We start from the raw sequence: 113257 nt of genomic DNA, 5'->3' as shown, positions 1-113257 counted from the left end.
CCGGATGCGGATATCGAAAGGGTCTTTCGGCCATTCACGCGCGTGGAAGCGTCGCGCAACCGCCAGACCGGCGGCTTCGGCCTGGGCCTGACCATTGCGCGCAACACCGCGCGCAGCTTCGGCGGCGACGTCACTCTCCGCAACCGGCCGGGCGGCGGTTTGCGCTCGGTGCTGGTCTTGCCGCGCGTCAGGGAACCAAGGCCGAAGGCAACCGCATGAGGTGGCCGTCGCCAGCTCAAGTCGCGGCTGTCAGTGCGGCTTGCGGCGCTGGCTGCGTGCCCGCAGCCAGAAAACGATGAAGAACCCCGCCACGAACAACACCGCGACGGCCCCGGCCGCGAGAGGCGAAACGCCGCCGACCGCCAGCATGATGTTGGGCAGGAAATAGGCGAGCAGGCCGAACACCAGCATGATCGCCGCCGCGGCGATCGCCGATTTGCGGTTGCCTGAATCCATCGTCATTTCCATTCTGTCAGTTTGCGCCGCCGCCCAGGATCAGGCGGCCAGCGTGGAGCGAAAATCTTCCAGCCGCTGCTTCTGCCGACCCTCGGCATCGAAATTAGCCGGATCGAGCCAGTTCTCATAGGCGCGTTTCAGCGCAGGCCATTCGCCGTCAATGACAGAATACCACGCCGTGTCGCGGTTCTTACCCTTCACGACCAGGTGCTGGCGGAAGATGCCCTCGAACTTGAAGCCGAAGCGCTCGGCCGCCCGCTTTGACGGCAGGTTGGCATTGTTGCACTTCCACTCGTAGCGGCGATAGCCGAGCGTATCGAAAGCATATTGCATGAACAGGAATTGCGCCTCGGTTGCCGCCGGCTTGCGCGAGATCAGCGGGCCCCAATAGATGTTGCCGATCTCGATGACACCATTGGCCGGATCGATGCGCATGAGCGTCTGGCGGCCGGCAATCTGGCCGCTCGCCTTGTCGATGACGGTGAAATAGAGCGGGTCCTCGCTTGCGGTCGCCTTGTCCAGCCAGGGCTGGAAGCCTTCGCGGGTCTCCGGCGGATATTCCGGCAGCCAGCGGAAACGATCGCCCGCATCCGGCACCGACGACGCCACAAACAGCCCATCGCCGTGCCGGACCGCATCGAGCGGCTCCAGCCGCACATAACGCCCCTCCAAAACCTCGCGCTGCGGGCGCGGCCGCGGCTGCCAGTTTGCCAGGTCCGTCGTCATCCTATCGTCCCCATGTGATTGCTTTTCTCAGCCGAAAGCCTCACAAAAACGCATTCAGTTCAAAAGAACCAGACGGGCCGCGAAACATGCTCCAAACGATTGCCGCCTTCGACCGCCTCGGCGAGGAAAACGCTTTTGCCGTTCTGGCCCGCGCCACCCAGCTTGCTCATGAAGGACGCGACATCGTCAATCTCGGCATCGGCCAGCCGGATTTCCGCACGCCGGACCACATCGTGGAGGCGGCGATCAAGGCACTGCGCGATGGCCATCACGGCTATACGCCGGCAAACGGCCTGCTTGCCACCCGCGAGGCGGTGGTGCGGCGCACGCTCGCAACTACCGGCGTCGAGGTTTCGCCCGAGAGCGTGATGATAATGCCCGGCGGCAAGCCGACCATGTTTGCGGCTATCATGATGTTCGGCGAGCCGGGCACCGAAATCCTCTACCCCGATCCGGGCTTTCCGATTTACCGCTCGATGATCGAGTTTACCGGTGCCACTCCGGTGCCGGTGCCTATGCGCGAGGTCAACGGCTTTGCGTTCTCGGCGGAGGAAACGCTGTCGCTGATCACGCCGAAGACGCGGCTGTTGATTCTCAACTCGCCGGCCAATCCTACCGGCGGCGTCACCCCGCGCGCCGAGATCGAGAAGCTGGTGAAGGGGCTGGAGGCGCATCCGCATGTCGCGATCCTCTCCGACGAGATCTACGACGTCATGACCTATGACGGCGAGACGCACTGCTCGCTGCTGAAGTTTCCCGAAATCCGCGACCGGCTGATCGTGCTGAACGGCTGGTCCAAGACCTGGGCAATGACCGGCTGGCGCATGGGCTGGTCGATCTGGCCGAACGGTGAGAAAGGCGCGCATCTCTACGACAAGGTGCGCAAGCTGGCGGTCAACTGCTGGTCCTGCGTCAACGCGCCGAGCCAGTTTTCGGGCATCGCGGCCGTCGATGGTCCGCAGGACGACGTGGAAAAGATGATGCGCGCCTTCGACAAGCGCCGCAAGGTTGTGGTCGAGGGGCTGAATGCGCTGCCCGGCATTTCCTGCATCACGCCCAAGGGTGCCTTCTATGCCTTCCCCAACATTGCCGGCACAGGCTGGAAATCCAAGAAACTGGCGAGCGCGCTGCTGGAAGAAGCCGGCGTGGCGCTGATCGGCGGTCCGGATTTCGGCGTGCTCGGCGAAGGCTATATCCGCCTTTCCTACGCCAATTCGGAAGAAAACATCCTGCGCGCGCTGGAAAGGATCGGCGACTTCCTCTCACGCGACAGCGTCAGCGCCGCGCGGGGCTGACCGCCGTTTTCATGGAAGAAGCGGCGCAGTACTATTGGCTGGGGAACGCAGCGGCGAAAGCCGGCAGGGCTTCTGCTCTGGAAGAGATTTCCGCCAGTTTCGGCGTCTTGGAGAGGTCCACACCCCAGCGCCGCGCATTGTAGACCTGCGGCACGAGGCAGATATCCGCCATCGTCACGCTGTCGCCATGGCAGAACGCGCCGGTCTCCGGCGCCTCAAGCATTCTCTCCAGCGCCATGAAGCCCTTGCCGATGAAGTGCTGCGACCAGCTTTCCGTCGTGATCGCGCCATTCGACTGTTCGGAAGCATATTTGCCGACGGAAAGGTTGCAGACCGGGTGGATCTCCATCGCAACCGCATACGAGAGCGCGCGCACTCTTGCACGACCGATCGGATCCTTCGGCAGAAACCCGGCGTTTCGCGTCTCATCGAGATATTCGAGAATCGCCAGCGACTGGGTGAAGGAATGGCCGTCGATCTCCAGCGTCGGCACAAGGCCCTGCGGATTGCGGGCCAGATTCGCGGCGCCGCGATGTTCCCCCTCAAGCAGGTTGACCGTCACTTTCTCATAAGGCTCGCCAAGGAGCCCGAGAGCGATGCGCAGCCTGTAGGAAGCAGACGAGCGCCAATAGTCGTAAAGCGTGGTCATTTCGAATCATCCATCATCCGGGAGAGTGCGGCCCTGAAGGCCGCCGCATCGCCGCCAAGCTGCTCCAGCAATTTCTGCTGGAACTGGTTGGCCAGCGGAATCAGTTTCATCATCAACGCCCGGCCCGCAGGCGTCAGGCTCAATTCAACCAGGCGCCGGTCACGCGGGTTCACCTTCTTGACCAGCAGGCCCTCGGCCTCGAGCCGATCGGAAGCACGGCTGACCTTTGGCTTGTCCAGGTCGGTGCGCAGGTGGATTTCGCGTACACTGACGGCCTCGGCCTTCAGGAGATGCGCCATGATGCGCCACTCGGGGACCGTAAGTCCCGCTTCAGCAGAATAGATTTCCGAAAATGCCTTGCTCGCCCGGCCAGCAACGACGGCGAGCTGGTAAGGCAGGAAATTGTCCAGATCAAAATTGCTATCGGTCTGCATTTGCATTCAACCCTCGAAAAATAGTCGCGCCAATTGCTGTAAAAATCACTTCGAATTTCCCCAAGGAAATCAGACATCTCGGCGCGAGACAATTCCATTTCAGCGGGCCACTTGACATCGTTGTAAACGCAACGATATCTCTGATCAAGCGAATTGCACGCTCGACGGCTCGAAAACGACCGTTTCCGGCAACTCATATTGGAAGGCGTTGAAGATGACAGTTCCCCTACCGGCAGGCATGATCCAAAGCGGCCTCACCACCGGCACCGTTCCCGGCTACATGCCCGGCTTCGGCAATGATTTTGAAACGGAGGCACTGCCGGGCGCGCTGCCGCAAGGGCAGAACAGCCCGCAAAAATGCTCTTACGGCCTTTATGCCGAGCAGCTTTCAGGCACCGCATTCACGGCGCCCCGCGGCCAGAACGAGCGCACCTGGTGCTATCGCATTCGTCCGTCGGTGAAGCATGTGACGCGCTTCTCCAAGATCGACGTGCCGTTCTGGAAATCCGCGCCCTGCGTGCTTCCCGATGTGATCAGCCTCGGCCAATACCGCTGGGACCCGGTTCCGCACACGGAAGAATCGCTGACGTGGATTACCGGCATGCGCACGATGACCACCGCTGGCGACGTCAACACGCAGGTGGGCATGGCAAGCCATGTCTACCTTGTGAACACCTCGATGCAGGACGAGTATTTCTACTCGGCCGACAGCGAACTGCTCGTCGTGCCGCAGGAAGGCCGCCTGCGCTTCCTGACCGAACTGGGCGTGATCGATCTTGAGCCGAAGGAGATAGCGATCCTGCCGCGCGGTCTCGTCTACCGCGTCGAAGTGCTGGAAGGACCGGCCCGCGGCTTCGTCTGCGAAAACTACGGTCAGAAATTCGATCTTCCGAGCCGTGGCCCCATCGGCGCCAACTGCATGGCAAACCCGCGCGATTTCAAAACGCCGGTCGCGGCCTTCGAGGATCGCGAGGTCCGCTCACGCGTGGTCATCAAGTGGTGCGGTCAGTTTCACGAGACCTTCATCAACCATTCGCCGCTGGATGTGGTGGCGTGGCACGGCAACTATGCGCCGGTCAAATATGACCTTCGCACCTACTCGCCGGTCGGCGCGATCCTGTTCGACCATCCCGATCCGTCCATCTTCACCGTGCTGACCGCACCTTCGGGCGTGGAAGGCACCGCCAACATCGACTTTGTCCTGTTCCGCGAGCGCTGGATGGTGGCCGAGCATTCCTTCCGCCCGCCGTGGTACCACAAGAACATCATGTCGGAGATAATGGGCAACATCTATGGCATTTACGACGCCAAGCCCCAGGGCTTCGTGCCGGGCGGCATGAGCCTTCACAACATGATGCTGCCCCACGGACCGGACCGCGATGCCTTCGAAGGAGCCTCGAATGGCGAGCTCAAGCCGGAGAAGCTGGACGAGACCATGTCGTTCATGTTCGAGACCCGCTTCCCGCAGCATCTGACCGAGTTTGCGGCCACGCAGGCGCCGCTGCAGGACGACTACGTCGATTGCTGGAGCAGCCTTGAAAAGAAGTTCGACGGTACGCCGTCGGTGAAGTGACCGCGCGAAGCGAATTTTTGGAGAAAGGGTTGGGAGCGAGGCTCTCGGCCCTTTTTCCGCTAATTGAACAGGAAGGACAACATGACAAGCCTATTGAGGAGCTGGGTGGAAAGCGCGAACTCCGCGACAACCGAGTTTCCACTTAACAACCTGCCCTATGGCGTCTTCGCTCTTGGCGACGACGATCCGCGTTGCGGCGTCGCCATTGGCGACCAGATCGTCGATATCCGCGCCCTTGAGGAGATCGGGCTTATCGATCTTTCCGACGAGCCGGTTTTCGACGTGCCGTTCTGGAACGTGCTGATGGAGATGGGTCCGGAGGCATGGGACGCGTTTCGTGATCGCCTGACGGAATTGTTGGTCGAAGGGTCTTCCGAGCGCGAGGAAGTCGAGCCTCATCTCTATCCGGCATCGGACGCGGAATTGTTCATGCCGTTTCTCGTCTCCGGCTATACGGATTTCTACGCCAGCAGGCACCACGCGACGAATGTGGGCACGATGTTCCGCGGGGCGGAAAACGCGCTGCCGCCGAACTGGCTGCACATTCCCATCGGCTACAATGGCCGCGCGTCCTCGGTCGTGGTTTCCGGCACCGAGGTGCGCCGTCCCAACGGCCAGTTGAAGGGCCCGAACGACGCAGCACCGCGCTTTGCGCCCTGCGAACGTTTCGATTTCGAGCTGGAAATGGGCGCGATCGTCGGAATGGCCTCCGAAGGCATGGTCTCGGTCGCGGAAGCCGACGAAATGATTTTCGGCTATGTGCTGCTCAACGATTGGTCAGCCCGCGACGTCCAGGCTTGGGAATACCAGCCGCTCGGACCGTTCCAGGCAAAGGCGACGGCCACGACGATCAGCCCGTGGATCGTGAGCCGCGCCGCGCTCGAACCGTTCCGCACCTCCACGCCCGCCCGCGAGAAGGAACTGCTGCCCTACCTGGCCGAGCCGGGCCCGATGCTCTACGACATCAAGCTCGAGGTCGAAATCGCCCCCGAGGGCAAGCCCGGCACGGTTGTGGCGCGGACGAACTATGCCGAAATGTACTACTCGGCACCGCAGCAGCTTTGCCACCACACCACTTCCGGCTGCCCGATGGATGTTGGCGACCTGCTCGGCTCGGGCACCATTTCGGGCCCGACGAAGGATTCGCGCGGCTCCATGCTGGAAATCAGCTGGGGCGGCAAGGAGCCGGTGACGCTGGAAAGCGGCGAGACGCGCAGCTTCCTTCACGACGGCGATACCGTGAAGTTCACGGGCTATGCCGAAGGCCAGGGCTACCGCATCGGCTTTGGCCCCTGCGAAGGCAAGATCTTGCCGGCGATACCCTACAAGGCTTGATGCGCTGAACGAAAAAAGGCCCCTGGAAACAGGGGCCTTTCTTTTATTTGCTGAACCAGGCTCAGCCCTTCGGGAAGGTTTTTTCCATCGAAGGGCGCTTGGACACTTCGGCGAACCAGGCAGCCAGCTTCGGATGCGCCGTGCGCCAGTCCTTGTCGGCGAAACGGAAATCAAGATAGCCGAGCGTACAGGCAACCGCGATGGAGCCGGCGTGGAAATCGGCCGAGATCCCGTCGATCCAACGGTTCTCGAGATCATCAAGACCGGAATCGATCTTTTCCATCTGCCCGTTGTACCAGTCGTCCCACTGCAGTTCCTGGGGCCGCATCACCCGCTCATAGCGGCAGAGCAGGCAGGCATCGAGAATGGAATCCGCCAGCGCCTCCAGCATCAGAACCGTGAAGCGGCGCTCATCCGTCGGGTAGACCGACGTGCCTTCGGCGATGCTGTCGACGTAAGCGCAGATGACGCGGCTGTCGAAAAGCGGCTGGTCGTTGTCCAGGATCGCGCTCGGAACCTTGCCCGACGGGTTGTGGCGGACGATGTTCTGGTCGCGCTTCACGGGACCGGCGGCCGAAGCCAGGATTTCGATCTGGTCCTCAACCCCACGTTCGATCGCAGTCACCATGACCTTGCGGACATAGGGTGAGGCGCCTGAATGAAAAAGCCTGATTGTCACGACTGTACTTTCCTTCGAGTTTTGTCCCGGCGCTTGGGTTCAGGCGCGTTGCTGGAAGGCACGCGCATGAAGTCCTGGGGACGTTGCTTAAGATGGTTGGTCAGGTGGTCGGCGGCGTAGGCGATATGCTCGTACATGATGCCCGCGGCGCGCATTCCATCGCGCTCGGCCAAGACCGTCGCGATTCGGCGATGGTCATCATGGGATCTCATGATGACATCGTAATCCTGCCACATGATCACCCGGTCGGATGCAAGCGGCACGTTATGAAGCTGCTCGATGAAGATCTGGATCCATTCATTGCCCGAGGCCTTCAGGATCGTGGTGTGGAAGTCGACGTTCATCTGGCGGTATTGCGGCAGCGCCTCCGCTCGCAACACGCCACCGGCGATCAGCGAATCCCCAAGCGCGACCAGTTCCTTCAGGAACTCCAGATCGGCTTGCGATATCCGCGGCGCAGCCAGCTTGCAGGCCAGTGCCTCCAGCTCGGCGCGCACGCGGAATGCCGCAAGCATTTCGTCGAAGGAAAACTCCCGAACCCGATAACCGCGGTTGGCCTCATAGATGACGAGACCGGACTGGGTCAGGGCCGTCAATGCCGTGCGCAAGGGCGTTCGGGAGACGCCAAGCGTCTCGGCCAAACGGTCCTGATGGAGTTTTTCCCCAGGAAGTAATTCGCCGCGAAGAATCACCTCACGAAGACGAACGAGAACCTGTTCGGAGCTTGTGTGGGCGTTGTTTTCTTCAATCATGAGCGGTCGCAGGTTCCCGTCCGGTTGTCGCAGCGGCATGCACTCGGCTCCAAACTGAATACAAAATTTATCCAATCCTGGCTAGATTTAAAAAATTCGCCACAATCGGCATTTACGAACCGGCGATAATGTGTTCATTGTCTCTGCAATGAATTGAGGAGTTCACACCATGCAGGGTGTTTGTCTTGTCACCGGCGCAGCCGGCGGCATTGGGCGTGCTATTGTCCAGCGCCTGGCTGAAGACGGCTATCGCGTCCTGGCAGCCGACCTGAAGCTCGAAGCAGCCGAGTCGGCGCTGGTGGATATCAAGGGCGAAGGCCATCGCGCGATCGCGCTCGATGTGGCCGACGAAGCCGCGGTTGCTGCGGCGTTTGCGGAAGCAGAAGCAATGGGGGCTCCGATCGATGCCGTTGTCGCCGCCGCAGGCATCCTGCTGTTTGCCCCGAACGGCGACCGCCCGGCCCTTACCGACATCACGCTCAAGGACTGGGACCTGACCCAGCGCGTGAACAGCACGGGAACCTTCCTTCTGCTGCGCGAATATCTGCGTGGAGCCAACAAGCGGCAGATCGCCGACGGCCGGTTCGTCGGTTTTGCGTCGGTTGCAGCGCAGCTCGGCGGTTATCGCTCCAGCTCCGCCTACATCGCATCCAAAAGCGCGGTGCTTGGCCTGATCAAGGCCGGCGCGCGGGAATCCGCCCATCTCGGCGTCACTGTAAACGCCGTGGCCCCGGGCCTCATTGATGCCCCGATGCTGCACCAATCGCTGGATCCCAAGAACTATTCCACCGTGACCGGCAACATTCCGCTGCAACGCATCGGTACACCGGACGATGTCGCGGGTGCGGTCGCCTTCCTGATGGGCAAGGACGCCAGCTACATCACCGGCGCCGTCATCGACGTCAACGGCGGCTACCGGATGCAGTAGCGCCCGAGTGTCGGCCGGGCCGACACTGTCAGGAGGGCTGGGGAGGCCTTATGATAAAAACGCTGAAGTTTCTCACAAACGCACTCGCCGTGCTGGCCGCGATTGCGGTCGCCCTGATGATGTTCCACGTAGTGGCGGACGTGTTTTGCAAATACGCCTTCCACTATCCGGTTCCCAGCACTGCAGAGGTCGTGGCGAACTACTACATGATCGCCTGCGTGTTCCTGATCCTGGCCTATGTCGAGGCCAAGGGTTCGGCGATCTCGGTGGACCTCATCTATGACAATGTGGGCCCCGCCGCGCAGCGCGTGATGCGCAAGATCGGCCAGGTCGGCACCTTGATCTTCTACGTGGGCCTTGGCTGGTTCTCGTGGGACGTGGCGATGCGCGCGTACAGGATCAACGAAAGCGTTGACGGCCTGTGGCGGGTAACGGTCTGGCCGGCGAAGTACATGCTGCCGCTTGGCCTTGCGATTGCCTGCCTCGTGCTCCTCATCAAGATTTTCGCGGGCGACCGTGTTCGCCTTGTCGAACACACGTCACACAATCCCAGTCACTGAGGCCAGCGATGGAACGCATTGAATTAGGGTTTATGGGTATCGCGCTGGTTCTGATGCTGATCGGCGTGCGCGTGCCTATCGGGGCTGCAATGGGCGGCACCGCCTTCGTGGGCATCTGGGCGATGATGGGCTGGAAGCCCGCCGTTGGCATTGCCAAGGCCGTCCCCTTCCACCTGATCGGCGACTGGAATCTGTCGGCTATCCCGATGTTCCTTCTGATGGGCTTCATCGCCGTGGAAGCGGGTCTGACCCGCGGCCTGTTTGGTGCTGCCCGCATCCTTCTGGCCTGGCTGCCGGGTGGCCTTGCCTCGTCGACGGTTGCAGCAAGCGCGCTTTTTGCGTCCGCCTCGGGTTCCTCGGTGGCAACGGCTGCGGCCTTCTCGCGCATCGCCGTTCCGGAGATGCTGGATTCCAATTACAACAAGGGCCTGGCGACTGGTTCGGTTGCAGCGGCCGGTACCCTCGGTGCCTTGATCCCGCCCAGCGTTCTGATGATCGTCTTCGGAATGCTGCTCGACACCTCGATCTCGACGCTGTTCATTGCAGGCATCATCCCGGGCATTCTGACCGCGATCATGTTTCTGGGCCTGATTACTGTGCGCTGCATGCTCAACCCCTCGCTTGCGCCAAAAGTGCATGTGAAGGTCACGCCGGAAGAAAAACGGGCGCTGATTTCGGACGCATGGCCGTTGCCGGTGCTGATATTGGGCGTGCTGGGCGGTATATTCACCGGCCTGTTCACCGCCACCGAAGCCGGTGCAGTGGGCGCCTTCCTCGCCTTGGTCCTGGCCCTAGTGCGCGGCCGCCTGAACCTTGGGATCATGAAGCGTGCGCTGGTCGACACTGCCAGCGGCACCTCGGAAGTTTTCGTGGTGATGCTGGGTGCGGCGCTGTTTGCACGCTTCGTGGCGCTTTCGACTCTGCCCGATTTCATCGTCGGCTATTTTGACGGCTATTCCACCTTCGCCGTGTTGATGCTGATCTGCCTTCTGTTCCTGGTCCTTGGCGCCTTCCTTGAATCGATCTCGATCATGCTGCTGTGCCTGCCGGTGCTTGCGCCGCTTCTGGTCGCCCACGAGGTGAACCTGATCTGGTTCGGCGTGCTGACGATCAAGCTGCTGGAGATCGGCCTTGTGACGCCGCCGATGGGAATGAATGTGTTCGTCATCAAATCCGCGATGGGCAACCGCGTGACGTTGGGCGAGATCTTCAAGGGCGTAGGCTGGTTCATCGCCATCGACATGGTGACGCTGGCGCTGCTGATCGCCTTCCCCGCGCTCAGCCTGTGGCTGCCGGAATTCATGGCCAACTAGCCCAATCACAAAGAAACAACCGGGTGCGGAAGGTGCGCGCCCGGCCGCAATCAAACTTTTCTGAGGAGTGAGACTATGAAAAAACTTCTGACCACGACTGTTGCCTCGCTGGCGATGATGTCGGGCCTGGCCTATGCCGAAAACTATCAGGCGACCAACTGGATGGCCCCCACCCACATCCTGAACGAAGTGGCCTTCGTGCCGTTCGTCGCCGATGTCAAAGCCGCCACCAACGGCGAAATCGACTTCGAGGTCTATTCCTCCGGGTCGCTGGTTCCTGCCCCGACCACCTTGGGCGCAATCGGTGACGGCGTCGCCCAGATGGGCATCGTTGCCGCTTCCTACACGCCTTCGGACCTGCCGCTGTCGGGCCTGATCAACGATCTCGCCTTCGTCGCCAAGGACGATTATGCCACCGCCTTCGCACTGACCGAAATCGGCCTGACCAATCCGAAAATGGTGAAGGAATACGCAAACCACGGGACCGTATTCCTCGGCGGCTATTCGACGCCTGCCTATGTGTTCCTGTGCATGAAGCCGCTGGGCGACCTGAACTCCATCAAGGGCCTGAAGGTACGCACCGCGGGCACGGCACAGAATGAATGGGCCGCCTCGCTCGGCGCCGTTCCGGTCGCTGTACCCATGACCGACGTCTACTCGGGTCTCGAGCGCGGATCGCTCGACTGCACGCTCTCCGACCCGACCAACCTCGACAAGGGCTACAAGTTCTGGGAAGTCGTGAAGTCGATCACCACGCTTGAGCAGGGCACCTCGCTTGGCGCCACCTACGTGTACAACAAGGATTTCTGGAACGAGATCGGTCCGGACAACCGCCGCAAGATCCTTGACGCCACCGCCCTCGGCCTTGCCCGCTCGCAGGTGGCCTACGCCCAGGGCGTGGCTGCAGCCCTGAACGGTTCGGCCGAGCGCAAGATCACGATCGACGAACCCCACCCGGAACTGGTGGAGGCCCTGGCCAAGTTCAGGAGCAATCTGGTCGAGAACGCTCCCGCCCGCACCATGAAGGAGCGCGGTGTGGAGGACCCGACCGATATCGTTACCGAGTTCCTCGCTCTGCAGGCAAAGTGGACCCAGCTTCTCGAAGGTGTAGACCGCAACGACGCGGCCGCCGTCGCCAAGATCGTTCACGAAAACATCTTCGCCAAGCTGGACGAGAACACCTACGGCCTGAACTGATCCCTCTGACCGGCGCAGGTTTCCCTGCGCCGGTCATTCGAGGCGCACCGGACCGCAGAGCGCGGAAAGTCCGCGCCTGCCCCACCCCCCTTCCAAGTTTCTCTCTGCCTGGCCATCCAGGATGGCCTCTCGAAGGTTACGCTCATGCCGCTGCAAAAAACGAAAACCGCAATCGTCACCGGTGCCGGTTCCGGGATCGGCCGTGCCATCGCCCACCGCCTGGCCGCGGACGGCTTTGCCATCGTGGTGGCTGATCGCGCGCAGGCGCCTGCAGAGGAGACCGTCCGTCAGCTTCAAGAAAAGGGCTACGAGGCCCGCGCGGCCGTGCTCGACATCACCGATCCGGTGGCGACACAGGCCCTGATCGACAGCGTCGAAACGTTGCAGGTCCTGGTCAACAATGCCGGCATCTTCACCGTCATCGAATTCGACAAGCTGACGGCAGACGATTTTCGCAAGATGTACGAGATCAATCTCGTCGCAATGTTCACCCTCTCCCAGCAGGCATCGCGCAAGATGCCCGAAGGCGGACGGATCGTGAACCTGTGCTCGCGCGCGGCCTTCGGCGCACGTCACTACGCCCACTACGTCGCCTCGAAAGCCGCAGTCGCGGGCTTCACCAAGGCGCTGGCGCTGGAACTGGGCATGAAGCAGATCACCGTGAACGCGGTCGCCCCCGGCATCATCCAGACCGACATGCTGCTCGAGCGCAAGGACGGCCTCGATGAAATGCGCGCCGCACAGCCCACGGGCAAGCTCGGCATCCCCGAAGACATCGCCCATGCCATTTCGTTCTTCGCCGACGAGCGTGCGAGCTTTGTCACCGGTCAGGTCTTGATCGTCGACGGCGGCCGTTCGGTCGGCGGCACGGCAGCGTTCTGAGGAGGAGGAGATGGATCTTCCTATCGCAAGCCTTCAGGGCAAGGCCGCCGTCATCACCGGCGCCGGACAGGGTATTGGCGAGACGATAGCCTATGCCTTCCTGTCCGCGGGTGCCACCGTCGTGGCCGTCGATCGCGAAGCGGCCGGCATCGAAGCTCTTGCCGCGAAAGCGGACCGCGTCATCCCTGTTCAGGGTGATGTCACCGATGCGGGCCTGCCGGATCTGTTGGGCGCCGCCCTCGAAGGGGCTGGGCTTTCGCTCGACATCCTGATCAACAACGCCGGCGTTGCGCGCGGCGCCCATGCCATCGGCACCTCCGACGAAGATCTGCAGCGCTATTTCGACATCAACATCCTGGGTGTCTTCCGCCTGTCGCGCTGGGGCGTGGCGCGCATGATCAAGTCGGGCGGCGGCGCCATCGTGAACACGGCCTCGGTCTTTGGCATGATCGGCGCCTTCAACAGCGCAGGCTATTCGATGTCGAAGGCGGCCGTCATCGGCATGACACGCCAGATGGCCACCGATTTCGGCCCCTCAGGCATCCGCGTCAACGCCGTGGCGCCCGGCCTGATCGAAACGCCGCTCACCGCCGAGCGCATCAAGACGGAAACCTGGCGCCGCCAGATCATGATCGAGCAGTGCCCGCTGCCGCGCGTCGGCAAGCCGGAAGACGTGGCACGCGCGGTGCGCTTCCTCGCCTCCGACGAATCCTCCTTCATCACGGGCCAGGTCCTGGCCGTCGACGGCGGCTGGACGATTGGCCGCTTCCCCAGACCGGAGCCGCTACATGTCGACTGATGCGCTTCCCGCAAGCTGCGACCTGCTGGTCGTTGGCTCTGGAGCGGCGGGCCTCGCGGCTGCGATCAGCGCGGCCCACGCCGGTCTGAGACCGGTCGTCATCGAGAAGGCCGAATATTTTGGCGGCTCGACCGCGGTGTCGGGCGGCGCGATCTGGGTACCGGACAACCCGATCATGCGCGCGGCCGGCATGGAAGACGATCCCAAGGCCGCCCGCCGCTATATCGAACTCGAAACCGGCAACCGCTTCAACGCCGAACTGGTTGACGCCTTTCTTGAGAACGGTCCCAAGGCCATCGGCTTTTTCAACGAGAAGACCGCGTTGAAGATGACCCATCGCCCCTACGCGCCTGATTACCATCCTGACGAGGAAGGCGCCGCGCTCGGGGGGCGTGTGTTGGATGCGCTGGAATATGACGGCAAGGCGCTGGGGAAGGACCTCACCCGCTTGCGCCCGCCGATAAGGGAATTCACTATTCTCGGCGGCATGCAACTGGGCCGGATGGACCTTTATCATTTTGTGCGAATGACGCGGCAGTGGCCCTCGTTCGTGCATGCTACCAAGCAGGTTCTGCGCTACTTCAAGGATAAGGTCATGGTCGGCCGCAATACGCGGCTAAGCCTCGGCGCGGCCGTCGCCGCCCGTCTGGCCGAGACGGTGTTCGCGTTGAAGATCCCGCTTCTGACCGAACACGAGCTCATCTCGCTGGAGCGGGACGCATCAGGTCGTGTGACGGCCGCTGTCGTGGGCACGAAGCAGGGTGAGAGGACGGTCACGGTCACCAACGGGGTGGTTCTCGCCGGTGGTGGCTTTCCGCATGACACCAAGCGCCGGGCCGAAACGTTCGATCATGTCCGCCGTGGTCTTCCCCACTACAGCATGTCGCCCTCAGCAAGCACTGGTGGCGCGATATCCGCGGCCGAGGCGATCGGGGCTGCTTTCGTGGACACCAACTCGGACGCCGCCTCCTGGGCGCCGATCTCATTGATCCCGCAGCCCGATGGTTCTCACAGGCCCTTCCCGCACCTGTTCATGGATCGGGCAAAGCCAGGCATCATCGCGGTTGGCCACGATGGCCGTCGCTTCACCAACGAGGCCGCAAGCTATCACGACTTCGTGCAGGGCCTTATCGCGAAGCTGCTGGACGAGGGCCGGAAATCGGCATTCCTGATCTGCGATCACTCGGCCTTGCGCCGTTACGGGCTGGGGGCCGTCCCGTGCTTCCCGGGGCGGATCGGTCCGTATCTGAAATCGGGCTATCTCAAGCGCGGCTCGAGCGCGGCGGATCTGGGCGCAATCTGCGGAATCGACGTGGGAACGCTGGCGGCGACGATCAATCGCTTCAACCAGTTCGCGGCACAAGGCACCGACCCGGACTTTGGCAAGGGCTCGACTGCCTATCAGACGGCGCTGGGCGACCCGGACCACAAGCCGAACCAGTGCCTGAAGCCGCTCGAGGGTACGCTCTACGCCATCGAGATCTACCCCGGCGACATCGGCACCACGATGGGGCTCTCGGTGACCGGATCGGGTCAGGTCCGTCATCGCGACGGAAACGTGATCGATGGGCTCTTTGCCTGCGGCAACGACATGAACTCGATCATGGCGGGCGCATATCCTGGCGCCGGCATCACGCTCGGGCCTGCGCTGACGTTCGGCTATGTCGTGGGCAAGACCGCGGCCGCGAAGGCCGCTGCCGCCTGACCACCGCCCGCCAGCCCGCACCTTCAGTTTTCGCGTCCATCAATCCCAGACGTTCCATCCCGCGAACAACGGGATGGGGCGGCTCTAAAGGAGATATCGTTTGAACAAGGTATTCAATTCCGCCGCCGAAGCGCTGGACGGCGTGTTGTTTGACGGAATGTCGCTGGCCGTCGGCGGCTTCGGCCTCTGCGGCATTCCGGAACTGCTGATCGAGCAACTCAAGCAGTCCGGCACCAGGAACCTCACCATCGCCTCGAACAATTGCGGCGTGGACGACTTTGGCCTTGGCATCCTCCTGCACACACGCCAGATCAGGAAGATGATTTCTTCCTATGTCGGCGAGAATGCGGAATTCATGCGCCAGTATCTGTCAGGCGAGCTGGAACTGGAGTTCAACCCGCAGGGCACCCTGGCTGAGCGGATGCGGGCCGGCGGCGCGGGCATCCCCGGCTTCTACACCAAGACGGGTGTCGGCACGATGATCGCCGAAGGAAAGGAGCACAAGGACTTCAACGGCGAAACCTACATCCTCGAGACCGGCCTGGTCATGGACCTGGCGATCGTGAAGGCGTGGAAAGCCGATACGTCCGGCAATCTCGTTTTCCGCAAGACCGCCCGCAACTTCAACGTTCCGGCGGCCACCTGCGGCAAGATCTGTGTCGCCGAAGTGGAGGAAATCGTTCCCGTGGGATCGATCGACCCGGACCACATCCACCTGCCCGGCATCTATGTGCACCGCCTGATCACCGGCGAGCACGAAAAACGCATCGAACAACGCACCACTCGCGCAGCCTAAGAGGTAAGACCATGGCATGGGACCGTAATCAGCTGGCGGCACGCGCTGCGAAGGAGCTCGAGGATGGAATGTATGTCAATCTTGGCATCGGCATCCCTACCCTCGTCGCCAACTACATTCCCGAAGGGATGACCGTCACGCTGCAATCCGAAAACGGGATGCTTGGCATCGGCCCCTTCCCTACCGAAGACAATGTCGACCCGGATCTCATCAACGCCGGAAAGCAGACGGTGACCGAGCTGCCGCATTCCGCCTATTTCGACAGCGCGCAGTCATTCGCCATGATCCGGGGCGGAAAGATCGCCATGGCGATCCTTGGCGCCATGGAGGTTTCCGAAAAGGGAGACCTGGCCAACTGGATGATCCCTGGAAAGCTCGTCAAGGGCATGGGCGGCGCGATGGATCTCGTTGCCGGGGTGAAGCGGGTTGTCGTGGTGATGGAGCACACCAACAAGGCCGGCGAATCCAAGGTCCTGAAGGAATGCACCCTGCCGTTGACAGGCAAGGGAGTGGTGAGCCGGATCATCACCAATCTCGGCGTCCTCGATGTCGTCGAGGGCGGCTTGAAGATCGTCGAGCTTGCGGATGGAGTTTCCGAACAGGAACTGAGAGCCGCTACCGCGGCCACCATCTGCAACTGAAGGCGGCAACTGCGCCAAGGCGCGGTGGACTTCGATCCGCCGCGCCGGTTTCACCTCGGCTACACGGCCTGATTGCGCGCAACGGCGCCTACTCCATCACCGTTGCAATGTAGGCGATGATGGAATCGATCTGATCCTGCGTCGCCTTGAAGACGGGCATGCCCGGATGCCCCGTGTCGATGGTGCCGATAAACGTCTCTTCCAAAGCATCAATCGGGAACCGCTGTGACAGCGTGCGAAACGGGGGCGCCTTGGGATGCGGGCTGTCGCCGGTGAGTTCCACCGCATGGCACCCCGAGCAATATTTGAGAACCAGCGCCTTTCCTCTGGCGACGGTGTCGGAACTGCCGTTCTGGGCCTGAACGGCACCGGAACACGCCATGGCGCCAATCAAGGCTCCGGAAAAAAGAAGAGCACGCATTTCATCCCCTCTGATCGATCTGGCTCGATTGCATTGCCCGCCAAAGACATCGAGTCAATGCCGCAGGGCAAGGCTCGGCGCTCCCGGCCTCAACTCGGCAACGAGATCGTGGCACGGCCGCTGGTCAGATCGGCGATCATCCGCATGATGGCGGAAACGTCGGCTTCCGGCAGTGCCAGGTCGAGCTCCGCACCGGTTGCGGTGAACCTCTCTGCGTTGGTTCGAACACCCGGCAGCGAGGAAAGTTTTGCCTGAACTATCGCGAGGTCGGCAAAGCCGCAGATGACCGTTGCCTCGATCGTGGCCACGATAGGCATTTTCTCGGCGGACCGGAGGCACGAGGAAGCCGTGCCGCCATAGGCCCGGACAAGACCGCCGGTGCCCAGCAAGACGCCTCCAAACCAGCGCGTGACCACTACGGCGACATGGTCGAGCGATTGGCCGTCCAGCGCCTGCAGGATCGGCTTGCCCGCCGTTCCGCTCGGCTCGCCGTCATCACTGAAACGATAGTTTTGCCCGATGCGCCAAGCCCAGCAATTGTGGTTCGCATTCGCCTCCGAGTGCGAGGCGATGAATTCCTTCGCCGCGGCCTCGCTTGATACAGGTCCCGCGACCGCCAGGAACCGGCTCTTCTTGATCTCCTGGCTGAATGTGTGGACATCCGCGAGAGTGAACATTTGCCGGGGTCTCCGGAGGTTAGGCCCCCAGCGGACATGCGCTTGTTGTCGGGCTCAGCTTCACGAAGCACTCCTTAACGGCTGCTGCCTTGCGGCGAAAGGGGCGCCAATCAACCTATGTCGCTTCGTATTCCAGCAGCATGTCCATATTCAACCAAGTGGTTGACTTTCGAAGGCGCACTTTTATATTCAATCACATGGTTGAATTACGCGCACCTCAGCTGGATTCCGTCTTTCACGCCCTTGGCGACGCCACGCGCCGGCGGATGCTTCGCGATCTCGCTGGTGGCGAGAGAACGGTGACCCAGCTTGCGGCACCCTTCGAAATCTCGCTTGCCGCCGCCTCGAAGCACATCAAGGTCCTGGAAAACGCAGGCCTGATCCGCCGCGAGATCCGCGGCCGTACCCATCTGTGCCGGCTCGACCCCGGACCTCTCGCCAGCGCCCATCAATGGTTGGGCGTTTACGAGCGCTTCTGGACAGAACGTCTGGATGTGCTGGAACAGCTCCTCCGCAAGGAGGCCCCACCCGTATCCACCGCCCCTGACAAAGGAGACGATCAATGACGGAACTTGCATCCCTGGACGCCTACGGCGTGCTGACCGAGCCTGCCACGTTGAAGATCCAGCGGCTTCTGCCTGGGCCCATCGAGCGCGTCTGGGCATTTCTGACCGACAGCGACCTGCGCCGCCAGTGGCTGGCGGCCGGGCAGATGGAGATGAAAGTCGGCGCGCCCTTTGAACTCGTCTGGCGAAATGACGAGCTGACCGACCCGCCCGGCCATCGGCCGGCCGGCTTCGCACAAGAGCAGCGGATGCAGAGCCGGATCACCGAGCTCGACCCGCCCCGCAAGCTCGCCTTCGCCTGGGAAGGCAGTGGCGACGTTTCCTTCGAGCTGACTCCGGAGGGCAATGAAGTCCTGCTTACGGTCATCCATCGCCGCCTGCCGGACCGTACAACGACGCTGATGGTCGGCGCCGGCTGGCACATGCACCTCGACATTCTGGCCGCCCGCGCGGCAGGCAAGAAACCGGAACCGTTCTGGGACGGCTGGAGCCGTCTCAAGAAGGAGTACGACCGGCGCATACCGGCCTGACAAGCGCTTAGACATTGGCCGCCCACTCTGGTGGGCGGGCGGCCCAAAACCTCAATTCCGAAGCCACGCGCGATCGAACGTCTCCACCAGACGCTGAAAATCGTCCTTGGGGATCTTGTCCGTGCCGCCTGCGGTCGGACTGAGGAAGGCGCTCAGGTAAGCGTTCGACGCGTCCGGGTCGTCGAGGTTCACACGGAAGTTCCTGAGGTCCTCGGTGACGGTCGCTGCCGGCTCCAAATAGGCGCCTTCGATGCTCGACTGGTTCTCAGGCTCCTTGATGCGCACCAACACCATGCGAGTGACCGCCGGCTGCGATTCCGGCCCGAAAATCGGGGTTCCCGTCATGTAGCCGCCCAGCACACTTCCTGGCGGCGAGAATGGAAACAGACAGAAAAAGAAATGAGCATCGTCGGCTGCGCCGCCGACATGGATGAACACGCTTCGCCTGGTGACGATGACCTGTCCTTTCAGCTGCAGCAGAACAGTGGGTAGATGTTCGGTATATGTCGCCGTCAGCCGCGGAGGTCCGCTTTCCTGCTCGATCAGCAGGGTGCTGCGCATCATCCGCCCCGAGGTGTAGGGCGACCAGCTGTGCGAGTAGCAGACATACAGGCCGGCAATCGTTGCGCCCTTGTCGTCCTGCCCGATCAGCGGCGCCTTGCCGAATGCCGCGGCGCGGCGCTCCAGTAGCGCGCGGTCCCGACCGTGGCGGATACAGATTTGCTCGATGAAATCCTCGAGATCGCAGTCGGCGATCCAATCCGACGGCTGCTCCAGCTCGAGCAGTTTCATCCAATCATCGTATACGCTGAACTGGCGCGGCTTTGCGCGCCCCTGCAGCCACTTGTCGGCCCGATCGACATCGAAGGCGGAGGCTGGATTGATCCGGCGAAAGGCGGCAGCCAGATCCTTTCGCGTTACCGCGCCGAGCAAGGCGGCGGTGAGACGCAGCTTTTGGCTTATGTTGTTGGCCACCCGACCTCCATGAAAATAGCGCTGGGGAAGTCTCTTGCGTCGACCGCTCCAGCATACAAAACGGCTATCTGCAGAACTTCCTGGATGTTCCAGACATTTCCACCCCCTTCCGTCTCAAACTGTTCTTAAAACGCTCCAGTTCACTGACCTGTCTTGGACTGCGGCTGAAGACAGCGGCCATCATCCGGGTAGGTCAACAAAGAGGCACACCAGGTACTGAGCAGCTACGAAAGACGACACGCATCGTCTCCCGCCGGCCCAGAACTGAATTAATCGGCAAAGAACAAGGGGAAGAGTACATGCAACGTGTAGCGAAGCAAGCGCGAACATTCGGGGCTGTCGAAGGCGGAGACACCACTTCAGCAGCGCACTCCTACCTGCACAAGGTGTTCTCCAAGACAACGTCGTTGTTTATGGCAGCAAGGATCAGGCAAGCTGACATCGAAGCGGACGGGCTGGAAGCCTTGGACATGCTTGGCGGCTGGCAAGGTTCACGCGGGCGGCGCCGGAACAAATAGGCGAACTGTCGACCACAGACGTAATCCCGATCACGAACGGCCCGTGCCGCGGGCGCAATACGCACCGGCGGCCAGCGGAACGCGACTTAGAGAACGGAGACGAAAAACGCCGCGGCAGCCACACCTACGTGGAAGCCCATATGGGCGCCGATCGCACTTTCCAGGTTCCGGCTTGCAAACAGTAACGCAAAGACAAGCCCGACGCCGGCATTGAGCCCCAGGATCCTGAGAACGAGAGGCAGGGTCAGGTCGCCGGATAGCGCGGCTGCCGGCAAATGGCCGGCGGCAAACAGAACGGCGGAGGCAATGGCGCCAATGACCAGAGCCCAACGCGGCGGGAGCGGGCTCGTGCGGGCTGCCAGACGCCAAATCGCCCACACGGCCAGGCTCATGACGCCCCATCGCATCATGATTTCCTCCACGACGCCCCCGTAAAGCACACCGCTGATCAGTGCAGCCGGCGACCAGGCCGACCCCAGAGCCGGGATATTCGACGAGCCCTGCCAAAGCGGCGCCGTCATCTGGTCCAGCAATGTGCCGAACACGCCCAGCACCCCACCGATGGCGAGCGTTGCGAGCAGGTCGCGACCGGAGGCCCTGCCGCCGACGCCCGCCAATCGATCCGCCACCAGGGAGCGCAAGCCGCAACGTGGCGCAGCCCAGCTGCCGATGAATGCCATTGCAACCAGAAGAATCGCGGGATTGATCAGCAAGGCCCAGCGGGGAACGCCAGCCATTTCCGGTAGCGCCAGCAGCAGGGACAAGACGCCCGGCACCCCCAATCCGATCAGGACGCAGCTTGTCCTTACGATCGGATAGCGCAAAGGTCTCGTGCCAAGATCGTCTTGCGGGGTCATCCGGCTCGCTCAATCATTCCCAGGTCCAAACCGCCTACCAAAGCTCGCCGAATTCCGCAATTTCCGCGTCGCTTGCGGACATGGTGTGCCGTTGATAGGCCAACGGCCATGAATAACGCTGCCCATCGCATAGTCGACCTTTATCGGCGTCACGCCAAAGTGTGGGCCGCCGCGCGCGGTGCGAGGCTGGGCAGTGAGCGCGCATGGATCGAGCGATTCGCGAACCTGCTGCGGCCGGGCCCGACGGTGCTCGACATTGGCTGCGGATCGGGCCAGCCCATAGCCCGCTATCTCGTCGACAGAGGGTATCGGATCAATGGCGTGGACAGCTCGCCGGAAATGATTGCCTTGTTCCGGAACAATCTGCCCGACGAGACGGCGGAAGTGGCGGATATGCGCTCGCTGAAGCCAGACTGCGAATTCGGCGGTCTGATTGCCTGGGACAGCTTCTTTCACCTCCCGCCCCGGCATCAGCGAACGATGTTTCCAATCTTCCGTGACCATGCCGAGCGAGGTGCCTTACTGTTGTTCACCAGTGGCCCCGCCTTCGGAGAGGCAATCGGCGCGTTCGAAGGGGAGCCGCTTTATCACGCAAGCCTCGATCCCGACGAGTATCGCCTCCTACTCGACCGCAATGGTTTCGATGTCGTGGCCTACATCCCGGAAGATCCGGATTGCGGCGGACATACGGTCTGGCTTGCACGTCAACGGTAGGCCGGCCCTCCACCCGTTGCGGAGCCTGGCGATCGTGACCATTGCCGCACTTCGGAGGCCGGCGGATCTCCATTTCCCCGTTGATGCCAGCGGAAGCATCGGCTATGAAGCGCGGGATCGGTCGGCCAGCGACTGATTTTCGTCGAGGCGATTCTTTGCTTCGGCCAGGCACCCGTAGCTCAGCTGGATAGAGCGCTGCCCTCCGAAGGCAGAGGTCACAGGTTCGAATCCTGTCGGGTGCGCCAACAAAATCAACGATGTACCGCCTTGTTGACGCCCCCGGTTGTCGTCCACCCACGCCTAGATGATCTGCAGGCAAGCGCAGGATCTCGATTTTCTCCTGGCTCGGGTCGGTCGGGTGATGTCGGAGCTGCGTTCCAGCTTGGCGACTACGGTGCCGTCACGGTGATGCGGCCTTTCATGTTGGGGTGAAAGCGGCAGTAATAGTCAACCGACTTCGCCGCCTCCACGACCAGGCTTGCCGACTTCTTGGGCGGGATCATCACGTCCCAGCCGCCGTCCACCGTGGCGGTGTGGGCCAGTATGTCCTTGTTGACCCATTCGATCGTGTCGCCGACCTTCGCATCGATCTGCGCCGGCGAAAACTCCAGGTTCTCGATCGTGACCTGGAAGGTTTCCGCCCGGAGCGGAGCGGCGCCGAGGCCCAGCGCCATGGCGGCGCTGGCAGCCCAGACAAGCTGATTGCGCAACATGGCCTGCCTCACTTGAGCTCGGCGGCAACGTGCTCGGCGTGCTGCTCGTGGCCCTGGAATATCTTCAGCCCGGTCTCGAGCAGGCTCTTCAGCTGGGCGTTGCTCGCCGAAGGAATGAGCACCGTTTTGAGCGCGCCATTCACCTGCTTGTGGAAAGCCACCTCGTTTTGCACATAGGCCTTGTCGAAGGCTGCTCCGTCGAGCTTGGCGAGCTTGTCGCGTTCGGCGGCGGCGGCCTTGCTCAGCGCCTCGCTGGTGGCATTGTCTTGCGGCGTGACGTTGAGCTTCTTGAGCAGGTCGAGCGCCTGCGTGTTCACGGCTTCATGGTCGCGCACCATGTCCTGTGCAAAAGCCAGCACTTCCTTGTTCTTGGATTTGGCCAGCGCCTGCTTGGCCGCGTCGATGTCTATCACCCCGGCCGTGTAGGCGATGTGGGCGATCTGGGGGTCGCTGGGTTTGTCGGCAGCCAGGGCCAGGGGTGCTGCCCCGAGCAGGCAGAGCGTGGTCAATATCGCGATCGGACGAATATGCATGAAAACCTCCTTCACCCGGCACGATGGCGCCGGCGTTGTCTCGAAGTGACGATGCTTGGATGCGGCGTAGCGCAAAAGGTTCCCGGAAATTCAACCCTCGAAACCGAGCCGCTTCATCACCGCCGTGGCCAGGCGTTCGCAGCGCCGGCCGGCAAAGGGAAAGGCGTCCAGCAGCACGGGGCCGATCTGCGCATCCAGTTCCTTGCGCACCAGCGCGCGGGCGCGATGCAGCCGCGTCTTGACGGTTTCGGGACGTATGTTCAGCAAATCCGCCGTCTCATCGACGCTCAGGCCCTCGATCACCCTGGCCATGAAGACGGCCCGGTAGAGGTCAGGGAGGTTGTCGGTAGCACGTTCGACAAGCTGCAGGATCTGCCGTTGCGCCATCGTCCGCTCCGGATCAACGAGGCCTCCGCCAAGAGGGAACTGAATGATTTCGGCTTCGGCCGCGCGATCGCCGGAGCCAGGGACTTCCGCGGCGCGCTGTTTCTTGCGAAGGCGTCCGAGCGCCTCGTTGATGACGATGCGGGAAAGCCAGGTCGCCAGCGTGGACTCGCCGCGAAAGCTCCCCAGGTTGGCAAAGGCGCGGACATAGGCTTCCTGAACGATATCCTCGGCTTCGCTATTGTTGGGAAACACGCCTCGGGCGATGCGATAGAGCCGCTGGTTGTATTTCCGCATGATGGTGCGGAATGCGTGCCCGTCGCGGGCAAGCGCCCGGCGCGTCAAATCCAAATCATCGGCGGCCACGATCCTGACCGCGTCTCCAGGAACCTGCGGCATGAGCTTTCTCCTGACCCGTCAATAGATGCCGGCCGGCCAAAAAGGTTCCCGGAACTCGGACCCGGGAACGTCAGCGAGCTAAAAAGCTGAGCGGGGTTTACCCAGGCCACGGCGGAAGCGGTTGCGTCGGCGTCCCCCCGCGTTTTCGCGGGCGAAATCCGCTGTGACACAATTTTGCAACAGTTCGAGCAAGAATCTGCCTCATTGCAGTCGGTCAGTAGCGGCATCCGAAAATAAGGTATAGATTCGCCGTGTACTTGGCAGAGGCATCGTCATGCCCCTAGAATCTGCCAGGTCGACATGCGGTATTTATGTGTAAGCGCATATCGCCTTTCTTGGCTACATAGAAGTAACAGCGTTTCTCAGTGCATCTAGATCCGGGCGTGGCTCCGATATTCGTGAGCGGGCGGGATCCATAGAATTTCTGAACTTAACGCGGGTGGCCGACCGCACCCGATACTATGTTCGCAGAGGGGAAGAACAAATGCAAACAAGGCTGTTGGCACGCGTCGCGATCGCAACTCTTGCCGTCTGCGGGACAAGCGACGCCGTCCTCGCCGCATCGGTGACCCAACCGGGTGAAACCGTCGGCATCGCAGCGGGCGCACCGCTTCCGGAAGGGTTTTACTTCGTAGACACGGCCGATTGGGGGCAAAGAAATACATCGCCCGAGGACACAAGCTTGGGCGTCAACATCCCCGTGCTTGCCTGGTCCACGCCCTGGATGTTCCTCGGCGGCAGGCTGCAGTTCCTGGCAGCCGCCCCCCAAGTCGCAGAGGGAATTGAGCACACGGATTTTGTCTCCGGCATGTACAACCCATACTTCGCCGGGCAACTGGCATGGGATCTCGGCAACAATTTCGGGTTCAGCTACGCGCTTGGCGCCTATATCCGCGTCCACAACGATGTCGCCTTCGACTCGACTTCGCTCAACCAGCGATTTGCTCTCAGCTATACGGGTAACGACTGGAACCTGACCGCCAATGCGATCTGGGGCATTCAGCAACACAAGCTCACCGACACGGAAAATCCTAATTTTCTCAACATAGACCTGACCGCCACCAAGAAATTCGACAAATGGGAGATTGGGGCCGTCGGCTTCTATTCGACCGACCTCAACCATCCGGTTCCCGATTACCAAAAGCAGAGCCAGTTCGCCCTCGGCGGACTCGTCGGGTATAATTTTGGACCGGTCACTCTGCAGGCTTATGTGACCACCGATGTGTGGGAGAAGAATTACGGCGGACGCGATACGCGCGGCTGGGTCCGCGTTATCATACCGCTGGGGAACCCGTTCGCGGCTCCAGCACCGGAAATGGTCAGCAAGTAACGCTAGGCTCGACCGAGATCGGCCGAAACGGCTGTTTCTTGATCGCGCCAGTTTGACGAATGCTGGTCGGGAGGCATCTCGCCTCCCGACCAGGCTCTGTCCGCGGCCCAACTCGGGCTATTTCAGCGGGTAAACTTGGCCGGCGAGGAAGAGCCACCGCGCTGAGCGGCTATTACAGTGGCGAAGCTGGTGCCGACATCAGGCATGATCGCCTTCCCAAGAACTTATCCATGCGCCGTCGATAACAGCCCCTCGGCGGTTCGGCTCAACCCAATCCATCAAATCCCAAGCATGAACACGGAACGGACCGCGTAGGCTCCGCCAATGAGATGATGGGTACCAAGTTGCCTGCAGACGATTGCGGTGTGACTGAGGGCGATCACGACGACTGCTCTCCTGAAGAACACCGCACATCCATGACTCTGCGATTGCAATCAACTGCACCCACTCAGAACAGTGACAGGCTACACGGCAGGCGACACCCCCATAAACACTGTCCACCAGTCATCGTCCCGATCAGCCAAGTTCCTGCATAGTGATCCAACTGAAAGTGTATCATGGCCTACAACGTCTTCGCCGATGATCGACGTCAACTCACCGCATCATAGTTACGTTGCTGAACTAGACACAGCTTCTCGACAGTATAAAATGGCCGCAATGTTCGGTCTTTAGAGGGCTCGCACATGAACGACCTGTCACGACGTGGCGTGATGTTGGGCGGCTTGGCATTCCTGGCTGCGGGCTGCACGCCATTGGTAACGCAGCCGTCCGTAATGGCGTCCAATACGCAGTTCGTCGTGGATCCGCGCTACAAGCGAACGCGCGTGAAGTACGACGGCAATGAGCCTGTCGGAACCATCGTGGTCAATACATCCGAACGTTTTTTGTATGCCATCGAAGATGGCGGGTGGGCGATGCGCTACGGCGTCGGTATCGGCGAAGAGGGGCGCACGGTCAAAGGCAAGGCGATCATCGGCCGAAAGGCGAACTGGCCGGCGTGGACACCCACCGTAAGCATGATGCAACGAAAGCCGCGCCTCCTCAAATATGCAGGTGGAGTACCCGGCGGACCCAATAATCCACTCGGCGCACGCGCCCTTTATCTGTACCGTGACGGAAAAGATACTATGCTTCGCCTGCATGGTACAAATGAGCCATGGACTATCGGCACTGCGGTTTCGAGTGGATGCATCCGACTAACCAATGAAGATATCATTGACCTGTACGAACGTACGAATGTTGGAACAGAGGTCCTGGTGCTTTGATGATGACGCACTGGAATACTCCGATAACACCGCGTAAACTGCTTTACAAAATGTGTCATTGCTGCACTATGCCTTGGCGTATTTGACAGTTATGTTGTAATTGCCCACACTTGTTGTGGGGGCTGCATGGAAATAATTCCACCATAAGCGGGAAGGATAGCTTATGAGCAGATTTCTGATCGCATTAGTCGCAGTACTCGCCGTCGCCAGCCTGAGCGGCTGCACCACCATCGGCAAAGGCAAGGGCAAAGCCCCGCCGCCCGCGCCCGTGGTCGAACCAGAACCCGTCTACAAGTAACAGAAATTGGTGGGAGGGCCGTAGTCGTCCCTCCCACCATAGTCCGCAGTACCGACTGCGGCAGGCTTTCGACCCGGCAGGCCAAAGTCGTCGGAACGAACTGGGCCGATATCGTTCAAACTCAGGAGTGGAGCCACGGGAATGACGCTTCTATCAGGCGTCCGCGTATCTGTTGTGGCTTTTTTGGCGCTTGCGACAGCAGCATGCCAGGACACCAGTCCCGCACCGAGATTCGTCTCGAGTGCCAATGGCACGAAGCCGGTTGTGGCGGCGCCCACGGCCGCACGCGAACTCAAGGAAGATACGTCCAAAACCAAGACATACGGATATTTCATCGAGTTCCGATCGCGCTACGCGCTCAGCTATGGCCACACCTATGTCGTATTTGGCCGTTCCACTAAAAACGGGGAAATGATCAATCCGGAGGTTGCGGGCCTGCATCCGCGCTCCGAAAGCGCGGTTCCCTATGTTCTGGGCCATTTCCTCCCCGTGGAAGCGGAGACCGGATGGAGCGACGGAGACCTGGAAGAACAATACAGGTCCGCGAGTTGGCGCGTGATGCTGACGGAAGCCGAGTACAATAAGGTTGTCGCCAATATTCGCAAGCTGCAGGCCAGTTCACCTGTCTGGCATGCGGCATTGTATAATTGTAACGCGTTTGTTGCGGACATTGCCCGCTCGATGGGTTACAAGACGCCAAGCATCCAGCTTCGGCCGCAGCAATTCGTCACCAAGCTTCGGGAGCTGAATGCGAGACAATCGTAAGCTTCCATCGCCGAGGCCGGGCGCGAAAACTGCGCATTGATGGGGTCGCTTACGAGCCGTTCAGTGGCGCGGGGAGCGTAAATTGACGATATCGATAGCTTCGATCGGCCAGATTGCTTGGGTGCTTGGCATCATTGCCTGGTATGTCATCCGCTATCCTTTCGAACGCCGCGCCAAGCGCGTTCGGGTGGTGAGCGATCGCCGTTCCCCCGCCGACATCTTTGGGCTTGCCTGTGCCTTGCTCGGTCTTGCTATCGTGCCCGCTATCTATGTCGCCACCGGCATCCCCGCAGGGGCCGACTACCCGGCGCAGGCGTGGGCCGTCGTCGTTGGAGCGGCCATCTTTTGCCAGGCGCTGTGGGTTTTTCGCAGGTCCCACAAGGAACTGGGCCGCAACTGGTCGATCACCCTGGAGATTCGCCAGCAACACGAGTTGGTAAGCGGTGGGCCGTACGCCTTCATCCGCCACCCCATGTATACCTCCTTTTTGCTGATGGGAGTGGGGCAGGCCTTCCTGCTGTCGAACTGGTTCGCAGGGGCGGCAGGATTGGTCGGGTTTGCGGTTCTTTTCTTTCTTCGGGTCGACAAGGAAGAGCGCATGATGCTCGAAATATTCGGTCCGCGATATAAAGCCTATATGGAAAGGACAAAACGGCTTATTCCTTATTTCTATTGATAGTTATCAAAGCGGAGCTGCATGATGCGAGGCCGAGCCCTCAAGCTTTCGGAACCGCGACGCCTCGTCGGAGACCTGATGAGGTTTTCGATGGGGGTGCCACGGGTCACCGTGCAGCGCCAGATGCGCCTTGAGGCGCTCCAGAAAGCCAGGACCTCGCAAAAGCACAGATCGTCTTGGACTGTGCTTTTCCTGAAGGGATATGCCCTTCTGGCGCGCGAAATTCCGGAGCTGCGGCGTGCTTACGTCAAATTGCCCCGGCCGCATCTTTACGAATTCCCGATGAGCGTAGCCTCGGTGGCGCATGAGCGCGAGCTTGACGGCGAACGTGTTGTCCTGCTGAGCACCATCAAGGGCCCCGAGCGCAGCTCCATCGCCCAGCTCGAAGCGCTGGTCCAGGCAGCGCGATCGCGTCCGGTCTCGGAGATCAAGGAATTTCGGCGCGCCCTCAAGATGGCCCGCGCGCCGGCGCCCGTCCGATGGCTTCTCATGTGGCTGGGGCTGAATATTGGTCGACAGCGGGCACGCTATTTCGGCACTTTCCAGCTTTCGGTCTATTCCGGCCTTGGGGCGGAATCCCTCAACCCTCTTACGCCTATATCCACCCTGGTCAACTATGGCCCCATCGGCGAAGACGGCTCGGTAAATGTCCGCATCCACTATGACCACAGGGTCATGGACGGGGCGAATGTCGCGCGTGCGCTGGTGAGATTCGAAGAAATCCTGAACAGCATCGTGGCTGGCGAAGTGGAAGACCTGGCCAAAGCACAGTCCTTGCCGGTTCGGCAACTTTCAGAGACAGATGCATGAGCATGAGCAAAGAGCCTCGCCCGGCGGTGGTCGTCGTCGGCGCCTCCCGCGGGATCGGCAGAGCCATCGCCAGGGTCGTGGCCCGCGAGCGGGGCGTGGTCGTGCTCGTTGCGCGCTCGGCTGAAGAATTGGCGGCCGCCGCGGCCGAGGTGCGAGAAGCCGGCGGGGAGCCGTTCACTCTTGCACTGGATCTTGTGGCGCATGATGCGGCGGCGCGCCTGGAGGCCTTCCTCACCGCGCAAGGTCTGACCTGCGATGTCCTGGTCAACAGCGCGGCCTACGGCCTGCGCGGCGCGGCAACGGCACTGCCCGCCGATGACCAGCTCGGCATCATAGACCTCAACATTCGCGCCCTTTGCGACCTCACGCTGCGCTTCTTGCCGGGAATGGTGACGCGGCGGCGCGGCGGGATACTCAATATCGGTTCGGTCGCTGCCTTCACTCCAGGCCCATACATGGCCTTCTACTATTCAAGCAAAGCCTTCGTGCGCAGCTTTTCGGAAGCGCTGCATCAGGAAACGCGCCGAAGTGGCGTAACGGTAACCTGTGTAGCGCCCGGGCCCGTGGACACGGCGTTCCTCCAGAGTTCAGGTGCCGATCTGACCGTGCTGTTCAAGGTCTTGCCAAGGCTGACTTCGGATGAGGTAGCCAAACGCGCCTGGCAAGGCTTCAAGTCGCGCCGTCGGCTGGTCATACCAGGCACTTCGGCCAAGCTTGCCGCTCTTTTCGCAGCATTGGTGCCCTCGGCTTTGCTGTCGCCCCTGATCGGCAAGCTGCAACGCAACGGCAACGACCCCTGCCCGTGTGGCTCGGGCAAGAAGTACAAGAAATGCTGCAGCAGCCGCGCGCACCAGCGCCGCCGCGACGAGTCACGCCTGGTCACCTGACGATTTCGGCCACGCCAATCAACGTGTAGAGCCGTGCCGGCATCCTCCCGCGCGACCAAGGTGCTGACCCGAAGCATCGACCATCGAGGGCCCGCAGGGCGGGGTGGCAACTGTCGAAGCATCGAACATTTCCGCGCGAACAACTCACGTCGCTGCTAAAGCGATGCGGGATGATTGCGGCAGGAGCCCAACACCACAAGCCTAGATGTCGTAGTACAGCACGAACTCGTAGGGGTGCGGTCTTGTGCGTATCTCTTCGATCTCGTGTGTGCGCTTGTAGCTCAGGTAGGTCTCGATGACGTCGGCGGTGAAGACATCCTGTGCCAGCAGGAACTTGCCGTCGGCCTGAAGCGCGTCAAGCGCCTCGTCGAGCGAGCCCGGTGTCGACGGGATTTGGGCGCGTTCGACCGGCGGCAGGTCGTAGAGATTCTTGTCGATCGGTTCACCCGGGTCCAGGCGGCTGCGAATGCCGTCGAGCCCGGCCATCAGCATGGCCGCAAAGGCCAGATACGGGTTGCAGGAGGGGTCCGGGCAGCGGAACTCCACGCGTCTCGCCTTGGGGTCAGGCGAATACATCGGGATCCGGCACGCTGCCGAGCGGTTGCGGCGCGAATAGCCCAGATTGACCGGCGCCTCGAAGCCCGGAACCAGCCGCCGGTAGGAGTTGACGGTCGGTGCGCAGATGCCGAGCAGCGCCGGCGCGTGCTTGAGAAGCCCGCCTATATAATAGCGCATCACCTCGCTGGAGCCGGCATAGCCGTCGCCGGCAAAGATCGGGCGATCCTTCTGCCAGATGCTCTGGTGAACATGCATGCCCGAGCCGTTGTCGCCGAACAGCGGCTTTGGCATGAAGGTGGCGGTCAGGCCTCGCCGGCGGGCAACGTTCTTCACCACGTATTTATAGATCATCACGTTGTCGGCCATGCGCGTCAGCGATGCGAAACGCATGTCGATCTCGCCCTGGCCGCCAGTTGCAACTTCGTGGTGATGCGCCTCAACCGGAATGCCGATCTCTTCCAGCAGCCTCACCATTTCGGTGCGGGCGTCCTGAAGCGTGTCCGCCGGCGGAACCGGGAAATAGCCTTCCTTGGGGCGCAGCTTGTGCCCAAGCCCCAGGCCGGCTCGCCCGGTCCAGTTCGCCTCGACCGCGTCGATGTCGTAGTAGCCGTAATTGGTGCCCTGATCGTAATGGACCTCGTTGAACACGAAGAATTCGAGTTCGGGCCCGAAATAGGCGACGTCACCGATACCGGTGGCCTTGAGGTGCGTCTCGGCCTTCTGGGCGATAAAGCGGGCATCGCGGCTGTAAGGCAGGGTGTTGGTCGGGTCCATGATATTGCAGATCAGGACCAGCGTCGGCACCTCCGTGAACGGGTCCAGGAATGCCGTGGTCGGATCAGGCACGACGAGCATGTCGCTTTCCTGGATTTCCTGGAAGCCGCGGATGGAGGAACCGTCGAAGCCGACGCCGTCGGTGAAGCTGTCCGGCCCGATGGTCTTCGGCGGCACGGAGAAGTGCTGCCACAAACCGGGAAGGTCCACCAAACGCAGATCGACCATCTCGATGTTTTCATCCTTGATGACCCGGAGAACGTCGTCCGGACTGGCGCAGTTGCAAGGCATTGGCGTTTCCTTTCCCTGTCTAGATCGCCCGGTCCCAGGCCGAGTGCCGCTGGCAATGCGCGCGTCTGCGCGCCTTCTGTCGCCGCTCCGTCCGATCCTTCGGCACGTCTGTTCAGCCGTTCGCCGGCAATGAACCTCCATGGCCGGCGCTGAACCGCCCGTGGCGCACCTTCCCGGTCAGCCGCGCGAACTGGGCCTGCCTCATGTGGACGAGCGTGGCGTGGTCGCCCCCCTCGAAATACACTTCCGGCTGCTGAAGAACCTTGTCCTCGATGATGACGTCGAGCCCGTAGCATTCGCCGACCGCAGGAACGGCGCCGCGCGTGCAATCCGTGATCAATTGGTCCAGCTCAAGCTCGGTGGCGAGGGTGAGCCCCTCTCCGAACAGCGCCTTGAGGCCATCGAACTGGAGGCGCCTGGAGGCCGGCAGGATCGCGAGAAAGTAGCCGTCGCGACCGCGCAGCACGACGGCTTTGGCCAGGGCACCGGCCGGAATGCGGCAAGCCCGCGCAGTCGAGATCGAAGAGCTGGTCGGCCTATGCTCGACCAGATCGTACTCGATGCATTTGCGCTCGAGAAATGCCTGGAGCGTCAAGGCAAGGGTCATTCTCCCACCCTCCAGGTGAGCAGACCGAACCTTAAAAACCTACGCCATGATACATCCTGGACGCCGTCCTTGCCAGTTCGATGCCGAGCACCGGATCGCGCCTCAGGAGCTCCCTGATCATCCACGCCGATAGCCGCTTGCGCCGCTTTCTTGCCGCCTCACGGCGACACATAGGGATGGTTTGCGGCTGCAAAGCAAAATTTAACCATATTTGTTCATCTTTGCTCGATCACTGGTTCAAGATGGGGACAGTCCGGAAGTCTCGCAATTGAGGTCGTTGGTCGGCCTCGAGCCCTTTGCGGGGTTGCCGGTAGAGTACGCGTTGGTGAGTAAGATCGTTCGTGCACAGCCTTTGCGCCGCCTGGTGCGCCCGCTGCTAATCACTTGCTTTGGGACCGCTTTTGCCGGTGCTGCCGCCTGGTCGGTGGCCGGGATGATCGCGATGGGCAGCACCTTTGCCCTGAGCAGCGGCCAATACATGCCGAAGCCCCAGATCTACCCGGCCAAGAGGCTGCAGGCGCGGCTCTCGGGCGGGCAAGCCTTGCCGGTCAAGTCGCCAAGGCTGGCTGCCGCATCAGTGCAGTCCTTTGTGACCGGAAGCATCGCCGCCACCCGTGACAAAGCCGCCGACCACAACGATGTTGCGAAAGCCGCTGACGCGAGCAGCAATGCCGCGCGCTTCGAAGACGTCGTGAAGAAGGCCGGGTTGACGCCCGAGAAACTCGCCAGCCTGTTCGCCACCGGCTCCGCCAAGCCGACACGCACGGCAAAGATTGCTGCGCCCGCGCCGCAGCATGCGACGCCGCAGCCCGTCGCGCCGGCCGGCCCGTCCCAGACCGTGCTGGCCTATGCCGATCCTTCACCAGGTGGCGCAGCCGGGGCCGCCTTGTCCGCCTTGCTGGCAGCACCTTCGGAGGAGGACCTCGCCGCGCAGGATCTGGACCTGGACGAAGCAACCGCCATGCTGCCGGGCTTTGAAGACACGCCGCTCGACAGTCCCCTGCCGCAGCCTCGTCCGCTTGGCAACCAGGCCCGCGAGGCTGCCTCGGACACGCAGCAGCCAGGGGAATCGAAGGCGGACGAACCGAAGAAGGCTGATGGCAGCGAAGCGCAGAAGCCGCAGCAACTCGCCTATGCGCGGCCGGACGACCCGTCCGAGAAGCGAGGCAGCGGTCTGGGCCAGACGCTGCGCAACCTGTTCGGCGGCCGCCCCAAGACCGGGGGCGTGGCGGTGTACGACATCAGCGCCGCGAAGGTCTACATGCCCGACGGCAGCGTGCTCGAGGCCCATTCAGGCATCGGCAAGATGGCGGACGATCCTCGCTACGTGCACGTGAAGATGAACGGGCCGACGCCGCCGCACACCTACAACCTCAAGATGCGCGAATCCCGCTTCCATGGCGTCGAGGCGATCCGCATGTTGCCGATCGACGGCAAGAACAAGCATGGCCGTGACGGCTTTCTCACCCACAGTTACCTGCTGCGAGGCAAGCAGGCGCAATCGCATGGCTGCGTAGCGTTCAAGGACTATGATCGGTTCCTCACCGCCTTCAAGCAGGGCAAGGTCAAGCAGATGATCGTGGTGCCGAGCGGCGGGCAGGAAACGATGCGCATCGCCTCCAACGGCAACAGGGTCTGAGAAGAGGGCGGCGACGCCCCTTCCATCGTCGCAAGTGCTAACGCGGCAAGCTCTCCGCCACCGATCGCCAGAACTCGTCGACGATCGGGCGCGTCGCGGTCGCATGGCGATAGATGCGTATCTCGACCTCGATGTCCCAGGACGGATCGTCGGTCGCCCGCACCAGCGTGCCCTCGTCCAGTTCCTGCCTGATCAGGCCTTCGGGCAGCCAGGCGACGCCCCAGCCAGCGAGCGCCATGGTCTTGAGGCCGATCGATATCGTGTTCTCGTGCACGACACGGCGCTGGAAGCGTGGCTTGCTGGCGAAGAGCTTCGACAGTGAGACACCGAAGAACGAGAAGTCGCCATAGCTGAGATAGGGCAGTGGAACTCCACTGCCGATCGCGTGGTCCAGTTGGGCGCCTACGGCTGCCGGGCTGCTGACCGGCAGCAGGCGTTCGGTTCCGAGAACCAGATGTGGGAAGCGCGAGCTGTCCATAAGGAACGGCACCGAGGCATGCGCATAGGTCAGAAAAAAATCTGCCTCGCCCTCGACAAGCGTGCCGATGTTCTCCTCGATCCCGCCCTTGTCCGGGCTCATGCGCGTTCGCAGCTCGCCGAACTTCACCCGCATCTGCTGCAGCCATTGCGGAAAGAACACCACGGTTAGCGTGTTGAGGCCAGAAAAGATGAGCGTCTGGTCGCTCTGCGCCCTTGGCGGCTGCAGGGCATCGCGGGTCGCGTAAAAATTCCTGATGGCTTCCTGCGCCACCGGCAGGAATGCCTTGCCTTCCTTCGTCAGCTCGGCAGGAAAGGTCACCCGGCTGACGAGGGTCACGCCAAGCCAGGCTTCGAGCTGCTTGATGCGGCGGCTGAAGGCCGACTGCGTGATGCGCCTTTCCTCTGCCGCGCGGGAAAAGCTCAGCGTATTGGCCAGGCACGCGAAATCCTCGAGCCATTTCAGTTCCATAAAATCCTCCGCTGCCGCCGCTTGGCCAGATGCCGTTTACACCGCCGGCGGGTGTTATGCAAAAATTGCATAAGGATGGGAAAACAATGCATTGGACGTAGCAAAATGGATTCCCTAGCGTCCGGCGTCTTGAGTTTTCGGGGTCCGAATTGAACAGAACCATTTATCTCAACGGAGACTTTGTCGCCGAAAACGAAGCGAAAATTTCGATTTTCGACCGCGGTTTCCTGTTTGGCGATGGCATCTACGAAGTAACCGCCGTGATCGACGGTAAGCTGGTCGACAATGATCTTCATCTCAGCCGGCTAGAACGCTCGCTGAAGGAAATTTCAATTCCGCTTCCGCTTTCAACGGAAGAAATCGTGGACGTGCAGCGCGAACTGATCGCGCGCAATTCCCTGAATGAAGGCGTCGTTTATCTTCAGGTCACCCGCGGCGCCGCAGACCGCGACTTCGGCTTTGCCGACGACATGAAGCCTTCCTTCGTCGCCTTCACCCAGGCAAAGAATCTGGTTAACGCCAATTCGGTCAGGAACGGCGTAGCCGTCGATATTGCGCCCGACACGCGCTGGGCGCGGCGCGACATCAAGACGGTGATGCTTCTGGCGCAAGTTCTGGCCAAGAAGGCCGCCAAGGCAAAAGGCTTCCACGAAACCTGGCTGGTTGAAGACGGCTTCGTCACCGAGGGCGCCTCGTCCACCGCTTTCATCCTGACCAAGGACGACGTGATCGTCACCCGCCCGAACTCGCATTCGGTGCTGCCGGGCTGCACCAGGCGCGCGGTCATGAAGATTGCCGAGGAGCAGAAGCTCCGCATCGAGGAGCGGCTGTTCACGGTCGAGGAAGCGCAGCAGGCCAAGGAGGCCTTCCTCACCAGCGCATCGAGCCTCATCACGCCCGTCGTCCGGATCGGCGACCACGTCGTCGGCGACGGCACGCCCGGGCCGATCACCAGGCGCCTTCAAACCATCTATCTGGAGTTGGCCCGCAACTAAGCCTGCTTCGGTGGAAAACAGAAGCCACCCAACATTTTTGAGGAGGGGAAACTATGACTATCTTCAACACCACGGCAAAGCTCGCGCGGCGTGCTTTGCTCGCAACGGCTCTGACCTTCGTTGCCGGAGGAGCAGCGATGGCAACGGAAGGCTATGGCGACTGCCCGCTGACCGGCGAGAAGGGCTCGGCCTCGATCACCCCGGCCGTTCCGGGCCAGTTCACCGTCATCATCAACCTGCCGGCGGTCGGCCAGTTCAATGGCGACACGCCCGAGACGATCAAGGACGGCTATGAATTCTGCATGGCAGTCAACATTGCCCACCGCCTTGGCCTCGACAAGGTCAAACTGGTCAACGCCTCCTTCGATTCCATCGTCGCCGGCCAGAACAAGGACTTCGACATCGCGCTGGCGCTGATCTCGGTCACCGAGCCGCGCAAGAAGGTCGTCGACTTCTCGGCCCCGTACCTTGCCTCCGCCCACGGCGTTGCCGCCAAGGCCGGCTCGACCCTGAACGAAGAGACGATCAAGCAGGCCCACGTCGGCACCCAGGCCGGCACGACGCTGGTTCCCTTCGTGCAGGACACGCTGGGCGTTTCCCAGCTGGACGTGTTCGATGACACCGCCTCCATGTTCACGGCCGCTGTAGCCGGCAAGGTCGACGCGGTGATGACCGACCTGGGCATCGTGCTCGGCCAGGTCGCCAATTCCGGCGGCAAGCTCCAGGCCATCGGCAAGTACGCCAGCGACGAACTGACCGCCGGCATCTACCAGAAGGGCTCGCCCAACGCCGAGACGATCGACAAGATCATCGAGGACCTGAAGGCCGACGGCACGCTCAAGAAGCTCGAGGCGGCATATCTGCTCGAGTCCTTCGGCGGCGTTTCGCCCGACGACGTCCCGACCTGGAAGCCCTGAGCCAAGGCTAGAGAAACCACATGTCCACATCGGCTCTCGAAGCCAAGGACGAGCGCGCCAGGAGATGGCGCGCTCGCAACCAGGTCCGAACCTACGGCAAGCGCTCCTTCGGCGTTCTGCTCTTTGCGCTCGCTACCCTCGCGGCGCTGGCCTATACGGCGCAATACATCCGTTCTTTCGTGATCAACGAAGGCTGGACGGCAACGCCGGTGACGGTAGTCGCGGCTCTCGCGTGCCTGCTGCCGCTGTTCGTCGTGGCGCTTGCAGGGCGCGCCCTGTCGTGGTCGTCGCAGGCCGCCAAATCTGCAGACATCTATCTGGGGCGTGAGCTGGGTGCGAAGGCATCCGATGCGTCGTGGAAGGCGCTCGCCTATTCGGCGGCCCTGCTCATCCTCTGCTCGCTGTCGTGGTTCCTCGTCGTCAACGACGCGGCCGTCAGCCGGACCTTCTTCGACCTCGCGCTGATCGTGAAGTCCGCCGGCGCCGTGCTCAAGGCCTTCGGCACCAACATCTTCATCTTCACCGTTTCCGCCGTGCTGATCCTCATCTGGGCGCTTGTGGTCGCGGTGGCGCGCACGCTGCCCGGCGAAGCCGGCAAGCCGATCCGCGCACTGGCCATCATCTATAGCGACCTGTTCCGCGGCCTTCCGGCGATCATCACCATCTACCTGATCGGCTTCGGCCTGCCGCTGACCGGGCTGCCGATCCTGAAGGATCTTTCCTCCAACGCCTACGCCATCATCGCGCTGACGCTGACCTACGGCGCCTATACCTCCGAGGTCTACCGCGCCGGTATCGAAAGCGTGCATCCGAGCCAGATCGCGGCGGCGCGCTCGCTCGGCCTCTCCTATTTCAAGACCATGCGCTACGTGGTCATTCCGCAGGCCGTGCGCGGCATCGTTCCGCCGCTGATGAACAACTGCATCAGCCTGCAGAAGGACACGGCACTCGTCGCGATCATCGGCACGATCGACGCCTTCAACCAGTCGAAGATCATCGCCAGCAACAATTTCAACCTCTCCGCCGTCACCACCGTCGCCATCCTCTTCATCGTGCTCACGATCCCGCAGGCGCGTTTCGTCGACAAGCTGATCGAACGCGACCGCAAGAAGATGCGCTCCTGACCCTCGAACGGATGGACTGAAAAGATGGCACTGGTCGAAATCGACAAGGCATACAAGCGCTACGGCGCGGTCGAGGTTCTTTCCGGCATCTCGCTCGACATCGAGGAGCATCAGGTGGTGTGCCTGATCGGCCCGTCGGGCTGCGGAAAGTCGACGCTGCTGCGCTGCATCAACCGGCTGGAAACGATCAACGAAGGCGAAATCCGCCTGCATGGCGACCGGGTCACTGGCCCCGGCGTGGACCTCGACGCCCTGCGCCGTGAGATCGGCATCGTCTTCCAGGGCTACAACCTGTTCCCGCATATGAGCGTGATCGAGAACGTCACGCTGGCGCCCACCAAGGTGCTGAACATGTCCAAGGCGGAGGCCGTGGAAAAGGGCAAGGCGCTGCTTGCCCGCATCGGGCTGCAGCACAAGGCGGATGAATACCCGGACCGCCTGTCGGGCGGCCAGCAGCAACGCGTGGCAATCGTGCGCGCGCTGATGATGGACCCGACTCTGCTGCTCCTCGACGAGATCACCTCGGCGCTCGACCCGGAACTGGTTTCGGAAGTTCTGGACATCGTACGCGATCTGGCCAAGAACGGCATGACGATGGTGCTCGCAACGCACGAAATGGGCTTTGCCCGCGAAGTCGCGGACAAGGTCTGCTTCCTGCAGGCTGGCAAGGTCTATGAGGAAGGTCCGCCTGAGCAGATTTTCGGCAGGCCGCAGGGCGAGCGCACGCAGGCCTTCCTGAAGCGCATCGTGGAAGCCGGCCGGCTCTGAGATCCGGGCAGTCAAGATAGGTTGAGGTAAGATCGGTGAACGCACGGGATTTTGGCATCGTCTGCGGAATTCTTCCCACGGGCGAGAAGAACGCGATCACCGATGTGCCCGGCGTGCGCGTCGGCCACCACACGATCCGCGACGGCGACATCAACACCGGCGTCACCGCCGTGCTGCCCCATGCCGGCAATCTCTACCGCAAGAAAGTGCTGGCCGCGAGCGACGTCATCAACGGCTTCGGCAAGAGCACGGGGCTGGTGCAGATCGACGAACTCGGCACGCTGGAAACGCCGATCCTGCTCACCAACACGTTTGGCGTCGGCACCTGCGCCAACGCGCTGATCCGCGAGGCGATCGCCTCCAACCCCGACATCGGCCGTCAGACCGCAACGGTGAACGCCGTGGTCTGCGAGTGCAATGACGGGCCGCTGAACGACATCCAGGCAATGGCCGTCACCGAGGAGCATGCCCGGCTGGCACTGGCGAACGCGCATGAAAGCGCGGTCGAACAGGGCAATGTCGGCGCTGGCACCGGCATGACCTGCTTCGGTTTCAAGGGCGGCATCGGCACGTCCTCGCGCCGGCTGGAAATGGACGGCCAGACTTTCCATCTCGGCACGCTGGTACTTTCCAATTTCGGCCGCGCCGGCGACCTCGTGCTGCCGGACGGCCGCCGCCCCTCCCCCGGCACCGCCAAGGAGCCGGAGAAGGGTTCGGTCATCATCATCCTCGCCACCGATGTTCCGCTGGAACAGCGCCAGCTTCGGCGCGTGACCCGTCGCTGCGGCGCGGGGCTTGCCCGGCTCGGTGCCTTCTGGGGCCACGGCAGCGGCGACATCGCCATCGGCTTTACCACGGCGACCACCATCGATCACGACGAGAAGAGCGATCTCATCTCGATGCGTGCGCTGAACGAGAACCGCATCGACAAGCTCTTCCGCGCCGCCACCGAGGCCACGCAGGAAGCGGTGCTGAACTCGATGTGCGCGGCCGACGCCATGACCGGCCGCGCCGGCAATTTCCGCCCCACGCTGGCCGACTGGCTGCGCTGAGCAGGTGTGCCATCCCCCGCTCATCGGGTTCTCGACGGATGTTTCCTGCAAGCCAACACCGATGTCGAACATTGATGTTCGAAATAGTCTCGCTGATGGCGGACTTCATCGCCACGAACAAGAAGTGACATTGCAGGCGGGGCGAAGCCGAATTTGCTCCGCCCCGCCGCAACAATCGGCTGCTTTTCTGATCGCGATCAGGACCGGCCTGTCGCCAGCACACGCGCATCGGCTTCCGCGACAGCGCCTTCCGGCGTTTCGCCGCGAATCTCTTCCGAAACCTGTTCCTCCAGCCTGCGGCCGTTGTCGGCATCAAAGAGATGAATGTCGGAGGGGTTGACCGCAAAAGTGAGCAGGTCGCCCGGCATGCGCACACGCCCGTCCGTCACATGGGCAATCAGCGACTTGCCCGCAAACGTACCATGTACGAGCCTGGCGGAGCCGAGTTCCTCGGCGAAGTCGAACTTGCCCGAAATGCCGCCCGGTGCAAGCCGCACCGCTTCAGCGCGAAAGCCCAACGTCACGGGGCCGTAGCCCACATTCGGCCACCGGCCGCGGTCGTAGGCCATTCGCTGCCCGTCCGACAGCACAAGGGACCCGCTGTCCGGATCGGCAGTGGCATCGATAAGGTTGAGCCCCGGCGTTCCGATGAAATTTGCAACATAGGTGGTCTGTGGACGCTGGTAGACTTCGGCCGGCGTAGCCACCTGTTCGATCACGCCCTTGTTCATGACCACGATGCGGTCGGCGAGGGTCATCGCCTCCACCTGGTCGTGCGTCACGAAAAGGGTCGTCGTCCCGAGCCGCTGGTGCAGCTTGCGGATCTCGATCCGCATGGCGACACGCAACTTGGCGTCCAGGTTCGAAAGCGGCTCGTCATAAAGGAAGATTTTGGGCTCGCGGATCATGGCGCGCCCCATGGCCACACGCTGCCGCTGGCCGCCCGAAAGCTCGGCCGGCCGCCGCGTCAGAAACTCCTCCAGCCCCAGCGAACGCGCCACTTCACGCACCCGCTCCTCGCGTCGCGCCTTCGGTGTGCGGGCGATCTTCAGCGAATAGCCGATGTTCTGCGCCACCGTCATGTGTGGATAAAGCGCGTAATTCTGGAACACCATGGCGCAGCCGCGCTCGCGCGGCTCCAGCTTGTTGGCGACGCGCCCGCCCAGGATGATCTCGCCTTCGGTCACGCCTTCGAGGCCCGCGACCATGCGCAGCAAGGTCGACTTGCCGCAGCCGGACGGCCCCAGAATGACGACGAATTCGCCCGCCGAGATATCGAGATCGACGCCGTGGACGACCTCGTTCTTGCCGTAGGACTTGCGGACGTTGCGCAGGGTGATTTCGGCCATGGCTGAACCCTATTTTTCCGTTGAGATGAGGCCGCGCACGAACCAGCGCTGCAGCATGATGGTGACGAGCACGGGCGGAGCGAGGACGATGAGGTTGGCCGCCATGGCGATGTTCCATATCGGCGGGGCGCCGAAGAGCGGGCCAGGCACCACCTTCTGCAACTGCATTGTTGCGGTGGCGTAGTTGGCATGGTCGGTGACAATGAGCAGCGGCCACAGATACTGGTTCCATGACCAGACGAACATGATCGTGGCCAGCGCTGCCATGTTCGTCTTCGACAGTGGCAGCAGAACCTCGATGAAGAAGCGCATCGGCCCTGCCCCGTCCATCTTGGCGGCTTCCGTCAGTTCGTCGGGAACGGTCAGGAAGAACTGGCGATAAAGGAAGGTGCCGGTGGCGGTCGCGATCAGCGGCAGGATCAGGCCCGAATAGGAATTCAGCAGGTTCCATTCCGGCAGTTGGATGCTCAGGCCGAGCAGGTTCAGCATGGCCTGGAACGGGCCGAGCGCATTGGCCGCCACCGCGTAGGTCGGCACGATGCGAACCTCGAGCGGCAGCATCAGCGTGATGAAGATGAGCCAGAACATCAGCATCCGCAGCCGATAGCTGAAATAGACGATGGAGAAGGCCGACAGCGCGGCAATGCCGATCTTGCCCGCAGTGACGCCCAGCGCGACGATGAGCGAATTGATCATCACCCGGTCGAAATTGCCCTGCTTCCAGGCGATCGACAGGTTCTCCAGCAGGTGATTTCCGGGCCAAAGCGGCATCGGCACCTGGTTGACCGTATGGAAATCATGGCTGGCGGCAACGAAAACCACCCAAAGCGGCATCAGCAGCGCTATCAGGCTGAGTACCAGGATGGCCTGGGTGACGAAATCCAGAATTGGCGTGCGTTCGATCATGACGATTTCCGCTCAATTGTAGTGAACGCGCCGCTCGATGTAGCGGAACTGGACGAAGGTGAGAGCGACGATCAGCACCATCAGGACGATCGACTGCGCAGCGGCCAGCGAGTAGTCCTTGCCCTGGAAGCCGTCGGTATAGATCTTGTAGACCATGAGGTCCGTCGCGCGGGCCGGACCGCCGCCCGTCGTGATGTCGACGATGCCGAACGAGTTCACGAAACTGTCGGTGATGTTGATGACGATGAGGAAGAACAGCGTCGGCGTGATCAGCGGAAGCTGGAGGTCCCACATGCGGCGCAACACGCCGGCCCCGTCCATGGCACCCGCCTCGCCCATCGTGCGCGGAATGGATTGCAGGCCGGCCAGGAAGAAGATGAAGTTGTAGCCGACGAGGCTCCATGCCTGTGCCAGCACGATCAGCAACATAGCGTCGAAGCCATCGAGCGCAGGGTTCCACAGGCCCGGGAAGAAGCGGTTGATCGCCGACACGAAGCCCGCGTCAGGCGAGAAGATGAAGCGGAAGGCAAGCCCGACGGCCGGCGCGGCAAGCGCATAGGGAAGGAAGAAGGTGAACTTGTAGACCTTGTGCCCCGGAAGCCGCCGGTCGACGAACAGGGCGAGCAGCATGGCGATGACTAGCGACAGAGTGGTGGCAGCGACCGCAAACAGCAGCGAAATGCGCACCGAGCTCCAGTATTTAGGATCGTTGAAGACGTTTTCGAAATTGTAGAGGCCGACCCATTCATTGCCGCCGCCGAAGGCGCGTTCCAATGTGAAGGCCCAATAAAGCGCTTCGCCCGAAGGCCAGTAAAAGAACACGAAAACCAGCAGCATCTGCGGCGCGATCAAGGCCGCCGCCAGCCATCGGTTGGAAAATGTGGCGCGTTTCTCCAAGGCACAGGCTCCCTGCGGTGAACCGAAAGGGAGGCGCCGCTATTAGCGGCGCCTCATTCTGCGTGTCTGACCCCCGACCTCAGGGCAGGTCGGTGCCACGATAGGTCTGCTCGTAGCGACGCAGAATCTGGTTGCTGCGGTCGGCAGCGTCGTCCAGTGCGGTCTGTATATCCTTCTGGCCGGTGAAGGCCGCCTCGAGTTCGGAGCGAACTTCAGCGCGGATCGACGTGAAGTTGCCGAGACGGATGCCGCGCGAGAGCGGGGTGACATCCGATGCGGTGAGCGACTCGATCGCCACTTCACGGCCGGCAAAGCGCGGATCGGCATAGAAGCCTTCCGACTTCAGAAGCTCGAAGCCCTTCATGGTGACCGGAATGTAGCCGGTGTTTTCGGCGATGAACTTTTCGCCGGTGTCCGCGGCAGTGACGTATTTGAGGAAGGCAGCAGCGGCCTCATACTCTTCCTTCGACTTGCCTTCCATGACCCACAGCGAAGCACCGCCCACGATGGAGTTGGTGCGCTTGCCCTCTTCGAGCGTGGGCAGCATGGAGACATCCCAGTTCATGCCGTCCACCTGCGTCTTCTTGATCGTGCCATGATTGGCGATCGAGGTGGTGGTCGATGCGCAGGAGCCATCGGCGAAGGACTGGACGAGGGTCTTGCCGACCTGTGCCGTCTGGATGCGCGCATAGCCGGCGTCCAGCCAATCCTTGAACAGCTTCATGTGGTCGACAAAAGCGGTCTTGTTGAACGCCACTTCGGCGCCGAGGCCGCCATAGCCATTTTCGTTCGTGGCCAGCGGCAGGCCGTTGATGGCCGAGAACTGCTCGAGGTTCATCCAGGTGTCGAAGTCGAACGCGAAGCCGCATTCAACGCCGGCCGCCTTCATCGCCTTCAGGTCTTCGCCCAGCGCAGCCCAGGTCTTCGGCGCTTCGGACTTGCCGATCTTGGCCCAGGCGTCCTTGTTCCAGTAGAACACTGCCGTCGAGGAGTTGTAGGGGAACGACCACATCTCGCCCTTCGAGGTGGCATAGTAGTTGGCTATGCCCGGGATATAGGCGCTCCAGTCGATGTCCAGCTTGTAGTCTTCGGCGAACTTGTTGGCCGGGTAGATGGCGCCCGACAGCATGAAGTTCACGGTGCCGGCATCGTAGATCTGGACGATGGTCGGGTGCTGCTTGGCGCGATAGGCCGCGATCGTGTTCTGTTCGGCCTTGTCGTATCCGCCCTGGCCGGAACAGACCGCCTCGTACTTATCCTGCGACTGGTTGAAGAGCGCGCAATGCTTTTCCATCACCTCGCCGAGGTCGCCGGTCAGGCCGTACCAATAATTGAACTTGATACGCTCCTGCGCCTGGGCGGCGCCGGACGCGATTGCCATGACCGAAGCGGCCAATGCGAGAAGGGAAGTCCGTTTCATTACAGTCTCCAAGGAAAGAATGTCGCGGGTCCGTCCCCCGCCGTGTGTCTCCCTAGAGCCGTTGCATGACAGTTCTGTTCGCGTCCGATTACAATCCCGTGACGGCAAGATGAAGTTTTGGTCAAAAACGCGATTTCATGGAACCGTCACGATAAGTCAGACGCCTGTCACGAAACCCGAAGATTGTCCCGAGATGTCAATGGCCGCACGAGCGGCCTTCATCCGTAAAATCAAGGGAAAAAAAGAACATGCTGGCCAATGGTGCTACAGGCACGGGCATTTCCGCACACAAGCGGGCAAACGACCTGAGCGACTTCGCTGACGAACTCGACATGATCGAAGGGCTCGGCGTCGAAGCAATCGAACTGCCGACCTATGACATGGATATCGTGATCGGCGGCAAGATCCGCCGCCAACAACTGGATGCGCTGAAGCGCGCCTGCGCTGGCCGCGACGTCGTCTATTCCGTCCACGGCCCGCTCTCGATCAACTTCATGGACGAGGCCTGGCGCCTGCCACGCCACATGGAAGTGCTGGAAGCCTCGCTGGAGGTCGCCGCGGAAGTTGGCGCGGAGCACTATGTCATCCATTCCGGGCTGGTGCCGCAGCAGCAGGCGCAGGGCATCAAGGCCGCCTATGAGCGACAGCGCGAATGGCTCGCGCGGGCCGGCGACGTTGCCGCCAGGCTCGACCTCGTTCTATGCGTGGAAACGTTGTTTGCCGGCTATGAGGGGCGCGCGCGCTCGGCTTCACCCGCCCGCCTGGCCGCCGAGCTCACAGCCATCAACCACCCGAACGTGCTTGCCACGCTCGACTTCAGCCATGCCTATCTGAAGCTCGACTACGACGGCCAACGCGACAGCTTCATCGAGGAGGTCAAGGCGATTGCCCCCTGGGCACGCCACCTCCACATCCACGACAGCTTCGGCCGCCAGGACGATATCTGGATGTTCACCGAGGGCGAGCGCCTGGCCTACGGCCATGGCGATCTGCATCTGCCGGTGGGCTGGGGCGACATTCCTTGGGACCGGATCGTCGCGGAGTGCGAGTTCCCCGAAGGCGTTCTCTTCAATATCGAGCTGAAGGAGCGCTACTGGTACGCAGCGCAGGAAACCGTCGACGCCACCAAGCGTCTGGCCGAAACGGCCCGCGTCATCGGCCGGGCGGATGCGGCCTGATTAGAACAGAACTCGGAAACGCAGAAGGGGTGGCCTCGGCCACCCCTTCCACTTGAATTCCAGATCGAGTGCCGCAATCAGCGCGGCAGGACCGCCGTAGCCTCGATCTCGACCCTGGCTTCGTCTTCCATAAGGGCCACCACCTGCACCATGGCCATGGACGGGAAATGCTTGCCCAGCACGTCGCGATAGGCGGCGCCGATCTCGCGCACATTGGCGATATATTCCTGCTTGTCGGTGATGTACCAGGTCAACTTGACGATGTGTTCCGGGCGCCCGCCGGCTTCCTTCAGCACGTCGACGATGTTTTGAAGGGTCTGGCGCGTCTGGCCAACCAGATCCTTGGCCTCGAACACCTGGTCGCCGGTCCAGCCGACCTGGCCGCCGAGATAGACGACGCGACCGTCCGCGACGATGCCATTCGAATAGCCCTTGGCCGCCTTCCAGTTGGCCGGGTGAAGCACTTCGTGAATGGTTTCGGTGGTCATGGATAGTCTCCAGTTCTGGTAGTTCGTGGATTTCGCGCGGCGTCTCAGACGCCGAGATAGCGGTCCTGCAGCTCTGCCGTCAGCGCTGCGGGCGCACCGGAAAAGACCGTGCGGCCCTTCTCCAGCACAAAGCAGCGGTCGGCGACCGGCAGCAGTTCGGAAAGGGTCTTGTCGACAACCAGGATCGACTGGCCTTCGGCCTTGAGGCGGCGGATGGCGGCCCAGATGTCGTGCCGGATCACCGGCGCCAGGCCCTCGGTGGCTTCATCAAGAATGAGCAGCTTGGGGTTGGTCATCAACGCCCGGCCGATGGCCAGCATTTGCTGCTCGCCGCCCGAAAGCGTGTTTGCATACTGGTCGCGCCGTTCGGCAAGGCGCGGGAACAACTCGTTGACGCGGGCGAGCGTCCACACGCCGGGGCGCGCCGCGGCGACGAGGTTTTCCTGCACGGTGAGGTTGGGGAAGCAGCGCCGCCCCTCCGGCACCAGCCCGACGCCGAGCCGGGCGATGCGGTGCGGGCTCAGCCCGCCGACCTCCCTGCCCGCCACGCGGATGCTGCCGCCGCGCGGCCTGACTAGGCCGAGCACCGAGCGGATCGTGGTGGTCTTGCCCATGCCGTTGCGGCCCATCAGCGCCACGACCTCGCCCTCGGCTACGGCGAGTTCGACGCCGAACAGCGCCTGCGAGGCGCCATAAAAACTCTCCAGTCCGGCAATCTCCAGAAGCGTCATGCCGCCTCCCCCAGATAGGCGCGGCGCACTTCCGGGTGGCTGCGGATTTCGTCCACCGTGCCGCTGGCGATGATACGGCCATAGACGAGCACGGAGATGCGGTCAGCCAGCGCGAAGACGGCGTCCATATCGTGCTCCACCAGCAGGATCGGCGCCTCCCGCCGCAGGCCGTCGAGGAACGCGGTGAGGCTGCGCGAACCTTCCGGCCCCATGCCGGCCATCGGCTCATCGAGCAGGAAGGCTTTTGGACCCAGCGCCAGAGCGATCGCGATCTCGAGCTGGCGGCGCTCGCCATGAGAAAGCTCGGCTGCCGGCACGCGGGCGCGGTCGGCAAGACCGGTGCGCTCCAGCGCGGCCATCGCCGGTTCGATCAGCGATCTGTCGCTCATCACCGGCTTGAGAAAGCGGAAGCTCGAGCCTTGGCGCGCCTGCACCGCAAGCATGACATTGCGCAGCGCCGAAAACTCGGGCGCCAACGAAGAAATCTGGAAGCTGCGGCCAAGGCCGCGCCGCGCCCGCTCGACCATGCCGAGCGCGCCGACATCCTGCCCGAAGAAGTGGATGCTGCCGCTGTCGTGCCGGAGCGAGCCTGCGATCTGGTGGATCAGCGTCGACTTGCCGGCACCGTTCGGGCCGATCAGGGCGTGAATCTCGCCGGGGCGCAGGTCGAGGCTGACGCCGTCGGTCGCCTTCAGCGCGCCAAAAGTCTTGCGCAGGTCTCGGATGGAGAGAACCGCCTCAGCCATGACGCGCCTTTCCGGCAACGATGCCCATCAGGCCGCCGCGCGCGAACAGCACGACGCCGAGCAGGATCAGCCCAAGGAAAAACTGCCAGCGCTCCGTCAGGCCGCCAAGCACCGATTCGAACAGCACGAACAGCATGGCGCCCGCCAGCGGCCCGAACAGCCGTCCGGTGCCGCCGAGGATGACGAGCACGATGAGTTCGCCCGACATCTGCCATGACAGCATGGAGGGGCTGACGAAGCGGTTGAGATCGGCATAAAGCGCGCCGGCCACACCGGTGATGGCCGCGGAAATGGCGAAGGCGACGAGACGCACCGGAAAGGGCGCGATGCCCACGGCGGCAAGCCGCGTCTCATTCTGCCGGCCGGCCTGCAATGCCGCGCCAAAACGCGAGTTGCGAATGATCGCGAACAGGAGCAGTGCGGCCAGAAGCACGCCGTAGCAGACCAGGAACAGGCTGAGCGGGCTGGCCGTGTTGAGGCCCGGAAAGGCGTTGCGCGACAGGATCGACAGGCCATCCTCGCCGCCATAGGCAGGCCAGGACATGGCGAAATAGTAGATCATCTGGGCGAAGGCCAAGGTGATCATGATGAAATAGACGCCGGAAGTGCGCAGGCTGATCGCGCCAATGGGCAGCGCCACCAGCGCACTCACCAGCATGGCGAAGAACCAGATGACCGGCATCTGGTCGCTGCCCATGAACTGAAACGGCGCCGAGAACAGCGGCTCCTGGTTGAAGGCGTGGGTCGCGAAGATGCCGGCGACATAACCGCCGATGCCGAAAAAGGCGGCGTGGCCAAACGAGATCAGCCCGCCGAGGCCAAGCGCAAGGTTGAGCCCCACTGCAGCCAGCGCCAGCACCGCCATGCGCGTGGCGAGCGTTATGTAGAAGGGCTCGTCAATAGCCAATGCCACCAGCGGAAACGCCAGCAACAGCGCAGCCAGAAAAATGCCGAAGAGGTTCTCGCGCGTCATGCCCACCCCGTCACGCATTGGCCGCGAACAGGCCGCGAGGCCGGAAGGCGAGGATGAAAGCCATGACGATGTAAATGAGCATGGAGGCGATCGCCGCGCCCATTGTCGTGCCCTGCGCCGGCCCCATGAAGGCTGCGAACAGCTTTGGCAGCAGGAAGCGGCCGAGCGTGTCGACCAGGCCGACCAGCACGGCGCCGAACAGCGCCCCCTTGATCGAGCCGATGCCGCCGATGACAATGACGACGAAGGCGAGGATGAGCACCGGCTCGCCCATGCCGACCTGCACCGATTGCAGCGCGCCCACCAGCGCGCCAGCGAGCCCGGCAAGGGCCGCGCCCAGCGCAAATACGACGGTGTAGAGGGTGCGGATGTCGACGCCGAGCGCACCGATCATCTCGCGGTCGGACTCGCCGGCGCGGATGCGCATCCCGAGGCGCGTCTTGGAGATGAGCAGGTAAAGGCCGGCCGCCACGACGATGCCTACGCCGATGATCGCCAGCCGGTAAAGAGGATAGCGCCCGCCGCCGGGAAGCTGGATCGCGCCGGACAGCGCCGCCGGAATGTCGAGATAGAGCGGGAAGGAACCGAACAGCCAGCGCGTGCCTTCCGAGAAGATCAGGATCAGCGCGAAGGTGGCGAGCACCTGGTCGAGATGGTCGCGGTCGTAGAGCCGGCGGATGACGGCGAGTTCCACCAGCGCACCCGCAGCGGCAGCTGCTGCCAGGCTGGCGACAAGACCGAGCCAGAACGAGCCCGTCGCCGCTGCAACGGCAGCACAAGCGAAGGCGCCGACCATGTAGAGCGAGCCATGCGCAAGATTGATGAGGCCCATGACGCCAAAGATCAGCGTCAGCCCGGCCGCCATCAGGAACAGCATGACGCCGAACTGCAATCCGTTCAGTAATTGCTCGATCAGGAGCGCGGTGGACAAGGATCGGGTTCCATCAGTTTTAGAGGAAGCGAAACTGCTTCGTTCCTTCAATTCATGCCCCCTCTCCGTCTCGGCTTCGCTCGGCACCTCTCTCCCGCAAGCGAGGGAGAGGATAGCCGCGGCGAGCTGGACGCCCATCCTCTCCCCTCACGAAGTGGGGGAGAGGTGTCGAGCCCGGCACGGGCGAGACGGAGAGGGGGAATTTCAAGCCCGGCCACAGGTGACCGGGGTTTTCGTCACATCTTGCAGTCTTTGGCGTAGGCGTCCTCGTGGTCGGTGAAGCTGGTGGCCACGATCTTGTTGGTCAGCACGTCGCCTTCCTTGATGACCTCGCGGACATAGATGTCCTGGATCGGATGGTTGTTGGTGTTGAACTTGAACTTGCCGCGCACGGAATCGAAGTTCGCCTCCTTCAGCGCCGCGCGGAAGGCATCGGCGTCCTTCACGCTGGCCTTGGCAGCGGCCGACAGGATCAGGTTGGCCGTGTCGTAGCCCTGCACCGCATAAAGCGACGGCAGGCGGCCATATTCGGCCTGGAAGCCCTCAACGAACTTCTTGTTCGCTGCGTTGTCGAGGTCCTTGGACCAGTGCGAGGAGTTCTTCACGCCGATCGCGGCGTCACCAATTGCGCCAAGCACGTCCTGGTCGAAGGAGAAGCCCGGTCCCATCACCGGCGTCTCGACGCCCGACTGCGCATACTGCTTCATGAAGGCGATGCCCATGCCGCCCGGCAGGAAGAAGAACACGGCATCGGCACCCGAATCGCGGATCTGGGCGATCTCGGCGGCGTAGTCGGTCTGGCCGACCTTGGTGTAGACCTCTCCCGCCAGTTCGCCCTTGTAGTAGCGCTTGAAGCCGGTCAGGGAGTCGGTGCCGGCCGGGTAGTTGGGCGCCAGAATGAACATCTTCTTGTAGCCGGCGGTGTTGGCATAGTTGCCCATCGCCTCGTGCAGATTGTCGTTCTGGTAGGAGACGTTGAAGTAGTTCTTGTCGCACTTGGTGCCCGCCAGCGCCGAAGGCCCGGCATTGGTCGACAGATAGAACTTGCCCTGCGCAACCGCATTGGGAACCACGGCCATGGCCAGGTTCGACCAGATGATGCCGGTGAGCAGGTCGACCTTGTCGCTCTGGATCATCTTGTCGGCGATCTGAACCGCCAGTTCGGGCTTCTGGGCATCATCTTCGGTCACGACCTCGATGTCCTTGGCATCCGCCTGCTTCAACGCAAGCATGAAGCCGTCGCGAACGTCGACGCCGAGACCAGCACCGCCGCCGGAAAGCGTCGTGATCATGCCGATCTTCAGCGGGTCGGCAAATGCCGATCCCGAAACGCCCACAGACAGCGCCAGCAGGCTGGCAGCAAGAATTTTCCTCATCGTTTATCCCTCTCCCATTGTATTCATGATTTCCCGCGCCCTCCTCCGGGCCCGGAATGGCTTTGCTAAAGCTCGGTGCGAACTTTCCAGAGTTCCGGAAACAGTTCAACCTCCAACATCTTGCGCAGATAGGAGACGCCCGAGGTGCCGCCGGTGCCGCGCTTCAGGCCGATGATGCGCTCGACCGTGGTGACGTGATTGAAGCGCCAGCGCCGGAAATAGTCCTCGAAGTCGACCAGCTTTTCGGCCAGCTCGTAAAGCATCCAGTGGCGCTCCGGCTCGCGGTAAATGTCGCGCCAGGCCGTCAGCACCTGCTCGTTTTCCGCCCGCTGGTCGCGCCAGTCTGCGCGCGCCGCATCGGCACCGATGTCAAAACCCTGCCGGGCCAGCAGCCGCAGCGCTTCGTCATAAAGGCTGGGGGCCGAGAGTATATCCTCCAGCGCCTCGACGACATCATCCCTGTGCGCATGCGGCTTCAGCATCGCCAGATTGCGGTTGCCGGCCAAAAATTCGATCGCGCGATATTGGTAGGACTGGAAACCGGAGGATTGGCCGAGCGAGCCGCGAAACTGCGTGTATTCGCTGGGCGTCATGGTGCGCAGCACGTCCCATGCGCTGTTCAACTGCTCGAAAATGCGCGCCACGCGGGTCAGCATCTTGAAAGCCGGCTGCAGCCGATCCTCCCGGATGGCCACGATCGCCGAGCGGATCTCGTGGATGGCGAGCTTCATCCACAGTTCGGAGGTCTGGTGCTGGATGATGAACAGCAGTTCGTCGTGCGCCTCGGAAAGCGGCTCCTGCGCGTCGAGCACCTTTTCCAGATGGAGATAGTCGCCATAGGACATGCGTCCGCGAAACTCCATCTGGGCTCCCTCGGCAGGATTGTCAGCTTTCGTCATGCGAGCCCTTCCCGGCGGAACAAGCCGCCGCCTCCTCTAAGAAGAGGATTGCACTCCACCCGCTACATTTCAAGCATGAAATTTTATGATTAAAATATCTCTCTGGGAGTGCTCAAGCCCCTCACCCCCTGCCAATATAGGGCATCTTGGTCGCCATCACGGTCATGAACAGCACGTTGGCGTCCAGCGGCAGGCCTGCCATGTAGAGCACCGCCTCTGCCACGCGCTCGACATCCATCACCGCCTCCGGCGCAATGGTTCCGTTGGCCTGCGGCACGCCCTGCGTCATCGGCATGGCCATCTCGGTCAGCGCATTGCCGATGTCGATCTGGCCGCAGGCGATGTCGAACGGCCTGCCGTCCAGCGCCAGCGTCTTGGTGAGGCCGGTGATGGCATGCTTGGTGGCCGTGTACGGCACGGAGCCGGGCCGCGGCGCATAGGCCGAAACCGAGCCGTTGTTGATGATACGCCCGCCCTGCGGGTTCTGCCGGCGCATGGCGCCGAAGGCGGCACGCGCGCACAGGAACGAGCCGGTGAGGTTGACACCGACCACGTCGTTCCAAACCTCGACCGGGATTTCGTCGATCAGCGTCGACTTGTAGCCCATGCCGGCATTGTTGAAGAGCAGGTCGACGCGCCCGAATGTTTCGGCAGCGCCGGCAAACAGGGCATCGACCTCGTCGGCTTTGGAAATGTCGCAGGCAATTGCCAGCGCGCGGGCTTCGGTCGGACCGGCCTGGGCGATCGCGTCATCAAGCAAGGGTTTGCGCCTTCCCACGAAAACCGTGTTCCAGCCCGCCCTCAGCAGCGCGATAGCGACCGCCTTGCCTATGCCAGTGCCCGCGCCGGTTACGATTGCGGTCTTGCCATTCGTCATCGCGATTACCTCCCCGAACGTTTCGGCATCGCAGAAGTTGGGGCGGGAGGCAAGCCGGTTGAATCCGGCGCAAAAAAGAGGCGGCCATTGGCGACCGCCCTCAGGATCAGGAACGCTTGGGAGGAGGAACCGCGCCCCCGTATGGCGAAATGATGCGCCTGACCGGTTAACAAAACCTTGCCGGCGAATATCGCGCCGTCAAAGCCCGGCGTCTTCCGCTTCGCGCGTGGCAGTGACCTTGGCCTCTGCCACCGTGGCTTCGATGTGATCGACCAGCGCATCCGGCAAGGCAAGCCGCCCGGCCAGCATGTCGAGGAAGCCGCGCTCGGCGCGGGTGTCCGGATCGATCGTCAGGCGAGCGGCGGTATAGAGTTCGATCTTCTGGGCGTCGGTCTGTGCGGCCGCGACCAGGGCGTCAATGTCAAGCGGCCGGGAAAGTTCGCCGAGCAGGAAGCTCTCGGCCTCGCTGTCGATCCCGGCGCCAGCCAGCTTCTCGGCGATCTTGCGGCGCTCTTCTTCGTCGACATGTCCATCAGCCTTGGCTGCCGCGACCATGGTCCGGACCAGCGCCAGGGCAAATTCGCGCTCGCCTTGCGGCGCCTGGGCAGGGTGGAAGCTCGTGTCGGCAGGCGGCGGCAGCAGTTCCGGCTCTCCCTCGCCGGCTGGCGCCGGCTTGGCGCCGTTCTGATAGTTCTGGTAGGCCTTGTAGGCCAGGCCCGCGATGGCAGCGAGGCCACCGAGCCGTACCGCCGATGCCGTCACCTTGCGCCCTGCGCCCGTGCCGAGCAGCACCGCCACCAGCGTACCTGCGGCCAGAGGATTGTCCCTGGCGAGTTGCGCCGCCTGACCGGCCTTGTCGCCGACCGTCGCATCGGTCCCCGGAACTTTGGAGCCGAGCAGGTCATCAAGCAGCTTCTTGGGATCCAGCATAATGCCTCCGGAAATTGGGTCCGCAGCCGCGGACGGTTTCGGATGCCGCTGAATTAGGCAGCCCACCACGACATTGCAATGACGGTAGGGATGATTTCCGGACGCGCCCGAAGGGCCCCGCCTCCCCCTGCCGCCTCGTCAGCTGCCGATATGGCGATTGCCGCGACGGGCCGCAAGTTCGACCTGCCGATGTCGTTCGGCGTAGCGGGCGCGATCCTCTTCGCTGCGGGCCTCGACACAGTGGGGGCAGGAAACACCCTCCTGGAAATGCGGCGAGGCCTGCTCCTCGGGCGTGAGCGGATGGCGGCAGGCCCGGCACAGCACGGCACTGCCCTGCTCCAGACCATGCGAGACGGCCACGCGCTCGTCGAAGACGAAGCACTCGCCCTCCCACAGGCTCTGCTCGGCCGGCACCTCTTCCAGATATTTCAGGATGCCGCCCTTGAGGTGGAACACTTCCTCGATGCCGAGCGACTTCACATAGGCAGTGGCCTTTTCGCAGCGGATACCGCCGGTGCAGAACATGGCCACCTTGCGGCCTTCGAGCTCGTCCCGGTGCTGCTCCACCCAGGCGGGAAACTCGCGGAAACTGCTGGTCCTGGGGTCGACCGCGCCGCGAAACGTGCCGATAGAAACCTCATAGTCGTTGCGGGTATCGACGACGATGGTGTCGGGGTCGGCAATCAGCGCGTTCCAGTCCTGCGGCGCTACATAGGCCCCCGTCCCTCCTAGCGGATCGATGCCCTCCACGCCCATGGTCACGATCTCGCGCTTCAGCCGCACTTTCATGCGGTGGAACGGCATCTCGGCCGCGCGGCTGTATTTCAGCTCAAGTCCGGCAAGTTCGGGGATGGCTTCCAGCCACGCCACGAGTTCGAGGATCGCCTCGTCCGTTCCGGCCACCGTGCCGTTGATGCCCTCGCGGGCCAGTAGCAGCGTGCCCTTGATGGCTCGCGCGCAGCAAAAGTCCGCCAACGGCGCGCGCAAGGTTTCGAACGCCTCGAACCGGCAGAACCGGTAGAGGGCGGCGACGCGGAATTCGTTCTGTTGCGCAGGCTGGTTCATCGCCAAGGGCAGTAACGCCAGCGGCGTGCTGTTTCAAGACAAGATGGCGAGCGAAGGCACCTCCGTGGCGAATGGACCCGCCGATGCCCTCGCGCTAACTTCTCCAGATATCCGTCAGGTGACTTGCAGGCGCTGCTCTGCTAAATCGTTTGAAATTGCTTTCCAGCCCAGAGAATCCGATGTCCAGCAAGACCGAAAAGCTCATTTCACTTCTCGACGGTCAGCCCGTCATCCCCGTGCTGAAGATCGATGACGTCGCTTCGGCCGTACCTCTGGCGCGCGCGCTGGCGCGCGGAGGATTGCCGGCGATCGAGATCACGCTGCGGACGCCTACGGCACTGGAGGCAATCCGCCGCGTGATCGGCGAGGTCGAGGAGGCGATCGTCGGCGCCGGCACCATTCTCGACCCGCGCCAGTTCGAGCAGGCGGCGGAAGCGGGCTCGAAATTCATCGTCAGCCCCGGCGTCACCCGCGATTTGCTTGCCGCGGCCGGCGACAGCCCCGTTCCGCTGCTGCCAGGCGCGATCACGCCCGGCGAGATGATGATGGCGCGAGATGCCGGGCTCGATTTCCTGAAATTCTTTCCGGCCGAGCAGGCGGGCGGCGCGGCCTTCCTGAAGGCTCTGGTCTCGCCCTTGGCGGAGATCCGCTTCTGCCCGACCGGCGGCATCACCGCCGCCAATGCGCCAAGCTATCTCTCCCTTCCCAACGTGGCCTGTGTCGGCGGGTCGTGGGTTGCGCCCGATAATCTCGTGAAGTCGGGCGACTGGGCGGCAATCGAAGCGCTGGCGCGCGAGGCAGCCGGTCTGCGCAAGGGCTGAGGCGGCTCGGTGCGCTCCTGACCGCTGCGCTGTCGTCCTACGGCACTACTAGGAAAACAAGAAAGCGCCGGGCAGAACCGGCGCTTTCCTCATTTCGAGCATCTGGGGCAGCCAGATCAGTTGAAGCGGGCCACCGACAGGAACTGAACCGCCTTGCCGCTGAACCGGCTCGCATCCGCCACCTGGTTCCCCTGCTGGAAGCCGGCCGTGTAGACCTCGCGCGGCGCAGTGCGCACGATGTTGTAGGCAAATGACGGAGCCTTCGTCCCGGTTGTCGCCTGAGCCACATGGGTGCCGTGCAGCACCCAGTGGGCAGCCTGCGGTACAGCCGCAAGCGTCACCGGCTTGCGGTCGGGCTTGGCGTCCTGGCCGTTGGCGCGAGCGGCCTTCGGCGTGGTCTTGGCCCCGGCGACCGCGGCAGCCGCATCGGCCCCCGTGGCGCGCTGGACCATGGCTTCCGCCGGAGCGGTCGCGCTTGTCAGTGCCGCCATGCGCGCATTGTTGGCCTTGATCTCTGCCTCCACGACGGAGGCACTCTCGGCCGCAGCGAGCTCGGCAATGGGATCAGGCTTGACCGTTTCGGGCAGCGCAGGGCGCGCTTCCGGCAGTGCGGCAACCACCATCTCGGCCTGCGCCAATTCCGGCCGGCTGGAGGGCAGCGGAATTGCAACATCGCCGATGGCCTGGCTCTCAGCCGGTTCCGCAAGGGCGAGAAGCGTGGCCGCCTGCTGCGCCGACGGCGTGTAGTCCGGCCGATGCGTCGGCAACGGAACGTTGAGCGCAATCTCATGCACCGCGCCAGCCGGCGTTGCCGGCAGCGGGTCCTGCGCCATGCCGAATGGGACATTGGCGGGCGTTGCCGCGGCCGCAAGCGCCAGGGCGCCTACGTCGTCCTGTGGCCGTGGTGCCAGTGCCGGCAGAGGCACGCTGCGCGCAGGCAGCGCAGCAATGATGGTTTCCGGCGTTTCCGAGGACTGCTGCTCAGCTTCGTTGAACGGCGGAACCTCGGCGCGCTGCGCCTCGTTCGGCGACAGGATCTGGATGCCGTTGGCGGCAGATGCGGCCACCGCAGGCGCGGGCTTCACGCTGGCCTTCGGCGCAGGTGCCGGGGCAGCAGACGCCATGACCGGTGCGCTATCCTCCTCGTCGTCGGCGCCACCGCCGCCTCCGAAAAGCGTAGCCAGAAGGCTACGGGAGCGCTTGGGGCTGCTCTTGCCCGTCGCCAGCGCAATGGCGATTTCGCCGCTATTCTTGCGGGCTTCGTAAGAGGCCAGCGCCTGATCGAAGCCCGGCAGCGGCTTGCCGTCGCTCGGCACATGCAGGGTATTGCCCTTCGGGAACACCGCCACCAGCTCCTGACGGCTCATGCGCGGCCAGTGGCGCACATTGCCGACGTCGAAATGCACGAAGGGCGAGCCGGAAGTCGGATAATAGCCGACGCCGCCGGCCTCCAGCTTCAGGCCGATTTCGCGCATCTTTTTCAGCGGCACGTCGGGAAGATAGAAGTCCATCGCCTTGCCGAGCATGTGCTGGCTCTTTTCGGCAACGCCCTTGCTGCGGCTGCGCAGCATGCTGTTGGTCGCCGGCGAGCGATAGGCCGAAACGACGTGGACATATTCACGAGAACCGGACGCGCGATAAGCTTCCCAGACCAGATCGAGAAGCCGCGGGTCCATCTTCGTCGGCTCGTTGCGGCGCCAATCGCGCAGGAGACGGTTGATCTGCTCCAGGCCGGCCGGATCGTAGCGGCCGTTGCGCTTGAAGGTGATCTCGCCCTTCTCTCTGGTATGGACGAAGTAAAGCTTCAGGGACCGCGTTTCGGCGCTTGCCGACGATACGCCCATGGTCAAGGAACCTAGTGCGATCAGCGAAGCGGCCAGCATACGCCAGCGATCACGCCTGTTTTTGGGTCGCTCGGTGTCAGTCAAATCAAAGGCCCTGTAGAGTGCCGTTTGTCCCCGGATTTGAATCCCGGACGTTAAAAACCACGCCCGAATATCGATCCTAATGGTTAATCAGAGCTTATTGAAGGGGGAATGCGGTAAGACCGTGGCGATTTCCGGGCAAAAACCTTACGCTGGCGTCGTGGTTAACAGACGATTGCCGCGGCCTTGCCCGGCAAGACACGCGGCTCCTAGCGGTCCGCCACCGGGTCGAGGCCGTATTCCTTGAGCTTGCGATAGAGCGTGGAGCGCCCGATTCCGAGGCGACGCGCAACCTCGCTCATGCGGCCATTGTAGTGTTCGATCGCGAGCTTGATCATCTCCAACTCGACCTCCGCCAGCGTCCGGACCTCGCCCTGCTCGTCGACGCCCTTCAGCAGGCCGGTGCCGGCCTTTGCAACGGATGATTCGGCGACGGCGGATTCCGCCGGCCGCACACGGACCGGCTCGGCCACCTCAGCCGGCACGGCCGATCGTTCGGCAAGCACCACCGCGCCTTCCACCTGCGCCCTGATCTGCGGAAACTCCTCCTCTGTCAGAACGTCGCCCTCGCACAACACAGTGGCGCGGAAAACGGCATTCTCCAGCTGGCGGATGTTTCCCGGCCAGTCATAGGCCTGCAACATGGACAGGGCCTTGGCCGAGATATCCATTATGCGGCCGCGCGGCTGCGTGTGCCCGACATTGGCCATGAAATGGCGCACGAGCAGCGGAATGTCTTCGCGACGCTCGCGCAAAGGCGGAACGAAGATCGGATACACGTTCAGCCGGTAGAACAGGTCCTCGCGGAACTTTCCGTCCTTCACCTGCTGCAGCAGGTTGCGGTGGGTGGCAGAGATCAGGCGGATGTCCACCTTGACCGTCGAGCGTCCGCCGACCGGATCGACCTCGCCCTCCTGCACCGCGCGCAACAGCTTCACCTGCACGTCCAAAGGCAGGTCGCCGATCTCGTCCAGGAACAGCGTGCCCGTATGCGCCTCGACAAATTTGCCGGTGTGCCTTTCCGTCGCCCCGGTGAACGAGCCCTTCTCGTGGCCAAACAGGATGCTCTCGACCAGATTGTCGGGGATCGCACCGCAGTTCACGGTCACGAACGGCTTCGACCTGCGGGCGCCGGACCCCTGGATCGCGCGGGCCACAAGTCCTTTGCCCACCCCGGATTCGCCTTCGATCAAAATCGGGATATCGGATGCGACCGCCTTCTGCGCGACGCGCAGCACCCGTTCCATCGCCGGGCTGCTGGTCACCAGGTCCTTGATGGTCAACACGCCGCCGCTTCTTTTCGGGCGCGAAGCCTCGCCGCTGAGTGCACCAACCTTGAGGGCGTTGGCGATCGCCGTCTTCAGCCGCTCCGGCGAGGCCGGCTTGACGACGAAGTCGAAGGCACCGTTGCGCATGGCCGAGACCACCGTCTCGATGCCGCCTTGCGCCGTCTGGACAATGACCGGAAGTTCGATGCCGCGTTCGCGCATGGTCTTCAAGACGCCGATTCCGTCCATGCCGGGCATGGAAAGATCGAGGATCATGCTGGCGATGCCGCCGCCGTCGCGGCCGTCGAGCGCCTTCAGCCCGGCAGCCCCATCGTCGGCCAGGATGGCTCTATAGCCGAATTTGGTGACAGCCGCCTCCAGCAGGCGCCGCTGCACCGGATCGTCGTCGACTATGAGGATGCTGGCTGGCATGAAATGTTCGAAGAATCGCGTTAGAGAGCATGGTGCCGTATGGATCATGCTGGCACAGGGTTCTAAATAAGGTTTCAAAAAAGCCGGTGAACGAAGTCCTTAGATTTACCGGCTCTTTATTCTTGTCTTGAAGTCGGAAGGAAATGCGATGCGCATAGTTCCGGAGCGGAACGCCGCTCCTCTGGGCTCCAGCCAGAGCGCGGTCGACCTCGGCAACCTGCCGGAATGGGATCTGAGCGATCTCTATGCGAGCATGGATGCGCCGGAGCTGAAACGCGACCTCGCCAAGGCCGCCGAGGATGCGGTCGCCTTCGAGACGCGCTGGAAGGGCACCCTGGCGGCGGAAGCGCAGAAGGGAAGCGAAGGCAAGCTGGGCGAGGCATTGCGCAGCTATGAGGCGATCGAGGAACTGATCGGCCGCATCGCCTCATTCGCCGGGCTCGTCTATGCCGGCGACACCTCCGATCCGCAGCGCGCCAAGCTCTACGGCGACGTCCAGGAAAAGATGACCGACGCCAGTGCGCACCTGCTGTTCTTCGCGCTGGAGCTCAACCTCATCGACGACGCGCAGCTTGTCGCCGCGCTCGACGCCGACCCCGCCTTCGGCCACTACCGGCCATGGGTGCTCGACCTGCGCAAGGACAAGCCCTACCAGCTCGAGGACCGCATCGAGCAGCTGTTCCACGAAAAGTCGATCACCGGGCGGGGCGCCTGGAACCGCCTCTTCGACGAGACGATGACCGATCTTCGTTTCGACATCGACGGCGAGCAGATGACGCTGGAGCCCACCCTCAACCGGCTTCAGGATGCCGACGGCGAAGTGCGGCGCAAGGCTTCCGAAGCGCTTGCCAAGACGTTCAAGGAAAATCTGCGCACCTTCACGCTGATCACCAACACGCTGGCCAAGGACAAGGAGATTTCCGACCGCTGGCGCGGCTTCCAGGACATCGCCGATTCCCGCCACCTCGCCAATCGCGTCGAGCGCAGCGTCGTGGATGCGCTGGCAGCCGCCGTTCGCGAAGCCTATCCACGCCTGTCGCACCGCTACTATTCCATGAAGGCGCGCTGGCTCGGCATGGAGACGATGAACCACTGGGACCGCAACGCTCCGCTGCCCGAGACACCGCAGGCGACGATCGGATGGGACCAGGCAAAAGATACAGTGCTGTCGGCCTATGGCCGCTTCTCGCCGCAGATGGCCGACATAGCCCGCACCTTCTTCGACCGCCGCTGGATCGATGCGCCGGTGCGCCCCGGCAAGGCGCCGGGCGCATTCGCGCACCCGACCGTGCCCTCGGCGCATCCCTATGTGCTGCTCAACTATCTGGGCAAGCCGCGCGACGTGATGACGCTGGCGCACGAACTCGGCCACGGTGTGCACCAGGTGCTGGCCGCCGGCCAGGGCGCGCTGATGGCCTCCACGCCGCTTACGCTTGCCGAAACGGCCTCCGTGTTCGGCGAGATGCTGACCTTCCGCTCCCTGCTCGACCAGACCACCGACAAGCGCGAGCGCAAGGCGATGCTCGCCCAGAAGGTCGAGGACATGATCAATACGGTCGTGCGCCAGATCGCCTTCTACGAGTTCGAGCGCAAGGTGCACACCGAGCGCCGCAACGGCGAACTGACCGCCGACCGCATCGGCCAGTTCTGGCTGGAGGTGCAGGCCGAAAGCCTCGGTCCGGCGATCAAGCTGCGCGACGGCTACGAGACCTTCTGGACCTACATTCCGCACTTTATCCACTCGCCGTTCTACGTATATGCCTATGCCTTCGGCGACTGCCTCGTGAACTCGCTCTATGCGGTTTACCAGAACGCCGAGCAGGGATTTCAGGAGAAGTATTTCGACATGCTGCGCGCCGGCGGCACCAAGCACCACTCCGAGCTGCTGAAACCCTTTGGCCTCGATGCGTCCGATCCGGCCTTCTGGCAGATCGGCCTCGCCGTCATCAGCCAGCTGATCGACGAGCTGGAAACGCTGGATTGAGGCGCCCCGCCTTCGCTGCTGCAGGTTAGAAGAATGCCAGCCTCCCCGTTCGTTCTCTTCCGGGACGATCCCGCCGGCCACGAACTCCTGTTCGATCGCCCAAGCGAGATCATCGTTGCCGACACGCCGGACAATTTCTTTCCGGCGCTGGATTCGATCCAGGCCGCGCATGACGCGGGAAAATGGCTGGCCGGCTATTTTTCCTACGAGGCCGGCTATCTGCTCGAGCCCAAGCTGCGGCCGATCCTGCCGGAGGGGCGCCGCGCGCCGATGATCTGCCTCGGCGTCTTCGACGCCCCTTCCGACAGCATCTTGCCGGCCTTCCGCAAGTCGGCCACCAATGGCCCAATCTTCGACGCAAGGGCCAGCTGGTCCTTCGCCGACTATGAAAGCCGATTTTCCAGGCTGCACCAGCACCTGCGGCAGGGCGATTGCTACCAGGGCAACCTGACCTTCCCGATCCGTGCGCAGTGGTCGGGCGATCCGCTCGCCGCCTTCGACGCGCTGACCGAGCGACAGCCGGTGAAATACGGGGCGCTGGTTTCTTTGGACAACGGACCGATCGTGCTGTCGCGCTCGCCGGAGCTGTTCTTCCAGGTGGATTCGGATGGCTGGATCGAGACCCATCCAATGAAGGGCACCGCCCCGCGCGGCAAGACCCAGGCCGAGGACGAGGCGCAGCGTGAGTTCCTGCGCAACGATCCGAAGAACCAGGCCGAAAATCGCATGATCGTCGACCTGCTTCGTAACGACATCTCGCTGGTCAGCGAGGTGGGCTCGCTCGACGTGCCGGAGCTGTTCCGCGTGGAAAGCTATCCGACCGTGCACCAGATGGTGAGCCGAGTTCGGGCGAAGCTGCTGCCCGACGTGACTATTGCGCGCATCTTCGCCGCGCTCTTCCCCTGCGGCTCGATCACCGGCGCGCCGAAAATCCGTGCCATGGAGATCCTACGCGAGCTGGAGGGTACGCCGCGCGATGCCTATTGCGGCGCCATCGGCTGGATCGCTCCGGGCGGCACGATGCGCTTCTCGGTTGCGATCCGCACCATCTCGCTCTTCCCCGAGGGCGAGGCGATCTACAATGTGGGCGGCGGCGTGGTGTTCGATTCCACCGCACGAGAGGAATATGACGAATGCCTTCTGAAAGCGCGCTTCGCGACGGGAGCCCCGCCGGCTTCGAGCTGATCGAGACGCTGCGCTGGGAGCCTGCAGAAGGCTTTTTGCGGTTCGACCGGCACTTGGCTCGACTCGAGGCATCAGCGCGTGCACTTGGCTTCGCCTTCGACAAGCCGTCTGTCGAAGAGGCGTTGGTGCACGCAGTCGGCGGCGACACTCCGCTGCGGGTCCGGTTGACGCTTGACCGCGCCGGACAGCCGAATGTCACCATCCAGTCCTTCGTGCCTCTGCCCGCTGGCACAGTCTGGACCTTGGCGATAGCTGCCACCCGGCTGGACGCCAAAAACCCGCTGCTGCGCCACAAGACGACGCTGCGCAACGCATACGATGCCGCGCGGGCAGAGTTTTCGCGCGAGGCGGCCGACGAGGTGGTCCTGCTGAATGACGCCGGCAATGTCTGCGAAGGCACCATCACCACCATCTTTGCCGACATGGGCGATGGCGCGTTGAAGACACCGCCGCTGGGCAGTGGACTGCTTGCCGGCGTGTTGCGTGGCGAACTTCTGGACACGGGCAAAGCCGTGGAAGCGCCGCTGACCGTCGCCGATTTGAGGAACGCGCGCGCCCTTTACGTCGGCAACTCGCTGCGCGGGCTTATCTCCGCCCGTCTGGCCTAGTCATCTCCGGCTTGCACGCTTTTTGCGAGGCTGCTTATCTCGCCCCAACAGACAAGAGGGGAATAAACAGCCTTGAACACCATGCCTGCCCATACGCCGTATGATGGCTCGACGAAGCCGTTCACCATCGCGCTGAAGCCCCTCGACCCACAAGAATGGATCGAGATCGACGCCGACCTTCACGCCTATCTCGCGGAAAAGGACAGGCTCTATGGCTCGGTTGCCGACAAGGTGTTCGTCGAGCAGGTCGACACAAGCGCCGCCCAGCGCGAAGTGCTGGACATGCTGGTGCCTTATCTGCTCGAGCATCACCCCGAGATCTACAAGCGGGATGGTCATGAAATCGTGGTGGGCGGCACGCACCGCGTCGACATAAGCGAGGCATCAGAGCAGCCGCTGCGCGCCGCCTCGAGGCTGGTGCCGGAAGACCTGATCCTGATGCGCCGCGGCGATATTGGCTGGCGCCTCGCCGCCGGCTCGCTTTGCTTCCCATCGTCGTGGTCGCTCCGGGAAAAATTCGGCCTGGCGCTGCAGGAAATTCATGAACCGGTGCCGGCCTTCGGTCGCGGCACACGCACTGCCGACATCATCGAACGCATTTTCGACAACCTCGCGGTAGAACAGCCGGTACAGCGGTTCAACTGGTCGCTGCAGGCTGGCAATGCCCTCTACATGCCGTTCTCGCACCAGCAACGCATCGACCGCGCCACCAACCGCCCATCGAAATTCAGCACTGACGAGATTGCCGCGCAGGCCTTCATTCGCATCGAGCGCCAGACGCTTCGCAAGCTGCCCATTTCCGGCGACATCCTCTTCACGATCCGCATCTATCTCGACCCGCTGACCATGCTGGCCAGGCACCCGGAGAAGGCTCAGTTGGCGTCTTCGTTCGCCGCCCAGCTCGCCGCCCTCAACCTGGACCAGCTCGACTACAAGGGGCTTACCGCCGACCGTAACCGGCTGGTCGCTGTGCTGGAAAAAATGGCGGCGAGTGCCTGAAGCGGACTTCGATTTTTCTTTATTGTGAGGCCATTCTGTGATTGGCAGTTCGCGACCGACCGGGCCGATGGCAGCGGCGGCGCGAACCCCAAGGAGTATTCCGAGAATGGCGAAAGACGAATGGCCCGTACACGGTGAGATCGGCGGCCCGGTGGTGATGATCGGCTTCGGCTCGATCGGCCGGGGAACACTTCCTCTCATCGAGCGCCATTTCAAGTTCGACAAGTCGCGCATGACGGTCATCGACCCGCGCGACGACAACCGCCACATTCTCGACGAGCGCGGCATCGCCTTTCTCCAGGAAGCGGTGACCAGGGAAAATTACCGCGAACTGCTGACGCCTCTGCTCACCAAGGGCGGTGGCCAGGGCTTTTGCGTCAACCTCTCCGTCGACACCTCGTCGCTGGAGCTGATGCGGCTGTGCCGCGAGCTCGGCGTGCTCTACATCGACACGGTGGTCGAGCCATGGCTCGGCTTCTATTTCGACACCGAAGCCGACAACGCCTCGCGCACCAACTATGCGCTGCGTGAAACCATTCTCCAGGAAATCCGCGACCGGCCGGGCGGCACCACCGCCGTTTCCTGCTGCGGCGCCAACCCCGGTATGGTGTCGTGGTTCGTCAAGCAGGCGCTGGTCAACCTCGCCACGGATCTCGGCCTGGAATTCATCGAACCTGCGGCCGGCGACCGCGACGGCTGGGCCAGGCTGATGCAGCAGGCCGGCGTCAAGGGCATCCACATCGCCGAGCGTGACACCCAGCTCACCAGGAACCCGAAACCGCTCAACGTGTTCTGGAACACCTGGTCGGTGGAGGGCTTCATCTCCGAAGGCCTGCAGCCGTCCGAACTCGGCTGGGGCACGCATGAGAAATGGCTGCCCGAAAACGCAAAGGGGCACCAGACCGGCTGCGGGGCGGGCATCTATCTGGAGCAGCCCGGCGCCAACACGCGCGTGCGCAGCTGGTGCCCGACGCCGGGCGCGCAATATGGCTTCCTGGTCACCCACAACGAGGCTATCTCGATCTCGGACTTCTTTACCGTGCGCGACGGAAATGGCGAGGCCATCTACCGGCCGACCTGCAACTACGCCTATCATCCGTGCAACGACGCCGTGCTTTCCATGCATGAGATGTTCGGCGCCGCTGGCAGGGCGCAGCCGGTGCAGCATGTGCTCGACGAGGACGAGCTGGTCGATGGCAAGGACGAGCTGGGCGTGCTGCTCTATGGCCACGGCAAGAACGCCTACTGGTACGGCTCGCAGCTCACGCTCGAGGAAACGCGCGAGCTCGCGCCCTACCAGAACGCCACCGGCCTTCAGGTGACTTCTGCCGTGCTGGCCGGCATGGTGTGGGCGCTTGAGAACCCGCAGGCCGGCATCGTCGACACCGACGCCATGGACTACCGCCGTTGCCTCGAAGTGCAGCGTCCCTATCTTGGTCCGGTGACGGGCCATTATACGGACTGGACACCGCTGGAAGGTCGGCCGGGATTGTTCCCGGAGGATATCGACACGCGGGATCCGTGGCAGTTCCGTAACATACTGGTTCGCTAGGCGGGCTCCGACCAGCAAACCATCCCGGCAATGGCTTGCAATCGCCCTGAAATGGGGCGATTGCTTTTTCGATGCGGACTGAGGAGAGGGTTTTTCAACCATGACGATTGCGCGCAAACTGATTTCGGCGGCGGCGATTGCGGCCGCAGCGGCCAGCCTGGCCGGATGCGTGGGTTCGGGGCCGGGGGTCGGCGGACCGATTTCGGTTGCCCCCAGAGGCGTCGAGGGCGAATGGATGAGCACTGACGGCGTTGCCGTGTCGCAGTTCTCGGGCGGCGCCTTCCAGACCAATGCGCTGGACACCGGCAACAAGCTGGCCGACGGAAGCTACCGTATGGCCGATGCCCGCACGGTGGAGATCACCGTGCGGTCGCTGATCCGCCAGAGCACGACCAACGTCAACTGCGCGCTGGTGACCCCCAACCAGCTCAACTGCACCAGCTCCAACGGCCAGCAATTCGTGCTGACGCGCCGGCAGGTGACTGGCTGAACCCAAGGCAGGCGCAAAGTCCCCGCCCTGCCGCTCGAAGCGTGAGGTTCGGCCTTGCGCTTCGCCAATCGGCGTCCGCCGTCGACCGGGCCCGTGAATGCGAGGCGCACCGGTTTCGCTCTCCTCAATGTGGCGCAGCCTGCCTCGCCCCCGATGCCCTTCCACTTCCCAGTGCCGGGCCAAACGGTTTCAGAAGCCTTGCCGAATGCTCTCGCGGCTTCATCCACGGTGGACCTATTGTTCCCCGCTGCTCCCGTTTTAACCATCGCCCCGCCGCTGCCAGGATTGCGCTTGCATGCACCCTGGCGCGATGTGAACATGCGCGCCAAGAACCGTAGCAAAACGGTCAAAGACAGCGGGCACTCTATTCGTCAGCATCAATCGGGAGACAGTTCATGAAGAAATTTGTCGTCGCCGCTACGCTGGGCGCATCGGCCCTGGCCCTGTCCACCGGCGCTTCATTTGCCGACTTTACATTGACCATCCTGCACATAAACGATTGGCACAGCCGCATCGAATCCAACAACAAGTATGAATCGACCTGCTCCGCGGAAGAGGAAAGCAAGGACGAATGCATCGGCGGCGCGGCCCGCCTGGTGACCGCCATTGCCGAACGCCGCAAAGCGCTGGAAGGGCAGAACGTGCTTCTGCTCAACGGCGGCGACAATTTCCAGGGATCGCTGTTCTACGCCACCTACAAGGGCGCCGTGGAAGCCGAGTTCCTGAACCAGATGAAGTTCGACGCCATGACCGTGGGCAACCACGAGTTCGACGACGGCGAGGATGCGCTGGTGCCTTTCCTGGAAAAAGTGCAATTTCCGGTGCTGAGCGCCAATGTGCACCCCAACGCCCAGTCGAAGGTGGGCGACCGCATCAAGCCCTCGATCGTGCTGGAAGTCGGCGGCCAGAAGATCGGCATCGTCGGCGCAGTGACGAACGATACGCCGGAAGTGGCGGCGCCCGGCCCGAACATCGCCATTGAGGACGACATCAAGACAATCACCGCCGAGGTCGAGAAGCTGAAGGCCGAGGGCGTGAACAAGATCATCGCGCTGACCCATGTCGGCTATCCGCGCGACAAGGAGATGATCGCCAGGATACCTGGCGTGGACGTGGTGGTGGGCGGGCATTCGCACTCGCTGCTGTCCAACTCCGACCCGAAGGCCGAGGGGCCCTACCCCACCATGGTCGACAACCCCGAAGGCTATAAGGTGCCGGTCACGCAGGCGGCCTCCTATTCGAAATATCTCGGCGAGTTCAAGGTGGTGTTCGACGACAACGGCATCGTCAAGGAAGCCAGCGGCGATCCGCTCTATCTCGACGCCAAGATCAAGCCCGACGAAGCGGTGCTGGCGCGCATCAAGGAGCTTGGCGCGCCGATCGAGGAATTGAAGGCCAAGCAGGTGTCGGAGACAACCGCCGACATCGACGGCAGCCGCGAAAACTGCCGCGCCCGGGAATGCGAGATGGGCAACCTGATCGCCGATGCCGTTCTCGACCGCGTGAAGGGACAAGGGGTCCAGATCGTGTTCCAGAACGGCGGCGGCATCCGGGCCTCCATCGGCAAGGGCGCGGTGACCATGGGCGACGTGCTGACGGTCCTGCCCTTCCAGAACACGGTGGCGACATTCCAGCTTTCGGGCAAGGACATCGCCGATTCCATCGAGGCGGGCCTCAGCGAGATCGAGGAAGGCAAGGGCAAGTTCCCGCAGGTGGCGGGCCTGAAATACAGCTTCGACAAATCGGTGGCAGCCAACCAGGGTCGGCTGAAATCGGTGGAAGTGATGGAAGACGGCGCCTGGAAGCCGCTGGACCCGGCCAAGATCTATGGCGTGGCTGCCAACGACTTCGTGCGCGCTGGCGGCGACGGCTACAAGATCTTCGCCGAAAAGGCGCAGAACGCCTATGACTACGGGCCGAGCCTGGAAGACGTGGTGGCCGATTATCTGGCCGCAAACCGCCCCTACACGCCCAAACTGGAAGGCCGCATAACCGAACTCGCCCGGGCAGAAGCGCCGGCCGAAGCCGCAGCGCCCACGCCGGAAGCCGCGCCCGCCGCCGAAGCCAAGCCGGCAGCCGGCGACAGCCACTCTATCGTGGCTGGCGACACCTATTGGCACATCGCCAAGAAGGCCTATGGCACTCCGTCCAAGTGGCGGCTGATCGCCAAGGCCAACCCGAAATATGCCGCGCGCCGTCTGCCGGTGGGCGCCACGCTCACCATTCCGGCCGTGCAGTAGGCAAGCCGGCGAGACGGAAGAAAGGCCCTCCGCGTGTCCGGCGGGCCCTGCCGTTGCGCCCCGCGTCCAAGCGTCGGTCGCGCCAGGCGGGTGCAACCTTGCCGTGATCTCGTGAAGGAGGCTGCGGCCAGACGCTGCATTGGAATTCCGGTTCGACATCACTAAGTACCGGGCCTGCGCGGGAGAAATGCCGAGATGAGCTTGACCACAGACGACGTCCAGACCGGAAACCGGAACATCGGGCCGCTGCCCGCCGGCCATCCGCCGGTCAAGCAGCCCAAGGTTGGCATCATGCTGGTGAACCTGGGCACGCCGGACGGCACCGATTTTGCGCCGATGTGGCGCTATCTCAGGGAGTTCCTGTCCGATCCGCGCGTGATCGAGCTGTCGCGCGTGGTCTGGTATCCGATCCTCTACGGACTGGTGCTGACCACCCGGCCGAAGAAATCCGGCGCCAACTACAAGACCATCTGGAACGAGGCGAAGAACGAATCGCCGTTGCGGACCTACACGCGTGCGCAGGCCGAAAAGCTCTCCCAGATGCTGGCCGACAAACCCAACGTGGTGGTGGACTGGGGCATGCGCTACGGCACCCCGTCGATCGCGAGTTCGGTTCAGCGCTTGATGGACCAGGGCTGCGAACGCATCGTGATGTTCCCGCTCTATCCGCAGTTCTCGGCCACAACCACCGCGACCGCCAGCGACCAGCTATTCCGGGCGCTGATGAAAATCCGCGCCATGCCGGCGATCCGCACCGTGCCTGCCTATTACGATGAGCCGGCCTATATCGAGGCGCTGGCCAATTCGGTGACCAGCCACCTTGCCGCGCTCGACTTCGAGCCGGAGGTGGTGCTTGCTTCCTACCACGGCATCCCGAAAGCCTATTTCGAGAAGGGCGACCCCTATCACTGCCACTGCCTGAAGACGACGCGGCTGCTGCGCGAGCGGCTGGGCTGGGACGAAAAGAAGCTCATCACCACCTTCCAGTCGCGCTTCGGTGCGCAGGAATGGCTGCAGCCCTACACCGACAAGACGGTGGAGAAGCTGGCGAAGGAAGGCGTGAAGTCGATCGCCGTCATCAACCCCGGCTTCTCGGCCGACTGCATCGAGACGCTGGAGGAAATCGCCGGCGAGGCCGCCGAGATCTTCCAGCACGCCGGCGGCAAGAATTTCACGCACATACCGTGCCTCAATGACAGCGACGACGGCATGGCCGTCATCGAAACGCTGGTACGCCGCGAACTGGCCGGCTGGGCCTGAGCCGCAGCCGGCTCACGCAAAGCAGGACTGAGCCTCGATCATGCGAAGCACCTGCCCGCCGGCTCAACGGCCGGCGGCGGGTAGCGGAACGGGCGCGGGCGCACTGGCAGCGGGCGGGGGCGAACCCGCCGGTGCGGCGAAATCATCGGCACGCCCCGGCTGCGGATCGGGCGCGATGCCCTGCTTCATCAGTTTCTCGTTGGGCGAACGTGGCGCCTGCCGCGTCTGCGCCTGCGCGCCAAGCAGTTCGCCGCCGCCGTCCAGCGCAGGGTCGCTCAGCGAGACCGGCGGCGTGCGGTCGACAGGCTTGGCCTTGCCGGCTCCTGGCGCCGGCGCAAACACGCCGGGCGCGAGCGCTTCGCCGGGTTCGGCGGCCACGCCCAGCATCTTACGAAGCGGCTTTTCGGCGTAGAAGGCCAGCTTGCGCTTGCCCGCCTTGGTGAAATTTATGCCGTCTTCCGCGCGCAGGCGCTCAGGCTGGCCGTTGACATTGGGGCCCGTGGTCACGAAGGCGCCGTTCTCGTCGACGAAGCCATCCCACACATCCACGAATTCGCCGCCGGCACCTTCGCTGGCCGCGCGATAGATGTCGTTGAAGGCCAGCATGTCGGCCGTCGTCTTCGAAAGCCTGAACGCGGGCATGCCGACCCAGACGAAAGGCACGTTGCGCGCCGCAATGGCCTTCGCCATCTCATCAGCGCGGCGGGTGTATTCCTTCGTCCAGTTGTCCGTTCGAAGCGTCTCGCTTGTCGCGCCGACGCGCATGCGCTGGCGGTCGTTTGAGCCGAGCATGACGACAACTGCCGCCGGCTTCTCGGCCTCGATCAAGGGACCGATTTCCTTGCCCCAGTCGAAATGCTCGTCGCGCACGAAGCCTGACGAGCCTTTCGAGCGGTCGATGACCCGGACTTTCGGATTCTGCGCATAGACGGTCGACAAGCCCTCGGCGAGACCGCTGCCGAGAAAATCGCCAACTACCAGCACCACCTTGGCGTCGGGCGCCTTTTCAACCGCGGCTACCTCCGGCTCGTGCGGAACGGCAGTGGCCTTGGTGCCCGGCGATTTCTTGGCGGCGCGAGCCTTGGGCCTCGGCTGGTGGTGCGGGACCGGAACCCTCTGCGCCGGCGGCTCGTAATATCTTTCCCGGCGCGGCAGGAACAGGTCGAACAGGTTCCAGGGCCGTATCATCCGCTCCTGGGCATAGGCCGGAGATGACAGCGCCTCGGCGAAGAAGCCGGCGGACGCGACCGCCAGCGCCAGAAGCAGCGCCGGCAGCCACGCACGAAATGTCGGCTTTCTCGATGGCAATGCCGGCTCCGTTGGGGTTGGCCCGGTTAACGCTTTCTCAGCCGCAACAGCACTTCCATGCTCGGATGGCCGTCTTGCTCCAGGCCGGCCTGGGCCTGGAAGGCACGGATCGCGGCGCGCGACCCTTCGCCAATCTTGCCATCGAACTTGCCTTCGTAATAGCCAAAAGTGGAGAGGCGTTGCTGAAGCTCCTGCTTCTCCTGGAAGGACAGCTTCGTGAAAGGCCGGTTCCAGTCACGCACCAGGCCGCCATATCCGGCGATCTCGTCGGCAAGCAGGCCGACGGCGAGCGCGTATTTATCGGCGTTGTTATACCGCTTGAGCACCGAGAAGTTCTTGGTCATCAGGAAGGCCGGGCCGGAACGCCCGTCCAGCACCTTCAGTTCGGCCATCTCGTTGCCATCGCGGAAAGGCTTGCCCCTGGCGCGGGTGATGCCCAGGCTCTGCCACTTGGCCACCGAGAGAGAGCCGTTCGGGAACTTGCGCCCCTCCGGCAACCTCACCTCGTAGCCCCAGGTGCGGCCGCTCTGCCAGCCATTCTTGGCGAGCAGGTTGGCGGCGGTGGCGAGCGCATCCGGCACGGAGTACCAGATGTCGCGCTTGCCGTTGCCGTCAATGTCGACGGCATAGCGCTGGTAGCTGGTGGGAATGAACTGGGTGTGGCCCATGGCGCCGGCCCAGGAACCCATCAGGTGGCTTTCGTCGATGTCGCCGCTCTGCAGGATCTTCAGCGCCGCGATCAGTTGCGTCTGTGCGAACTTGGCGCGCCTCTGGTCGCCATAGGCAAGCGTGGCCAGCGAGCGCACCACATTGCGCATCACCTTGTCGTTCTTGAGAATCTCGCCGTAGTTCGATTCCATCGACCAGATGGCAAGCAGGATATGGCGATCGACGCCGAAGCGCGCCTCGATGCGGTCGAGCCAGGGCTTCCACTGGCGCGCCATGGCGCGCCCGTTGGCCACCGCCTCCTCGTGCACGCGGTTGTCGAAATAGTCCCAGACCGGCGCGGTGAATTCGGGCTGGAAGCGCGCCTTCTCCAGCACCTCGGGATCGACATCGCGCACATTGCGGAAGGCGCGATCGAAGGTGGTGGCGGAAATGCCGTTTTGCAGCGCGGTGCTGCGGAAACCGGCGATCCAGCGCTGGAAACCCGCATCGGCAAGCGCCGTCGTGCCTGAAGAAAACAGCAGGGCAAGCGACAGGCCGGCAGCCGCCGCGACGCCTGCGAAGCGAGTTGCGGTCTTACGAACGAGCATGATGTCCCTCCTTATCGGTCCTCGAAAAATACATTCATCGCGCACCGGGGTTATCAATCGGTTTACCATAGCGAAATTGGTTGCTATCGCCTTCGCGGCCTCCCAGCCGCCCGTGGCTGTGGCAGTGCGATGTTCAGTATTCATCAATTTCGACGTGAAAATGTCTCATCCCGTGATAGGACCGACTCGCCTATTGGACCGTTCGCCATGAAAAAAGTACGCAAAGCAGTTTTTCCTGTTGCCGGGCTCGGCACGCGGTTTCTCCCAGCCACCAAATCCATCCCCAAGGAGATGCTGACGGTGGTCGACCGCCCTGTCATCCAATATGTGGTGGACGAGGCGCGCGAGGCGGGCATCGAGCATTTCATATTCGTGACCGGGCGCAACAAGGCCGTCATCGAAGACCATTTCGACGTCCAGTTCGAGCTTTATGACACGCTGGCGCAGCGCGGCAAGGACGACCAGCTATCGCACCTGCAGCGCCTGCAGCCGCAGCCCGGACAAACCAGCTTCACCCGGCAGCAGGTGCCGCTGGGCCTGGGCCATGCGGTGTGGTGCGCGCGCGACCTGGTGGGGGACGAGCCCTTCGCCCTGCTCTTGCCCGACATGATCATGCAGACGGACCAGAGCTGCCTGAAGGAAATGGTCAAGCTCTACGAGCACACCGGGCAGAACATCGTGGCGGTGCAGGAGTGCGACCCGGCCGAGACCCACAAATACGGCATCGTCGGCCGCGGGCAGGACGTGCATTCGGGATTCGAGATCACCGGCATGGTGGAGAAGCCCGCGCAGGGCACCGCGCCTTCCAATCTCTACATCAACGGCCGCTACATATTGCAGCCGGAAATCTTCAAGATATTGGAAGGTCAGGAAAAGGGCGCGGGCAACGAGATCCAGCTGACCGACGCCATGCTCAAGCTTGAAAAGCAGCAATCCTTCTATGGCTATCACTATCAGGGCCGCACCTTCGACTGCGGCTCGCCGGAGGGCTTCATCGAGGCCAATGTGGCCTTCTCGCTGTGGCACCCCGACATGCACGACAAGGTCGCGGCCATGCTGGGCAAGATGCTGGACGAACTGAAGCCCATCGAGAGGCGCAAGGTGCCGCGCTGAGCACGAACGAAAAAAGGCCGGGTCGTCCCCCAGCCCCTAACTGAAATGTTGAATATTTTCTGTCGCGAAACTCTGACTGCTGCGAGTGAGTTTTGCGACAGGAATTAAAAGGAGGAATTTTTGCGCCTGAACGACAGCTATGTCGCATCCAGCAGAAAAATCGTGGCCTCCATGAATGTCACGGCATTCCCTCGCAGAGTTACGCGATCCTCGGTCAATTCGCAGTCGAGCCACCCTCCGCGTGCCGACGCCTGATAGGCCATAAGCTTGTCGCGGCCCAAACGTGCAGCCCAATAGGGCACAAGCGTAGCATGGATAGACCCCGTAACCGGATCTTCTGGAATACCTGCGCCGGGAGCAAAGTAGCGCGACACGAAATGCGCCTTTGCGCCGTCCGCTTCCTGCCCCGTCACCACAAGGCCGACAGGACCGAGAAGGGCAATTGCAGCAAGGTCCGGAACGAAACTGCGCACGGCATCGGCGCTGCCGAGATCGACAAAGAAGTTCTCGAAGTTGCGAAAAATGCGAACGGGCGGTTCAACGAAAATCTCTGCAATTTCGTGTGGCAGAGCATCAATGGCCTCCGGCGCCAGACGAGGAATGTCGAGCCTGTATCCATCCGCTTCCCTCGATACACGCAGCTCTCCGACCCGAGTGTGGAAGACGAATGGTGCGACCGCCTTCGCTTTGGTGAACAAGACGTGCGCTGTCGCAAGGGTGGCGTGCCCGCAGAAATCGACCTCATGCGCCGGGGCAAACCAGCGCAAATCCCACGCTCCATCGGGGCGAGCTTTGACAAAGGCCGTCTCAGCCAGGTTGTTCTCCTGCGCAACCGCCAGCATCAGTGCATCCGGCAGCCAGTCGTCAAGGACGAGAACGGCAGCAGGGTTTCCCGCGAAAAGGCGGTCGGTGAAAGCATCGACCTGATACATGTGCATGAGGATGGTGTCGCCCCTCCGCGGCAGGTGAGTGCGCAGAATGCTTCACGAAGATATTTCCAGCAAGATCAACCGCCAGAAACGTCCACGCCACAAGGAAATTCAGCACCAGTATCCACTTGGATTCCACATTTCAGTTAGGGGCTGGGGGCCGTCCCGGCCTTTTTTTTTAAGCACCGCGGGGGGCTCAGCGCTGCAGCTTGAGGCCGAGGAAGACGCTGTTGGCGTCGTAGTCGCGGTCCGGCAGATTGCTTCGGAGCCTCTCGTGCCGCAGCCTGCCGCTGATGCCGGCATAGCGGCTCAGCCACCATGTGGCGCCCGCCTCGGCCAGGAAGGTCACGTCGTGGCCATCGGCATGCGCATAGTTGCGATAGCCGATGCCCAGGGCGGCATTGCCGGTGAGATTGGCGCGGATCGCGCGTTCGGCCGAAACCGTGGCGACGTTCAGGACCGAACCGCTTTCGCCGGCATTCGTGGTGTTCTCGATGGTGGTCGAGGCAGCCAGATTGACCAGTGTGCCGCGCTCCGGCGACCATGTCAGCGCGGCGGACACGCTTGGCGCCGAGACCGGGCCGAGGCGGTCGTCGTCGAAACTCTCGCGCAGCCAGCCGGCCGAGAATTCGCCCGACAGCTTTTCGCCGAGGTCGAGCGCCACGCCGGCGCGCGCCCCGACGAGATTGGAAGAGCGTTCATAGCCGCTGTCGTCAATCTTCTGGTCGTAGTAGCGGCGGCCAAGCTCCACCTCGGCAAAGGGCGTCAGGGCCGGCGATACCTCGTAGCCCCCGCGCAAGGTCACCGACGCCAGGGTCGAGTCGCGATCCTTCTGCGAGAGAACGCTGCCGTCCCAAAGCTCGGCATCGCCATAAATGTCGCGTTCGACGCTGCCGGTGACGCCAAGCAGAACGCGGCCGATATTCCTTTCAACGCCGAGGCTGGCGCCCAGCGTCTGCCGGATCGGCGACGATGCCGCGCCAATGATGGCGACGGGCGACGAGGCGCTTTCGGGAGTGCGCAGATAGCCGAACTCCCCACGGCCGTTCAGGCTCTCGCCAAGGTCGAGGTCCAGCCGCAGGTCGACGCCGATCTCGTCGTCCCTGACCTGCTCACCGGAAAGGGTGCGCTGGATCGCGCCATAGACGTCAAGCGTTGCCGAATGGCCGCCCCAGTCGCCGATGGCATTGAGGCGCAAGGCGGTTTGCGACAGCACTGCGCTCGAGTCGCCGGGCTGAAGGCTGGCATTGGAGGTGCCTACCAACCCCTGCTCGAGCGTGGATCGCAGCAGAAGACGGCCGACATGAATGCCGGGCGCGGCAAAGGGAGCCTCCTCCCGCGCCACATTGCGGGCCTCGATGGCGTTCTCGCGCTCCGCGCGCCGGACACTCTCCGGGTCCTCCTGCGCGCCATCCGCGGGTACCCGCACCGCAGCGGTGACAAGGTCTTCGTCGACAGTGCCGGCTCTGCGGTTTTCCCGGACCGGCTGAGCACCCGCCGCTACGCGCGCGGCCTCGGCCCGCTGGCGTGCTGTGGAAAGCGGCCGCGCGCCCGACGTAGGCGACGGCCCGTCGAACGCGTCGGCATTGGCCGGCAGCGAAAACAGGTCCGGTTCGGCCGGGCCGGCATCCGGCACCGCGCCGGTGCTGACCGGATCATATTGCCAGGAAGAAGTCTGATCGGCTTGGGCTGCCTGGCCGCGCGGCAGGGGCGCGTTGGCGTTCGTGGCAGGAAGAGAGCCGCGCAAGCCGGTTTCCTGGGCCTCGGCCACGGCGGCGCCGAGCACGCCGGCGGCACCGGCCATGCACAGCACGACCGGCAGCAACCGTCGACCTCGGCGTCGTGACTGATCGGGGCGCACGCCTGACATTCTCACCTGACTGCATTCCGTGGCGCGGGGCGGCGCCAGCATTACCGAACCGTAAATTCGGATGGTTAAGAGAGTGTTGAGGGCGCGCAGGCAGCCCGGCAGCGCGCGCATCGATATGGACAGCCGCCCGACAACACGGTAATCGCATGCAACATGCACGCACGAACCCTAAAGACACCGCCCGACAGGCAGGCCTCCATAGCATCGGCGATGCGCACCGTGACGACGGAGCGCGCCGGCGTCGAGGCGCTGGCCGAGGCGCTGCAAAATGGATTGTCCGAGCCTTTCGCCGAAGCGGTGGAGCTGCTGTCGGCAATCGGCGGGCGTGTGATCGTGACCGGCGTGGGCAAGAGCGGCCATATCGGCTCCAAGATCGCGGCGACACTCGCCTCCACCGGCACTCCTGCCTTCTTCGTCCACCCCGCCGAAGCCAATCACGGCGACCTTGGCATGATCGCGCGGGACGACGCGATCCTGGCCATCTCCTGGTCGGGCGAGACGGTGGAGCTGAAAGGCATCATCGCCTATGCTCGCCGCTTTGCCATCCCGCTGATCGCGGTGACGTCGGGCGAGAACTCGGCGCTGGCGCGCGAGGCCAACGTGGTGCTGAAGCTGCCCAAGGCGCAGGAAGCCTGCCCACACGGGCTGGCGCCCACCACGTCGACCCTGCTGCAGCTGGTGATAGGCGATGCGCTGGCAGTGGCGCTGCTGGAGGCACGCGGCTTCACGGCCGAGCATTTCCGCACCTTCCATCCGGGCGGCCAGCTGGGCGCCAACCTCACCCGCGTCGCCGACATCATGCATTCCGACGACAGGATGCCCATCGTGGCGCTGGGCACCAGCATGCCGGAGGCGGTGGCCGAACTGTCTCGCAAGCGCTTCGGCTGCGTCTGCGTGGTGGATGCCGAGGGCAAGCTTTCCGGCATCGTCACCGACGGCGACCTGGCCCGCAACCTGCACCGCAACCTCGGCGAGCTGAAGGTGGAAGACGTCATGACCCGGCAGCCCCGGACCATCGAGCCGCGCATGATGGCAAGTGCGGCGATGGCGGTGATCAACGAGCACAACATCAGCGCGCTGGTCGTGGCCGAGGACGAGCGCCCGGTGGGCGTCGTGCATTTCCACGACCTGCTGCGCATCGGCGTGGCGTGACGCCCTGCCCGAACCTTGTCGGGCAATTCGCAAACATAGCAAACAGCGGGGAAAGCATGACGGCCAAAGCCGTCACGCTTCCTGGATTTGCACTCAGCGCGGCAACACGCTCGTACCCATCAGCGCCTCATCGATAGCGCGCGCCGCCTGGCGGCCTTCGCGGATCGCCCACACCACCAGCGACTGCCCTCGCCGCACGTCGCCGGCCGCATAGAGCCGGTCGACGCTGGTGCGGTAGTCGCGCTCGTTGGCTTCGACATTGGTCGAGCGGCGCGCATCGAGACGGGTCTTTAGCCCCTCGCCCAGCTCCTCGGTCACGCCGCCGGGCATCGGGCCGGCGAAGCCGATGGCGATGAAGGCGAGGTCGGCGCGGATGACGAATTCGGTGCCAGGGATGGGCTGGCGCTTCTCGTCCACCTCGCAGCACTTGACGCCGGTGAGTTGCCCTTCCTCGCCGATGAACTCCAGCGTCGCCACCTGGAACTCCCGCTCGGCGCCCTCGGCCTGGCTGGAAGAGGTGCGCATCTTGGTTGCCCAGTAGGGCCAGACCGCAAGCTTGTTTTCCTTTTCCGGTGGCTGCGGGCGGATATCGAGCTGAGTGACGCGCACCGCGCCCTGGCGGAACGCCGTGCCGATGCAGTCGGAAGCGGTGTCGCCGCCGCCCACCACCACGACATGCTGGCCGCTGGCGTAGATCGGCTGCGAAGGCCAGGCAGTAGATTGGATATCTTCCTGCGCGACACGCTTGTTCTGCTGGACCAGGTAAGGCATCGCGTCATGCACGCCTGCGAGCTCCTCGCCGGGGATGCTGGCCGGGCGCGGCTTTTCGGAGCCGCCGCAATAGAGCACCGCATCGTATTCGGCGAGCAGTTCGGACACCTTCTTGTCTACGCCGACATTCACGCCGCAGAAGAAGGTCACGCCTTCGCCCTGCATCTGCTGGACGCGGCGATCGATGAAGTGCTTCTCCATCTTGAAGTCGGGGATGCCGAACCGCATCAGCCCGCCGGGTCGGCTTTCACGCTCGTAGACATGCACGTCATGGCCGACGCGGCCGAGCTGCTGGGCCGCTGCCATGCCGGCCGGGCCGGAACCGATGATGGCGACGCGCTTGCCGGTCTTCTTCTCGGCCGGCTGCGGGCGGACAAGCCCAAGTTGGTAGGCCTTGTCGGCGAGCGCCTGTTCGATGGTCTTGATGGCGACCGGAATGTCCTCAAGGTTGAGTGTGCAGGCCTCCTCGCAGGGAGCCGGACAGATGCGGCCGGTGAATTCGGGGAAGTTATTGGTGGAGTGCAGGTTGCGGATCGCCGTTTCCCAATCGCCGTTATAGACGAGATCGTTCCAGTCCGGGATCTGGTTGTGGACCGGGCAGCCCGTGGGGCCATGGCAGTAGGGGATGCCGCAATCCATGCAGCGTGCGGCCTGCTTCTCGACTTCGCTATCCGACAGCGGCAGCGTGAATTCGCGGAAGTGCCGGATACGGTCGGCGGCAGGCTGATACTTGTGCACCTGCCGGTCTATCTCAAGGAAACCTGTAACCTTGCCCATTTCAAAACTCTTGTTCGTGGGTCGCCGCGCCCGCGCGGCAAAAAAGCAATCTCGGTGAGGATGACGGCCTTGGGCGGCCCCCTTCGCCGCCCGTCGCCGTGCGCTGCTGCGAAACTATTCCGCCGCCACGCCCATGCGCATGCGTTCCATCTCGATCAGCGCGCGGCGATATTCGACCGGCATGACCTTGCGGAACTTCGGCCGATAATTGGCCCAATCGTCCAGGATCTGCTTGCCCCGCGTCGAACCGGTGTAGTGCACATGGTTCGAGATGAGCTGGTACAGGCGCTCCTCGTCATGGCTGCTCATGTCCTCCGAGACGTCGACGCGGCCCTTGTGGTCGATGTCGCCGCCGTGGTGCAGCAGCTTCTCGAGCATGTCGTCTTCCGCCGGAACCGGCTCGAGCTCGACCATGGCCATGTTGCAGCGCTCGGCGAAGTCGCCGGCCTCGTCCAGCACATAGGCGACACCGCCCGACATGCCGGCCGCGAAGTTGCGCCCGGTCTTGCCGATGACGACGACAACGCCGCCGGTCATGTACTCGCAGCCATGGTCGCCCACGCCCTCGACCACCGCCACGGCACCGGAGTTGCGCACGGCGAAACGCTCGCCGGCGACGCCACGGAAGTAGCACTCGCCCTCGATGGCGCCGTAGAGCACGGTATTGCCGACGATGATGGATTCCTCGGCGACGATGCGCGAGTTCTCCGGCGGGCGGATGACGATCCGGCCGCCCGACAGGCCCTTGGCGACATAGTCGTTGCCGTCGCCGACCAACTCGAAGGTAATACCGCGCGCCAGGAACGCGCCGAAGGACTGCCCGGCGGTGCCAGTCAACTTCACCGTGATGGTGTCGTCACGCAGGCCCTTGTGGCGGAAGCGCTTGGCCACCTCGCCCGACAGCATGGCGCCGGTGGAGCGGTCGACGTTGCGGATTTCCGTCTCGATGGTCACCGGCTGGCGCGCTTCCAGAGCGGCCCTGGCCTGCTCGATCAGCTTGCGGTCGAGCACGTCGTCGATCGGGTGCTTCTGCCGTTCGGTCCAGTGCATTGCCTCGGGCGCGGCCTTCGGCTTGTGGAACAGGCGGCTGAAGTCCAGCCCGCGCGCCTTCCAGTGCTCGATCACCGCCCGCTTCTCCAGTAGGTCGGTATTGCCGACGATCTGGTCGAGATGGGTGAAGCCCATTTTGGCGAGCAGCTCGCGCACCTCTTCCGCAACATAGAAAAAGTAGTTGATGATGTGCTCGGGCGCGCCCTTGAAGCGCTTGCGCAGCACCGGGTCCTGGGTGGCGACGCCGACCGGGCAGGTGTTGAGGTGGCACTTGCGCATCATGATGCAGCCCGCCGCGATCAGTGGCGCGGTGGAGAAGCCGAACTCGTCGGCGCCCAGCAGCGCGCCCATGACGACGTCGCGACCGGTCCGCAGGCCGCCGTCGACCTGCAACGCCACTCTGGAGCGCAGGCCGTTCAGCACCAGCGTCTGGTGCGTCTCGGCAAGGCCCATCTCCCACGGGGAACCGGCATGCTTGAGCGACGTAAGCGGCGAGGCACCGGTGCCGCCGTCATAGCCGGCAATGGTGATGTGGTCGGCACGCGCCTTGGCGACGCCGGCGGCAACCGTGCCGACGCCGACTTCGGAGACAAGCTTGACCGACACGTCGGCCGCCGGGTTGACGTTCTTCAGATCGTAGATCAGCTGCGCCAGATCCTCGATCGAGTAGATGTCGTGGTGCGGCGGCGGTGAGATGAGGCCGACGCCCGGCGTGGAGTGGCGGGTCTTGGCAATCGTCGCGTCGACCTTGTGGCCGGGAAGCTGGCCGCCCTCGCCCGGCTTGGCGCCCTGCGCGACCTTGATTTGCATCATGTCGGAATTGACGAGATATTCGGCCGTGACGCCGAAGCGTCCGGACGCCACCTGCTTGATCGCCGAGCGCTCGGGATTGGGCTTGCCGCCCGGCAGCGGCAGGTAGCGGTCAGGCTCCTCGCCGCCCTCGCCGGTGTTGGACTTGCCGCCGATCTGGTTCATGGCGCGCGCCAGCGTGGTGTGCGCCTCGCGGCTGATCGAACCGAACGACATCGCGCCGGTGGAGAAGCGCTTGACTATCTCGGCGGCCGGCATCACCTCGTCGAGCGGCACCGGCTTGCGCCCGGTCTCCTCGGCGAGCTTGACGTGGAAGAGGCCGCGAATGGTCTGGGCGCGCGCCGTCACGCTGTCGATCTGCTCGGAGAACTCCTTGAAGGTTTCCCACGAGCCCTTGCGCACGGCGTGCTGGAGCGAAGCGACCGCATCGGGCGACCAGATATGTGCCTCGCCGCGCATGCGGTACATGTACTCGCCGCCCACCTCGAGCGAGCTGCGCAGCACAGGGTCGTCACCGAAGGCATCGGCATGGCGGCGCACCGTCTCGGCCGCGATCTCCTCCAGGCCGACACCCTCGATGAGGGTCGCGGTGCCGGTGAAATACTTGTCCACGAAGTCCGACTTCAAGCCCACGGCGTCGAAGATCTGCGCGCCGCAATAGGACTGGTAGGTCGAGATGCCCATCTTGGACATGACCTTGAGGATGCCCTTGCCGATCGACTTGATGTAGCGATTTACCAGTTCTCGTTCGTCGACTTCCGACGGGAAGGCGCCGCGACGGTGCATGTCGATGAGGGTGTCGAAGGCGAGATAGGGGTTGATCGCCTCCGCGCCATAGCCTGCAAGACAGCAGAAATGGTGGATTTCGCGCGGCTCGCCCGATTCCACCACCAGGCCGACCGAGGTGCGAAGGCCCTTGCGGATCAGGTGGTGGTGCACCGCAGCCGTTGCCAGCAGCGTGGGGATGTCGATGCGGTCCGGCCCGACCTGCCGGTCGGAAAGCACGATGATGTTGTAGCCGCCGGCGACCGCCGCCTCGGCACGCTCGCACAGCCGCTCGATCGCCGCCGGCATGCCCGCCGCGCCCTCATTGGCCGCATAGGTGATGTCGATGGTCTTGGTGTCGAACCGGTCCTCGGTGTGGCCGATGGAGCGGATCTTCTCCAGGTCGGCATTGGTCAGGATGGGCTGGCGCACTTCCAGCCGCTTGCGCCGCGACGTGCCGACGAGGTCGAAGATGTTGGGACGCGGCCCAATGAAGGACACGAGGCTCATCACCAGTTCCTCGCGGATCGGGTCGATGGGCGGGTTGGTCACCTGGGCGAAGTTCTGCTTGAAATAGGTGTAGAGCAGCTTCGGCTTGTCGGACATCGCCGAGATCGGCGTGTCGGTGCCCATCGAGCCCACCGCCTCCTGGCCGGTGGTGGCCATGGGCGACATCAGGAGCTTCAGGTCTTCCTGCGTGTAGCCGAAGGCCTGCTGGCGATCGAGGAGCGAGACGTCCCTGCGCAGCGCGCGCGGTTCCACCGGCTTCAGGTCTTCGAGGATCAGCTGGGTGTTGGCGAGCCACTTCTTGTAGGGATGCCTGGCCGCGATCTCCGACTTGATCTCCTCGTCGGAGATGATGCGGCCCTTTTCCAGGTCGATCAGCAGCATCTTGCCGGGCTGCAGCCGCCACTTTGCAACGATATGCTCTTCGCCGACCGGCAACACGCCGGCCTCCGAGGCCATGATGACGCGGCCGTCGTCAGTGACGATGTAGCGCGCCGGGCGAAGCCCGTTGCGGTCGAGGGTTGCGCCGATCTGGCGGCCGTCGGTGAAGGCCACCGCGGCCGGACCATCCCACGGCTCCATCAGCGCCGCGTGGTATTCATAGAAGGCCTTGCGGTCGTCATCCATAAGCTTATTGCCGGCCCAGGCTTCCGGGATCAGCATCATCATGGAATGCGCCAGCGAATAGCCGCCCTGCCACAGGAACTCGAGCGCGTTGTCGAAGCAGGCCGTATCCGACTGGCCTTCGTAGGAGATCGGCCACAGCTTCGAGATGTCGTTACCGAAGAGTTCGGAATCGACCGAGGCCTGCCGCGCCGCCATCCAGTTGTTGTTGCCGCGCACGGTGTTGATCTCACCGTTGTGCGCGACCATGCGGTAGGGATGCGCCAGCTTCCACGACGGGAAGGTGTTGGTCGAAAAGCGCTGGTGAACCAGGATCAGCGCCGTTTCGAAGCGCGGGTCCGACAGGTCCTTGTAATAAGCGCCCACCTGGAAGGCCAGGAACATGCCCTTGTAGACGATGGTGCGCGACGACATCGACACGCAGTAAGCGCCGATGTCGCGGTTGTTGTTCTCGGCATAGATGCGGCCCGAGATCACCTTGCGCAGGATGTAGAGCCGGCGCTCGTAGTCGTCGTCGCTTTCCAGTTCGGCCGGGCGGCCGAAGAAGGCCTGCCGGTGATAGGGCTCGGAAGCCACGATTTCAGGCGCCTTCGACAATGAGGAATTGTCGACAGGCACGTCGCGGAAGACGAGGAAAGGGATGCCTTCCGACTGCGCGGCCTCGCGGATCAGCGCCTCGATGTGCTCGCGCTGCGCGGTGTCCCGCGGCATGAACCAATGGCCGACGGCATAGTGGCCGGCCGGCGGCAGCTCTACGCCCAGCTTCGCAATTTCCTCGCGAAAGAAGCGGTCGGGAATCTGCACCAGCACGCCGGCGCCGTCGCCCACCAGGGGATCGGCGCCGACAGCGCCGCGGTGGGTCAGGTTGTTCAGCATGAACAGGCCGTCGACGACCAGTTGGTGCGACTTCTGCCCCTTCATGTTGGCGATGAAGCCGACGCCGCAGGCATCGTGCTCGTTGCGCGGGTCGTAGAGCCCCTGCGCGGCCGGGGGAATACAAGTGCTCGGCGGAATAGTGGTGGAGTTGGTGGTTTTGGCGTCCATGGCTTTCGTCTGCGCGGGCGCCCAAGGCTGCGTCGTCACAGATGTCATGTCCGTCATCTTCCTACCTTTTTCGATCTCCTGCCCTCAAAGCGGGCATCTTTCCACTCCCTGCCAGCAGGCGGCGGTTCCGTCGGCCGGCGGCACATCTTGTCGAGGGTCCATGGAAGGGCACACTGCGGTGGCGGTATGCCGTCCTTGGCAGATGCGCGGAATTGAGCCGCGCCGTACTCGCGGCAGATCCGGCATCCATCGCAGCCATCGCCGGACTGATGCGCAATTATACGCCAGATCCGCCGTCTTTTGCGCAGACAAAATAAGACAGCACTGCTGTCCTAATTTTCTATCGCAGACTTTTTTTTCCGGCACAAGAGACGCTTTCACAAAAAAACAACGAGGAGAGCGAAACAAAGTTTCACTTCTTCATGACAGGCTGAAACTTTCGCACGTTCGCCAAACTCGGCGGCTGAGGCGACTGCCGGGCGGCGGACGGAATTTTGCACCCCAGGGTCTTGCGGAGGTGCGCCGAAACCGGTCAAGGTCCGCTCACTTTCAACCCGCATTTCCCGGAACGACAGCATGTTTTTTGCCTCAGACAACTGGGCCGGCGCCCACCCCAGGATCTCGGCCGGCCTTGCGGCCCACGCCTCTGGATTCGCCTCGGCCTACGGCACCAGCGACATCGACCGGAAGGTAGGCGAACGGTTCAACGAGATCTTCGAGCGCGAGGTGGCGGTGTTCTTCGTCGGCACCGGAACGGCGGCCAACACGCTGTCGCTGGCGGCGTTCAGCCGGACCGGCGGCGTTTCCTTCATGCACCGCGAGGCGCATATGCTGGAGGACGAATGCGGCGCGCCGGAATTCCTCACCGGTGGTTCGCGCCTGCGGGCCGTGGACGGCCCGCTCGGCCGCATGACGCCGGAAAACCTGGAACGGGCGATCTCGCATTTCGAGCCTGAATTCGTCCATTCCGGCCGGCCGATGGCCGTCTCGGTCACGCAGGCCACCGAGGTCGGCACCGTCTACAGCCTCGCCGACATCGAGGCGATTTCGGCGGTGGCCAAGAAGCGCGACCTGCCGCTGCACATGGACGGCGCGCGGTTCGCCAATGCGCTGGTGGCGCTGGACGCCACGCCGGGAGAAATGACCTGGAAGCGCGGCGTCGACGTCGTCTCCTTCGGCGGCACCAAGAACGGCTGCTGGTGCGCGGAGGCCGTGGTGCTGTTCGACACTTCCCGGGCGCATGAATTCGGCTTCCTGCGCAAGCGGGCAGCGCAGCTTTTCTCCAAGTCGCGCTTCATCGCAGCGCAGTTCGACGCCTATCTGGCGGACGATCTGTGGCTGGAAACGGCGCGCCACGCCAACGCCATGGCCGCGCGCCTGGCCGAGGCAATCGCGGCCTCGGGCAAGATGCGCCTCGCCTGGCGGCCGCAAGCCAACGAGGTCTTCGCAGTCATGCCGAAGGCGACGATGAAGGCGCTGAACGACAGGGGAGCGGTGTTCTATCCCTGGAACACACCGCGCAGCTATACCGACCCGATCGGTGCGGACGAGACGATGTGCCGCTTCGTTACCAGTTTCGCCACGACTGCCGAAGAGGTCGACCACTTCGGCGCGCTCATCGCCTGAGAACGCGTGCCCACGAAAAAAAGCGGCGCCCTGAGGCGCCGCTCTTTTGCTCGGGAGGAGCGTTCCGGTTACGACCGGCCGGATTTGTCAGTGGGTGGCCTTGGCCTCGATCTGCATGGCGTCCTTGTCGGTCGCCTTCGCGATGGAAATTCGGCGCGGTTTCAACTCTTCCGGAACCGTACGCTTCAGGTCGATGTGAAGCAGGCCGTTCTTGAGCTTGGCGCCGACGACGTCGACATGGTCGGCAAGCTGGAAGCGGCGCTCAAAAGCGCGCGAGGCGATGCCGCGATAGAGAATTTCCGCGCCCTCGCCCTCGGTTTCCTTGCGCTCGCCCTTGATGCTGAGCACGTTTCGGTGGGCTTCGATCGCGATATCATCTTCCGAGAAACCGGCCACGGCCATGCTGATGCGATAGGAATCCTCGCCCGTCCGCTCGATGTTGTAAGGCGGATAAGACTGGCCGCTTTCCGGCTGGCCAAGGGAATCGAGCATCGTGAAAAGGCGGTCGAAACCGACGGTCGAACGATAGAGCGGCGAGAAATCAACGTGACGCATGGTTCTGTTCTCCAGTTGAGCAACACGGTTTGCGTTTGACCAGCGGGGAAATCCTGAGTGGCATTTCGTCCTGGTCAGCGGCCCCATTCTGGCGGCCGCATCAGTCATTTGGGGGGACCGGGATGCAGTTTCAAGAGCTCGTTTCGCGCTGTGGTGCTGGCCGCCCGGCTCGCCCCTGCAAGGGCCGGCGCGTGATGAACGAGCGATGAACCAGCGCTTCGGCGGACGTTCAGGATGGCTCGGCTAAACCTTTCATCAACATCGCGATTGCAGCCCACGGGCCGCGGCGATGCCGACCCGGGCTGTCACGTCCCTTCCTCCCGGATCGATGTAGGCCGGAAGCCAGCCGCGCGCTGCTTCCGGCCGCTTTTTTCCACCGGTACGGGCGGTTGGAATTTCTTTGCTTTTGGCAGTTACGCTTCCTATCACCGGGACAACGCCCGGAGCAGGCGAAGCGATGACCGACTTCCTCTACGACATTCCCGAGAATCCCAGGCCGGAAAAGGGCGTTTCGGGATTTCTCACCCGGCGCGACGGCAAGCGGCTGCGCTATGCGCGTTTCGCGGCGACCACGCGGCCACTGCACGGCACGGTGGTGCTTCTGCCCGGCCGCAACGAAAGCATCGAGAAATATTTCGAGACCATACGCGATCTGGCACGCAGGGGCTTTGGCGTCGCCACGCTTGACTGGCGCGGACAAGGCGGCTCCGACCGGCTCCTGCGCGACAGCGCGCGCGGCCATGTCCGCAGCTTCGACGACTATGCGCAGGACCTGGAGCAGCTCTTCACCGAGATCGTGCTTCCGGATTGCCGGGGGCCCTACTACATTCTTGCCCACTCCACCGGCGCGCTGGTCGCGCTGCTGGCCGCGCCCTCGCTGAGCAATCGCGTGCGCCGCATGGTGCTGCTGGCGCCCTTCCTGGCGCTGTACAACGCGCCGCTTTCGATGAAGGCGCTCGGCCGCCTGGCTTCCGTCTGCTACGGACTGGGGCTCGGTCGCCTCTATGCGCCCGGCACGCGGGACACGCGCACTCCCGTGCCCTTCGCCAGCAACGTGCTGACCAGCGACCCGCAGCGCTATGAGCGCAACGGCCGGATCTGCGCGGCCTATCCGCAGCTTGCGCTCGGGGGGCCGACGGTGGCCTGGATCCGCGCCGCGAGCAAGGCGATTGCGCGGGTCTCGGAACCCGAGTTCATGGCGCGGATTCAGATTCCCACGCTGCTGATTGCCGCCGGCGCCGACAAGGTAGTTTCAAGCCATGCGGTCGAAGCCTATGCAAGGCGGCTGCGCGTGGGCTCGCTGCTAACCATCTACGGCGCCCGCCACGAGATCCTTCAGGAATCGGATTTTTATCGCGAGCAGTTCCTGGCCGCCTTCGACGCCTTCATTCCAGGCAGCGATGCCCCCAAAGGGGGCTAGCGTACCCGTATTCAGCCCGAAACTCAGCCGTTCATGATCGCCATGGCGGCTGCGTGCAGCTCTGGCGTGGCGGCCGCAATGATGTCGCCGCCCTTTTCGGCCGGTCCGCCGCTGAAAGTGGTGACGATGCCGCCGGCCTTCTCGATGATCGGGATCAGCGCAACGATGTCATAGGGCTGCAGGCCGGGATCGATGGCGAGGTCGGCATTGCCGGCGGCGACCATGGCGAAGGCGTAGCAGTCGGTACCGTAACGGGCGAGCCGCACCTGCTTTTCCAGCTCGTTGTAAAGCGCCCGCTTGCCGCCCTTGAACAGCTCCGGCGTGGTGGTGAACATCGTCGCCTCGGCAAGCGAGGTGGTCTTGCGCGTGGACAGCCTGCGATTGCCGCCCGGCCCTTCGTAGAAGGCGCCGCTGTCGTTCGCATAGAACAGCTCGCCGGTGAAGGGTTGCGACATCATGCCGGCGACCGCATCCCCGTCTACCGTCAGGCCCACCAGCGTGCCCCAGACCGGCAAGCCGGAAATATAGGCGCGGGTGCCATCGATGGGATCGATCACCCAGACATGGCTGCTGGTTGCATTTACGGTGCCGTGCTCCTCGCCCAGAATACCGTGCTCAGGGAATTCCGCGTTGATGACGGCGCAAATGGCGCGCTCGGCCTCGCGGTCGGCCTCCGTGACCGGGTCAAAGCCGCTCGCTTCCTTGTTGGAGACCGCGTTCTGCTGGCGGAAACGCGGCAGCGTCTCGGCCGCGGCCGCCTCGGCTATGCGCCGCATGAATTCTACGGTGACTGGCAATGGATTCTCCCGATTTCCGGCTGTTCGCCACTAGCCCTAGCCCCGCCTTGTCGCATTGGCCAGGGTTAAAAAAACGTAAATGTAACTTGACATTTGTGCAGCGCACAATAACTTTATGGGCAGACAGCTTTGCCTGTCGATGCCCTCTTTGGGCGTTTCCTCCCTAGACTCAAGCCGCGTTGTGCAAGCAGCGCGGCATTTTTTTGCCCGCTGCTTCTATTCGGCGGCCAGGGGCGGCGCGCCGATGTCGCTGTCCGGTGTGGCCATCAGGTCGGCGCAGAAGCGGGTCAGGTCGTCAGCCAAGGCATGGAAGCCGGAAGATCTCTGGAACGTGCGCTCGTTCATATAAAGCCCGCGATTGACCTCGATCTGCAGTGCGTGGAGGTTTCGCGAGGGCCGGCCGTAATGCTCGGTTATGAAGCCGCCGGCATAGGGCCTGTTGTGGGCCACCGTGTAGCCCATCGAGATCAGCAGGCCGATTGCCCTTTCCGTCAGGGCGCGCGACGCCGAGGTGCCGAAACGGTCGCCGATGATGAAATCCGGCCGCATGCCGGTTTCGCCAACGCGGATGCTTGCGGGCATGGAGTGGCAATCTATAAGCACCGCGAAGCCGAAGCGCGAATGGGTGCGCGCCAGCAAGCGCTTGAGCGCGTCGTGATAAGGCTTGTAGACCGTTTCGATGCGACCGAACGCCTCCGAAAGCGGCAGCCGCCCCGGATAGATGTTGAGCCCCTCGCCCACCAGCTTCGGCACCGTGCCGAGCCCCCCGGCCACGCGCGCGGAGCGGATATTGGCGAATGACGGCACCGGCTCGACGAACATGCGCGGGTCGAGTTCCCACGGCTCGCGGTTGACGTCCAGATAGGCGCGCGGAAAATTGGCCGCCAGCAATGGCGCGCCCAGCGCCACCACGCCGCCGAAAAGCTCTTCGACATAGCAGTCCTCGGACCGGCGGATGGCGTCGCGGTCGAGCCGCACCATGGCCAGGAAGCGTTCCGGATAGTGGCGGCCGCTATGCGGCGAGTTGAACACGAATGGCACGCGCTGCTCGGCGGCCTCGCGCGCCTCGAAAGGCGGCACCGCCGAAAAGTCCTCAGACGCCGTCATGGCGCGTATCCAATCCTGAGAAAAGCGCTGTTCATGCCATGAAAGTGCCATCGGGCCGGCTTTATGTCTAGCGCTTCGGCGTGGGCGGCATGTGGCTTCCGGCGGCCGGCGGAGCGCGTCATTCACTTGATGTTTACCCTCCGCACTTCATATAGCACGTGGTTAACCGGCCGCCCGACGGAGCGGCCGCGCGGAGCGATTCGAACAGGACACCAATGGCACGAATTCTTCTGGCCGAAGACGACGACGATATGCGTCGCTTTCTGGTAAAGGCGCTGGAACGCGCCGGCCACGACGTATGCGATTTCGACAACGGCGCCAGCGCCTATGAGCGCCTGCGCGAGGAGCCCTTCTCGCTGCTTCTGACCGACATCGTGATGCCGGAGATGGACGGCATCGAGCTGGCGCGCCGAGCCACCGAGATCGACCCCGACCTCAAGGTGATGTTCATCACCGGATTCGCCGCAGTGGCGCTGAATCCTGATTCGAAGGCCCCGCGCGACGCCAAGGTCCTGTCGAAACCGTTCCATCTGCGCGATCTCGTCCACGAGGTCGACAAGATGCTGCACGCCGCCTAGGCGGATTTGGCGGCTTCGGGAAAGGACTTTGAAAAAAGCTACATCTTTCCCGTTTCCGCCTATTGACGGGCCGGACCAAAAATGGTCTATCCGCCCGCATCGGATGGGCGTGTAGCTCAGCGGGAGAGCACTACGTTGACATCGTAGGGGTCACAGGTTCAATCCCTGTCACGCCCACCATCCGAAACCCTTGGAAACCTTGAGAAAATTGGGTTTCCGGCACTCCCCAAAGACCCTCTGATTTCGCTGCTGGTCACACTCTGGTCACAGCAAAAGGGTCCGTCATGGCGACGATACGCAAACACAGGGAAAAGTATCAGGTACAGGTTCGCAGGAAGGGGTTCCCTCCCGTCTCGCGCTCGTTCCACAAGCTGGCTGATGCCAAGGAATGGGCAAGGCATATGGAAACTCAAGCGGACCGGCAAGAGCTTGCGCCGAATCGCAAGGAACTCGCCAAGATCACCTTGGGGGAGCTAGTCCGACGCTACCAGCAAGAGGTCGTGACCTCCAAGAAGGGAGCCGAAATTGAGACTATCATCCTCGATGCCTTCCTGCGCCACCCCATCTGCAAACGAAGCCTTGCCGAACTCAACGCTTCGGACTTCGCGGCCTATCGTGATGAGCGGCTGAAAACGATCACCGCAAAGTCGCTCAAGAGGCAGCTATCGCCGATCAGCAACATGTTCGTGGTTGCTCGAACCGAATGGAACATCCCGCTTAGGCAGAATCCATTGGCCGACCTCGCTCTCAAGGCGACCGATAACAGGCGCGAGAGACGATTGCGCGACGGCGAACTTGGCCGATTGCTTATGGCCGGGAAGAGGACCCGGAACCCGCTTGTCGTGCCAGTGATACGCTTTGCCATTGAAACTGGGATGCGGCGCGGCGAAATCCTGAACCTGCGTTGGCGCGACATCGATGAGGCACGCGAGACCGCCTTCATCCCGGAATCGAAGAACGGCTACTCGCGAACCATTCCACTGACGCCTGGCGCTCTCGAGGTGCTGACGTCGCTCGCCGCAACCAGAGAACGCAACGACAGCGCTCTGGTGTTTCCATTGTCCGCGATCGCACTCAGACTTAGCTGGGACAGGCTCACTGCCAGGGCTGACATCAATGATCTGAACTTCCATGATCTCAGGCACGAGGCCATCTCACGCCTGTTCGAGCTTGGCCTCACGGTGCCCGAGGTCGCATCGATCAGCGGGCATCGGGACATGAGGATGCTCTTCAGGTATGCTCATGCCAGCCATGCTTCCATCCGCGCCAAGCTGGCCTTGGCCTCAGCATGAGCGACCGTCCAAGCTAGTGTCTCCGGCTCTAAATCGTCAGGGATAAAAAACGTGGGAAGGCACAAAGGCAACGAACCTTCATGCCCTCCCGCACCAGTAGCCAGCTAGTCTCTAACGTCGCGTTTCGTTATGCTAGGAACGAGCTCCTGTCCGTCGGCCGACTTTTGGTGGGCACTTAACTTCCAGTATAGGAGCCACCCACCATTAGGCCTTGACCAACCAGCCGCTCGCTCCCCTGCCTGTCTTACCGTTGTGGTGGAACGTGACGCCCATCTCGCCAAGCATTGCCGTGACGCGGTGACCACTATCCCGCAAGAGACGACCAAGTTCCTTCATCTTGGACGAGCACCAGCCAAGCTCCGACTTGATCAACCTCATCGACGCCTCTCCCGATGGACGATGCGCCATGTAGGAAATGAGCGCGTCGTAGCCTTCGGCCTGTCGAACCTGGACCGCATCGCCGTCGAGTTCGAAGTCCCAATGGAGCACCTCAATCCCAGGCATCTCGGTGGTGATGTCTTGCAGGATGGACACGCCTTGGCGGCTGTTGGGAAGGATGATGTAAATGTTGGCTGGCGGACAGTCGCCTTCCGCATTGATGACTTTTCGGCAGCGGATGCGGTTAATCGCCTGGACAACAGAGACGGTCACCTGCTTCTGCTCCATCACCTTGCGAACGTTGTCATAGCCCTGCCACGATGGCGCTGCGAACCAATCCTCCTCGGGCAGCCCCTGCAGTGCTATGAAGGTGCTGACCGCCCAGAGATCGCCGCGATATGGAAGGCCGAGGATGACGGCAGTGTCGAAGTCCTTCCAAACGTTCTTGCCATCGATTGCGCCCCAATGCGCCACGTCGAATCGCGAGAACGTGGGATGCAGCGTGAGTGCCTTGGGTTCGAGATGCTGGTGGAGGCAGACGAGCACGGAGCTCTCCCGGCAGGATTTCTCTAGTTCCTTGATGACCCGAGCGAGCCGATTGCCGCCCTTCTCCTTCATGCTGTTCTTGCCCAGGCCATTTGCATAGGCGACGTGCAGCTTGACGTTCCGATAGTTCCGCGCCTTCGAGGGAACCACTTGACGTACTGCCCGCTCGCCGAGCAACTCCCAGAGCATGTTGTGCGCGGCCGTGGCATCAAGGACGACGGGACCGGGCAGATCGACCGGGATCAGCAACTCCGAATTGTTGATCGTGTCCCAGTCCCCCGAGCGCTGATAGAAGGCCCACTTACTGAGGATGTTTTCGCAAGACCGTAGCGTGGTGCTCGCCTGATCGGCAAGCCGCTGACAATCAAGTGGGCTGTCCTTGCGCAGCACCATCATGTCGAGGGGTAGCCGTACGATCTCCTCGATAAGGCCGCCAAGTGAGTACCCCTCCGGCCACTCGATCTGGTGTCCGGTGGCATCGCGCCAAATCATGCCTTCTCGCCTGTCAGGTCGCTCAAACTCGATGAACTCCAGCGTTCGTTTCAGTTCCTCAAGGGCCAGGACGCCAACGTTGTGCCGAACCCGGATCGGCTGGTCGATCATAGTAAGCACATTGCTAATGTCCTGCGCCTTGACCTGGTAATGCTCGACGATGTTCGCCAGTGCCTCGTCGATGATGGTCAGGCAGCGTCGACCACCGTCCCACATGATAAACTCGTCCCATTTGCCCAGCTGGTTTCGGTAGATCGCCTCGACCGCTCTCTGATATGCCGAGTGGGTGATCACCAGGACATCCTTGTCGCTGCACTTTTCAACCGCGACATTGTTCTGTGAATGTCGCGCAATCGCCACCAGCCTCCCGGCGAGGTCGTTGATCGACGCCACGATCTCATTGGCCTGATCGATCGTTCGAACCACGACCAAAATGCCGCACCGGGAGGACGGACTGCCGACCGCGTTCTGCTCCGCCATCATGGCGCTGTAGACGATCAGCCCCTGGGTCTTGCCGGTACCGGTGGCCGGTTCGAGCACCCGCCAGCGCTGGTCGCTGGTGATGATGGCCTCGTTGAAGGTCTTTGCTGTGATCTGCCACAGCTGTTCGAGGGAGTTGCTGGACGTGTTGCCGAGCACCGTCTCCCAGTGGGTTTTCATGCGACGTGCAAAGTCGATCGGTGCCACGGTATTGCGTGGAGCCATTGGTATTCCTCGGATTTTGGGGGGTTGAGTGGGGCGCCGATCTACGGCGGCAGAATTCACCGCGACGAAGCTAGTAAGTGCGGATGGCCAACGTTGCGTTGGAAGCCGCCAACTTCGTTCGATCGCCAGATGCTACGCTGCGCAGCGACTCAGGAAGAGCCACTGGCAGCGTTCGGAGTTGATCAGGCAAGAGGGAGCGCGGCTTCTCCATGACATTGTTCTGCGGCACTCTGCGAGTCAGCTACGGACCTCGGTGACTGCGCGAGGACTCTCCGGGCCACTAGGGCAGCCAGGGCTAGGAAATCCTCGTCGGTCATATCACCTGCTTTGCCGAGGGATTCCCGATCGGAGATGTCGCGAATGGGAAACGGCGCGGCGAGCAAGTCGGCTGCGTTGATTTGCTTGAGAAGTTCAGTGGGACGAATGGTCATAACAGCTGTCTTTCTGAGGGCTTGGCACACTGGCACGGCTCCTCGCGCCCCCAAACTTTACTGGGGGGTGGGTAGATTGGAGATGGGCGGCGGAAGAACGTTAGGCGGAGGGAAACCGCATCACGTCGGAGTTGGAGCGGGTAGCGGCGAGTTCATCAAACTGCTGTACCGCACTGGCGAAGGACCATTTCTGGTGAGGCACGGCGAGTCCGTCGCCGAACGTGGCACCGTGCGCCAACATGAGCAATCGCACTGCGATCTGCACGGATCTCAACAGCAAATCGATACTCTCACCGCTGGCGGATCGTATATTCAATTGCGCCTGCTCCAGTAATGATCTCTGCATTTCTGCAATATGCTCTACGAAATCTTCGTTCAGCCACTCAAGTTCATTGAGCTGAGACCACATCTGATCTTCCATCGTGCTAAGATATAGATTGAGATTGTCAAGTTCATTCATTTGTTAGCTCCTAGGTGCCGCAGTCCAGGGAAATGAGGACGCGGGTTGATCTATCGGGCCTGACAAAGGCCCGGCTTGGTTTGGGGTTGGCCCTCTTGAGGGCCGAGGGCACCGACGAGCGGAGCCGAAAACACGGGCAACGAAGCGTTGACCACGTCTAAGAGGCACGTGCTCGCTTGGGATTAGGCCCATGCGTTCACAGCGATGAGCTTCGGGTATGGGAGCCGCACGGACGGCGGCATGAGAGGAAGGACGCCAAAAACGAGCTTAGGAGTACCTCATAGAAGCAGGCTTCTAAACGTCAGATTTTGCTAAGGTATTCCGCCTCTAACTTCCGTATGAGCCCGAGCCGCTTGCTTTCCGAGACGTAGGTCCGCTCAGAAAGCCAGATCGGGTCGTACGGATCGGTCAGCTGTTCGATCCGCCTTTCGATCTTTCGCTCTTCACAGCCCGGCAGCAAACGTTGCGGCGTTGCTCGTATCCTCGACATCAACGGCAGAAAGCGCGGATCTTTGGAGGCCCGGCGCACCGCCTGGTCAAGCAGACCTCCATCCCGACCCGGTCGCAGCTTGGGGAGCGCGATGAGACCAATGGTCATCTGCTCGAAGATGTCGTCGTTTGCCGCTAATACCGCGTCGGCGGCTACGTAGTTCAGACCCCGATCAGCGAGCCGCCGAACCTGATGTTTCACATACCCCAGCTTCTGGGTACTCATCCGGCGTAACGACTTCCCCTCATGGAGTCCCTGACGGATCGCCGCGTTCACCGCTGGTGCCCTGCCGTGCTCCTTCAGGCGATCCCTGAAGTACTTCAGGCGACCCTTCGGGCCCTGGTCAAAGTTCTCGGCCTCAAGCGGATCGGTCACCCGTGCCCACCAGTCGATGATCATGCGGTCGCGATAGGGATGATCGAACGCCGTGTCTTCCCGCATGAGCGTGGCAACATACTCATAGGTGGACTTGCGGACGCGTTGTCGGCGTTTGTCGAGGATGGTGCGTTTGATCTCCGCAAGGTTCATCACGGCAGTTCCCGATCGGTTCCGGTGCGGCAGGTGCAACGAAGCGCCCACTCCGAATTAGTGAACTGCTGAGGATGCGGAAAGTGCATCGGCAAAGGCTGAACTCCGAGACTCGTTCTCTTCACCCATGCCCTCGGGTTCAATTTCCTCCTCGTCATCCTCATCCCCACTCCACAGGGCTGGCTCGACATCTCGCAGGTCGACAGAGAACATGGCCACGTCGTCAGGCCGGAAGAATGCTGTTTCACCATTGATGTCCTTAAACTTAAATCGTTCCTCCGGGTCTTCTTCAGCGCCATAGAACAAGGCCTGAAGCTGGACGTCCGTCCATGACCCTTCCTCGTCATCTTCGAGAGAACAAACGTCGCGATAAACTTGGAATGTCAGCGGCCTAGATGCATCGCTAAGATAAAATTGTACATTACTTCCATCACCATCTTCGGGCTCGCCGCTCCCTGTAGCATCGAAGCGAAACTGGCAGAAAGATAGATGTTTGGGGTTTATGGCGTAACGACGATGGCCCGAGTCGAATACTATAAAGCAATCGCTATCTTCTCCCTGGACGGCCATCCAAAGCCTAGTGTGCTCAGAGCCTGAGATTGGAAGTAGGCCTTCCGCGCCCCCACGCAGTCGATATTTCAATGCCCACTGCTCCGGATCCATATCAAGACCGGCTTTCTCAAGATCTTTAGACGCCTTCGGATCCAAGTAGGCGTCCGCAACCGTTCTCATGTGCTTGCCGGAGCGTTTCATGGCCAACTCAGTTGACGGAAACACCTCCTGCATTCGCGCATCCAATGCCGCACAAATGGCAACCGCAAGATCGAACCGGGCGCTTTGAACTCCCGCCTCAATGCGCTGAACCTGCTGCTGACTTGTTCCTGCAAGCTCCGCGAGTTGCCGTTGGGTTAACCCCTTCTTCTTGCGTAGTTCACGTACTCGATTTTCTGACATGTCGCACCGCACCCCAATACGTGTTTCACACACCAATATGTGTTTACACTCATGTGTGTACCTTAACGCAAATGCGTGTGTCAAGCGCCCCTCGGGGAATTGCGCATCCTCTCAGGCGTTCCTGAGGATGCGGAAGACGCTCGACCGGCTCACCTGAAGCGCCTCGGCGATGGCATCGGCGGACTTGCCCTGCGCCTTGAGGGCCAAGACCTCGGCCGCCTTCCGCCGAGCGGTCGGCGCTCTGCCCTTGTACTTCCCGTCAGCCTTGGCCTTGGCAATGCCCTCGCGCTGCCGCTCAAGCATCAGGTCGCGCTCGAACTCCGCGATGCCCGCCAGCATCGTCAGCATTAGCTTGCCGGTTGGAGTGCTGGTGTCCATTTGCATGGAGAGAATGCGTAAGGTCACCCCCTTGGCCTTGAGGCGCTCGGTGATGCCCAAGAGGTCGGCGGTCGAACGAGCCAGGCGGTCGGGCTTGGTGACGATCAGTGTGTCGCCTTCGCGTACATAGTCGAGTGCTGCCTCCAACTGGGGCCGCTTGGTAACCACCGAGGATAGCTGCTCGCTGAACAGCTTGGAGCATCCAGCGGCCTTGAGGTCGCGGTGTTGGGCCTCCAGTCCGGCCTCCTGGTCGAGGGTCGAGGTGCGAGCGTAGCCGATAAGGGCGGAGGTCATGCGGGGGCCTTTCGTGTCACTGATCTCCTTGATCTTGTGCGACGCGCAGTACCAGAAGTCAATTACCATTCTATTGGCACGGAAAACGAGGTCCCTGAGACAGAGTCACTAGACCATGCCCTATTGGCACCCGAGACGCCGCGGTAACAACGTCGAAGTGGAGGCTGTCGAGGTCATGCGGAAGAACGGTCGAGGGTTAGGTGGGATTGCGCACGAGCGCCGAGGGCCACGGGGGGAAGCTCGCCGTAGCGTACATGTGAACACGGAAACAGATTTTTCGCAGAAAAAGTCGCCGACCTTCACGGCCTCACGCAATATCGGATTCCGGGCGGCAAGAGGAGCGTAAGTCTTGCCATGAGCGCTACGCAGAGTATTTCCACTTTGCTCCGTGCGAAGCATCTGACAGGCTCGTAGCAAAGTCCTGCTGCGAAAGGGTCATATCACAGCGTCTAAGAACAATTCCGAACACGGCCTCCACGTATTGCTGCAGAGCGTTCACGTCTTGCCACAAAACGTCACGGTTTCCTGAATGAATCACGTCTGATCGAAGGGCATAAAGTGCTTTTATATGTGAGTACACCTTAATTCGATCAGCTATGTCGGAGGTGTATATCACGGAGGCATATCGGGAGATCGTCTGCACGATTGGAGCTGACTTATCGCTTGATGACAACAGAGCCTCCAGCGCAGTGAAAAATGCGATCAGACGCTCGGATCTGTCAGCCGACTGGCGCCCTCGGGTCATCCATCCAAGGCCTTGGGCCACTCGCAGCGCGAGCGAGCCCTTTGCCGGATCGAAGATGTCTTCCGCGAGCTTCTTGAACTTTGGCTTGGCCACAGCCGCCGCAACTTCGTCGGTGATTTCGTAGATGTAGCTAAGGTTGGATCCCCCGGACCAGGCTGTATCACCCTCAAAAGTCACGTGCGGGATACTGCCCAAATGGGCCCTAGTTGGATGGGCCTCAATTTTTCCGAGGGTTGGGAAGCGCCCACCAGCGACTTTGAACCGAAAGCGAAGAAGCGATGTTGCCACGTCTATCAACCATTTAGCCTCTTCATAGACGTTCTCCCTGGTTGATGGCACCTGTACGATCCAGGCCATTCTGGGCATCCCGACAGATAAGACCCCGCTTTCCGAGAGAGACAGCCGGGGGTAATTGCCACTCGCCAGCTGGATCTTTTTCACACCGGACATTGGCTGCATTTTCGCGGCTTCTTCTGTCTCGATCACGCGCACGCGCCCGATAGTCAGGCCTTCCTTGGGGCACTGTCCTGCCACCAAAAAGTTTGCCTCTATATGCAGGTACTCCCGGTCCGCTTCCAGAAGGACCTCGTCCACAAATGCCTTTGCTGCAACCCCGGCATCACCTCCTGACAGTAGAAAGTGCTGCGATGCTTTCAGGCACATTTCAGCGATCGTTGCTTCATGGGCGGCCTTGGCTCTAATAAGCTTCGCCGCCTTCAAGACGAAGTCTGATCTGGCTGAGTAGTACTCGGGGATAATTAAAACGACTCGGCCTTCGAAAAGCGACAATCCTCGGTCTCCATCCAGCTTCTCCATGCCACTGTCGGTTACTTCGCCTTCGACGAAATGTCGAAGCATCGCTGTCGCTAGCTGGATCAATTCGGCCTTCTTGGCGTTGTCGAACTGTTTTGAGACTATTTCGGGCAATCTTTTCTCCACTCCCAAGTATGTGACAGCATAATATCTTCACGTGTCGTGGCGATTGCAATAATATTGCGACCAATAGGAGCTAATACTTCAATAAAGTTTGTTCATAAAACCATTAAGATTGAGCATCAGACCGTTTCATTCGCCTTAACTGACGGTCGCGATTCGATCGTTACTATCGGATCGCCGCCCACGCCAGGGTGGCGATAAGCGCTGCTGGGGAGCCAGAATAAAAGGGACAAGAAAGACTTGTAACGCTGGCGACCCTGTTGTGGGTGGCGGCACATGGCACCACGGATGCTGACTGGTGCCACCAATTAGGGCATCAGCATAGCTGCAAGTGCAACAGGTGTTTACTTATCGAGTGGCAACCCCACATGTAGCAGCCATTTGCAGGCGAACGGGGGGGACGATGCTTGTATTGATATATCAGCTGGTGATCGTAGCAACGTTGATCGTTATTCGGTTTCTGGCACCAAACCAGCTGCTTGTAGCTTGCTGGATTTGGACCGGTATGACGTTGCTCAACCTGTTTTGGCCGCCCCTGATCGTCCTCCAGTTGATCGTGATCTGGGGCACTTTTGGATTGCTGGGAAAATCCCAGAAAGCTCCGAGGCCGGGCGCCTCAGAATCTGGCAGCACGATGGATCGCGGTTCAACCAACAAACTGATCGTTCAGTCATCACCGACCGGAAGGCGAGACCGACCTCCGCCGACGCGGCGGCCAACGTCACCAGCCGTCAGCCTGAAGCCATTTCTTGGCAGTATCCAGCGGGGCGCCAGCAACCTGGCAACTGCGATCGACGAGTTGAACGCATATGCTAATCGACAGAGACAGATCCAAAACGAAACCATCGAGATGCTGTCGGCCTACAAGGTCGAACGGCGTTTGATCGAGTCCGCGCTAGAGATTGCGGGAAGCAGCCTTCAGATCGAGCGAGAGTCGGAAGCCAACCAAGAGCTCAAGGAACTGTTCGAAAAAGAACTGGCGGCTATGCGGGCCTTATTTGATGGGACGCTCGATGCATCAACGGCAGTGGCACTTTCGGAACATGAATGCGTGGATTTCAGCCTACCGACGCGCCATCGAGATCCGGAAGTCGCGACAGCGGTCGAGCACACGTACACCGACACAATCCAGGGTTACTCGACGTTCCTGAAGGAGGTTGTACAGCGACTGCAACGCGACGAGAGCCTACGTGATGTTTTTGAAGAAAAGGTGCTGAGCATTTGCGGCCCACAGATCCTCAGGCGGATCAAATCTTTCGAACAGGGGCTGGAATGGCGATACGTTGCCAGCTTCAGCCCAGAGCATTGCGCACTTGACCAAGGTGCTCCCAAAACTCATCCGCGAGGACAGGCTGGCCAACCCCCATCGCTGTTGCCGAATCCGGACGTCACCTCGTCGGCTATCGTCACCCTTGATATGCCTGATGTCTTTACGCGAAAGCTTAAGATTCGGGAGGTGGCAGTCGCCAGGCGCATCCCTGCTTTGTACCATTTCACACGAACGAGCAATCTTGAGTCCATACTCAAGCACGGCCTTCGCTCGATCTCCCGAGCAAGCGAATTGGGCATCAGCCCACATGTCAACGACAATCTGCGCCTCGATGGTTACCCAAACGCCGTGTCCCTTTCCGTAGCCTTCCCCAACGACCGAATGTTCTACAAATACCGGCAGATAGAACCGAACGAGGAATGGGCGGTTCTAGCCATCAATCCTGCCATACTCTGGCGCAAGAACCGCGCGTTCTGTCAGCGAAATGCCGCTGATCATCGTATTCGAGAGCGTCCTCTCGCCGATTTGATGAATGCTGAAGGACGTGTCGGCGGCAGACCCAAGATGATCGACGGAAGCGAGGATTGCGGAACTGCGTCAGCGTGACCTCAGCATCCGCAAGATCGCCGCTGAAATCGGAGTATCCAAGGCCTCGGTGCAGAAAGTCTTGGAGCGCACGCCTCAATAGCGGAATAGTGGGATCAATCTTTCGGGCGCCCCCCGGGGGGAATTCTCTTTTGCGACCGTATGCAAATGCCGAAGCAGATTTTTCGCCAGAATGCCCTTCCAGTTTCACTAACCGGCGGAGCAGACTAATTTTCGCATCTTGTAGGGCCAAGAAACTCAATTAGACGTGTTTCCAAAGCAGCCTTATCGCCGATTTCACATTCCCAAATCGTCAAAGCGTCCCACCCGCAGGACGTAAGTGTCGCCAGCGCCGCCTTGTCGCGATCTCTATTTCGCCGAAGCTTCTCGGACCAGAACTCGACATGGGATGAAGGCGTAGCTGAACGCTTGCAACCCTCGTGGCAGTGCCAAAAACATCCATGGACGAAGATGACCTTACGACGCCGGGTGAAAACAATGTCAGGCGTACCTGGCAATCGCTTAGAGTGCACAATGAAGCGATAGCCCGCGCCATGAAGTAGCCGCCTCACCCGAAGCTCTATCCCGGTGTCCTTCCCGCTAACCTTTGCCATAAGGGCACTGCGTTGTTCAGGCTTAAATCTGTCGGCCATGGTATGTTCCAGTCTGATCGATTCGGCGGCGATCACCAGTTGCACCATGTGATCTTAGAACATTAGGAGGGCAACACTTTGCCTTGGCCAACAAGCAACCACGAGAGTCCAGACGTTCACCTGGAAATTCCTCCGGTCAATGCACCTCACTATCTTTGGAGCATTCTACGAGCAGATGGACTTCCATTTCGCGCCGACGGTTATCGCGAAGTGAGATCGAACCTCCAAATAGCGATTGATCTGTTTGGAAAGAGTCAAACCCCTGGCCAAAAGCCAAGTGCGGATGTCAGCGAGCAGCGGCTCCGGACTTGGAAGAAGGCGTTTGAGGACATGGGGATTCTCACAGTTAAGGACGATAGGGTTCAGGCCACGCGATTTGGCAAGGCGATTATGGATGGTTGGACCCGGGTAGACGTCGCCCTGCAGGGTGCGAACAGCCGCATCGCTCTGTTAGGCGCAGAGGTCGCAAACCGTATTCGACTTGCGCCGCCCGGCAAGGTCCCTGAGGGAGTCCCCGAAGACTCTGACCTCCTACCCATCCGCGCGATCTGGCGGGCTTTTCGCAACCTGAATGACCGGCTTCACTGGCAAGACGTAAATCGAGTCCTAGGCCAAGTACATTATGAGAGTAGCATTCCTGCCGCGATAGCTCAAATTCAGGCGTTCAGAAAAAAGTACGACGGAATCTACGATCCAAAGACCCTTCACGAACTTGGCCCAGTGGGCCTTTCTGAAGATCCTAGGTTGATTACACCATGGCTCAACAGAGCAAGTGTCGGAGGACTTCTCTTCTCCAGCGAGGCGGATTCCGAAGGCTTCCGGGCTCTCAATGAGACCGGGCGGACCATAGTGGACGATATGTTAGCTCACGTCCCCCCTCCCCTGCCAAACGGCGCCGACTACCAAGCGTATCTCGACTACCTTATGGAACCGGTTCAAGTCGCTGAATCCCCGGTTGCAGCCGAGGATAAGCCTGTAGTTGACTCAGTTGCTCAGGTCGCGTCGGAGTTCGGACGTTTCAAATTCATAGTGTTGTCTGGATTGCCGGGTACCGGAAAAACACGACTGGCACGCCTTGTCGCTGAGCGACTAACGAGTGGTGATGATTCTCGCATAGCGGAGGTCCAGTTTCACGAAAGCTTCTCCTACGAAGACTTTGCAGAAGGCTTTGTACCTCGAAAAGATGGCTCCGGATTCGAGCACAGGCCGAAGGTGCTTCGGATTATCAACGAACGGGCCTTGGCTGATCCCACGCAGATATACGTGTTAATCGTCGAGGAATTCACACGAGCAAATTCTCACTCGGTATTAGGAGAACTGTTGACCTATATCGAGCATCGTGGGCGACCATTTCAATGGTCTGTTTCGCAAGAGCAGTCATCTATCGCCCCCAATCTCGTTGTCCTTGCGTCGATGAACCCCCGGGACAAATCCGCACTCCAGTTGGACGCGGCGGTAAAACGACGGATGCATATCGTACCGGTAGGCCCATCAATTGAAGCACTTAGAAATGTGCTCGCGCATTTGGACGAACAAACGCGACAAACGCTTGTCGATTGGTTTTCAACCTACATCGGGATTCTTCCCTTCGGACATGGCTTATTCGCGAATCTGCCTAACATCTCGGCGATCACTAAGGCTTGGCACGGCACGATCGCTCCGCTCCTCCAGGATCCAACGGGAGCAATCTCACCCGCCTATCAACAAGCTCATGACGAATTCCCGCTAAAGTGACACTAAAGCTTTCTCTCCGCGAACGAGGAGCGCCCATCGCTGTGGGGTTGGGCGAATGGCAGAGTCATGGGCTTGACGATACCGTCGGAAATTTGGCTAGAGCAGGCATTATCCGCGTAGAGCGTTCCTCAGACGCCGTTCTGCTATTTCCATCCCATTATGTCGGGGAAATGAGGGCGCCTAACGTTCACCTCTCTGTTGCCCCAAAGGACCAGGATTTCTTCCGTGCGCTTCAAAAGCTTTCGATGGAGTTCGCATCGAAGCAAGCCCACGAATATGAAGGAAAGGCAATCGGCAAACCGGGTGATGACCTGGCCTCCCCATTCGTTCAATCTTTAAGCAAAAGCGTCGAAGATGGTGTGCCATGGCAATACCAAAAGCAAACTGAGGAAACATCGACCCCCCGGGGAAAGCCGCGATTTTCATACTCCATCGCAAGATTTATCTCGCGTGGTGTCCTGCACAAGCTGGTAGTCACTCGCCACGCGCGGCAGCAGCTACAGGCGTTTGGCAATGTTGTATGGACCGCTTACCGCTGTCTCCCAGGATCACCCGGGGCATCCGCGGCACTGGTCAGCTTGGCAGCGATGCTCATCGAAGCAATAGAGCTCCACGAAAATCTGTCCATCTTGCACGCGATCGACACCGCTCGGACACTCCTATTGCAAAATGACCTCGCATCGGAAAGCGCAAGGACGCTGTTGTCCGCCGCCCTAGCACTGCTTGAGCATCAAGCCTCAACCGGTATGGCATCGCTTCCGCTCCCATCGGGCTTCGCCTTATTTGTCGATCTTGAGCGTGTGTGGGAACAAGCGGTCGCGAGTCTAGTCCAAGCGTCGCAGATAGGTACAAATTCCCGAGTGTCACTTCACGGGCTTGCTAAGTTAGACCTGCGTCTGTTTGGAAATCAGGGGCCGTCCATCAATCCCGATGTAGTCGTTCACAGAATGGGATCGATAACTGCTGTAGTCGATGCGAAGTACAAAGTCATGACGGAGGGCGAGCAATTTGGCATAGCCTCTGACGTGTACCAGTTAACTTGTTATGCAGAGCGGCTAGAAGCCCAAATAGGGCTGCTTGTTTACGTGGGGACGAGCGATAGCTTTCGCGCGATCGGCATCACGCGCTCAGGCTGTCGGATGTACTCTGTACGAATCTCGGCTGAAAGGCTGCTGTCGGATCGCCAATTGTCCTTGGAGAGGCTCGCTCAATCGATTGGCGCGACGCAGGGTATCGGCTAAGGCTTTCCCGATCGCTTTCGCCATTGCAGGGGCTACGGCGTTTCCGATCTGTCGCGCAACATCTTTCTTTGGTCCCACGAAAACAAAGTCATCTGGGAATGACTGCAATCGAGCGCCTTCCCGAGCAGTAATATTCCTGTTCTCAACGGGATGCGCAAAACGACCTCGCGTGAAATTGTCAAACATGGCCGTGATAGTTCCCGCAGGGCGGTCCCACCATAGTCGACCATACACGTCTAAGTGGCGATGGCCGTTATCGTTTCTATGGCATGGGAGTTGTAACGCCTTCGGAATGTCTAATCGTCCACCTCCCTCAGGCACGTAGCTCAGACGTTCGAGGTTGCGCTCCGAGACCAAAACCAAACGGTGATTTCGGAATCTAGGATGCTCAGATCCATCATGAGGCGGTGACGGCAGGTCGCCAATGGCCTGGCGAACTGTCAGGAAATTCGCAGGCTCATGCGTAGGCTCTGGAAACACGAAGTGCTCGGAAAGGTCTTCACGAACTGCGACCAAAACTGCCCTGCGACGAGACTGGGGGACGCCGAAGGCTGCCGCATCCACCACCCTTTTCACGTAGCGATAGCCAGTTTCTTTCAACATTCCCTCGACCAATTGAAGGTGACGTTGCCCACGTTTTCCGAAGATCGTTGGGACATTCTCCATCACAATCGCTTTAGGACGTAACGCCGTGGCAATTGCGGCAAAACGTACCGTCAGGTCATTTCGGATATCGCAAGGCGCTCCTCTTCTCTGGATAGACCATCCCTGGCAAGGTGGCCCTCCCGCGACAACGTCCACCTCGTCGACCTGTGTTCGGATCAGTTCCGCCACCTCGATCGGTTGTATTTCCGAGAGGTCCATCTGACGGACATGCGGCCCTAAGTTGTTCGCATAGGTCGCGCAAGCGTACCTATCGAAATCTACTGCGAAGGAGGGCATAAACCCGGACTGCTTAAATCCAAGCGACAAACCGCCCGCTCCGCAGAACAGGTCTACTAATTTCAAATCGGTCATGCTGCCAAGCCAGGGAACGTAGAATTACGACGCAGCTTGCGCTTCATTGACGCGAGGGAGGACGAGATTGATTTTGTAATCGGCTCTATGACGTCTTCTCTTTCACTTGCCCCGACCCCATCACCGAACCAAACTGCTCCTATGTGGTTGGCGAGAGCGAGGGAAAACATGGGGGAAACGGCGTTTCCGATCTGCTTGAACTTGTCGTCAAAAGGCCCTTCAAACAGGAAGCCCTTTGGAAAGCCCTGCAATAGGGCAGCCTCACGGACAGTGAGGCCCCGATCTTGCGAAGGGTGGACAAATCTGCCGCAAGATGGGGTTCGGCACCTGGCTGTGATTGCCACCGCCGGGCGATCCCACCAAAGACGTCCGTATACGTCCCGAAACCCGTCGACCCGGGTATGACATTCCGGCCCTATACCCGGAGGCAACGAACGGCGGCTGCCGCCGTCTTTTGGTATATGGCGCAGGATGTTTAGGGTTTCTGGACGGTGCTTAGAGGTGATGTGCATGGGATCGGTTCGATCCTGCTCACCTGCTTTTAGGGGAGGAAGTTTTCCTATTGCGTCACGAACAGTCATAAACTGATCGGGCCGCACCAACGGCAACGGCATCTTCAGCCGCTTCGTGTCTCGGCTGGCCATTACCAAGGCACGATATCGTTCCTGCGGAACTCCAAAGGTTGCAAGGTTCTCCACCCGAGCCCGAAGAGAGTAACCAAAATCTTTAAGAGCCTCTTTGAATTCCAAAAAATGCTTCCAGTGCTTCAGATAAAGCATCTCTGGAACGTTTTCCATTATCACCAATTCTGGTTGAAGTATTTCAACAACATCTGCGAAATATGAGAGCAGATCATTTCTATCGTCTTGCCGAGGATCTTTTTTTCGATGCGAGCTGAAGCCTTGGCATGGAGCACAACCGATTAGAATTAACGGCAGCTTTGAATCATAGCCCCACTCAGACAACGCACGATTCAACACAGAAGGACTGCTGAGATGACGAATATCGATCTCAAGGCAAGGCCGCCCGAGCATTTTGCGATATGTGGCAGCAGCGTGCGGATCAATGTCCAATCCTCCTAGTAGACGGTACGAAATATTTTCGTTCCTCGCCGTTAAGAACCCTAGAGACATTCCACCACAGCCGGAGAAAAGATCGATGACCTGCACCACTGGGCGGTCAATCTCCACAAGCTCGCACTTAATCATTTGATGTCCCCCGCCCTTGGTTTACGTCTCAAATTTGATGGTTGATCAGAGTGCTCGGGTCCATCCTCTTTGGTGAGGTAATCTCGGACCAGCCGAGCAACGAGTGTCGACTTCTTAAACCCACGTTCGTGGCAGTGTGCCGTAAAACGAGCATCTAAATCCTCATCCAGAAGCACGGTAATGCGCACGCTCATCGGAACGTCTCCACAGGGTAGAACACAACCGGAACAAGATTGTCAAGCAGAGTTCGCACTAATGCACACTAGTGTGAACAAGTGGGGAGTAGAAATGGTAGGCGAATCAAGAGCGAAGTTCATTTGACAGTCTAAGGCGGTAATAGACTGGCTTGGCCACGTGGTTTTGCAAAATTCCCGTGCATTATGTGTGGATCTGGTCATCCGAAAGGCCCCCGCACTCGCGAATCGTAGGCGTCAAACGATATCATCAGTTCGGCGTGTCTCAGCTTGAAATTTGAGGCCATCCCGTTGCCGAAGAGGTCGATCCCGAAGCTGAGTGCGCAGAACGCCGTGAGCCCCTACACGAGGTGGCCCGGCTCAAGCGATAGAACTGCTGGCCGAACGAATACGGAGCACGGGGGCTCTTGGGTTCCCGAGGTCGTTGTGCTTGTGCGCTGGTCACACTCTGGTCACAGCGGACCTATTTTCGAGCAGCTTTCGGGCTGGCTTGCACCCAACTGGCGAAACGGCTAAGAGTCGGTAAGCAGTTGAATTTGTAGCGTCTTTGGAAAGTGCCCCCGTCGGATGGGCGTGTAGCTCAGCGGGAGAGCACTACGTTGACATCGTAGGGGTCACAGGTTCAATCCCTGTCACGCCCACCATCCGAAATCTCTTTTAGATCAACGATCTAGCGAGAGACGCCAGCCCACAAAATGCATCGCAATTCATCGCTGTCACACCACCGTCACAGCGTGAGGCTTTGCAATGGCTCTATCCGCAAACGTAACGGCAAATATCAGGTTCAGGTCCGTCGTCAGGGCTGCAAACCGATGTCGAAAACAGTTCTCAAACTGGTAGACGCGAAAACATGGGCGCGGCTGACACGGGGTGCTAGCCGATCAAACCGGCTTACCCGTCGGTCCCCGAACACCGGCGAAAACAACCGACCCCCGACGTGCGTGGTCCGGTCATCAGATCGCGACCGGAGGCGTGCTCCCTCGGGGTGATCTGCGGCGACTCAATCCGAGCATCTGGTCGCGGATCCGGCGTACCGCTTGCACAACAACCTGATCAGTTCAATCACGGCAATGAAGAGCAGTACGGCCGTGGTCGCTCTGCGATCGCTTGGCAACGATGATCTAGTCACGGCCCAAGCATACCTTGTGCCAAGTGTCTGCAAACGCCTAAAAGAAAAGCATTCTGACTGATGTGATGGCCAGGAAGAAAGCGAAAGCCAGCTTCAGATAGCGCGCGTTCAGCGCGTGCGCGACCTTGGCGCCCCAGGGCGCGATCAGGTAGCTGATCGGCGCGATGAGCAGCACCGCCGGCAGGCTGACGAAGCCGAGGCTGAGCGGCGGCCGGCCGGCAACGCCGAGCCCCGCCCAGATGAAGCCGGCCACGCCCGGAACGGCGATGAGCAGGCCGAGCGCCGAAGACGTGCCGACCGCCCGGTGGACCGGGAAGGACAGGCTGGTCAGCGTCGGCACCGAAAGCGTGCCGCCGCCAATGCCCATCAGCGAGGAGATGAAGCCGATGCCGGTGGCGATGGCGCGGTTGACCCAGGCGCTCTTGGGCAGGTGATCGGAAATCACCAGGTGCCGGGGGATCGCCATGTTGACGGCGACCAGCAGGCCCACGACGCCGAACACCAGGCGCAAGCCCCCGCCGGGGATGAACTTCGCCATGACGCCGCCGATCAGCGCGCCAACGAACGCTGCCGGCGCCCAAATGCCGTAGAGCGTGCGGTCGACATTGCCGCGCTTGGCATGGGCCCGCATCGAGGAAATCGAAGTGGGGATGATGATCGCCAGCGAGGTGGCAACCGCCAGATGGCTGGTGATCGACGGTGGGAACTGGAACAGCGTCAGCACCCAGAACAGCACCGGCACGATGACGATGCCGCCGCCGACGCCGAGCAGGCCGGCGATGATGCCGGCGATGATGCCGGTGGCAGCGAAGCCGGCGACGAGTGCAATGATTGTCTGGCCGTCGAGCATCGACGGATCAAGTACCTGTTCCAAGAATGGAGTCCTTCAGAAATAATGCGCGAAGCGGCAAGGGAGTGGCCGGGTTCGACGATCCACGTCGAGAGCGGTACGCCAGGCCACTGTAACCTGGCGCGCCGACCCTTGATCGCCGCGGCGCTACCGCCCTCGGCGCGCCAGATCGGGTCTTTAGTGCCGGATCATGCCCGCGTCGACATTCAGTGTCTGGCCGGTGATCCAGCGTGCATCGTCGGAAGCCAGGAACGCCACCACGTCGGCTATGTCCTCCGGCTGGCCCTTGCCGGGCATCGCCTGCATCATTTCGACGAAGGCGAAACCGTCCTTGTGCGGGCCGGCCTTGACGCCGTCGCTCTCGATCAGGCCTGGCGTCACCGCATTGGCGGTGATGTTGTGCTTGCCGAGTTCGGTCGCCAGAGCGCGTGTGAAGCCGATCACGCCACCCTTGGCCGCCACATAGGCCGCCATGTTCGGCGTACCGGCAAAGAAGGTGTTGGAGGAGATATTTATGACGCGGCCCGGCTTGTTCGCCGCGCGCATCTGGTCAGTCGCCGCACGCGTGACGAGGAAGGTGCCCGTCAGGTTGACGTCGATGATCTTGCGCCAATGGTCAAGATCGACGTCGTCCCACGCCACGAAGGGCACGATGCTGGCGTTGTTGACTAGGATGTCGACGCCGCCGCTCTTTTCGAGTTCCGAGAACAGCGCCTTCACCGAGGCCGGGTCGGAAACATCGAGCACGCAGGCACGCGCCTTGCCGCCGATGGAAGCGGCCGCCGCCTTGGCGCCTTCCACATTGATGTCGCCGATCACGACGGCGGCACCGTCCGCCGCCAGCCGCTTGGCGATAGCCTTGCCGATGCCCTGTGCCGCTCCGGTAACCAGAGCCGTCTTTCCTGCGAGCCGCTCGCTCATGACCAATCTCCCCTCAATCCTGTTGGTGAAATCATTCGCCGGCGTCGATGACCGCGAGTGCGGCATCGATACCTCTTCCGACGGGCAGCTTCTGGCCCATCGCGTTCAAAGCACCGCCCAGCGCTGTCAGCGCCGCAACAGCATAGATCGGCTGCGCAGTCGGCCCCATGTGGCCGATGCGGGTCAGCTTGCCGAGCGTCTCGCCGCGGCCCGACGAGAACACGACGCCATAGCGTTCGCGCACAGCCTGGCGCAGCGCCCCCTCGTCGATGCCGTCGGGCGTGCGGATGGCCGTTGTGGTCGGCGATGCGATCTTCTCGTTCGCCGCCCAGATCGAAAGCCCCATGGCCTGCGCTCCGGCGCGAGTAGCCTTTGCGGTGAGCGCATGGCGGGCCCAGACGGCCTCGGGGCCTTCGTTGAGATAAAGGTCGAGCGCGACGTCGAGGCCGTTGATCTCAGCAACCGAGGGCGTGAACGGAAACGGCTGCTTGTGCGACCAGGCGTTTTCCCAATCGAGTATGCTTAGCACCGAGGCGCGGGGCGCTGCCGGATTTGCCTTCATCTTGGCCCAGGCTCGGTCGCTCACGCCCATCATGGTCAACCCGGGAGGAGCGCCAAGGCACTTGTTCGGGCCGGTGATGTAAAGGTCAGCCTTGCAGTCTTCGGGGTGGGTCTTCATGCCGCCGAAGGATGAAACCGCATCAACGATGAAATAGGCGCCGTGCGCGGAGACGATCGCGCCGATCTCGTCGATCGGATTGATCGTGCCCGAGGGCGTGTCGTGGTGGCAGACCGAGACGATGGTTATTTCCGGATGCTTCTTGAGCATCTCGGCCACCGCCTGCGGATCGATTGCCTCGTTGTAAGGCGTCTCGATTTCGAGCAGGTTCGGCGAATAGCGCTTGGCCCAGTACCCGAAGCCCTTGCCATAGACGCCCGAAGCGAGGTTGAGCACGACATCCTCGCTGGAGATCAGCGATGCGGCCGCGGCTTCCAGCCCCATCACCGGCTCGCCCTGCAGCAGCACCGGGCGAGTGGAAAGGCGCATCGCCTCCTGCGTCTTGGCGACGACGTTTTCGTAGAACAGCTGGAAGGCCGGATCGTAGTCGTAAAGCACGGTGCGAGCCAGCCCGCGCAGCACGTCCGCATAGGCGTTGACGGGCCCCGAGGTGAGCGTGATCACCGGATCGGCATTGTCTTTATATCGCATTGAAATCTCCCCGGATTGCCCGCGTGTCAGCCATAGAACTGGGTGCCGGTCTTGTAGGTTTTGAAGTTTTCCATGTCGTGCGAGTACATCAGCTCGGCATCGTTATCCTGTGCGAGCTTTTGGACCCGACGCATCGAACTGACCCCCGCCACCGGGTCGATATGGAACGCTGCCTGGCACAGCGTCTCAAGGCTCTTTTGTGTGTATGCGGCGTCGATAGTGAAAAGAATTGGCTTCCGCTTGGCGAAGTTCACCATGAGACTGTAGTGGCCGATGGAATGGCCAGGCGTCGAAATCAGCTTGACGCCCTTGGCGAGTTCGACGTCGCCTTCGATGCCCTCGAAGGTCGAGTTCGCCCGCGTGGTGCCTTCCATCAGCTGGTCGGTGGCGCCCCGCGCCTCGGCGGCTTCGGCGGAGAAGCTCAGATCCGAGTAGCCCAGATGCTCGAACGGCTGCGGATTGCAAGCCTGCGGCACTTCGCTCTTGTGGCAGATCTTCTTGGCGTGCGGGAAATATTTGTTGCCGCCGCAATGGTCGAAATGGAAGTGGGAGTTCACCACCACGTCGATGTCCTTGGGCTCGAGCCCGAGCAGCGCCAGCGCGCCAGGAATGGTCTGGTCCTTGCTCTGGATCGGCTTTTCGAAGGGCAGCACCTTCATCACGTGGTCGTAGTCGAAGCCGGTATCGATCAGGAAGCGGCCTTCGGCATGCTCGACCAGGATCGAGTAGACGGGAAAGCGCACCTCGCCGCCCGGCCCGCGATTCCAATAGACGTGATAGCCGTCGAGCACCAGCGAGCCGCCGTCGAGCAGATAGACCTTCGTATCAGACATCTTTTCCTCCTGTTTTTCCCCTGCGGCGTGGCCGCTTCCCGATTGTTTGTTGCCGTCAGCGCGAGCCGCGCTCATAGGGCAAGCCAAGTGCGGCCGGCAGGCTCGCCTTGCGCCCGAACAGCACCAGCATGATCATCACCGCCAGAAACGGCAGCATCTGGATGACGTCGGTCGGCATGTTGATGCCGGCAACCTGCATGGCCGTGGTGAGCGACAGGCAGACGCCGAACAGCAGCGCGCCAAACAGCACCCACAGCGGCCGGCCGCGCGCCAGCATCGCCAGCACAATGCCGAGGAAGCCCGCGCCATTGGTGATGAACGGAATGAAGATGCCCGCGCCGACATTGGCGAGATAGGCGCCGCCGACGCCTGCGAGCGCGCCGGTGGTCAGCACCGCAGCGGTGCGAGTGCGGACGACATCGATGCCGGCGACATCAAGCGCGGCCGGCTTGTCGCCGGCGGCCTGCAGGTTCAGGCCGAGCTGCGTGCGGCGGTAGATGTAGATCATCACGAACACCAGCGCGACGGCGAAATAGACGATCAGGTGATGCCGGAACAGCGCCGTCCCCAGCACAGGAATGTCGGCCAGAAGCGGGATCGCCGTCTTGTCGGCCGCCGGCAGACGCGGATAGCTGCGCGAGAACTGGAAGTGGTGCAGCAGGGCGGTCAAGCCCTCGAGACCGAGCGTCAAAGCGATGCCGATGACGATCTGGTTGAGGCCGAGGCGTACGCACAGCAGCGCCATCACCGCGGCCACCGCCATGCCGCCGAGCGCACCGACCAGAAAGCCGAGCCACAGCGAACCCGAATAGTAAGCGCCGACGAAGCCGAGATAGGCGCCGAGGATCATCATGCCTTCGATGCCTATGTTGAGCACGCCCGCCTTTTCCGACATCTGCTCGCCCAACCCGGCCAGCAGCAGCGGCACGGCCGCGGTGACGGCGCCGAACAGGAGGGCTCCGAGGAAGACTTCGCTGAAAAGCCCGGTCATGGGTCAGACCCTCCGCGTCTTGATGAAGTGATGGTCGATGTATTCGGCGATCGCCAGTGTCACGAGCACGACGGAGACGAGGACGAGCGTGAAGTGATGCGGCACGCCGAGCCGGCGGGCAGCACTTTCGCCGCCGATCGACAGGATCGAAAGCAGGAACACGAAACCGATCGCGGCAAAACCGTTCATGCGCGCCAGGAACACCATCGGAATGACCGCCATTGCATAGGCCGGGTTCCAGTCGGCGCGGACATTGCCCTGCACGCCGAGAATGTCGACCGCGCCGGCAAGGCCCGCCAGCCCCGCCGAAATCGCAAATACGGCGATGGTGAGCGCCGGCACCGCAAGCCCGGAATGCACCGCCGCGCGCGGATTGGCGCCCACCACCTGCAACTTGAGACCGAAGGCAGTGCGCGTCATCACCAGATGCACGGCGATGATGGCGACGAGACCCAGCAGCAGGCCGCTGGAGATGGTGGTGTCGAACAGGCGCGGCAGGCGATCCTCCACCGGCAGCGTCCGCGTCTGCGGAACCGTGGTCGTGGGATCGAGGAACACGAGCTTGACCAGCACATTGGCGAGCGACGTGCCGAGGAAGGTCATCATCAGCGTGGTGATGATCTCGTTAACGCCCTGATAGGCACGCAACAGCGCCGGCAGCAGCGACCACAGCATCGCAACGGCAGTTGAAATCAGGAAGGCGCAGACGAGTGCCAGCCAGGCCGGCAGGAACTGCACCAGGAATGGACCCGCGGCGGCGGCGCTGACCGCACCGAGCAGGAACTGGCCGTCGCCGCCGAGATTCCACATGCCCGCCCGAAAAGCGACAATGAGGCCGGCAGCAAGGAACAGCAGCGGCGCCATGCGCGTCAGCGTCTGCTGGACGCCCAGTGGCGACAGCAGCCCACGCTCGATGACGAAGCCGTAATAGGTGAGCGGGTTGACCCCGACCGCCAGCAGGATGCAGCCGGCAATCAACAGGGCCACGAATACGGGGCCCAGCGTCATCACCAGGCGACGCAACAGGTCGCCCTTGCCGCTTTCGGGAATGGCCGGTTCAAGCGCGGTTGCGCTGGCCTGTGTGGTTTCGACGCTCATGCCGCAAGTCCAATCATTAGACGCCCAACCTTGGTGCGAGCGTCGGCGGAGTTCTCGACCGTGCCGACCAGCGCGCCGCCGGACATAACGGCGATGCGGTCGCAGATGCTCAGCAGCTCCTCGAGATCGGTTGAAATCAGCAGCACGGCCATTCCGTTCGCTGCGACATCGCGCACGCGCTGGCGCGTTGCCAGCGTGTTGGCAAGGTCGAGCCCATAGGTCGGCTTGTTGAAGATCACCGCCTTCACGCCTTCGGCGAGCTCGCGCGCGATCAGGATCTTCTGGATGTTGCCGCCGGAAAGCCGGCCGATCGGTGTCTTGATGCTGGGCGTGCGGACGTCGTATTCGCGCACCAGTTCAGCCGCGCGGCGGTCGATCTCCTGGCGCTGCTCG

Annotated in this window: 107 protein-coding genes and 3 tRNA genes (2 of these 110 cut by a window edge); 53 read left to right on the top strand and 57 right to left on the bottom strand. The window is 62.0% G+C overall.

Annotation, left to right across the window (positions count from 1 at the left end):
• Window positions 1–219, top strand: the final stretch of a protein-coding gene (locus AC3A4H_RS17260) for an ATP-binding protein (RefSeq protein ID WP_487767797.1). 1218 nt of this gene lie to the left of the window's left edge; 219 of the gene's 1437 nt are visible here — the last part of the coding sequence; its start codon lies beyond the left edge, outside the window; it ends in the stop codon at window positions 217–219.
• 30 nt (window positions 220–249) lie between these two features.
• Here AC3A4H_RS17260 and AC3A4H_RS17255 read toward each other — a convergent pair whose 3' ends face one another.
• Complete coding sequence (locus tag AC3A4H_RS17255; protein WP_487767796.1) at window positions 250–456, bottom strand: hypothetical protein; 207 nt, start codon at window positions 454–456, stop codon at window positions 250–252.
• 39 nt (window positions 457–495) lie between these two features.
• Window positions 496–1182, bottom strand: coding sequence for a GNAT family N-acetyltransferase (locus AC3A4H_RS17250; RefSeq protein ID WP_487767795.1), 687 nt, complete (start codon window positions 1180–1182; stop codon window positions 496–498).
• Window positions 1183–1268: 86 nt separating this feature from the next.
• Between AC3A4H_RS17250 and AC3A4H_RS17245 the strand changes: the two genes are divergently transcribed.
• Window positions 1269–2477, top strand: coding sequence for a pyridoxal phosphate-dependent aminotransferase (locus AC3A4H_RS17245; protein ID WP_487767794.1), 1209 nt, complete (start codon window positions 1269–1271; stop codon window positions 2475–2477).
• 31 nt (window positions 2478–2508) lie between these two features.
• On the opposite strand, the gene maiA is transcribed toward AC3A4H_RS17245, so the two are convergent.
• Window positions 2509–3126, bottom strand: a complete 618-nt coding sequence (maiA, locus tag AC3A4H_RS17240; protein WP_487767793.1) for a maleylacetoacetate isomerase — start codon at window positions 3124–3126, stop codon at window positions 2509–2511.
• Window positions 3123–3566, bottom strand: a complete 444-nt coding sequence (locus tag AC3A4H_RS17235) for a MarR family winged helix-turn-helix transcriptional regulator (RefSeq protein WP_487767792.1) — start codon at window positions 3564–3566, stop codon at window positions 3123–3125. The genes maiA and AC3A4H_RS17235 overlap by 4 nt, the downstream gene beginning before the upstream one ends.
• Window positions 3567–3798: 232 nt before the next feature.
• Between AC3A4H_RS17235 and hmgA the strand changes: the two genes are divergently transcribed.
• The gene (gene hmgA, locus AC3A4H_RS17230; RefSeq protein WP_487767873.1) at window positions 3799–5133 is read left to right on the top strand and encodes a homogentisate 1,2-dioxygenase; all 1335 of its coding nucleotides are present in this window, start codon (window positions 3799–3801) and stop codon (window positions 5131–5133) included.
• An 81-nt stretch (window positions 5134–5214) separates the two neighbouring features.
• The gene (gene fahA / locus AC3A4H_RS17225) at window positions 5215–6468 is read left to right on the top strand and encodes a fumarylacetoacetase (RefSeq protein ID WP_487767791.1); all 1254 of its coding nucleotides are present in this window, start codon (window positions 5215–5217) and stop codon (window positions 6466–6468) included.
• Window positions 6469–6529: 61 nt separating this feature from the next.
• Here the strand turns inward: fahA and AC3A4H_RS17220 are convergent, their stop codons facing one another.
• Together AC3A4H_RS17220 and AC3A4H_RS17215 are read right to left on the bottom strand one after the other, a co-directional pair.
• A complete protein-coding gene (locus AC3A4H_RS17220) occupies window positions 6530–7147 on the bottom strand; it encodes a glutathione S-transferase family protein (protein WP_487767790.1) in 618 nt (205 codons plus the stop codon).
• Complete coding sequence (locus AC3A4H_RS17215; RefSeq protein WP_348780913.1) at window positions 7144–7899, bottom strand: GntR family transcriptional regulator; 756 nt, start codon at window positions 7897–7899, stop codon at window positions 7144–7146. Before AC3A4H_RS17215 ends, AC3A4H_RS17220 begins: the two co-directional genes overlap by 4 nt.
• A 169-nt stretch (window positions 7900–8068) precedes the next feature.
• Here AC3A4H_RS17215 and AC3A4H_RS17210 point away from each other — a divergent pair, with 169 nt between their 5' ends.
• The 9 genes from AC3A4H_RS17210 (at window position 8069) to AC3A4H_RS17170 (ending at window position 16720) form a co-directional block, all read left to right on the top strand.
• A complete protein-coding gene (locus AC3A4H_RS17210) occupies window positions 8069–8827 on the top strand; it encodes an SDR family NAD(P)-dependent oxidoreductase (RefSeq protein ID WP_487767789.1) in 759 nt (252 codons plus the stop codon).
• 50 nt (window positions 8828–8877) lie between these two features.
• A complete protein-coding gene (locus AC3A4H_RS17205) occupies window positions 8878–9387 on the top strand; it encodes a TRAP transporter small permease subunit (protein ID WP_487767788.1) in 510 nt (169 codons plus the stop codon).
• A gap of 8 nt (window positions 9388–9395) precedes the next feature.
• Window positions 9396–10700 (top strand): TRAP transporter large permease, encoded by a 1305-nt coding sequence (locus tag AC3A4H_RS17200; RefSeq protein WP_487767787.1) that lies wholly within the window; start codon window positions 9396–9398, stop codon window positions 10698–10700.
• A 75-nt stretch (window positions 10701–10775) separates the two neighbouring features.
• A complete protein-coding gene (locus tag AC3A4H_RS17195) occupies window positions 10776–11897 on the top strand; it encodes a C4-dicarboxylate TRAP transporter substrate-binding protein (RefSeq protein WP_487767786.1) in 1122 nt (373 codons plus the stop codon).
• A gap of 144 nt (window positions 11898–12041) precedes the next feature.
• Window positions 12042–12779 (top strand): SDR family NAD(P)-dependent oxidoreductase, encoded by a 738-nt coding sequence (locus AC3A4H_RS17190; RefSeq protein WP_487767785.1) that lies wholly within the window; start codon window positions 12042–12044, stop codon window positions 12777–12779.
• 10 nt (window positions 12780–12789) lie between these two features.
• Window positions 12790–13578, top strand: a complete 789-nt coding sequence (locus AC3A4H_RS17185) for an SDR family NAD(P)-dependent oxidoreductase (protein ID WP_487767784.1) — start codon at window positions 12790–12792, stop codon at window positions 13576–13578.
• Window positions 13568–15283, top strand: a complete 1716-nt coding sequence (locus AC3A4H_RS17180; RefSeq protein WP_487767783.1) for an FAD-dependent oxidoreductase — start codon at window positions 13568–13570, stop codon at window positions 15281–15283. Before AC3A4H_RS17185 ends, AC3A4H_RS17180 begins: the two co-directional genes overlap by 11 nt.
• Before the next feature lie 100 nt (window positions 15284–15383).
• The gene (locus AC3A4H_RS17175; protein WP_487767782.1) at window positions 15384–16079 is read left to right on the top strand and encodes a CoA transferase subunit A; all 696 of its coding nucleotides are present in this window, start codon (window positions 15384–15386) and stop codon (window positions 16077–16079) included.
• Between the two features lie 11 nt (window positions 16080–16090).
• Window positions 16091–16720 (top strand): 3-oxoacid CoA-transferase subunit B, encoded by a 630-nt coding sequence (locus AC3A4H_RS17170; RefSeq protein WP_487767781.1) that lies wholly within the window; start codon window positions 16091–16093, stop codon window positions 16718–16720.
• 88 nt (window positions 16721–16808) lie between these two features.
• Here the strand turns inward: AC3A4H_RS17170 and AC3A4H_RS17165 are convergent, their stop codons facing one another.
• Complete coding sequence (locus tag AC3A4H_RS17165) at window positions 16809–17141, bottom strand: c-type cytochrome (protein WP_487767780.1); 333 nt, start codon at window positions 17139–17141, stop codon at window positions 16809–16811.
• Window positions 17142–17230: 89 nt separating this feature from the next.
• Complete coding sequence (locus tag AC3A4H_RS17160; RefSeq protein ID WP_487767779.1) at window positions 17231–17818, bottom strand: IMPACT family protein; 588 nt, start codon at window positions 17816–17818, stop codon at window positions 17231–17233.
• 197 nt (window positions 17819–18015) lie between these two features.
• Here AC3A4H_RS17160 and AC3A4H_RS17155 point away from each other — a divergent pair, with 197 nt between their 5' ends.
• Window positions 18016–18384 (top strand): ArsR/SmtB family transcription factor, encoded by a 369-nt coding sequence (locus tag AC3A4H_RS17155; RefSeq protein ID WP_487767872.1) that lies wholly within the window; start codon window positions 18016–18018, stop codon window positions 18382–18384.
• Entirely contained in the window at window positions 18381–18914 is a 534-nt protein-coding gene (locus AC3A4H_RS17150; RefSeq protein WP_487767778.1) for an SRPBCC family protein, read from the top strand. Before AC3A4H_RS17155 ends, AC3A4H_RS17150 begins: the two co-directional genes overlap by 4 nt.
• 51 nt (window positions 18915–18965) lie before the next feature.
• Here AC3A4H_RS17150 and AC3A4H_RS17145 read toward each other — a convergent pair whose 3' ends face one another.
• Window positions 18966–19889 (bottom strand): hypothetical protein, encoded by a 924-nt coding sequence (locus AC3A4H_RS17145; protein WP_487767777.1) that lies wholly within the window; start codon window positions 19887–19889, stop codon window positions 18966–18968.
• Between the two features lie 299 nt (window positions 19890–20188).
• Between AC3A4H_RS17145 and AC3A4H_RS17140 the strand changes: the two genes are divergently transcribed.
• Window positions 20189–20407, top strand: coding sequence for a hypothetical protein (locus AC3A4H_RS17140; protein ID WP_487767776.1), 219 nt, complete (start codon window positions 20189–20191; stop codon window positions 20405–20407).
• 86 nt (window positions 20408–20493) lie between these two features.
• Here AC3A4H_RS17140 and AC3A4H_RS17135 read toward each other — a convergent pair whose 3' ends face one another.
• On the bottom strand, window positions 20494–21171 hold the full coding sequence (locus tag AC3A4H_RS17135) for a CPBP family glutamic-type intramembrane protease (RefSeq protein WP_487767775.1): 678 nt from the start codon (window positions 21169–21171) through the stop codon (window positions 20494–20496).
• A gap of 201 nt (window positions 21172–21372) precedes the next feature.
• On the opposite strand from AC3A4H_RS17135, the gene AC3A4H_RS17130 reads away from it, so the two are divergent.
• Both AC3A4H_RS17130 and AC3A4H_RS17125 read left to right on the top strand, forming a co-directional pair.
• Complete coding sequence (locus AC3A4H_RS17130; RefSeq protein WP_487767774.1) at window positions 21373–21978, top strand: class I SAM-dependent DNA methyltransferase; 606 nt, start codon at window positions 21373–21375, stop codon at window positions 21976–21978.
• A 168-nt stretch (window positions 21979–22146) separates the two neighbouring features.
• A tRNA-Arg gene (locus tag AC3A4H_RS17125) sits at window positions 22147–22223 on the top strand.
• A gap of 144 nt (window positions 22224–22367) precedes the next feature.
• Here the strand turns inward: AC3A4H_RS17125 and AC3A4H_RS17120 are convergent.
• The 3 genes from AC3A4H_RS17120 to AC3A4H_RS17110 form a co-directional block, all read right to left on the bottom strand.
• Window positions 22368–22691: a cupredoxin domain-containing protein gene (locus tag AC3A4H_RS17120; protein ID WP_487767773.1), complete on the bottom strand. Its 324-nt coding sequence runs from the start codon at window positions 22689–22691 to the stop codon at window positions 22368–22370.
• An 8-nt stretch (window positions 22692–22699) separates the two neighbouring features.
• Complete coding sequence (locus tag AC3A4H_RS17115) at window positions 22700–23224, bottom strand: DUF4142 domain-containing protein (RefSeq protein ID WP_487767772.1); 525 nt, start codon at window positions 23222–23224, stop codon at window positions 22700–22702.
• A 90-nt stretch (window positions 23225–23314) separates the two neighbouring features.
• Complete coding sequence (locus AC3A4H_RS17110; protein WP_487767771.1) at window positions 23315–24007, bottom strand: RNA polymerase sigma factor; 693 nt, start codon at window positions 24005–24007, stop codon at window positions 23315–23317.
• Window positions 24008–24491: 484 nt separating this feature from the next.
• On the opposite strand from AC3A4H_RS17110, the gene AC3A4H_RS17105 reads away from it, so the two are divergent.
• The 7 genes from AC3A4H_RS17105 to AC3A4H_RS17075 all read left to right on the top strand — a co-directional run bounded on the left by AC3A4H_RS17105 (window position 24492) and on the right by AC3A4H_RS17075 (window position 30038).
• Window positions 24492–25337 (top strand): transporter, encoded by an 846-nt coding sequence (locus AC3A4H_RS17105; RefSeq protein WP_487767770.1) that lies wholly within the window; start codon window positions 24492–24494, stop codon window positions 25335–25337.
• A 683-nt stretch (window positions 25338–26020) separates the two neighbouring features.
• Complete coding sequence (locus AC3A4H_RS17100; protein ID WP_487767769.1) at window positions 26021–26602, top strand: L,D-transpeptidase; 582 nt, start codon at window positions 26021–26023, stop codon at window positions 26600–26602.
• Between the two features lie 163 nt (window positions 26603–26765).
• Window positions 26766–26900 carry an ABC transporter gene (locus tag AC3A4H_RS17095; protein WP_348780577.1) on the top strand — a complete coding sequence of 45 codons (135 nt, stop codon included), beginning with the start codon at window positions 26766–26768 and terminating at the stop codon, window positions 26898–26900.
• A gap of 141 nt (window positions 26901–27041) precedes the next feature.
• Window positions 27042–27665 (top strand): hypothetical protein, encoded by a 624-nt coding sequence (locus AC3A4H_RS17090; RefSeq protein ID WP_487767768.1) that lies wholly within the window; start codon window positions 27042–27044, stop codon window positions 27663–27665.
• A gap of 88 nt (window positions 27666–27753) precedes the next feature.
• The gene (locus AC3A4H_RS17085; RefSeq protein WP_487767871.1) at window positions 27754–28341 is read left to right on the top strand and encodes a protein-S-isoprenylcysteine O-methyltransferase; all 588 of its coding nucleotides are present in this window, start codon (window positions 27754–27756) and stop codon (window positions 28339–28341) included.
• A 24-nt stretch (window positions 28342–28365) separates the two neighbouring features.
• Window positions 28366–29151: a hypothetical protein gene (locus tag AC3A4H_RS17080; protein ID WP_487767870.1), complete on the top strand. Its 786-nt coding sequence runs from the start codon at window positions 28366–28368 to the stop codon at window positions 29149–29151.
• A complete protein-coding gene (locus tag AC3A4H_RS17075) occupies window positions 29148–30038 on the top strand; it encodes an SDR family NAD(P)-dependent oxidoreductase (RefSeq protein WP_487767767.1) in 891 nt (296 codons plus the stop codon). The genes AC3A4H_RS17080 and AC3A4H_RS17075 overlap by 4 nt, the downstream gene beginning before the upstream one ends.
• 201 nt (window positions 30039–30239) lie before the next feature.
• Here AC3A4H_RS17075 and glnA read toward each other — a convergent pair whose 3' ends face one another.
• Window positions 30240–31661, bottom strand: coding sequence for a type I glutamate--ammonia ligase (glnA, locus tag AC3A4H_RS17070; RefSeq protein ID WP_487767766.1), 1422 nt, complete (start codon window positions 31659–31661; stop codon window positions 30240–30242).
• A 112-nt stretch (window positions 31662–31773) separates the two neighbouring features.
• Complete coding sequence (locus AC3A4H_RS17065; RefSeq protein ID WP_348780572.1) at window positions 31774–32268, bottom strand: aminoacyl-tRNA deacylase; 495 nt, start codon at window positions 32266–32268, stop codon at window positions 31774–31776.
• A 268-nt stretch (window positions 32269–32536) separates the two neighbouring features.
• Between AC3A4H_RS17065 and AC3A4H_RS17060 the strand changes: the two genes are divergently transcribed.
• Complete coding sequence (locus AC3A4H_RS17060; protein WP_487767765.1) at window positions 32537–33907, top strand: DUF2778 domain-containing protein; 1371 nt, start codon at window positions 32537–32539, stop codon at window positions 33905–33907.
• A 37-nt stretch (window positions 33908–33944) separates the two neighbouring features.
• Here AC3A4H_RS17060 and AC3A4H_RS17055 read toward each other — a convergent pair whose 3' ends face one another.
• Entirely contained in the window at window positions 33945–34856 is a 912-nt protein-coding gene (locus AC3A4H_RS17055; RefSeq protein ID WP_487767764.1) for a LysR family transcriptional regulator, read from the bottom strand.
• A 149-nt stretch (window positions 34857–35005) separates the two neighbouring features.
• Between AC3A4H_RS17055 and AC3A4H_RS17050 the strand changes: the two genes are divergently transcribed.
• From AC3A4H_RS17050 to AC3A4H_RS17030, 5 genes are read left to right on the top strand one after another with little or no spacing between them, the layout of a single operon-like run.
• Window positions 35006–35851: a D-amino-acid transaminase gene (locus AC3A4H_RS17050; RefSeq protein ID WP_487767763.1), complete on the top strand. Its 846-nt coding sequence runs from the start codon at window positions 35006–35008 to the stop codon at window positions 35849–35851.
• Between the two features lie 53 nt (window positions 35852–35904).
• Window positions 35905–36768 carry an ABC transporter substrate-binding protein gene (locus AC3A4H_RS17045; RefSeq protein WP_487767762.1) on the top strand — a complete coding sequence of 288 codons (864 nt, stop codon included), beginning with the start codon at window positions 35905–35907 and terminating at the stop codon, window positions 36766–36768.
• A 20-nt stretch (window positions 36769–36788) separates the two neighbouring features.
• Window positions 36789–37892, top strand: coding sequence for an amino acid ABC transporter permease (locus tag AC3A4H_RS17040; protein WP_487767761.1), 1104 nt, complete (start codon window positions 36789–36791; stop codon window positions 37890–37892).
• 24 nt (window positions 37893–37916) lie between these two features.
• Entirely contained in the window at window positions 37917–38660 is a 744-nt protein-coding gene (locus AC3A4H_RS17035; RefSeq protein ID WP_487767760.1) for an amino acid ABC transporter ATP-binding protein, read from the top strand.
• 35 nt (window positions 38661–38695) lie between these two features.
• The gene (locus AC3A4H_RS17030; RefSeq protein ID WP_487767759.1) at window positions 38696–39712 is read left to right on the top strand and encodes a DmpA family aminopeptidase; all 1017 of its coding nucleotides are present in this window, start codon (window positions 38696–38698) and stop codon (window positions 39710–39712) included.
• Between the two features lie 197 nt (window positions 39713–39909).
• Here the strand turns inward: AC3A4H_RS17030 and AC3A4H_RS17025 are convergent, their stop codons facing one another.
• From AC3A4H_RS17025 to AC3A4H_RS17010, 4 genes are all read right to left on the bottom strand, one after another.
• Window positions 39910–41061: an ABC transporter ATP-binding protein gene (locus AC3A4H_RS17025; protein WP_487767758.1), complete on the bottom strand. Its 1152-nt coding sequence runs from the start codon at window positions 41059–41061 to the stop codon at window positions 39910–39912.
• 9 nt (window positions 41062–41070) lie between these two features.
• The gene (ugpE, locus tag AC3A4H_RS17020) at window positions 41071–41967 is read right to left on the bottom strand and encodes a sn-glycerol-3-phosphate ABC transporter permease UgpE (RefSeq protein ID WP_487767757.1); all 897 of its coding nucleotides are present in this window, start codon (window positions 41965–41967) and stop codon (window positions 41071–41073) included.
• Between the two features lie 12 nt (window positions 41968–41979).
• Window positions 41980–42864, bottom strand: a complete 885-nt coding sequence (locus AC3A4H_RS17015; protein WP_348780562.1) for a carbohydrate ABC transporter permease — start codon at window positions 42862–42864, stop codon at window positions 41980–41982.
• A 79-nt stretch (window positions 42865–42943) separates the two neighbouring features.
• The gene (locus AC3A4H_RS17010; RefSeq protein WP_487767756.1) at window positions 42944–44284 is read right to left on the bottom strand and encodes an extracellular solute-binding protein; all 1341 of its coding nucleotides are present in this window, start codon (window positions 44282–44284) and stop codon (window positions 42944–42946) included.
• 248 nt (window positions 44285–44532) lie between these two features.
• Here AC3A4H_RS17010 and AC3A4H_RS17005 point away from each other — a divergent pair, with 248 nt between their 5' ends.
• A complete protein-coding gene (locus AC3A4H_RS17005) occupies window positions 44533–45462 on the top strand; it encodes a sugar phosphate isomerase/epimerase family protein (protein ID WP_487767755.1) in 930 nt (309 codons plus the stop codon).
• Window positions 45463–45539: 77 nt separating this feature from the next.
• Here AC3A4H_RS17005 and AC3A4H_RS17000 read toward each other — a convergent pair whose 3' ends face one another.
• The 10 genes from AC3A4H_RS17000 to trhO form a co-directional block, all read right to left on the bottom strand.
• Entirely contained in the window at window positions 45540–45950 is a 411-nt protein-coding gene (locus AC3A4H_RS17000; protein WP_487767754.1) for a RidA family protein, read from the bottom strand.
• Between the two features lie 44 nt (window positions 45951–45994).
• Window positions 45995–46681, bottom strand: a complete 687-nt coding sequence (locus AC3A4H_RS16995) for an ABC transporter ATP-binding protein (RefSeq protein WP_487767753.1) — start codon at window positions 46679–46681, stop codon at window positions 45995–45997.
• Complete coding sequence (locus AC3A4H_RS16990; protein WP_487767752.1) at window positions 46678–47427, bottom strand: ABC transporter ATP-binding protein; 750 nt, start codon at window positions 47425–47427, stop codon at window positions 46678–46680. The genes AC3A4H_RS16995 and AC3A4H_RS16990 overlap by 4 nt, the downstream gene beginning before the upstream one ends.
• Complete coding sequence (locus AC3A4H_RS16985; RefSeq protein ID WP_487767751.1) at window positions 47420–48400, bottom strand: branched-chain amino acid ABC transporter permease; 981 nt, start codon at window positions 48398–48400, stop codon at window positions 47420–47422. The genes AC3A4H_RS16990 and AC3A4H_RS16985 overlap by 8 nt, the downstream gene beginning before the upstream one ends.
• Window positions 48401–48410: 10 nt before the next feature.
• On the bottom strand, window positions 48411–49331 hold the full coding sequence (locus AC3A4H_RS16980) for a branched-chain amino acid ABC transporter permease (RefSeq protein ID WP_487767750.1): 921 nt from the start codon (window positions 49329–49331) through the stop codon (window positions 48411–48413).
• 236 nt (window positions 49332–49567) lie between these two features.
• Window positions 49568–50707 carry an ABC transporter substrate-binding protein gene (locus tag AC3A4H_RS16975; protein ID WP_487767749.1) on the bottom strand — a complete coding sequence of 380 codons (1140 nt, stop codon included), beginning with the start codon at window positions 50705–50707 and terminating at the stop codon, window positions 49568–49570.
• A gap of 65 nt (window positions 50708–50772) precedes the next feature.
• Complete coding sequence (gene kynA, locus AC3A4H_RS16970) at window positions 50773–51606, bottom strand: tryptophan 2,3-dioxygenase (protein WP_487767748.1); 834 nt, start codon at window positions 51604–51606, stop codon at window positions 50773–50775.
• 121 nt (window positions 51607–51727) lie between these two features.
• Window positions 51728–52483, bottom strand: coding sequence for an SDR family oxidoreductase (locus AC3A4H_RS16965; RefSeq protein WP_487767747.1), 756 nt, complete (start codon window positions 52481–52483; stop codon window positions 51728–51730).
• 198 nt (window positions 52484–52681) lie between these two features.
• On the bottom strand, window positions 52682–53413 hold the full coding sequence (locus AC3A4H_RS16960) for a tellurite resistance TerB family protein (protein ID WP_487767746.1): 732 nt from the start codon (window positions 53411–53413) through the stop codon (window positions 52682–52684).
• A gap of 138 nt (window positions 53414–53551) precedes the next feature.
• Window positions 53552–54478 (bottom strand): oxygen-dependent tRNA uridine(34) hydroxylase TrhO, encoded by a 927-nt coding sequence (gene trhO, locus AC3A4H_RS16955; protein WP_487767745.1) that lies wholly within the window; start codon window positions 54476–54478, stop codon window positions 53552–53554.
• A 179-nt stretch (window positions 54479–54657) separates the two neighbouring features.
• Between trhO and AC3A4H_RS16950 the strand changes: the two genes are divergently transcribed.
• Entirely contained in the window at window positions 54658–55299 is a 642-nt protein-coding gene (locus AC3A4H_RS16950; RefSeq protein WP_487767744.1) for a 2-dehydro-3-deoxy-phosphogluconate aldolase, read from the top strand.
• Window positions 55300–55415: 116 nt separating this feature from the next.
• Here AC3A4H_RS16950 and AC3A4H_RS16945 read toward each other — a convergent pair whose 3' ends face one another.
• The gene (locus AC3A4H_RS16945; RefSeq protein ID WP_487767743.1) at window positions 55416–57182 is read right to left on the bottom strand and encodes a peptidoglycan L,D-endopeptidase MepK; all 1767 of its coding nucleotides are present in this window, start codon (window positions 57180–57182) and stop codon (window positions 55416–55418) included.
• Between the two features lie 251 nt (window positions 57183–57433).
• Window positions 57434–58924 (bottom strand): sigma-54-dependent transcriptional regulator, encoded by a 1491-nt coding sequence (locus AC3A4H_RS16940; RefSeq protein WP_487767742.1) that lies wholly within the window; start codon window positions 58922–58924, stop codon window positions 57434–57436.
• Between the two features lie 148 nt (window positions 58925–59072).
• On the opposite strand from AC3A4H_RS16940, the gene AC3A4H_RS16935 reads away from it, so the two are divergent.
• The 8 genes from AC3A4H_RS16935 to hemH all read left to right on the top strand — a co-directional run bounded on the left by AC3A4H_RS16935 (window position 59073) and on the right by hemH (window position 69242).
• A complete protein-coding gene (locus tag AC3A4H_RS16935) occupies window positions 59073–60908 on the top strand; it encodes a M3 family oligoendopeptidase (protein WP_487767741.1) in 1836 nt (611 codons plus the stop codon).
• 33 nt (window positions 60909–60941) lie between these two features.
• A complete protein-coding gene (locus AC3A4H_RS16930) occupies window positions 60942–62093 on the top strand; it encodes an aminodeoxychorismate synthase component I (protein WP_487767740.1) in 1152 nt (383 codons plus the stop codon).
• Window positions 62042–62701, top strand: a complete 660-nt coding sequence (locus AC3A4H_RS16925; RefSeq protein ID WP_487767739.1) for an aminotransferase class IV family protein — start codon at window positions 62042–62044, stop codon at window positions 62699–62701. The genes AC3A4H_RS16930 and AC3A4H_RS16925 overlap by 52 nt, the downstream gene beginning before the upstream one ends.
• A gap of 81 nt (window positions 62702–62782) precedes the next feature.
• Window positions 62783–63700, top strand: coding sequence for a heme-dependent oxidative N-demethylase family protein (locus tag AC3A4H_RS16920; RefSeq protein ID WP_487767869.1), 918 nt, complete (start codon window positions 62783–62785; stop codon window positions 63698–63700).
• Between the two features lie 106 nt (window positions 63701–63806).
• Window positions 63807–65252 (top strand): homospermidine synthase, encoded by a 1446-nt coding sequence (locus AC3A4H_RS16915; protein WP_487767738.1) that lies wholly within the window; start codon window positions 63807–63809, stop codon window positions 65250–65252.
• 100 nt (window positions 65253–65352) lie between these two features.
• Window positions 65353–65742 carry an outer membrane lipoprotein Omp10 gene (gene omp10, locus AC3A4H_RS16910; RefSeq protein WP_348780542.1) on the top strand — a complete coding sequence of 130 codons (390 nt, stop codon included), beginning with the start codon at window positions 65353–65355 and terminating at the stop codon, window positions 65740–65742.
• Window positions 65743–66137: 395 nt separating this feature from the next.
• On the top strand, window positions 66138–67982 hold the full coding sequence (locus AC3A4H_RS16905; RefSeq protein WP_487767737.1) for a 5'-nucleotidase C-terminal domain-containing protein: 1845 nt from the start codon (window positions 66138–66140) through the stop codon (window positions 67980–67982).
• A 195-nt stretch (window positions 67983–68177) separates the two neighbouring features.
• Window positions 68178–69242 (top strand): ferrochelatase, encoded by a 1065-nt coding sequence (hemH, locus tag AC3A4H_RS16900; protein WP_487767736.1) that lies wholly within the window; start codon window positions 68178–68180, stop codon window positions 69240–69242.
• 63 nt (window positions 69243–69305) lie between these two features.
• Here the strand turns inward: hemH and AC3A4H_RS16895 are convergent, their stop codons facing one another.
• Complete coding sequence (locus AC3A4H_RS16895) at window positions 69306–70550, bottom strand: SGNH/GDSL hydrolase family protein (protein ID WP_487767735.1); 1245 nt, start codon at window positions 70548–70550, stop codon at window positions 69306–69308.
• Between the two features lie 26 nt (window positions 70551–70576).
• Window positions 70577–71806 carry a lytic murein transglycosylase gene (locus tag AC3A4H_RS16890; protein ID WP_487767734.1) on the bottom strand — a complete coding sequence of 410 codons (1230 nt, stop codon included), beginning with the start codon at window positions 71804–71806 and terminating at the stop codon, window positions 70577–70579.
• Between the two features lie 207 nt (window positions 71807–72013).
• On the opposite strand from AC3A4H_RS16890, the gene galU reads away from it, so the two are divergent.
• Window positions 72014–72919 carry a UTP--glucose-1-phosphate uridylyltransferase GalU gene (galU, locus tag AC3A4H_RS16885; RefSeq protein ID WP_487767733.1) on the top strand — a complete coding sequence of 302 codons (906 nt, stop codon included), beginning with the start codon at window positions 72014–72016 and terminating at the stop codon, window positions 72917–72919.
• A gap of 137 nt (window positions 72920–73056) precedes the next feature.
• Here the strand turns inward: galU and AC3A4H_RS16880 are convergent, their stop codons facing one another.
• Together AC3A4H_RS16880 and AC3A4H_RS16875 are read right to left on the bottom strand one after the other, a co-directional pair.
• The gene (locus AC3A4H_RS16880) at window positions 73057–73857 is read right to left on the bottom strand and encodes a PhzF family phenazine biosynthesis protein (protein WP_487767732.1); all 801 of its coding nucleotides are present in this window, start codon (window positions 73855–73857) and stop codon (window positions 73057–73059) included.
• 187 nt (window positions 73858–74044) lie between these two features.
• The gene (locus AC3A4H_RS16875; RefSeq protein WP_487767731.1) at window positions 74045–75673 is read right to left on the bottom strand and encodes an outer membrane beta-barrel protein; all 1629 of its coding nucleotides are present in this window, start codon (window positions 75671–75673) and stop codon (window positions 74045–74047) included.
• A gap of 198 nt (window positions 75674–75871) precedes the next feature.
• Here AC3A4H_RS16875 and AC3A4H_RS16870 point away from each other — a divergent pair, with 198 nt between their 5' ends.
• Window positions 75872–76870 (top strand): KpsF/GutQ family sugar-phosphate isomerase, encoded by a 999-nt coding sequence (locus tag AC3A4H_RS16870; protein ID WP_487767730.1) that lies wholly within the window; start codon window positions 75872–75874, stop codon window positions 76868–76870.
• Between the two features lie 93 nt (window positions 76871–76963).
• On the opposite strand, the gene AC3A4H_RS16865 is transcribed toward AC3A4H_RS16870, so the two are convergent.
• Both AC3A4H_RS16865 and gltB read right to left on the bottom strand, forming a co-directional pair.
• Window positions 76964–78418, bottom strand: coding sequence for a glutamate synthase subunit beta (locus AC3A4H_RS16865; RefSeq protein WP_487767729.1), 1455 nt, complete (start codon window positions 78416–78418; stop codon window positions 76964–76966).
• Between the two features lie 114 nt (window positions 78419–78532).
• Complete coding sequence (gene gltB, locus AC3A4H_RS16860) at window positions 78533–83275, bottom strand: glutamate synthase large subunit (protein WP_487767728.1); 4743 nt, start codon at window positions 83273–83275, stop codon at window positions 78533–78535.
• Between the two features lie 519 nt (window positions 83276–83794).
• On the opposite strand from gltB, the gene AC3A4H_RS16855 reads away from it, so the two are divergent.
• Window positions 83795–84844, top strand: a complete 1050-nt coding sequence (locus AC3A4H_RS16855) for a threonine aldolase family protein (protein ID WP_487767727.1) — start codon at window positions 83795–83797, stop codon at window positions 84842–84844.
• A gap of 87 nt (window positions 84845–84931) precedes the next feature.
• Here the strand turns inward: AC3A4H_RS16855 and AC3A4H_RS16850 are convergent, their stop codons facing one another.
• Window positions 84932–85399, bottom strand: coding sequence for an Hsp20 family protein (locus AC3A4H_RS16850; protein WP_487767726.1), 468 nt, complete (start codon window positions 85397–85399; stop codon window positions 84932–84934).
• Between the two features lie 457 nt (window positions 85400–85856).
• On the opposite strand from AC3A4H_RS16850, the gene AC3A4H_RS16845 reads away from it, so the two are divergent.
• Window positions 85857–86819 (top strand): alpha/beta fold hydrolase, encoded by a 963-nt coding sequence (locus AC3A4H_RS16845; RefSeq protein ID WP_487767725.1) that lies wholly within the window; start codon window positions 85857–85859, stop codon window positions 86817–86819.
• Between the two features lie 23 nt (window positions 86820–86842).
• Here AC3A4H_RS16845 and hisN read toward each other — a convergent pair whose 3' ends face one another.
• A complete protein-coding gene (gene hisN, locus AC3A4H_RS16840; protein ID WP_487767868.1) occupies window positions 86843–87595 on the bottom strand; it encodes a histidinol-phosphatase in 753 nt (250 codons plus the stop codon).
• A gap of 237 nt (window positions 87596–87832) precedes the next feature.
• Window positions 87833–88774 (bottom strand): N-formylglutamate amidohydrolase, encoded by a 942-nt coding sequence (locus AC3A4H_RS16835; RefSeq protein ID WP_487767724.1) that lies wholly within the window; start codon window positions 88772–88774, stop codon window positions 87833–87835.
• Between the two features lie 164 nt (window positions 88775–88938).
• Between AC3A4H_RS16835 and cpdR the strand changes: the two genes are divergently transcribed.
• From cpdR to AC3A4H_RS16820, 3 genes are all read left to right on the top strand, one after another.
• Entirely contained in the window at window positions 88939–89301 is a 363-nt protein-coding gene (cpdR, locus tag AC3A4H_RS16830) for a cell cycle two-component system response regulator CpdR (protein ID WP_348780527.1), read from the top strand.
• Window positions 89302–89406: 105 nt separating this feature from the next.
• A tRNA-Val gene (locus AC3A4H_RS16825) sits at window positions 89407–89481 on the top strand.
• 104 nt (window positions 89482–89585) lie between these two features.
• The gene (locus AC3A4H_RS16820) at window positions 89586–90593 is read left to right on the top strand and encodes a site-specific integrase (protein WP_487767723.1); all 1008 of its coding nucleotides are present in this window, start codon (window positions 89586–89588) and stop codon (window positions 90591–90593) included.
• A 204-nt stretch (window positions 90594–90797) separates the two neighbouring features.
• Here AC3A4H_RS16820 and AC3A4H_RS16815 read toward each other — a convergent pair whose 3' ends face one another.
• The 6 genes from AC3A4H_RS16815 to AC3A4H_RS16790 all read right to left on the bottom strand — a co-directional run bounded on the left by AC3A4H_RS16815 (window position 90798) and on the right by AC3A4H_RS16790 (window position 97921).
• Window positions 90798–92714, bottom strand: a complete 1917-nt coding sequence (locus AC3A4H_RS16815; protein ID WP_487767722.1) for a hypothetical protein — start codon at window positions 92712–92714, stop codon at window positions 90798–90800.
• Between the two features lie 531 nt (window positions 92715–93245).
• Window positions 93246–93605, bottom strand: a complete 360-nt coding sequence (locus tag AC3A4H_RS16810; protein WP_487767721.1) for a hypothetical protein — start codon at window positions 93603–93605, stop codon at window positions 93246–93248.
• A 301-nt stretch (window positions 93606–93906) separates the two neighbouring features.
• On the bottom strand, window positions 93907–94623 hold the full coding sequence (locus tag AC3A4H_RS16805; RefSeq protein WP_487767720.1) for a hypothetical protein: 717 nt from the start codon (window positions 94621–94623) through the stop codon (window positions 93907–93909).
• A 57-nt stretch (window positions 94624–94680) separates the two neighbouring features.
• A complete protein-coding gene (locus AC3A4H_RS16800; RefSeq protein ID WP_487767719.1) occupies window positions 94681–95577 on the bottom strand; it encodes a helix-turn-helix transcriptional regulator in 897 nt (298 codons plus the stop codon).
• A gap of 111 nt (window positions 95578–95688) precedes the next feature.
• Complete coding sequence (locus AC3A4H_RS16795; RefSeq protein ID WP_487767718.1) at window positions 95689–96249, bottom strand: recombinase family protein; 561 nt, start codon at window positions 96247–96249, stop codon at window positions 95689–95691.
• 361 nt (window positions 96250–96610) lie between these two features.
• Entirely contained in the window at window positions 96611–97921 is a 1311-nt protein-coding gene (locus AC3A4H_RS16790; RefSeq protein WP_487767717.1) for a hypothetical protein, read from the bottom strand.
• Window positions 97922–98333: 412 nt separating this feature from the next.
• Here AC3A4H_RS16790 and AC3A4H_RS16785 point away from each other — a divergent pair, with 412 nt between their 5' ends.
• Together AC3A4H_RS16785 and AC3A4H_RS16780 are read left to right on the top strand one after the other, a co-directional pair.
• Window positions 98334–99806 carry a DarT ssDNA thymidine ADP-ribosyltransferase family protein gene (locus tag AC3A4H_RS16785; protein ID WP_487767716.1) on the top strand — a complete coding sequence of 491 codons (1473 nt, stop codon included), beginning with the start codon at window positions 98334–98336 and terminating at the stop codon, window positions 99804–99806.
• Complete coding sequence (locus tag AC3A4H_RS16780) at window positions 99784–99888, top strand: hypothetical protein (RefSeq protein ID WP_487767867.1); 105 nt, start codon at window positions 99784–99786, stop codon at window positions 99886–99888. Before AC3A4H_RS16785 ends, AC3A4H_RS16780 begins: the two co-directional genes overlap by 23 nt.
• Window positions 99889–100012: 124 nt before the next feature.
• Here AC3A4H_RS16780 and AC3A4H_RS16775 read toward each other — a convergent pair whose 3' ends face one another.
• A complete protein-coding gene (locus tag AC3A4H_RS16775) occupies window positions 100013–100438 on the bottom strand; it encodes a very short patch repair endonuclease (protein ID WP_487767866.1) in 426 nt (141 codons plus the stop codon).
• A gap of 78 nt (window positions 100439–100516) precedes the next feature.
• Here AC3A4H_RS16775 and AC3A4H_RS16770 point away from each other — a divergent pair, with 78 nt between their 5' ends.
• Together AC3A4H_RS16770 and AC3A4H_RS16765 are read left to right on the top strand one after the other, a co-directional pair.
• The gene (locus AC3A4H_RS16770) at window positions 100517–102172 is read left to right on the top strand and encodes an AAA family ATPase (protein ID WP_487767715.1); all 1656 of its coding nucleotides are present in this window, start codon (window positions 100517–100519) and stop codon (window positions 102170–102172) included.
• A gap of 170 nt (window positions 102173–102342) precedes the next feature.
• Window positions 102343–103413 (top strand): 5-methylcytosine restriction system specificity protein McrC, encoded by a 1071-nt coding sequence (locus tag AC3A4H_RS16765; RefSeq protein ID WP_487767865.1) that lies wholly within the window; start codon window positions 102343–102345, stop codon window positions 103411–103413.
• Here AC3A4H_RS16765 and AC3A4H_RS16760 read toward each other — a convergent pair.
• The gene (locus AC3A4H_RS16760; protein ID WP_487767714.1) at window positions 103300–104430 is read right to left on the bottom strand and encodes a DNA cytosine methyltransferase; all 1131 of its coding nucleotides are present in this window, start codon (window positions 104428–104430) and stop codon (window positions 103300–103302) included. The two genes, AC3A4H_RS16765 and AC3A4H_RS16760, sit on opposite strands and share 114 nt — an antisense overlap.
• A complete protein-coding gene (locus AC3A4H_RS16755) occupies window positions 104427–105602 on the bottom strand; it encodes a DNA cytosine methyltransferase (protein ID WP_487767713.1) in 1176 nt (391 codons plus the stop codon). The genes AC3A4H_RS16760 and AC3A4H_RS16755 overlap by 4 nt, the downstream gene beginning before the upstream one ends.
• Before the next feature lie 799 nt (window positions 105603–106401).
• On the opposite strand from AC3A4H_RS16755, the gene AC3A4H_RS16750 reads away from it, so the two are divergent.
• Window positions 106402–106476, top strand: a tRNA-Val gene (locus AC3A4H_RS16750).
• Between the two features lie 522 nt (window positions 106477–106998).
• Here AC3A4H_RS16750 and AC3A4H_RS16745 read toward each other — a convergent pair.
• From AC3A4H_RS16745 to AC3A4H_RS16715, 7 genes are all read right to left on the bottom strand, one after another.
• Window positions 106999–107811, bottom strand: a complete 813-nt coding sequence (locus tag AC3A4H_RS16745; RefSeq protein WP_487767864.1) for a sulfite exporter TauE/SafE family protein — start codon at window positions 107809–107811, stop codon at window positions 106999–107001.
• Window positions 107812–107988: 177 nt separating this feature from the next.
• Entirely contained in the window at window positions 107989–108732 is a 744-nt protein-coding gene (gene pldH, locus AC3A4H_RS16740) for a pyridoxal 4-dehydrogenase, SDR-type (RefSeq protein ID WP_487767712.1), read from the bottom strand.
• Window positions 108733–108763: 31 nt separating this feature from the next.
• A complete protein-coding gene (ppaT, locus tag AC3A4H_RS16735; RefSeq protein ID WP_487767711.1) occupies window positions 108764–109942 on the bottom strand; it encodes a pyridoxamine--pyruvate transaminase in 1179 nt (392 codons plus the stop codon).
• A gap of 26 nt (window positions 109943–109968) precedes the next feature.
• A complete protein-coding gene (gene pldA / locus AC3A4H_RS16730; RefSeq protein WP_487767710.1) occupies window positions 109969–110775 on the bottom strand; it encodes a 4-pyridoxolactonase in 807 nt (268 codons plus the stop codon).
• A gap of 55 nt (window positions 110776–110830) precedes the next feature.
• Window positions 110831–111766 carry a putative B6 ABC transporter permease subunit 1 gene (locus AC3A4H_RS16725; RefSeq protein WP_487767709.1) on the bottom strand — a complete coding sequence of 312 codons (936 nt, stop codon included), beginning with the start codon at window positions 111764–111766 and terminating at the stop codon, window positions 110831–110833.
• 3 nt (window positions 111767–111769) lie between these two features.
• Window positions 111770–112864 carry a putative B6 ABC transporter permease subunit 2 gene (locus AC3A4H_RS16720; RefSeq protein WP_487767708.1) on the bottom strand — a complete coding sequence of 365 codons (1095 nt, stop codon included), beginning with the start codon at window positions 112862–112864 and terminating at the stop codon, window positions 111770–111772.
• Window positions 112861–113257 carry the end of a putative B6 ABC transporter ATP-binding protein gene (locus AC3A4H_RS16715; protein ID WP_487767707.1) on the bottom strand. The gene runs 1175 nt beyond the window's last position, so 397 of the gene's 1572 nt are visible here — the last part of the coding sequence; the start codon falls outside the window, past its right edge; the stop codon is at window positions 112861–112863. The genes AC3A4H_RS16720 and AC3A4H_RS16715 overlap by 4 nt, the downstream gene beginning before the upstream one ends.

The sequence above is a fragment of the Pseudaminobacter sp. Soil_N_29 genome (assembly GCF_057656055.1).
The sequence above is the reverse complement of the archived record's forward strand: the minus strand, read 5'-3'. Positions and strand labels throughout refer to the sequence as shown.

What these genes read in the sequence shown, in the direction of transcription:
- hmgA (WP_487767873.1), top strand. Translation starts at nt 3,799, where the DNA reads ATGATCCAAAGCGGCCTCACCACCGGCACCGTTCCCGGCTACATGCCC.
- AC3A4H_RS16865 (WP_487767729.1), bottom strand. Translation starts at nt 78,418, where the DNA reads ATGGGCAAGGTTACAGGTTTCCTTGAGATAGACCGGCAGGTGCACAAG.
- galU (WP_487767733.1), top strand. Translation starts at nt 72,014, where the DNA reads ATGAAAAAAGTACGCAAAGCAGTTTTTCCTGTTGCCGGGCTCGGCACG.
- AC3A4H_RS17010 (WP_487767756.1), bottom strand. Translation starts at nt 44,284, where the DNA reads ATGAAACGGACTTCCCTTCTCGCATTGGCCGCTTCGGTCATGGCAATC.
- AC3A4H_RS17065 (WP_348780572.1), bottom strand. Translation starts at nt 32,268, where the DNA reads ATGACCCTTGCCTTGACGCTCCAGGCATTTCTCGAGCGCAAATGCATC.
- AC3A4H_RS17150 (WP_487767778.1), top strand. Translation starts at nt 18,381, where the DNA reads ATGACGGAACTTGCATCCCTGGACGCCTACGGCGTGCTGACCGAGCCT.
- AC3A4H_RS17255 (WP_487767796.1), bottom strand. Translation starts at nt 456, where the DNA reads ATGGATTCAGGCAACCGCAAATCGGCGATCGCCGCGGCGGCGATCATG.
- AC3A4H_RS17105 (WP_487767770.1), top strand. Translation starts at nt 24,492, where the DNA reads ATGCAAACAAGGCTGTTGGCACGCGTCGCGATCGCAACTCTTGCCGTC.
- AC3A4H_RS17130 (WP_487767774.1), top strand. Translation starts at nt 21,373, where the DNA reads ATGAATAACGCTGCCCATCGCATAGTCGACCTTTATCGGCGTCACGCC.
- AC3A4H_RS16935 (WP_487767741.1), top strand. Translation starts at nt 59,073, where the DNA reads ATGCGCATAGTTCCGGAGCGGAACGCCGCTCCTCTGGGCTCCAGCCAG.
- AC3A4H_RS17250 (WP_487767795.1), bottom strand. Translation starts at nt 1,182, where the DNA reads ATGACGACGGACCTGGCAAACTGGCAGCCGCGGCCGCGCCCGCAGCGC.
- AC3A4H_RS17235 (WP_487767792.1), bottom strand. Translation starts at nt 3,566, where the DNA reads ATGCAAATGCAGACCGATAGCAATTTTGATCTGGACAATTTCCTGCCT.
- AC3A4H_RS17110 (WP_487767771.1), bottom strand. Translation starts at nt 24,007, where the DNA reads ATGCCGCAGGTTCCTGGAGACGCGGTCAGGATCGTGGCCGCCGATGAT.
- AC3A4H_RS16880 (WP_487767732.1), bottom strand. Translation starts at nt 73,857, where the DNA reads ATGCACATGTATCAGGTCGATGCTTTCACCGACCGCCTTTTCGCGGGA.
- AC3A4H_RS16890 (WP_487767734.1), bottom strand. Translation starts at nt 71,806, where the DNA reads ATGCTCGTTCGTAAGACCGCAACTCGCTTCGCAGGCGTCGCGGCGGCT.
- AC3A4H_RS16855 (WP_487767727.1), top strand. Translation starts at nt 83,795, where the DNA reads ATGTTTTTTGCCTCAGACAACTGGGCCGGCGCCCACCCCAGGATCTCG.
- AC3A4H_RS16965 (WP_487767747.1), bottom strand. Translation starts at nt 52,483, where the DNA reads ATGACGAATGGCAAGACCGCAATCGTAACCGGCGCGGGCACTGGCATA.
- AC3A4H_RS16990 (WP_487767752.1), bottom strand. Translation starts at nt 47,427, where the DNA reads ATGGCTGAGGCGGTTCTCTCCATCCGAGACCTGCGCAAGACTTTTGGC.
- AC3A4H_RS17055 (WP_487767764.1), bottom strand. Translation starts at nt 34,856, where the DNA reads ATGGAACTGAAATGGCTCGAGGATTTCGCGTGCCTGGCCAATACGCTG.
- cpdR (WP_348780527.1), top strand. Translation starts at nt 88,939, where the DNA reads ATGGCACGAATTCTTCTGGCCGAAGACGACGACGATATGCGTCGCTTT.
- maiA (WP_487767793.1), bottom strand. Translation starts at nt 3,126, where the DNA reads ATGACCACGCTTTACGACTATTGGCGCTCGTCTGCTTCCTACAGGCTG.
- AC3A4H_RS16745 (WP_487767864.1), bottom strand. Translation starts at nt 107,811, where the DNA reads ATGCTCGACGGCCAGACAATCATTGCACTCGTCGCCGGCTTCGCTGCC.
- hisN (WP_487767868.1), bottom strand. Translation starts at nt 87,595, where the DNA reads ATGCGGCGCATAGCCGAGGCGGCCGCGGCCGAGACGCTGCCGCGTTTC.
- AC3A4H_RS17115 (WP_487767772.1), bottom strand. Translation starts at nt 23,224, where the DNA reads ATGCATATTCGTCCGATCGCGATATTGACCACGCTCTGCCTGCTCGGG.
- AC3A4H_RS16720 (WP_487767708.1), bottom strand. Translation starts at nt 112,864, where the DNA reads ATGAGCGTCGAAACCACACAGGCCAGCGCAACCGCGCTTGAACCGGCC.
- AC3A4H_RS16905 (WP_487767737.1), top strand. Translation starts at nt 66,138, where the DNA reads ATGAAGAAATTTGTCGTCGCCGCTACGCTGGGCGCATCGGCCCTGGCC.
- AC3A4H_RS17090 (WP_487767768.1), top strand. Translation starts at nt 27,042, where the DNA reads ATGACGCTTCTATCAGGCGTCCGCGTATCTGTTGTGGCTTTTTTGGCG.
- AC3A4H_RS16850 (WP_487767726.1), bottom strand. Translation starts at nt 85,399, where the DNA reads ATGCGTCACGTTGATTTCTCGCCGCTCTATCGTTCGACCGTCGGTTTC.
- AC3A4H_RS16800 (WP_487767719.1), bottom strand. Translation starts at nt 95,577, where the DNA reads ATGTCAGAAAATCGAGTACGTGAACTACGCAAGAAGAAGGGGTTAACC.
- AC3A4H_RS16775 (WP_487767866.1), bottom strand. Translation starts at nt 100,438, where the DNA reads ATGGCCGACAGATTTAAGCCTGAACAACGCAGTGCCCTTATGGCAAAG.
- AC3A4H_RS17080 (WP_487767870.1), top strand. Translation starts at nt 28,366, where the DNA reads ATGCGAGGCCGAGCCCTCAAGCTTTCGGAACCGCGACGCCTCGTCGGA.
- AC3A4H_RS17245 (WP_487767794.1), top strand. Translation starts at nt 1,269, where the DNA reads ATGCTCCAAACGATTGCCGCCTTCGACCGCCTCGGCGAGGAAAACGCT.
- AC3A4H_RS17045 (WP_487767762.1), top strand. Translation starts at nt 35,905, where the DNA reads ATGACTATCTTCAACACCACGGCAAAGCTCGCGCGGCGTGCTTTGCTC.
- AC3A4H_RS17140 (WP_487767776.1), top strand. Translation starts at nt 20,189, where the DNA reads ATGCAACGTGTAGCGAAGCAAGCGCGAACATTCGGGGCTGTCGAAGGC.
- AC3A4H_RS16985 (WP_487767751.1), bottom strand. Translation starts at nt 48,400, where the DNA reads ATGACGCGCGAGAACCTCTTCGGCATTTTTCTGGCTGCGCTGTTGCTG.
- AC3A4H_RS17205 (WP_487767788.1), top strand. Translation starts at nt 8,878, where the DNA reads ATGATAAAAACGCTGAAGTTTCTCACAAACGCACTCGCCGTGCTGGCC.
- AC3A4H_RS16760 (WP_487767714.1), bottom strand. Translation starts at nt 104,430, where the DNA reads ATGACCGATTTGAAATTAGTAGACCTGTTCTGCGGAGCGGGCGGTTTG.
- AC3A4H_RS16940 (WP_487767742.1), bottom strand. Translation starts at nt 58,924, where the DNA reads ATGCCAGCCAGCATCCTCATAGTCGACGACGATCCGGTGCAGCGGCGC.
- AC3A4H_RS17025 (WP_487767758.1), bottom strand. Translation starts at nt 41,061, where the DNA reads ATGGCCGAAATCACCCTGCGCAACGTCCGCAAGTCCTACGGCAAGAAC.
- glnA (WP_487767766.1), bottom strand. Translation starts at nt 31,661, where the DNA reads ATGCCTTGCAACTGCGCCAGTCCGGACGACGTTCTCCGGGTCATCAAG.
- kynA (WP_487767748.1), bottom strand. Translation starts at nt 51,606, where the DNA reads ATGACGAAAGCTGACAATCCTGCCGAGGGAGCCCAGATGGAGTTTCGC.
- AC3A4H_RS16915 (WP_487767738.1), top strand. Translation starts at nt 63,807, where the DNA reads ATGGCGAAAGACGAATGGCCCGTACACGGTGAGATCGGCGGCCCGGTG.
- AC3A4H_RS16925 (WP_487767739.1), top strand. Translation starts at nt 62,042, where the DNA reads ATGCCTTCTGAAAGCGCGCTTCGCGACGGGAGCCCCGCCGGCTTCGAG.
- AC3A4H_RS17170 (WP_487767781.1), top strand. Translation starts at nt 16,091, where the DNA reads ATGGCATGGGACCGTAATCAGCTGGCGGCACGCGCTGCGAAGGAGCTC.
- AC3A4H_RS17200 (WP_487767787.1), top strand. Translation starts at nt 9,396, where the DNA reads ATGGAACGCATTGAATTAGGGTTTATGGGTATCGCGCTGGTTCTGATG.
- AC3A4H_RS16835 (WP_487767724.1), bottom strand. Translation starts at nt 88,774, where the DNA reads ATGGCACTTTCATGGCATGAACAGCGCTTTTCTCAGGATTGGATACGC.
- AC3A4H_RS16795 (WP_487767718.1), bottom strand. Translation starts at nt 96,249, where the DNA reads ATGACCTCCGCCCTTATCGGCTACGCTCGCACCTCGACCCTCGACCAG.
- AC3A4H_RS16805 (WP_487767720.1), bottom strand. Translation starts at nt 94,623, where the DNA reads ATGAACCTTGCGGAGATCAAACGCACCATCCTCGACAAACGCCGACAA.
- AC3A4H_RS17180 (WP_487767783.1), top strand. Translation starts at nt 13,568, where the DNA reads ATGTCGACTGATGCGCTTCCCGCAAGCTGCGACCTGCTGGTCGTTGGC.
- hemH (WP_487767736.1), top strand. Translation starts at nt 68,178, where the DNA reads ATGAGCTTGACCACAGACGACGTCCAGACCGGAAACCGGAACATCGGG.
- trhO (WP_487767745.1), bottom strand. Translation starts at nt 54,478, where the DNA reads ATGAACCAGCCTGCGCAACAGAACGAATTCCGCGTCGCCGCCCTCTAC.
- AC3A4H_RS17000 (WP_487767754.1), bottom strand. Translation starts at nt 45,950, where the DNA reads ATGACCACCGAAACCATTCACGAAGTGCTTCACCCGGCCAACTGGAAG.
- AC3A4H_RS17195 (WP_487767786.1), top strand. Translation starts at nt 10,776, where the DNA reads ATGAAAAAACTTCTGACCACGACTGTTGCCTCGCTGGCGATGATGTCG.
- AC3A4H_RS17190 (WP_487767785.1), top strand. Translation starts at nt 12,042, where the DNA reads ATGCCGCTGCAAAAAACGAAAACCGCAATCGTCACCGGTGCCGGTTCC.
- AC3A4H_RS17035 (WP_487767760.1), top strand. Translation starts at nt 37,917, where the DNA reads ATGGCACTGGTCGAAATCGACAAGGCATACAAGCGCTACGGCGCGGTC.
- pldA (WP_487767710.1), bottom strand. Translation starts at nt 110,775, where the DNA reads ATGTCTGATACGAAGGTCTATCTGCTCGACGGCGGCTCGCTGGTGCTC.
- AC3A4H_RS16920 (WP_487767869.1), top strand. Translation starts at nt 62,783, where the DNA reads ATGCCTGCCCATACGCCGTATGATGGCTCGACGAAGCCGTTCACCATC.
- AC3A4H_RS16725 (WP_487767709.1), bottom strand. Translation starts at nt 111,766, where the DNA reads ATGACCGGGCTTTTCAGCGAAGTCTTCCTCGGAGCCCTCCTGTTCGGC.
- AC3A4H_RS16870 (WP_487767730.1), top strand. Translation starts at nt 75,872, where the DNA reads ATGCACGCACGAACCCTAAAGACACCGCCCGACAGGCAGGCCTCCATA.
- AC3A4H_RS16960 (WP_487767746.1), bottom strand. Translation starts at nt 53,413, where the DNA reads ATGCTGGATCCCAAGAAGCTGCTTGATGACCTGCTCGGCTCCAAAGTT.
- AC3A4H_RS16845 (WP_487767725.1), top strand. Translation starts at nt 85,857, where the DNA reads ATGACCGACTTCCTCTACGACATTCCCGAGAATCCCAGGCCGGAAAAG.
- AC3A4H_RS16975 (WP_487767749.1), bottom strand. Translation starts at nt 50,707, where the DNA reads ATGAGGAAAATTCTTGCTGCCAGCCTGCTGGCGCTGTCTGTGGGCGTT.
- AC3A4H_RS17005 (WP_487767755.1), top strand. Translation starts at nt 44,533, where the DNA reads ATGCTGGCCAATGGTGCTACAGGCACGGGCATTTCCGCACACAAGCGG.
- AC3A4H_RS17095 (WP_348780577.1), top strand. Translation starts at nt 26,766, where the DNA reads ATGAGCAGATTTCTGATCGCATTAGTCGCAGTACTCGCCGTCGCCAGC.
- AC3A4H_RS16810 (WP_487767721.1), bottom strand. Translation starts at nt 93,605, where the DNA reads ATGAATGAACTTGACAATCTCAATCTATATCTTAGCACGATGGAAGAT.
- AC3A4H_RS16765 (WP_487767865.1), top strand. Translation starts at nt 102,343, where the DNA reads ATGAGGGCGCCTAACGTTCACCTCTCTGTTGCCCCAAAGGACCAGGAT.
- AC3A4H_RS17155 (WP_487767872.1), top strand. Translation starts at nt 18,016, where the DNA reads ATGGTTGAATTACGCGCACCTCAGCTGGATTCCGTCTTTCACGCCCTT.
- AC3A4H_RS17100 (WP_487767769.1), top strand. Translation starts at nt 26,021, where the DNA reads ATGAACGACCTGTCACGACGTGGCGTGATGTTGGGCGGCTTGGCATTC.
- AC3A4H_RS17160 (WP_487767779.1), bottom strand. Translation starts at nt 17,818, where the DNA reads ATGTTCACTCTCGCGGATGTCCACACATTCAGCCAGGAGATCAAGAAG.
- AC3A4H_RS16815 (WP_487767722.1), bottom strand. Translation starts at nt 92,714, where the DNA reads ATGGCTCCACGCAATACCGTGGCACCGATCGACTTTGCACGTCGCATG.
- AC3A4H_RS17075 (WP_487767767.1), top strand. Translation starts at nt 29,148, where the DNA reads ATGAGCATGAGCAAAGAGCCTCGCCCGGCGGTGGTCGTCGTCGGCGCC.
- AC3A4H_RS16820 (WP_487767723.1), top strand. Translation starts at nt 89,586, where the DNA reads ATGGCGACGATACGCAAACACAGGGAAAAGTATCAGGTACAGGTTCGC.
- omp10 (WP_348780542.1), top strand. Translation starts at nt 65,353, where the DNA reads ATGACGATTGCGCGCAAACTGATTTCGGCGGCGGCGATTGCGGCCGCA.
- AC3A4H_RS17185 (WP_487767784.1), top strand. Translation starts at nt 12,790, where the DNA reads ATGGATCTTCCTATCGCAAGCCTTCAGGGCAAGGCCGCCGTCATCACC.
- AC3A4H_RS17210 (WP_487767789.1), top strand. Translation starts at nt 8,069, where the DNA reads ATGCAGGGTGTTTGTCTTGTCACCGGCGCAGCCGGCGGCATTGGGCGT.
- ugpE (WP_487767757.1), bottom strand. Translation starts at nt 41,967, where the DNA reads ATGATCGAACGCACGCCAATTCTGGATTTCGTCACCCAGGCCATCCTG.
- AC3A4H_RS16945 (WP_487767743.1), bottom strand. Translation starts at nt 57,182, where the DNA reads ATGCTGGCCGCTTCGCTGATCGCACTAGGTTCCTTGACCATGGGCGTA.
- AC3A4H_RS16950 (WP_487767744.1), top strand. Translation starts at nt 54,658, where the DNA reads ATGTCCAGCAAGACCGAAAAGCTCATTTCACTTCTCGACGGTCAGCCC.
- AC3A4H_RS17120 (WP_487767773.1), bottom strand. Translation starts at nt 22,691, where the DNA reads ATGTTGCGCAATCAGCTTGTCTGGGCTGCCAGCGCCGCCATGGCGCTG.
- AC3A4H_RS17215 (WP_348780913.1), bottom strand. Translation starts at nt 7,899, where the DNA reads ATGATTGAAGAAAACAACGCCCACACAAGCTCCGAACAGGTTCTCGTT.
- AC3A4H_RS16785 (WP_487767716.1), top strand. Translation starts at nt 98,334, where the DNA reads ATGCTTGTATTGATATATCAGCTGGTGATCGTAGCAACGTTGATCGTT.
- gltB (WP_487767728.1), bottom strand. Translation starts at nt 83,275, where the DNA reads ATGACGGACATGACATCTGTGACGACGCAGCCTTGGGCGCCCGCGCAG.
- AC3A4H_RS17165 (WP_487767780.1), bottom strand. Translation starts at nt 17,141, where the DNA reads ATGCGTGCTCTTCTTTTTTCCGGAGCCTTGATTGGCGCCATGGCGTGT.
- pldH (WP_487767712.1), bottom strand. Translation starts at nt 108,732, where the DNA reads ATGAGCGAGCGGCTCGCAGGAAAGACGGCTCTGGTTACCGGAGCGGCA.
- AC3A4H_RS17040 (WP_487767761.1), top strand. Translation starts at nt 36,789, where the DNA reads ATGTCCACATCGGCTCTCGAAGCCAAGGACGAGCGCGCCAGGAGATGG.
- AC3A4H_RS16995 (WP_487767753.1), bottom strand. Translation starts at nt 46,681, where the DNA reads ATGACGCTTCTGGAGATTGCCGGACTGGAGAGTTTTTATGGCGCCTCG.
- ppaT (WP_487767711.1), bottom strand. Translation starts at nt 109,942, where the DNA reads ATGCGATATAAAGACAATGCCGATCCGGTGATCACGCTCACCTCGGGG.
- AC3A4H_RS16930 (WP_487767740.1), top strand. Translation starts at nt 60,942, where the DNA reads ATGCCAGCCTCCCCGTTCGTTCTCTTCCGGGACGATCCCGCCGGCCAC.
- fahA (WP_487767791.1), top strand. Translation starts at nt 5,215, where the DNA reads ATGACAAGCCTATTGAGGAGCTGGGTGGAAAGCGCGAACTCCGCGACA.